The following is an 80,959-nucleotide window of genomic DNA, read 5'->3' as shown; positions in this document are numbered from 1 at the left end:
TCGTGGACAACTGTATGTAGTTTCTTTTTCCTTGGTGCAGCGATTGTAACATCAAAACCTTCCTCTAGCAAACGGTAATACGGATAATAAATCTCTAACGCTTCCACCGCATCTCCTGCAACAATTAATACTTTTTTGCTCATATGAACAACCTCCTTCATTACTATGATTATTTATAGAAAGAATTTTAACACGGTACTTTCCATAACCAAAGTATACTGTAACTATTTGGATTTATCAAGGATTCCTAGTTTTTTGAATTTGGACTTTTGAAATTAAATGAATACGACGTCAGTACATTAAATGCTTAAAAGAGGTACCGTATTTTTTGTTTCAAGATTTTCAATCATTTCATACCAAGCCTTTGGCTTGTTTGATAAGACAGAATAATATCGTTTCAAAAACTTCACAACAAGCTCCGCTGGAAGTTCATTTACGTTATCATCCATCGGAAGGAAACAAAGGTCGAGTCCAGTTACAGCCTCCCCATCATTGTTCCAAGACGGATGAACGTAAGGGAAATCAAGACGCTTATAACCAAGATGAGACAATACTTCACGGCGGACATATGGATCCATCGGCTTAATTCCGCCAAATTCATAATGTTCCACCCGATAAGGATCATAAATTTCCGCAAACATGCCAAATAACTGCTTTCCGTTTGCTGCTGCCCAAGCGTTCAAATCTTCTAGCCTCTTTTGCGCTAAAAATCGGCCGATGCCAAGTCCTGGTTGGCCAATGATCGTGAAGTCTGTCATTGCGACATTTAAATCTTCATAATAGCGGTACTCTGTTGCACCTACGACATTCCCTGTCAAGGCCGATTATTTTTTCCCCAAAATCGCCGGTTTAAAATTCCCCAGAAGGACCTTTCATTGATCCTTCTGTTTTTCTTCTTGGAGCCTCTTTTCCCGTAATCGATAGCTTTCCCCCTTTAGGTTGAAAATGAGTAACTATTCACCCCGATAGTAGTATGTAAAAAAGCGCAACACAAATAGGGCATCTCCGTGATAGAAAATGCCCTAAGTGGTAGAAAGAACACGATCGAGCGTTTCGCCTGTCAACAGAAGACATAACGAATCCCACACGTTTTTTTCGTGTTTCGTCAGTGTGGAAATGATGCTTCTTGTGATACAAAAAGACTGGGCGAATGTTTCTTCGCGAAACGTACCCGAGATGTTCTCTTTCACTTTGACCATGCGAAGATCGCGTTCGGCTTGGTTGTTGTCAAAGGGAACATGTACTTCACGTAAGAAACGCAACGCTTCTTCCTTTCGTTTTTGAAGGCGTCGAACAAAAGCGAGTGCTTTTTTCGGAAGAGGCGTCGTCGTTTCCAATCGGTGTTGTGCTCTTTCTAGGATGCGATCATACACTCGTTCCCATCGTTTCGCTTCTTATTCGGAAAGTGCACCGTGATGAGCTTCGACGGCTTGTTTGGCGGCTAACAGAAACGTCGTCATGCGCGATGCCCATGTATGCCCTTGTTCGATGAAGCCTTTTAACTCACGCAAATGATGGGCGTGACAAAGGGCATGGGTGGCTTGCGTGTATTTTGGATACGTACCGAATCCATCGTGCATCATCGTCCCTTGATATCGCGGAAGAATTCCGATGTCATCAGTCGCTTTCTTTCCACGAGAAACGTGAGGAGCCAAGTACGTATATTTCGATGTACAGGCGACATGCACCCATGCGAGTTTCCCATTGATGCGCAAACTCGTTTCATCGACATGCAGGATGTTGGATTCAAGTAAGGCGTCTTCGATGACGTCCATATTTGATTCCAGCGCTTCGCGTCCTCGTTTCACCATATTGGCAAGAGTTCCCGTACTAATCGAGTGTTGATATAACGCTTCGATTGTATCACTTAAACGCTTGTACGGGATCAATTGGATATGATGTAAATAAACAACGAGCGCCGTGAGCCGTGGACCGTATTGCACATGATTCGTGACGTGGGATGGGAATTCGGCTTGTTGAACACATCGACAATGTGGACACGATTTCACTTCACGTTCATGTTGTGTCACCTCGATCGTCACAGGAGGAAGATCAAACACTTGACGGATATCGACTTTGAACGGTTTGACTTCACGCAAAGAAGCCCCACATCCTTGACACGTATGCACACGGTGGACGACACGATGATGTGGATGTTCCACTTGACGGAGCGTCGTTCCTTGATGTCCTTCTTGTCCGCCTGGCTTGTTGCCAGATGGCTTGCGAGAAGAATGGGTGTGAAAACGGTCAGAAGATGGGGGCAAATGGCTATTGGAGCTGTTTTTTTTCGTGCGTGCTTCCAGCTCTTGAACACGGTACTTCAGTTGTTCATTTTCTTTGCGTAGTTGTTTGTTTTCGTGACGCAAATGTTCATTTTCTTGAACGAGTTGATGAATGAGCTGTTTTTGTTGTTGAACTTTGCCGATTAAGCTCTCAACTGTAAATACAGCTTGTTGTACCGTCAACATGCGATTCACCTCCTTGTCTATCAATATCCACATCATAGACAGGAAATACAAAAAATATTCAGCTCACTTTATGATGTGGCTGAATAGTTACATAATCCTCCAAGTCCACCCCCAACAATTGCAGTTATTCCCCAGTTAATGGCATTAACTACAAACCATCTAGAATTCCACCAGTGGTTACCCCAAGCATATCCACTTGGATCCACATACATCACAGGGTTATTTGCAGCATATACAAACAAGTTTGATAGTAGTGGTAAACCTTGGTATTCTCCTGGTGCCTTTAAAGCCTCATCAGTCAATGTTTTTATAACCAAAGGATTATCTGAATTAATAAATCTGCCGATTTCAGAATTATAATACCTGCTCAATTATAATACCTACTCATCAAATAATATAACCCAGTTTCCTCATCATAATAATATCCTGCATAACGGTATGGGTTGGCTGATGCCATAGTGCCGGTTTTTGAAATAATGTTCCCCCATGCATCGTATTGATACTGGGCAACTACATTTCCATTTTCATCGGTTAATGCCGTTACATCACCATGACCATTTTTATGGTAGTAATATGTTACTCCGCCTTTGGTCATCGTGACTGGGTAGCCGTATGCGTCCCACGTATACTCCGCCACGATGTTGTTGTTTGCATCTGTTTCATACAAGACTCTATTGGAGTCCCCATCATACTGATAATAGATGGTTCCGCTTGATGTTGTTTTACTGATGCGTCTTCCTAGATGATCATAATTAAAGGACGCGATGGTTGTACCAGACGCATTTTTCACTTCAATGAGACGGTTGTCATCATCGTACACAAATGTCTTATTGCCGTTGTTCGTTAAATTGCCATTGGCATCGTAGGTGTATGCTTGTCCGTTGACGGCTGTTAATTGGTCGGCGGCGTCATACGTGTATGTTGTGGTAATCGTCGTCGTTCCATTGTTTACGATTTTCTTCGTACGGTTCCCGACAGCACTGTATTCGTTCCATGGGAGAGGACATGTACAGATACCAATTCTAAAAATATTCTGGTAAGTTGTTCTCTAAAACGTACCCGTTCTCCCAAGTACCAACAAGTAAATATTGGTCATCGTTACTAAATTCAGCAAAACAAGCATATGGAATTTTTTCAATTAATATGGTTTTTAAATCCTCATATCTCAAGATAATTACACTTTCATTATAAGTCACTACAATAAACCTACCATCATTTGATTGATGAAGGTATCGGAAATATCCAATGTGTTCCATAGGAGAATCATTGTCAATGATGTGTCCTCTCTTCAAAATCTTTTTAAAGTCTGAGTCTACTAAGATTATTTCATAACCGTTTACCAAGATGTAGACGTCATGAATGGAGTCGAAAATGACAGAGTCCCAAATTAAAATTTCCGGGTGACTTTTTAACTCAATTGACTGCTTGTTAATTGGTTCCTTAACTTTAACAATTTTATTCTCTCTATAACCCGTTTCGTTATTTACATAACTTAATGTAAATAAATGATAATTTCTATTTTTGAGGAATTGATTATAGTAAATAAGTGTAATGGCGTTTTCAAATTCTGTGAGTATCGTGTATTCCCCTGAATGAATGTTAATAGTTCCAATTTGTTGCCCATCATTGGTTTCTAGAACAGAAAGAAGCATTAAATTATCTTGGGTAAAATTAGTATCTCCTTCAACCAACTTAAAAGATTTTTTCGATTGGATCTTTTTTACCAACTGGAAGCTCGCAGTGTTATAAACATATATAGTACCTGTAGTACTTTTAATTAATAAATATTTATTGTTTTCAGAGAACCTCATATCACTTGGATAATTAGGTTTGTTTAATTCAATAATTTTTTCCCAAGTCGTTAAATCATAAACAATCGTCTTACTATCCATATTATGACATAAAAATTTATTATCTCCTGACAGTCTTATACGGTAAGAAGTTTTTAGTTTTTTTATTAGATTCATTTGAAACATGTTTTGATCCCTCCTTAACCGAGGACACTAATAGTTTAAGTTTTGATTTAGGTATAATCTTTAACTTCTAAATGGTTAAGAATATAGAGATTAACATGGAGTAACGGGTATGATGGATTTTGTCTACTGACGTTTTTCTTTTCTATAGTCATACCTGCAGTGGCTCTACGTTAATCTCATTTGCATGGTTATGCTAATAGGCTATAATCGGCCCATTCTGAAAAATCAACCTAGTTTCACCATTAGAACGGTGAAAAGAAACTCTTTGTTTTTAACCATACTTTAATTGCATCAAGAGCTGCAATTACTCTTTTTCTGTTTGTTTTATAACTGTACTTTTTATTATAGGCATAATTCATGATGTTATTAATTGTTTCATAGTATTTATTTGTATGCAATCTTCTATGCAGCCCTGTTTTAATGCTAATTAAGTTTTGAGGATTATTTACATTGAGACCGACCTTGCTCAATACATTACGAGCTGGTTGTGCTTTTTTGGCCTTTTGTGCGACTATATGATGTAACTCATATTTAGATCTATAGTTCGGTTTTGTTTTTACTCTAGCAAAACTTTGATCAATTAATTCTCCCACAGCATCAAGTGCCTTAATTGCATAATAAACTAACGCAGTGCCTAAAACTGCCACTGCCGCAGCATAAGCTGCAGGAATGAGCATGGCAAATTGCCCATCAGGATCTATATTCACTACAGGGTTATTATTAGCATAAGCATATTGATTCAAACTCTGCGGATCATCCTCAAACCCATGGAACGTATCCCTTGTAATAAACCGACCAATATTAGCATCATAATAACGTGCCATGAGATAGTATAATCCAGTTTCTTCATCGTAATAATAACATGCATAACGGTATGGGTTGGCTGATGCCATCGCGCCGGTTTTGGAAAGAATATTCCCCCATGCATCGTATTGATATTCCGCTACAACGTTTCCGCTTGCATCCGTTAATGCCGTAACATCCCCATGACCGTTGACATGATAATAGTAAGTTACTCCGCCTTTGGTCATCGTGATTGGGTGATCATATATTTGAGGAGTTACCCCAAATTTTTTCTCCAAATGAAATAAAAAGAACCTAACCGAATGATTCGGTTAGGTTCCCTTGCTTAAGCATTATTTTTTCAGATTATAGAACGATTTAATGCCGTTGTAAATCGCTGTATCGCCAAGTTGATCTTCGATGCGAAGCAATTGATTGTATTTCGCCACTCGGTCTGTACGAGAAGGTGCACCTGTTTTAATTTGACCAGCGTTTGTCGCAACAGCGATGTCAGCGATTGTGCTGTCTTCTGTTTCACCAGAACGGTGAGAAATAACCGCTGTGTAACCAGCGCGTTTTGCCATTTCAATTGCATCAAATGTTTCTGTTAATGTACCGATTTGGTTCACTTTAATAAGGATAGAGTTACCTACACCTTTTTCAATACCTTCAGCAAGTTTCTTCGTATTTGTTACGAATAAGTCGTCACCAACAAGCTGAACTTTTTTGCCAAGACGTTCTGTTAATAGTTTATGTCCTTCCCAGTCATTTTCATCTAAACCGTCTTCAATAGAGATGATTGGGTATTTAGATACAAGCTCTTCATACCAAGCAACCATTTCTTCAGACGTTTTAACAACGCCTTCGCCTTCAAGATGATATTTGCCTGTTTCTTTGTTGTAAAGCTCAGAAGATGCTACGTCCATCGCAAGCATCACTTCTTCGCCTGGTCTGTAGCCTGCTTTTTCAATCGCTTCAATGATTGTTTGCAGTGCTTCTTCGTTTGATTTTAAGTTTGGCGCGAAGCCACCTTCGTCACCAACTGCTGTGTTGTAGCCTTTTGCTTTTAACACCGCTTTTAAGCTATGGAAAATTTCTGTACCCATGCGAAGTGCTTCACGGAATGTCGGTGCACCGACAGGCATAATCATAAACTCTTGGATATCAACGTTGTTATCCGCGTGCGCACCGCCGTTTAAAATATTCATCATTGGCACAGGAAGCGTTTTTGCGTTAAATCCGCCAAGATATTGATATAAAGGAACATCTAAGTAATCAGCTGCAGCGCGAGCAACTGCCATAGAAACGCCTAAAATCGCATTCGCACCGAGCTTGCCTTTGTTTTCTGTACCGTCAAGCTCAATTAATGTTTTGTCAATACCAACTTGGTCAGTTACATCAAAGCCGATAATTGCTGGAGCGATGACTTCGTTCACGTTTTCAACCGCTTTTAATACACCTTTACCGAGATAGCGGTTTTTGTCGCCATCGCGCAACTCAACTGCTTCATATTCACCGGTAGAAGCACCGCTTGGCACTAACGCGCGGCCGAATGCGCCAGATTCAGTGTAAACTTCTACTTCCACTGTCGGATTACCGCGGGAATCTAATACTTCACGAGCATATACATCAACAATTGTTGGCATAAAACTTCTCTCCTTTTCCGATTTTTCATTTATTGTGTCTAAACTTTCAAATCTAAAAATAACCGATTATTCTTTCGCAATTAACGATTTACCCGTCATTTCTTTCGGTTGTTCTAAACCTAAAAGATCAAGCATTGTCGGCGCTAAATCTCCTAAAATGCCGCCTTCGCGAAGCGTAATGCCTTTTTTCGTAACGATGACAGGCACTGGATTCGTTGTATGCGCCGTATGCGGTTTGCCTTCAGGCGTAATGACTTCATCCGCATTTCCGTGGTCAGCCGTAATAATCGCGATACCGCCTTTTGCTAAAATGGCGTCAACGACTTTTCCTAGGCACTCGTCAACCGCTTCGACCGCTTTAATCGTTGGCTCTAATTTGCCGGAATGACCGACCATATCCGGGTTTGCGTAGTTTAAAATAATGGCATCGTGCTTGTCTGCCTCGATTTCTTTTAAAAGAGCTTCCGTTACTTCATAAGCGCTCATTTCCGGTTTTAAGTCATATGTCGGCACTTTTGGCGAATCGATTAAAATGCGCTCTTCTCCCGGAAACTTTTCTTCACGGCCGCCGCTCATAAAGAATGTAACGTGCGGATATTTTTCTGTTTCCGCAATGCGAAGCTGCTTAAGGCCGTTTTGTGATAACACTTCACCTAACGTATTATCAAGGTTCGTCGGCTTAAACGCCACATATCCTTTGACTGTTTCGCTAAAGTGCGTTAAGCACACGAAGAATAAGTTTTTCGGATGTTTCGGACCGCGGTCAAACGAACGGAAATCGTCGTTCGTAAATGTATTGGAAATCTGAATCGCACGGTCTGGGCGGAAATTATAGAAAATAATCGCATCTTCATCTTGAATCGTTGCAACCGGCGAACCATCTTCACGCACCATGACAGACGGGAGCACGAATTCATCATAAATGCCGTGCTGATAAGAATCTTCGACACACTCAATGGCACTGCGATAAGTTGGCCCTTCGCCATATACCATCGCGCGGTACGCTTTTTCCACACGCTCCCAACGCTTATCGCGGTCCATCGAATAGTAGCGTCCGGAAATCGTCGCAATTTCACCGACGCCATACTCTTTGATTTTTTCATTTAGTTCGTTAATGTACTGCAACGCTGTTTGCGGTCCCACGTCGCGGCCATCGAGGAACCCGTGGATATAAACGTTTTTCACGCCTTCTTTTGCCGCAAGTTTTAATAATGCATAAAGATGGTTAATATGGCTGTGTACACCGCCATCAGAAAGCAAACCGAACAAATGAAGGTTTGTTCCTTTTTCTTTGACGTGGTTCATTGCCGCTAAAAACGTTTCGTTGCGGTCAAATTCCCCTTCACGAATCGCAATGTTCACGCGCGTCAAGCTTTGATAGACAATGCGGCCTGCACCGATGTTTAAGTGCCCTACTTCAGAGTTTCCCATTTGTCCTTCAGGCAAACCAACCGCTTCGCCGCAAGCTGTTAATGTTGTATGTGGAAATTCGTTCCAATAACGATCGAAATTCGGCTTTTTCGCCAAAGCAACCGCGTTTCCTTTCGTTTCTTCACGAAGCGCGAAACCGTCCAAAATAATTAACGCTACTGGTTTTTTACTCATGATTTCCCGCCTCCACTAACTGTAAAAACGACTGCGGCTCCAAGCTGGCACCGCCAACTAATGCACCATCAATATGCTCCTGCGCTAAAAATTCTTTAATGTTGTTCGGCTTCACGCTGCCGCCGTATTGAATGCGCACAGCATCAGCGGCTTCTTTTGAGAATTTTTTCGCAATCACGGAGCGAATATGACCGCATACTTCATTTGCGTCTTCCGCTGTCGAAGATTTGCCTGTACCGATTGCCCAAATCGGTTCGTAGGCAATCACTACTTGTTTTGCCTGTTCTTCCGTTAATCCTTCAAGCGCCTTTTCTACTTGCGCGCCAACGATTTCGTTTGTTTGGCCGCTTTCACGCTGCTCTAACGTCTCACCGCAGCAAACAATCGGAGTTAAGCCATGTGTAAATGCAGCCATCACTTTTTTATTGACTGTTTCATCTGTTTCCGCAAACATTTCACGGCGTTCAGAGTGACCGATAATCACATAAGTAACACCGATATCTTTTAAGGCAACCGGGCTGATTTCTCCTGTATAAGCACCGCTTTCAGCAAAATGCATGTTTTGTGCGCCAATTTTTAAATCGGTGCCTTGAACCGCTTGGACTAAGCGCTCTAAAAATAGAGCTGGTGCACAAATAACAGAATCCACTTTCTCAGCAGACGGAATAACCCCTTTTACTTCTTCGACAAAGCTTACTGCTTCAGAAAGTATTTTGTGCATTTTCCAGTTGCCTGCAATAATTGGTTTACGCATTATTTTTCATCCCTTCTTTTGTCAAAATGGGAGAGATTACTTGTCATTTAAGGCAACAACGCCTGGAAGCTGCTTTCCTTCCATAAACTCAAGTGAAGCTCCGCCGCCTGTTGAAATATGATCCATTTTATCAGCAAGGCCAAATTTCTCAACCGCAGCTGCTGAATCGCCACCGCCGATGACGGAATATGTATCGTTCGCATCAGCTAATGCTTGAGCAACAGCTTTTGTTCCCTCAGCAAAGGCGTCCATTTCAAATACTCCCATCGGTCCGTTCCAAATCACTAATTTTGATTTCAAAATCACGTCACGATAAAGTTCACGTGTTTTCGGACCGATATCAAGCGCTTCCCAATCGCTTGGAATGGAGTCAATACCAACGACTTTTTTATTCGCATCGTTGGAGAAGTCATCCGCTACAACAACGTCCACAGGCATATAGAAGTTGACGCCTTTTGCTTTCGCCTTCTCCATAAACGATTTGGCAAGCTCCATTTTGTCTTCCTCAAGCAAAGACTTACCGATTTCATGGCCTAAAGCTTTTACAAATGTGTAAGCAAGGCCGCCGCCGATGATTAAGTTATCGACTTTATCCAATAAATTTTCAATGACGCCGATTTTATCTTTTACTTTCGCGCCGCCAATAATCGCTGTAAATGGACGCTCCGGGTTAGAAAGAGCTTTTCCTAATACTTCGATTTCTTTTTCCATTAAGAAACCGGCTACAGCTGGCAAGTAATGTGCAATTCCTTCTGTTGAAGCGTGCGCGCGATGAGCAGCCCCGAAAGCATCGTTGACATAAATGTCTGCCAGCTCAGCAAATGCTTTCGCAAGCTCTGGATCGTTTTTCTCTTCGCCCGGATAGAAACGCACGTTTTCAAGAAGCAATACATCGCCTTCATTCATTTGTGCAATCGCGTTTTTCACTTCGTCACCGTAAGCTTCATCTGTTTTAACAACGTTTTTGCCTAAAAGTTCGCTCAAACGTTCTGCCACTGCGTTCAAACGCATCTCTTCAACGACTTTTCCTTTTGGACGGCCAAGGTGGCTCGCTAAAATCACTTTTGCCCCTTGCTCAGACAAATATTGAATCGTTGGAAGAGCTGCACGAATGCGGGTGTCATCCGTCACTTTGCCGTCTTGCATCGGCACGTTAAAATCGACGCGGCAAAAGACACGTTTCCCTTTGACATCAATATCGCGGACGGTTTTTTTGTTCATGGCAAAAAGCCTCCTTTTTTAGACAAATGTAGTCCCTACATACGAAAAGGAGTGGGGAAAACCCCCGCTCCCCTTTCCATTTCAATATTATAGACTTGATTGAGCGACGAATACAATTTTTTTCTTATAATCCTTTAGAAGCGATGTATTCAGCTAAGTCAACTACACGATGAGAGTAGCCAGTTTCGTTGTCATACCAAGATACAACTTTCACCATGCGGCCTTCCATCACCATTGTAGAAAGCGCGTCAATTGTTGAAGAAGCTGGGTTGCCATTGTAGTCACGAGATACTAACGGCTCTTCGCTGTACGCTAAAATGCCTTTTAGTTCTCCTTCTGCTGCTGCTTTTAATGCTGCATTCACTTCTTCTACTGTTACATCTGTTTCAAGCTCTGCAACAAGGTCGACAATAGAAACGTTTGGCGTTGGCACACGCATCGCCATACCGTTTAATTTACCTTTTAACTCAGGCAACACAAGCGCAACTGCTTTTGCCGCACCTGTCGTTGTTGGAATAATAGATTCTGCTGCCGCACGAGCACGACGTAAATCTTTATGCGGTAAATCCAAGATTTGTTGGTCGTTTGTATAAGCGTGAACGGTTGTCATCATACCGCGTTTGATTCCGAATTTTTCATGAAGTACTTTTGCAAATGGTGCTAAGCAGTTTGTTGTACAAGAAGCGTTAGAGATAACATGATGGTTTGCCGGATCATATTTATCTTGGTTAACACCCATAACAATGGTAATATCTTCGTTTGTTGCAGGTGCAGAGATAATTACTTTTTTCGCGCCAGCTTCTAAGTGTTTAGCCGCATCTTCGCGCTTTGTGAAGCGGCCAGTAGATTCAACAACGATGTCTACGCCTAATTCGCCCCAAGCTAATTGAGCTGGGTCACGCTCGGCTTTAACGATGATTTCTTTTCCGTTTACAACAAGGTTATTGCCGTTTACAGAAACTTCTGCATCTAATGTTCCGTGAACAGAATCATACTTTAAAAGATGTGCAAGTGTTTTTGCGTCTGTTAAGTCATTGACAGCGACTACTTCAATGTTAGGGTTTTTTAATGCTGCGCGGAATACGTTACGACCGATACGACCGAAACCGTTAATACCAATTTTTACCGCCATGATTAGTTCCTCCTTAAAATTTTTATATTTTTCAGGGATTTTACTCCCTTATTAACTCTCTTGCCGCTCCTTCATCTGTAATTAATACAGAATGATGAGCTTGTTTCATATAAGCCTTAATTGCTTTTGCCTTAGAGGCACCGCCAGCGACCGCAATGACATGTTCAACTTTTTTTACATCTTCAAGCTGAATGCCCATCGTCTTTACTTTGTGCACAACTTCGCCTTCTTGATTAAAGTAATAGCCAAATGCTTCGGCCACCGCACGACGTTGTTTAATTTTTTCTATTTCTTCTGATGCGGTTTTGCGGCGCTCCGCCATCGTAATAGCATCACCAATGCCGTGAATGACCATGTTTGAAGAGCGAATGAGATCCAGCACTTCCTTGATAGCAGGCTCTTCAATCATGGATTGATATGCCTCATCGCTTAATTGATCAGGCACATGAAGAAGGCGGTAGTTCCCCATTGCTTTTTCCGCCATGCGGGCGCAAATCGTATTGGCTTGATTTTTTACATCTTCTCCAAGACCGCCGCGGGCTGGCACAAATAAAATATCGATTTGTTTTAGTTCAGGAGTCATCATTTCAGCGACAGCGGCAAGTGTTGTCCCACCTGTGACAGCGACAATGCTTTGACTCGTTAATCTTTCTTTCATACAAGCAACACAAGCCCGCCCCATCTCTTTTTTCACCCAAGGGGAAAGGTCGCTATCGCCTGCGACAACGATGACATCTTTTATATCAAGAAGGCTCTTTATCTTTCTTTCCAAATCTTTCAACCCTGAAACTTCTTTCATCATATCTTCCAGATTTTTTAACAGCTCGCTTCCTTCAGGCGTTACGCTCATTCCAGCAGAACTAATGTCAATTAAATTCTGCTCTTTTAAAAATTGAACTTCCGAACGAAGCACGCGCTCGCTAATGCCTAGGTTGGTTGACAGCACTCTTCTGCCAATCGGCTGCATCAGCCGAATATGATGCAAAATTTGATAACGTTTTTGCATGATTTCAAGAAGATCAGGTAATAATTTTTTTTGTGCATCAATCAACGTTTGCATGCAGTTCCTTTCCCCTTGTTGTTTCATGGTCAATCACTGGACATAAAATGTCCCGGTATGACATATTATGTCCCGCAATAATCAAAAAAAATCACTCCTGCTTTACAATTTTATTTTAACAGGAGTGAAAGCTATCTTCAACCATTTAGCTTATGGAGTAAGCGCTTTCTTGTGACATCTTTATGAATCATTCCATATCCAATTTCTTCACCATCGATTTCAATAACCGGAATCATCAATTGATATTTTTCAAGCAAACGATCATCTTTATAAATATCGATTTCTTCTACTTCAAACGAAAATTCTCTTTGCAACTCCTGCAAAATGGTTTTCGCTTTCTCACATAAACCGCAATCGACTTTCGAATAAAGAGTAACTTTCATTCATCCCACTTCCTAACACTAAACTAATATCTTTTTCGCTTCGCTGAAGACGGAATGTTTAACTGCTCCCGATATTTTGCAACGGTACGTCTCGAAATGACGATTCCATATTTTTCGCAAAGCAGCTCAGCAAGCTTTTGATCCGATAGAGGCACACTTTTATTTTCCTGTTCAATAAGCTGTTTAATCAATGCTTTTGCCTGTGCCGCTGAAGCGTCTTCACTTGCATTAGCCAGCGAAATGGCACTGCTGAAGAAATATCGCAGCTCTACCGTACCGTATGGGGTTTGGACATACTTATTTTTAACAGTTCTGCTTACCGTTGACTCATGAACGTTTAATTCTTCCGCAATCTCCCGCATCGTTAACGGCTTGAGGGCTGAAAACCCCTTTTCAAAGCATTCTGCCTGCTTTTCCACAATCTTATTCATCACATTTACTAACGTTTGCTTTCTTTGTTCTAAGCTTTTTACCAGCCATTCAAATTGCTGATACTTTTCTTTAATGAACTGTTCAATTTGCTTATCACGCCCGCGGCTAATTTTCTTTTCGTAGCTGCTGTTCCAAATGAGCTGTGGAAGGACTTCGTCGTTTAATAAAACGCAAAAGCCTTCGTCGCAGCGTTCAACAATTAAATCAGGGGCAATAAAATGCGATTCTGCCTTCGCATAGGGACTTCCCGGCCGCGGCTGAAGTGTGCATATTAAGTCGGCGACTTGCTGAATCTCCTTTATATCAACATTCAATTGTTTCGCCAACGTTTTCCATGCTTTTTCAGCAAACATTAAAAAGTAGTGCAAAACAATTTGTTCAGCTAATTCATTTCGGCTTGGCAAACGAACAAGCTGTAAATATAGACATTCTTGTAAACTGCGGGCGCCAACTCCTGCCGGCTCTAACGATTGAAGCACGCGAATCGCCTGCTGAACAGCCTCAACTGTTACAGCTAAACGGTTGGCTATTTCTGCTTCGTCAGCGCGCAAATACCCATCCTCATCAAGCGAGTGAATCAAATAATTCATAATCCTTCGTTGTTCGGGGGACAATTGAGCCATACTAAGCTGCATTAATAAATAGGAGGCTAGCGTTTCCGAAGATGTTCCAATATTTTCAATCATGTTTTTCTTTTCTTGGTGATTATGTAGTCGTTTGTACTTTTCAGTGCGTTGATTGTCTCTTATTTCAAGAAAAGGATTTTCCAGCGATTGCTCATACAAAAAAGAGCGCAATTCCAACGTTGAGTACTGCAATAATTCAATCGCTTGTGTTAATTCTTTTGTGAGCGAGAGCTTCAGTTGCTGCTGCTGAAGTAATTCGGCTCTCATCATATAAACATCCCCCCTTCTCGCTTATTGTACAATAAGAACACGAAACAGTGTATGGAAATGAATTGTAAGAAGATATAAACTTTTCTGTCCGCTATTTCGAGAAAAATTTGCGTCAACATGTTGAAGTGAACAAGAAGTTGCAAAGTAGAGCTGCTGCGAGTTCTGATATTCCCGCCTTAGCCAACCATTAGTCCGCTTTCTGCCAAACTTAGACGAGGCGTACAACAAAAGGAAAGAAGAAAATCAATCAATGATTTACCATTAACATATTCCACAATGTTATGGTATAATCCTAGTTACAGCGGACAAGTGCCGCACAATATTCAATGTTTTGTCCAGTGCCGGCACACTGGGCTTTTATTTTTATAATAAAAAAATCCCTGTGTTAAACACAGGGATTTTTTTATTATGGCTGAATAATCTCTAACTCTCTTGTGACCCCTTTGAAATAAAAAACTTTTCTGCGGGTAAAGGACATTTTCTTTCAGCTTCAGGCACTCACCATCGTTTTTCTGTACGCCCTCGGCAGGATTCGAACCCACGCTAAGAGAACCGGAATCTCTCGTGCTATCCACTACACTACGAGGGCATTCTGTTTAACTGCATATTTCATTATATTCAATAAACGGTTTGTTTGCAAGAAGAAAATATGTTTAAAAAAATAGCAAAATGATTATGATGTATGAAGGTATGAAGAATAAAAAAGAGAATAAATAATAAGCATAGCTAATAGTTTTTTGTTTGACCTTAATTGACCAATTATGTATGATAGAAAATACATGGAATAATTATTACATACCTAAAGGAGGAAAAACGATGAACTTAATTCCTACAGTTATTGAACAAACAAGCCGCGGTGAGCGCGCATACGACATTTATTCCCGTCTATTAAAAGACCGAATCATTATTCTTGGAAGCCCTATTGATGACCATGTCGCAAACTCAATCGTATCACAATTATTGTTTTTAGCAGCTGAAGATCCTGAGAAAGATATTTCCCTTTATATTAACAGCCCTGGCGGCTCCATTACGGCAGGCATGGCCATTTATGATACGATGCAGTTTATTAAGCCTGATGTCTCAACCATTTGCATCGGTATGGCTGCCTCTATGGGTGCCTTCCTTCTTGCTGCAGGTGCAAAAGGAAAACGTTTTGCTTTACCGAACAGCGAAATCATGATTCACCAACCGTTAGGAGGGGCACAAGGTCAAGCAACAGACATCGAAATCGCGGCAAAACGCATTCTCTTCTTGCGCGACAAACTCAATCGCATTTTAGCACAGAACACAGGTCAACCGATTGAAGTCATTGAGCGCGATACGGATCGTGACAACTTCATGACAGCGGAACGCGCAAAAGAGTATGGATTGATCGACCGCGTGTTAACTCGTGTAGACGAGAAGTAATAGAAAATGAAAAAAGGCTGACCTAAGTATCTAACCTCACGCGCAATCCACAATATACAGTGCTTTATCGACTATCTATTATGGTTGCGGTTGCGGGGTCTGACACTTTGCTTAAGGGTCAGCCTCTTTCCATTTACTTTTTGTGATGCCCATCCTTCGGTCGCTTTAGGCTATATACATGAATTTTATCCTTCTTTCTCTACGTATTTTGTCAAAGCCTCAATCGCTTCTTTCTCATCTGGTCCTTCAGCAATGAGTTTGATGATAGAACCTGAACTAATTGCCAAGCTCATGATCCCCATAATACTTTTTGCATTCACTTTTTTGCCGTTTTTCTCAAGATAAATGTCAGCAGTAAAACGGTTGGCCTCCTGTACAAACAAAGCAGCAGGACGTGCCTGCAGCCCTGTTTTTAACCGTACTTCTACCTGTTTTTCTACCATGGTCATCTTCCTCCCCTATATATTAAAGTGATTTGCGGAAATCAATCGGTTGGCCTGCTCTTAATTTTTCAGCAATCTCATCAATTTTGCGGAGACGATGATTAATTCCAGATTTGCTAATTTTTCCGCTCGACACCATTTCTCCGAGTTCTTTTAATGTCACGTCTTGATAAGTCATTCTTAATTCTGCAATCTCTCGCAGCTTCTCCGGCAGCGCGCTTAAACCAATTGTCTCATCAATATATCGAATGTTTTCCACCTGTCTAAGAGCAGCACCAATCGTTTTGTTTAAATTGGCTGTCTCGCAATTGACAAGCCGATTGACAGAGTTTCTCATATCTCTGACAATGCGGATATCTTCAAACCGAAGCAATGCTTGGTGGGCGCCGATAATATTTAAGAATTCGGCTATTTTTTCCGCCTCTTTTAAATACGTAATGAACCCCTTTTTTCGTTCCAATGTTTTTGCATTTAAATAAAAATGGGTGTTCATTAATTCACATAACGAATCATTATGCTCTTTATAGAGAGAAAAAATTTCAAGATGATAAGACGACGTTTCCGGATTGTTCACGGAACCGCCTGCAAGAAATGCTCCACGCAAATAAGAACGCTTACAGCATTTCTTTTTAACGAGTTCTGGTGAAATGACGCGAATAAGCGAAAATCCTTCCGCAAGTATTTTCAAATCCTCTAATAACTCACGAGCACCTTCCACGACGCGTACAATATATACATTATTTTTCTTTAGCCGCATTTTTTTGCGCACAAGCAATTCAACCGTTACTGTGTAACCTTTTTTGATTAATATATAAATTCTTCTTGCAATCGCTGCATTTTCTGTTTGAACGTCCAATGTTAGTTTCCGATTGGAAAATGACAGAGAGCCGTTCATACGCAGCAATGCAGATAATTCTGCTTTCAAGCAGCAAGGCTTCACTTCAAGATTCGTTAATTCTTTTTTTGTCTCTGATGCAAACGACAATGTTTCCACCTCCACAATTAGTGAGTGGCAAAAGAAAAGGAAGGAGGTGCTTCTAAAAGGATTGAATCGATTCGGAAGGTGCATTAACAAGGCAAAAGAGAAACGAGCAAGGCCGCTACTTTATTTGTATCATGACGAATCACATTGTCTTCGTAACTAATGATGCTGTCATGAATAATCGACAACCCTAATTGTTTTAAATTTTCGATGTCGTATTTAACCGGCTCCGCCAGCTCTTTCGCATAACGTTTTTGAATCTCGTCAGGAATATTTTCATCATTTACGAGAATGGTATCAAGAAATGCGCAGTTCATATGATTGTACAGCGCTTTCACATGATCGCTAGCAGTATAGTTTAATGTTTCTCCTGCTTGGGTCATGACATTGCATATATAAATTTTTTTCGCTTTCGCCTTGCAAACTTCTTCCCCGATTTTCGGTACTAAAAGGTTAGGCAAAATGCTTGTATATAAGCTGCCCGGCCCAACGACAATCAAGTCGGCAGAGCGAATTTCCTCAATCGTTTCAGGAAGCGGCTCAATATGTTCCGGAGTTAAAAATACTTTTTTAATTTTTTTGCCGGAGTAAGGGATTTTTGATTCCCCCGAAACAATCGTTCCGTCTTCCATTTCCGCGTGAAGGACGACGCTTCGGTTCGCTGCCGGCAACACTTTCCCCCGTACGTTTAACACTTTGCTCATTTCGCGAATGGCATTGACAAAATCGCCAGTAATCGAAGTCATGGCAGCTAAAATTAAATTCCCAAGCGAATGTCCTGACAACCCGTTTCCGTTTTGGAAGCGGTGTTGAAATAGCTCTTCAATGAGCGGCTCTACATCAGACAGAGCAGCCAGCACATTGCGAATATCTCCAGGAGGCGGAATGTCCAATTCATCGCGCAGCCTTCCAGAGCTTCCACCATCATCTGCCACTGTTACGATCGCTGTAATATCGACGGGATATTGCTTCAACCCGCGCAATAATACTGGCAGCCCCGTTCCGCCGCCAATAATCACAATCTTAGGCTGTTTTCTCGTTCTCATTTATGTTTTTCCTTTCTCCTCTCGATGTCACGGTGAGAAACATGTGTTTTATAGTCTTTCGAAAAGTGGTTAGCAATGTATTCAGCCAACGTTACGGAGCGATGCTGCCCGCCCGTGCAACCGATTGCGATAACGAGCTGGCTTTTTCCTTCCCGCTTGTAATGCGGCAACATAAATGTGAGTAAATCGACGACTTTTTCAATAAATTTTTGTGTTTCACTCCACTTTAACACGTAGGAAGATACTTCTTCATCAAGCCCTGTCTTCGGCCTCATATGATCAATATAATGCGGATTTGGCAGGAAGCGAACATCAAATACTAAGTCGGCATCAATAGGAATCCCGTATTTAAACCCAAATGAAACGACATTAACCGTAAAAGTCTGCTGGGCATTTGCAGAAAATTGCTGCAAAATTTTCTCGCGCAGCTCTCTTGGTTTTAAATTAGACGTATCATAAATAATTTGCGCCCTTCCCTTTAATTCTTCTAACAGTTCCCGCTCAAGGCGAATCCCTTCGAGCGGCAACCCGTTAGGTGCCAGTGGATGAGCGCGCCGCGTCTCTTTATATCGGCTGACAAGCGTTGCATCATTCGCATCAAGAAATAGAATTTGCGGTGTCACCCATGATTTTTCTGCAAGCTCATCTAATGCTGTAAATAAGCTGTCGAAAAAGTCACGGCTGCGCAAATCCATCACGAGAGCCACTTTGTTCATCTTATTCCCTGACTCTTTCATTAGCTCAAGAAATTTTGGAAGCAATGTTGGCGGTAAATTATCGACGCAAAAAAACCCTAAATCTTCAAAGCTTTGAATCGCGACCGTCTTGCCGGCTCCTGACATTCCAGTAATAATCACCATTTGAATATTGTTTGCTGAACCTGCGCTCATAAACCGCCCCTCCTCTTCATCTATGCTCAGCTTGGATCTAAGCGATACGACAGCAGTTCGAAGCTTTCCGTATAAGTAAAAGTGCCGTAGATGATGCCAGAACCTTTAATCACATAGTCCAAAATATGATAATCTCCCGGTGCCATTGGAAGTTGACTAATCGTTTCAATCGGATGCCACTCCAGCTTTCCTTCTTCACTAGTCTCTACATTTTCTCCCTCAAATTGATCGGCAAAAAACGTGAACATCATCCATTCAGAAATGATTTGTTCATCCTTTTTTATAAGAATGGTAAAAATCCCTTTTAGCTCCGGATTTTTTAAGTATATTCCCGTTTCTTCACGATATTCGCGAATGCAAGACTCACGAATGGATTCTCCCTGCTCCATCTTCCCGCCGGGAGCAACCCACCATCCACGGCTCGGCTTTTGTAAAAGCAATACTTTCCCATCTTTTACTAAGACGCAATTTGTCACCCGTTGCAACTCATTCACCTCAATATATGTCATAACACTCTCATTTTTATCATTATACTATTTACAGCGAGTAACATGTAGAGGCAGGAGAAAAATTATAATATATTTTTTACATATTTATCCTTGAACCTCACACAAATACATTTGCGTGATTCTTTAACGAGAAACAAATGGGATTAGACCGATTTGCTTCTCGAAAGGACCGCCAAAAGCCCCCTAGCCACCTTGTCCAAATGGGACGTGTGGTCACTTGTTCTTAAAATGTTAGCAGCTCCATTTAAATCAGTATTTACAAAAATATGCAAGCAAACCTGACGTTTGATTCGATTTTTATACCTTGTTCATCTTTAATGGATTGCAATCGGCTATTTTTCATAAAAAAGAAGCACGGGAAACAACACCCGTGCAATTATTTAAATCTATATTAAAGGGGGTCAATTACTGTCTTTAGCATACCGCAAAATTATTTCATCCATGTTACAGCTAAATTAAAGGTATATTACGGTTTTGTTGAAATTATTTAACATTTAACTTTTCTTTTAATTCCTCTACATAATGCTGAGCGCTCTGTGCGGCAATGCTGCCGTCTCCTGTAGCTGTAACAATTTGACGCAATGATTTTTCGCGCACGTCCCCCGCGGCAAAAATGCCAGGAATTTTTGTTTCCATACGCTCATTTGTCTCAATATAGCCATTTTCATTCGTAATTCCAAGATTTGTAAACGGCTTTGTAAGAGGAACCATACCGATATAGATGAATACACCATCGCAAGGGAATTCCCGTTCCTCTCCTGTTTGTGTGTTTACAAGCGTCACACTGCCGACTTTTCCATCTTTTTCATGAATTTGTTTAACCGTATGGTTCCAAATAAAATCGATTTTCTCATTGGCAAAAGCGCGATCTTGCAGGATTTTTTGCGCGCGCAGCTGATCGCGGCGATGAACGATCGTTACTTTATTCGCAAAACGAGTTAAATATACTCCTTCTTCCACAGCAGAGTCACCGCCGCCGACAACGACGAGGTCTTTTCCTTTGAAAAACGCACCGTCACATACGGCACAATAAGAGACACCGCGTCCGCCCAATTCTTTTTCGCCAGGCACTCCCAGTTTTTTATACTCCGCACCTGTCGCGATAATGACGGCACGTGCTTTATATTCCTTGTTGCCAGTGACAATCGTTTTATATTCCTCGCCATCAATAATTTCTTTCACTTCTCCGTAAGCATATTCCGCACCAAACTTTTTCGCGTGTTCAAACATTTTTGTTGAAAGCTCAGGTCCTAAAATATGCTCATATCCCGGATAGTTTTCAACATCCTCCGTATTGGCCATTTGTCCGCCCGGAACGCCGCGTTCAATCATTAATGTCGATAAATTCGCACGGGATGTATAAACAGCTGCTGTCATTCCTGCCGGCCCCGCTCCTACAATAATGACATCGTAAATTTTTTCTTCAGACACCATTGTCCACTCCTTTACAGTCCAATTACCCTTCTGTTTATTATTTCCTCAGCTCTATCGTATATAACTCATTGACAAACGTCTATTAATTTGCTCAACGCCACAGGCTCTTTACCGCTTTTACATATTTTTTCACGGTCGAGATGGAGATTCCGTACTTTTCCGCTACGGCCTGCTGTGTAATTTTTTCTCCATTCTGCTTGCCCCACACATATTCCGTCGCTGCCGCCCAAGCGGAGTGGTTTGAAAAATCATGCGCCAATTCAGCGGCATTTTGAAAAATAGAAAACCATGCAACGCACATTCTTTCATCGAAAACATCATTGTTTTTCCAAAGCACATCAACAATGGAAAAGCTATCAGCGACGTTGGCAGAGATGGTCCTAGCTGCTGGGGAAACAATATAGTTTGCAAACGACTGAACACACGAATTGGCATGTAAATGCTGCTGAAAACAAGCTTGTTTAATTAACTCATCCTTATACAGCGATTTGCCCACTAAATATAATCCATATAAAATTTCCGGCGTGTTCTCGCTATTTAACCACTGTTGAATCCGCACGATTTCCTGCGGTTTTGCTGAAGAAGCGCACGACCACGGCTCTTGTCCCTTTTTTTCCGGACTTAAATGAATGACTTTTTTCCACATTGTTTCGGCAAATTGTTTATGTCCTCTATAATATGCAGCATAAGAAAGCCAGTAATAAAAAGCTCCATCGCCATCGAAGCCCGTTTTATATAAGTTATGCAGCCACTTGAAAGCAAGATCAAAGCGCCCGACAAGCGCAAATGTTGCCCCCAGCTTGTAGCGATGCTCCATTAAAAACGGATATACAGACTCAAGTTTTCTTATAAGGCGATCCACTTCTTTTTCTTCATGCAAATAATAATAAAAGACAAGCATATTGCAAAGCGCATGCAAGTTTCCCGGATTTTGCCGCAAAACTTCTGCAATCATATGCTGCGCCTTTTTAACATCTCCAATATAAAAATAACATAATGCCAAATTATTGTAGGCCGACCAAAATTGCGGATAATCTTTAATAATGTCCTCAAGCAGTTGAATCGCTTCCTGGAACTGCCCTTTTTCCAGCAAATTGCGCGCCCGCTCTTGCTTCACAATTAAATCGTCTTGATTATCCAGCGTGTGTTCATCCTCGTTTTCAATGCTTAGCAATTCCAGCAAATCCTCTGTCTCTTCCACGAAGCTGCCATCCGGCTCACGCTCTATATACATTTCTGCATATTTCATCGCTTCGCGGAACAAACCAAGATGGGCATAGTTGTTCGCAATAAAATAGAAACATTCTGTCATTTCCGGATCCAATTCATTTACAATGATGAAAAACAGTTGATTTGCTGCTTGATATTCTCCTAAATCAGACAGCACAACCGCCAATTCGCATAAAAACATGGGATCATGCGGATTCAAATGAACGGCCCGCTCTAAATACTTTTTCGCTCTATATAAATCACGCCGACGATAGGCAGCTAATCCTTTTTTAAAATAATACTCTCCGTTTTGCACGAACGGAATCACTTGTCCTGTTTGCCATTTTTTTGTCTTCAAATGTTTTCGCATTGAATCCTCCGATTTCTGTGAAATTTACCGAAAAGAAGTATAGCACATTCTTATCAAGAACAGTAGTTAAAATAAAAAAAGAACTGACCCCATAAGCATCTGACCTCACGCACATTCCACAATATTTCCCCAATGTGATATGTTATATATTGTGTTGCGGGGTCTGACACTTTTCTTTGGGTCAGCCGCTTATTTTTGTTTTTTTAAATGGCGTTCGGTTAATACATGAAGAATATCATCAAGAGGCAATTTTTGTTCGCGCAATAAAACGAGCAGATGATAAAGCAAGTCTGCTACTTCCCATTTTAACTCATCATGGTTTCCGTTTTTAGCGGCAATGATTACCTCCGCTGCCTCTTCGCCGACTTTCTTCAAAATTTTATCAATGCCCTTTTCGAATAAATAGGTGGTATATGCTCCTTCCGGCCGCTCTGCTTCACGCTCAGCAATGATTTGTTCAAGCTGATTAATAATCGCAAAGCGGTCATTGAATAGGTTCGCCGGCTGTTCATTGATTCGTTTCGCAAAACAAGAATAGCTTCCTGTATGACAAGCAGGACCTTTAGGCTCAACAAGAACGAGGAGGGCATCTTTGTCACAGTCATAACGTATATCAACGATACGCTGCGTATTGCCGGATGTCGCTCCTTTATGCCAAAGCTCCTGGCGCGAGCGGCTGTAAAACCATGTCTCCCCTGTTTCCAACGATTTTTTCAGCGATTCCTTGTTCATATAGGCAAGCGTTAACACTTCCTTGCTTTGCGCATCTTGAACAATCGCCGGAACAAGCCCTTTTTCGTCAAATTTTATATCCGGGAGATTCATCGGACATTTACCCCTCTCTCTTTTAAATACGCCTTTACTTCTTTCACGCTTGTTTCTTTATAATGGAAAATCGATGCTGCTAAAGCGGCATCTGCCTTTCCTTCAAGAAAGGCTTCGACAAAATGCTCCGCTTTGCCTGCCCCGCCTGAAGCAATGACAGGAACGGAAACCGCTTCGCTGACCTTTCTTGTTAACGCTAAATCAAAGCCGTTTTTCTCACCGTCGCAATCCATGCTTGTTAGTAAAATTTCCCCTGCACCTCGATTCACGGCTTCCTTCGCCCATTCAACGACTTCCCAATCCGTAGCATTGCGGCCGCCATGCGTATAGACACGCCAAGAACCAAGCTCCTTATCATATTTGGCATCAATCGCCACGACAATACATTGTGAACCGAAGAAGTCTGCCCCTTCGCTAATGAGCCGTGGAGTTTTAACGGCTGCCGTATTCAAGGAAACTTTATCTGCTCCGGCGCGCAAAATCTTTTTCATGTCCTCTAACGAGTTAATGCCGCCGCCAACCGTAAATGGAATCGCCAGCTGTGCTGCTACCTTTTCGACGACCTCAATCATTGTTTTCCTTCCTTCGTGAGAAGCAGAAATATCTAAAAAGACGAGTTCGTCCGCTCCCTCGGCATCGTAAAATTTCGCCAGTTCCACCGGGTCACCGGCATCGCGCAATTGCACAAACTGCACGCCCTTTACAACCCGTCCATCTTTTACGTCCAAACAAGGAATAATGCGCTTTGTAATCATTCACCAGCCACCTCTTTCAAAGCCTCGGCAACGGTAAATTGCTTCGTATATAATGCTTTGCCGACAATCGCCCCAATGACTCCATTTTCAGCAAATTTCTTTAACAATTTTAAATCTTCAAGCGAGCTCACTCCACCTGAAGCGATGACATTTTTGCCTGTCACCCTTGCCATTTCGGCAACTGCCTGTACATTCGGCCCTGAAAGCATTCCGTCCGTGGCAATATCAGTAAAAATGAACGTTTCTGCACCAGCTGCCGCCAACTCTTTCCCAAGATCGGTGGCTTTTACCGTTGAAGTGTTTAACCAGCCTTCCGTCGCTACAAAGCCGTCTTTTGCATCAATGCCGATTGCAATCCGCGAGCCATATTTAGCGAGCATCTCTTTGACAAACAGCGGATTGGAAATGGCTGCGCTTCCTAAAATCACCCGATCGACACCATTTTCCAAATAATAGGAAACATCTTCCTCCGTGCGGATACCGCCGCCAATTTGCACTTTTACGTTTAATTTTTTTGCCACTTCCAGCACGAAGCGGTCATTGACGCGCTTTCCTTCTTTCGCGCCGTCAAGGTCAACCATATGAATCCATTCGGCTCCTTGTTCAGCAAACAGCTTTGCCATATCAAACGGTGAATCTCCATAAACCGTTTCCTTATTATAATCACCTTGCAAAAGGCGGACACATTTGCCGCCGCGCATATCAATCGCCGGATAAATCGTAAATGCCGCCATCACTCGCTCACCGTTCCTTCCACAATATTCGCATAGTTTTGTAAAATATTCATGCCGATTTTGCTGCTTTTTTCCGGATGAAATTGCGTGCCAAATACGTTTTTTTCGCCGACAACAGCCGGTACGTCCACATCATAAGAACTGCTTGCTAATACCACTTCCTGAGCATCTGTTTTCACATAGTATGAATGAACGAAATACACATATCCTTCTTCTACATCGTTTAAGAGCGGTGATGGATGATGGAACATTAAACGATTCCAACCCATGTGCGGCACTTTGTATGTTTCACCGTTTGGAGTCACCCCCGGGAAACGAACAACCCGCCCTTTTAACAATCCGAGCCCTTTTGTTAAGCCATTTTCTTCGCTTTCTTCAAACAAAAGCTGCATGCCAAGGCAAATGCCCAAGAGCGGCTTTCCTTCTTCGGCAGCTGTACGAATAAAATGCGCCAAACCTGTTTTGTTTAAAATATGCATCGCGTCTTTGAACGAGCCAACACCTGGTAAAATGAGCCCTTTTGCTTCTGTTAGCTTTTCTGGATTGTCTGAAATAAAATATTCATAATTTAAACGTTCCAATGCCTTGCTGACGCTGTACAAATTCCCCATTCCGTAGTCAATAATGCCGATCATTTATAACATTCCTTTCGTTGATGGAACTCCTTGAACGCGCGGATCAATCATCGTCGCCTCATCGAGCGCCCGTCCCAACGCTTTAAATACGGCTTCAATCATATGGTGCGTGTTGCGTCCGTAATGAACAATCACATGCAAATTCATCCGCGCTTCGAGCGCTAATTTCCATAAAAATTCGTGAACTAATTCGACATCAAACGTTCCTACTTTTTGACTTGGAAACTCGCCGCGGAATTCAAAGTGAGGACGGTTGCTTAAATCGACAACGACTTGCGCGAGCGCCTCATCCATTGGAACAAACGCGTTGCCATAACGTTTAATTCCCTTTTTATCGCCGAGAGCTTCACGCAGCGCTTGGCCTAAACAAATGCCGATATCCTCTGTTGTATGATGATCATCAATTTCAACATCGCCTTTTGCGTTTACTTTTAAATCAAACTGTCCGTGTTTTGTGAACAAATCAAGCATATGTGTTAAAAATGGAACCCCTGTTTCCAATTCTGCTTTTCCTTCGCCGTCAATGACAAATTCCAGTTGAATGTCTGTTTCTTTCGTTGTTCGTGACACGAATGCTTGACGTACCATGTCGTTTCCCCCCTTATTTTTTGAAGCGTTCCTCGACTGCGCGCGCATGAGCCTCGAGCCCTTCTAACCGTGCCAGCGCAGCAATTTTTGTGTAATTTTCCTGCAACGCCTGTTCGCTGTATAAAATGATGCTCGATTTTTTCACAAACTCATCGACGCTTAACCCGCTGGAAAAACGCGCTGTCCCGTTCGTCGGCAGCACATGGTTCGTTCCCGCAAAATAATCGCCGACAGGCTCAGAACTGAATCGGCCTAAGAAAATCGCTCCGGCATTGCGAATTTGCCCAATGAGACTCATCGGATCTTTTGTTATAATTTCTAAATGTTCAGGAGCCAGCTCGTTGACCGCAGCAACCGCCTCTTCAAGCGTGTCCGTCACATAAATCGCACCGTAATTTTCCAAAGAGGCAGCCGCTATTTCTTTACGCGGCAATGTTTCCAGCTGTTTTTTCACTTCGCTGGCTACCTCTAATGCCAGTTTCATCGAAGGAGTGACAAGAATGCTTGATGCGCGCTCATCATGTTCTGCCTGCGATAAAAGATCAGCCGCTATTTCGTTCGCTTTTGCCGTCTCATCCGCTAATACAACAATTTCACTTGGCCCGGCAATCATATCGATCGCCACTTGACCGAATACTTCCCGTTTCGCCAAGGCGACATAAATGTTTCCCGGACCAAAAATTTTATCGACAGGCTGAATCGTTTCCGTTCCATAAGCAAGCGCGGCAATTGCCTGGGCGCCGCCCACTTTATAAATTTCCTTCACGCCCAGCTCATTCGCAGCAACAAGCACTCCTGCCGGCAGCGTCCCTTGCTTGTTCGGCGGCGAAACAATGACAATGCGCTTCACTCCTGCTACTTGCGCCGGAATGACATTCATCAATACGGAAGAAGGATAAGCGGCCGTACCGCCTGGAACGTACAAGCCAACCGCATCAAGCGGGGTGACCTTTTGCCCAAGAATTGTTCCGTCTTCTTTCATCATCATCCAAGATTCTCGCTTTTGCCGTTCATGATAATCGCGGATGTTTTCCGCTGCTTCACGAATAATTTCTACCATCTCTTCATTGACTCGCGTGTAAGCTTGTTCGATTTCCTGCTCAGAAACGCACAGCGATTGAAGGGAAACACCGTCAAATTTCTTTGTATATTCTTTCAGTGCCTGATCGCCGTTTCGTTTCACATCGTCTATAATGGCAAGCACTTGCTGCCGTTGTTCTTCTGTGCCGGTTTCAAGCGATCGTTTTAATGAAACTGTATTTGCTATCCGTTCAATTTTCATATTGCCGCACTCCTTTTTTATTCGTCGCCAATGACGAGCGATAAACGCTCAATAATCTCATCAATTTTCGCATCTTTCATACGATAGCTTACCGGGTTAACAATCAATCTTGACGTAATTTCCGCGATTCGCTCCAACTCTACTAATCCGTTTTCCTTCAGCGTTCTTCCCGTTGAAACGATATCGACAATGCGATCCGCTAAACCAATCAACGGTGCTAACTCAATGGAACCGTTTAATTTAATAATTTCGACTTGCTCGCCCTGCTCGCGAAAATAGCTTGAAGCAACATTGGGATATTTCGTCGCTACCCTTGGCGCAACTCCGTTCACTTTTCCGTTTGGCAATCCAGCCACCGCCAAATGACATTTGCTAATTTTTAAATCAAGGATTTCATATACGTCACGTTCTTCCTCAAGCATGACATCCTTTCCGGCAATGCCTAAATCAGCCACTCCATGCTCCACATATGTGACGACGTCCATCGGCTTTGCCAAAATAAAACGCATCTCTTCTTCGGAAACATCAATGATGAGTTTGCGCGACTCTTCAAATTCCGGCGGAAGGCGGTATCCTGCTTTCCGCAGCAGCTCCACTGCTTCTTCGAAAATCCGTCCTTTCGGCATCGCAATTGTAATCATGTCCTATTCATCCTTTCTGTCACTGCCAATCAAATAGGTGACATCGCTATATTGCTTTGTGCACGCATCAATATCTGTGATTCCCGAAATATGCTGCAATACGACTCTTTCACCTTTTCTGCGGCGCTCATTTGCCAGCTGAACCGCCTCGGCAAAACGCTCCTGACTAAAAATAATGCAATGAATATCGTTTTTTTCTTCCGGATCGCCGAGCGCTTCGATTAAACGGTCAACGCGAATGCCAAAACCGGTTGCCGGTGCTTTCCGCTCAAATTTCGCAAGCAGCTCGTCATATCTTCCCCCGTTTCCAAGCGGAAAACCGACATTCTCAGCATATACTTCAAACAAAATGCCTGTGTAATAATTCATATGGCTAATGAGATTTAAATCAATTTTAATCCGCTCAATGACTCCGTATAGACGAAGATGTTCAAAAAGCTGCTCCAGCTCGGTAACCGCTTTTGCTCCTTCTTTTGTATCGATTTGCTCCCGTGCCTCAGCGATTGTCGCTTCATCACCGCGCAGCTCAAGAAGCTTTAAGAGCCGCTGTTTGTCGATTGAAGAAAGCGGCAAAGCTTTGACATGCTCACGGTAACCGACATAATTTTTTTCATATAAAAAGCGGCGCAGCACATTCGCACGTTCCTCGTTTCCTAAAACATCCAAAAACAGCGCGTTCACATAACCAATATGGCCAATCGCTACAGTAAACCGCTTTAACCCCGTCTGTTCTAACGCAGCAATCATTAAGCTGATCACTTCCGCATCAGCGGCAATCGTGCCATCGCCGATACATTCCACACCGATTTGTTCAAATTCTGCCGGTCTGCCGCCTTCCCGCTGCTGCGCGCGAAACACGTTTGCATTGTAGGCAAGACGAAGCGGATTACCATTCTCATACAGCCTTGATGCCGCCAAGCGCGCGATTGGCGCCGTCATATCCGGGCGCAATACAAGTGTATGCCCTTGTTGATCCAACAGTTTAAACAATTGTTGGTCAAGAATGGCTGAAGCAGTTCCGACCGTTTCATAATATTCCAATGTTGGTGTTTCAATGAATTGATAGCCCCATTTTTCAATTTCATTTGTCATCGCATGACGGATTCGCTTTTTCATTTCATATAAAAACGGCAGTGTATCTCTCATTCCCAACGGCTTCTCAAACATAAACAACCTTGACATATTTACCCGTCCTTTATTCTCAAGTTCGTCAAACGCTTTAGTTTGCTAATATGGTAGAGAAGTGAAGTTATTTGTAGTTTACTCCTCAGAAACAAATGCGTCAACTATAAAGTTTTACGAAACTGCATTTAGACACTGGTTATTTCAATACAGATTGATTTTCCGATATTGATTTATTATCGGAAAATTCAGACTGATTTTTGTCTTTTATGTCGGTTTTTAATGTGAACTTATATAAAGCGATGCTTCCAGATACAGTGCATTTATGCATTTGCTAAAAAACGCACCCCAATCATTGCTTGGAATGCGCTCTTTGTTGTTCCATCTCTTCTTTCGTGTAAATGATTCGCATTGGGTTTCCACCGACAAAAGCCCCGGGAGGCACATCTTTATGAACAACCGTACCAGCGGCGACAACCGCACGATCACCGATGACGACTCCCGGCAGCACCGTCGAATTGGCACCAATCATCACTTCATCGCCAATGACGACATCGCCGAGACGATATTCGTCAATTAAATATTCATGGGCAAGAAGCGTCGTGTTGTAGCCAATAATCGAATTGCGCCCGACCTTAATTTTCTCAGGGAACATAATATCCGGCATGACCATTAAAGCAAATGCGGTATGTTCGCCAATCTCCATTTTTAAAAACGTGCGGTACAGCCAGTTTTTGACCGGCAAAAACGGCGTGTAACGCGCAATTTGAATGATGATAAAATTTTTGACGATTTTCCAAAACGAAACCGTTTTATACATTTGCCAAAGCGAATTCGTTCCCGATACCGGATATTTTGTCGTTCGTCTCACGTTTTATTTCACTCCTACAATTTCCAGCAAATCACTCATTTTTTCAAGCATAAAGTCCGGTTCGTATTTCTCTAAATATTCGCGACCTTTAATCGACCACGCGACTCCAGCCGTTTTTGTTCCGGCATTTTTTCCTGCTAAAATGTCATGGTAATTATCGCCGACCATGATTGTTTCTTGCGGTGATGACTGCAATATAGACAGTGCTTTAAAAATCGGTTCCGGGTCCGGCTTCGCTTTTTCGACATCATCAAGTGAGACAATGCACTGAAAGAAGCGATCCAGTTTTGTCAGCTTCAATCCCATTAAAACGGTGGAACGCACTTTCGTTGTGACGATGCCAAGTTTAAAGCCTTTTTCATGAAGCGTTTCTACTGTTTCATATACGGTTTCATATTCTTTTACAAGCTCATCATGCTTCTCATGGTTGAAAGCACGATACGTATCAATCATTTCCTGTACTCGCTCTTTGTCCATTGCTACAAACGTATCATAAAGAGGCGGCCCGATGAATGCCAGCACATCTTCCCGCTTGTATTGATGAGGATAATACTTTTCCAACGTATGCAAAAACGACTGAATAATGAGCTCATTTGTATCGATTAACGTTCCATCCAAATCGAATAAAATCGTGTTAATGTTCATAGTGCTGCTTCCTTTCTCTCTGTTTGCTGTATTCTACCCCAAATGAATCCGACCGACATCGTTAAAAGAATAGCCGTGACTAAACGAATGACTAATAACGGCCAAACAGGAATGCCAAGCGGCACAAACAATAGAGTGTCTTCAACAACCGCATGGCAGGCCACTAAAAAAATAAACGCGAGCGTCAAATCTTTCTTCGAAACATGATCTTCTTGAACCGCTTGAATCATCACCCCGGCACCGTAGGCAAGGCCAAATAAAAGCCCGGCGGCAAGCGTCATCGATGTGTTTTCCTTCATGCCAAGCGCTCTTGTTACAGGTGACATCCAACGTGAAAATTGATCAAGCCATTTTAAATCTTTTAAAATTTGAATACCTATCATTAACGGAATAACGATCATAGCTAATTGCCCGATGCCGAGCAATGCTTTTTCAACCCCGGAAAGGAAAATAGCTCCCCAACTCGTCAGCTGTTCCGGTGTTGCCGACACAAGACCATATTGTGCGATTTCATTTCCGCCTTGCCAAAGAATATGAATGAAAAACGCCGAGACAATCGCTAATCCGATGCGAACTGCCACCGTCATCGCTATGCTCACACCGACTTTCGCTGCGACACTCGATTCAACGAGCAAATTATGAGAAAACGAAAGCATGACCGCTAAAATGAACACTTCTTTTACTGTTAAATCGAGTGTCAAAATCGCGCCGATACCGGCATATAAATTCAAAAAATTCCCAAGAACTAACGGAATGGCTGCATCTCCAGATAAACCAATCCATTTCATAAACGGCGTAATAAAATCAATGATCCAATTGAGGATGGGGGTATGTTGTAAAACTGTTACAATAACGGTAATGGGAAAAATCACTTTTCCGAGCGTCCATGTTGTTTTAATCCCGACAAGCAAACCTTTTTTAAAAATATTAATCAATTTGTTTCTCCCCTTTGATTAATCAAGATAACGTTCCTTCGCCAGCCCTTTTGTTCTTCTAAATATCCAAATGCCAATCGCTGCTATAATAAGAACGATTGAAATAAATTGTGCCATTCTCAACGTATCTGTCAACATTAAGCTGTCCGTTCTCATTCCTTCGATGAAAAAGCGGCCGATTGAATACCAAATGATATAGCTGAGAAACAGCTCCCCGCGGCGCAAGTTGATTTTCCGCAGTAGAAGCAGAAGAAAAAAGCCTGTTACATTCCAAAGAGATTCGTATAAAAAAGTCGGATGATAATACTCCCCATTAATATACATTTGGTTAATAATAAATTCCGGCAAACGCAAATTTTCGAGAAACTCACGCGTGACCGGACCACCGTGGGCCTCTTGGTTCATAAAATTTCCCCAACGGCCAATCGCTTGACCTAAAATAATGCTTGGCGCAGCGATATCAGCCAGCTTCCAAAATGATAAGCCGCGTATTTTTGCGAATACAACCGTGGTAATAATCGCACCGATTAAGCCACCGTGAATCGCTAACCCGCCCTGCCAAATTTGCGGAATTTCCGCGAGATGCTTTGAATAATAGTCCCATTGGAAAATGACATAGTACGCACGCGCACATAAAATCGCTATCGGTACCGCCAATAAAACGAGATCGACAAATGTTTCTTTTGGAAGGCCGCGCCGCTCGGATTCCCGCATCGCTAAAAACAAACCGAGCAAAACACCTGTGCCAATGATGACTCCATACCAATAAATTGTAATCGGACCCAGCTCTAAAAAGACGCGGTCCAACGGCTGGATATTTGCTAACATATCGTCAACTCCTTATTCGTAATCGTGCTCGCTATCTTCAATGGCATCTGTCAGGCGGGCAGAAAACTCTTCGGCAGCATTCATTCCCATCCGCTTTAAGCGAAAGTTCATCGCTGCTACTTCAATAATGACTGCAAGGTTTCGTCCGGGTCTTACCGGAATCGTTAACTTCGTCAATTCCGTATCGATAATTTTCACTTTTTCCTCTTCCAGACCAAGACGGTCATATTGTTTTTTCGGATCCCATAGCTCTAAATCAATCACAAGAGAAATACGTTTATGCGGCCGGACGGCTCCCGCACCAAATAATGTCATTACATTAATAATACCTAGACCGCGAATCTCCAGCAGATGTTCAATTAACTCCGGGGCGCTGCCAACAAGTATGTCTTGGTCCTCTTGACGAATTTCCACGCAGTCATCAGCTACTAAACGGTGGCCGCGCTTCACAAGCTCAAGTGCCGTTTCGCTTTTTCCAACACCGCTTTTTCCGGTAATTAATACACCGACACCGTAGACATCGACTAACACTCCATGTACGGCCGTTGTCGGCGCCAATTTGCTTTCTAAATAGTTTGTCAAACGGCTCGATAAACGCGTCGTTTTCATATTAGAACGCATCACTGGCACCGAATTACGCTCAGAAGCCTCAATAAGCTCTTCTGGCACTTCTAGCCCTCGGGAAACGATGATTGCCGGCGTAATATCTGTACAAAGCTTTTCCATTCGCACTTTTTTGTCTTCTGGACTTAATTTTTCAAAAAAAGATAATTCCGTTTTTCCTAAAAGCTGAATACGTTCTGCCGGATAATATGTGAAATAACCAGCCATCTCAATTCCTGGACGCGATATATCACTCGTTGTAATCGGGCGGTGAAGCCCTTCTGCACCGCTCACAAGCTCTAAATTAAACTTCTCAATCAAATCTTTCGTCCGCACCTTTGGCACTTCTAATCCCCCCTTTTCATCTTTTACCATTGTAGCACTTTTCCCCCATTGTTTGAATGGGGGTCTGACCCCCACTGCATTAACGCGGTGAAGCAATGGGTCTGACCCCAAAAAAGAACGTTCCCCACTGAGCTCATGAGGGAACGTCTTAGTTATTACGCTGCAACGGTTCAATAATGGCTTTTTGGATCAGCAAATGAAAAAAGGAAAGAACGATGGAGGCAAGGATAGCTGTACCAAATCCGTCAATTTGAAAAGCATCTCCCATGATCGAAGACGTCATCATCAAAGTAATCGCATTAATGACAAACAAAAATAACCCAAGCGATAAAACAGTGATAGGAAGTGTTAAGAGAATGAGAAAAGGTTTTACGAAGATATTTAATACAGAAAGAATGATGCTTGCAACGAAAGCAGCACCGATACCTTCGAGATGAAAAGACTCAAAATAGCCAGCTATTACAATTAAAAGCAAAGCGTTGACAAAAATGTTGACAATCCAGCTAAGCATAACTGGCCGTTTTTTCGAAAATACTGGCTAATTTTGAGCTATTAATATGTTTCATCATTCACCATCTCCCATCGCTTTGATTGAAATAGAACCGGTTTTTGTATCGGCATAAACATAAGTGCCTCTTGTTTCATTTACGTTTGCCTTCAGCCGGACCAATTTTTGAATCGTCTCTTTTTTCTCTTCAATCACTGTTATTCCCGGATAATGATAAGACAGTCCTCCTATATTCGTCTTTAATTCTCCTTCGAATGCTATTTGTTCCGGAAGAAGTATTTGGATCGAACCAGTTACGGTTTTAGAAAGTACTGTATCGCTGTCCATATTTTCGATCCGGCACATAATACTGCCGCTAATACTTTGCAAATCAGCTTTATGATACTTTCCACTTATTTGAACTGCTCCATGTATATTTTCTGCTTCAAGCTGACGAACGGTACTTTCAGTGATTGTAATAGCACCATGTACTGTTTCTAATTCGACATTTTCCGCATTAATCCCTGCAAACTTAATCGCACCATTTGCCGTTTTTGCTCGCATTTTCTTCATCTGTAACTTTTCACCGCGAATATCTCCATTAAATAATCGTATTTTTCCATAATCGTAAGCCGATTGCGGAAGATAAATGACCGTATGCACCTTAAGCTGCTGTTTTGGAACAGAAAAGCGAAAACAACCTTTGTCTACAGAAAAAAGAACCTCCCGCAAAAAAAGCTGGCGGGCTGCTTCAGCCGAGTCAACACGGTAAACTTTGGCATCACATTCGATACGAATATCGGATTCATTCCATGGCACGAGTTCAACGCTGCCATTGGCAACATCAATATCTATCGTTTGAAAAAAAGCACTGTTTTGCTGAAAAATATGTTTAATTTCAAAGCTGTTGCCGAAGTTCAAATCCAAATCAAAATTTTTTACTTTTTTGAAAGTAACGTCAAGAAAATCAAACACTTTCTCTTTTAACGAAGACCATTTGACAGAAGAAGACTCATCTTGCTTCGTCTCAGTAAACTGAACATCGGTTGACAAAGCGGTAATCGCCTCAGCTGCTTTCTTTTCTGCCTGCTCCAGCTGCTCAAGCAGCATAAGCGCTTCTTCCGCTGTTAACTTTCCCTCTTCTACCATCTTTAAAATCCGCTTCCGTTCCTCCATCTTTATTCCCCCTTTTTTCGGGTCTGACCCCACTGCATTAACGCGGTGAAGCAGCGTATGTAGACCTCTATTCTTTTTTTATATACGAAACCTTCTATAAAAAGTTTCTAGGAAAATAAAAAAAGATACGAAGCCCGAGCGTTAAACGCTCGTTGCTTCATATCTTTCCTTCATACGTTCGCGGTCACGTTCTAAAATTGGTTTTAAATATTTGCCCGTATAGGAACCTTCGACTTCGGCTACTTCTTCCGGCGTTCCCGTTGCGACGATTTGTCCGCCTTTATCGCCGCCTTCTGGACCAAGATCGATAATATAGTCCGCTGCTTTAATCACGTCAAGGTTATGCTCAATCACAAGCACTGTATCACCGTTATCAACTAACCGCTGCAGCACCTTCAACAACCGTGAAATATCATCAACATGCAAGCCGGTTGTCGGTTCGTCCAAAATATAGAGCGTGCGTCCTGTCGAGCGGCGATGCAGCTCAGAAGCCAGCTTCACGCGCTGCGCCTCACCGCCAGATAATGTCGTCGCCGGCTGCCCCAGTTTAATATAACCTAAACCGACATCATAAATCGTCTGGAGCTTCCGCTTAATTTTCGGGATGTTTTCAAAAAACTTCAACGCATCTTCAACCGTCATTTCGAGCACTTCAGCAATATTTTTATCTTTATATTTCACTTCCAATGTTTCGCGGTTATAACGTTTGCCGTGACATACTTCGCAAGGCACATAAACGTCCGGCAAAAAGTGCATTTCAATTTTGATAATCCCATCGCCGCGGCACGCTTCACATCTTCCGCCTTTGACGTTAAAGCTAAAACGTCCCTTTTTATAACCGCGCACTTTCGCTTCGTTCGTCGCCGCGAACACTTCGCGAATATCATCAAATACACCTGTATAAGTAGCCGGATTCGAACGCGGCGTGCGGCCGATTGGCGATTGGTCGATGTCAATCACTTTATCTAAATGCTCGATTCCTTTAATCGCTTTATGCTCACCCGGCTTTGCTTTCGCGTGATGCAATTTTTGTGCTAAGGCTTTATGCAAAATCTCATTGACAAGCGTACTTTTTCCGGAACCTGACACACCCGTAACCGCAATAAATGTGCCGAGCGGAATTTTTACAGACACATTTTTCAAGTTATTTTCCCGCGCGCCGACAATTTCAAGCCAACGTCCATCCGGCTTGCGGCGCTCCGCAGGAAGCGGAATAAACTTTTTCCCTGACAAATATTGCCCTGTTAACGAGTTCGGGTCGTTCATCACTTCTTCCGGCGTTCCCGCAGAAACCACTTGACCGCCGTGAATGCCGGCCCCCGGTCCAATATCAATCAAATAATCCGCCGCGAGCATCGTATCTTCATCATGCTCAACAACAATAAGCGTATTGCCGATGTCACGCATACTTTTTAAAGTAGCAATTAAACGATCATTATCGCGCTGATGCAGACCGATGGAAGGCTCATCCAAAATGTACAACACTCCCGTTAAACGTGAGCCGATTTGCGTCGCCAGACGAATGCGCTGCGCCTCACCGCCTGAAAGCGTTCCCGCTGAGCGACTCAATGTTAAATAATCAAGGCCGACGTTATTTAGAAAACCGAGGCGCTCAATAATTTCACGCAAAATCATATTGGCGATTTTCATTTCTTTTTCGCTCAAAGATAAGTTTTGGAAGAACTCGAGCGCTTCTGTCACCGAAAGCGCCGTTACTTCGCCAATATGTTTGCCGCCGACGAAAACGGCCAAACTTTCCTTTTTCAAGCGGTTTCCTTTACATGTCGGACACGGCTGCTGTGCCATGTACTTTTCCATTTGCTCGCGAATATAATCGGAGCTCGTTTCGCGATAACGTCGCTCCACATTCGGAATGACACCTTCAAACTCAATGTAATTTTCGCGAATTTGCCCATAATCGTTTTCATAGCGGAAATAAATTTTTTCCCCGTTGCTGCCGTATAAAATCTTATCCAGCTGATGCTTTGGCAAATCTTTGACAGGCGTATCCATATCAATGCCGTAATGATTGCATACCGCCTCTAAAAGCTGCGGATAATATTGCGAGCTTTGCGGTTCCCAAGGCGCAATCGCATGTTCACGCAGCGTCAACTCTTCATTTGGAATGACTAAATCCGGATCGACCTCCAGCTTTGAGCCTAACCCGTCACAGTCCGGGCACGCTCCATAAGGGCTGTTAAACGAAAACAGGCGCGGCTCCAATTCGCCAATCGAAAAACCGCAATACGGGCAGGCATGATGCTCGCTGAATAACAGCTCTTCTTGTCCAATCACATCGATAATGACTTTACCATCGGCAAGCTTTAAAGCTGTCTCTAACGAATCGGCCAAGCGCCCTTCAATGCCCTCTTTGACAACAATCCGGTCAACGACGACTTCAATCGAATGTTTTTTATTTTTCTCAAGTTCAATCTCTTCTGTTAGTTCACGCATCTCCCCATCGACACGCACCCGCACATAACCTTGCTTTTTAATGTCCTCCAATGTTTTCACATGCGTTCCTTTTCGCCCTGATACAACAGGAGCAAGAATTTGAATTTTCGTGCGCTCCGGATATTCCAAAATCCGGTCAACCATCTGTTCAATTGTTTGCGACGTGATTTCAATGCCGTGCTCCGGGCAAACAGGACGGCCGACGCGGGCAAACAACAAACGCAAATAGTCGTATATTTCCGTTACCGTCCCCACCGTTGAACGAGGATTGCGGCTCGTTGTCTTTTGGTCAATCGAAATCGCCGGAGACAATCCTTCAATCGCATCAACATCCGGCTTGTCCATCTGCCCTAAAAATTGCCGCGCATAAGCGGACAGCGATTCAACATAGCGCCGCTGTCCTTCCGCGTAAATCGTATCAAACGCAAGCGATGATTTCCCTGAACCCGATAAACCTGTCAACACAACGAGTTTATCGCGGGGAATTTCTACATCAATATTTTTTAAATTATGAGCTCTTGCTCCTTTAACAATAATTTTGTCCATCGCCATAAGTTTACGATCATCCTTCCGCTTTTAACTCTAAAATTAAATCGCGCAATTCGGCTGCTCTCTCGAAATCGAGCGCTTTTGCCGCTTCCTTCATTTCCTGCTCGAGGCCGGCAATCAGCTTTTCGCGCTCTTTCTTCGTCAGCTTGCTGTAATCTTTCTTTGCTTCATACGTTTCTTGCTCTTCAGCCGCATATGTCGCGCGAATGACATCGCGAATTTCTTTTTTCACCGTTTGCGGCACAATGCCATGTTCCTTGTTATACGCCTCTTGAATCGCACGACGGCGCTTTGTCTCATTGATGGCAATTTCCATCGATTTCGTCATCGTATCCGCATACATAATGACATGGCCGTTCGCATTTCGTGCCGCGCGGCCAATCGTCTGAATGAGCGAACGTTCCGAGCGCAAAAATCCTTCCTTATCGGCGTCTAAAATCGCCACAAGCGATACTTCCGGAATATCCAATCCTTCCCTGAGCAAGTTGATGCCGACTAACACATCATATTTGCCGATGCGCAAATCGCGGATAATTTCAATCCGCTCAAGCGTCTTAATTTCCGAATGCAAGTAGGCCACCTTAATGCCCACTTCTTTTAAATAATCCGTTAAATCTTCCGCCATTTTCTTCGTTAAAGTAGTGACCAATGTCCGTTCATTCCGCTTTACTCGCTCATGAATTTCGCCAATTAAATCATCGATTTGCCCCTGAATTGGACGGACATCGATTGTTGGATCCAGCAATCCTGTCGGGCGGATAATTTGTTCAACTACTTCTGGGCTATGCTCTAACTCGTATGGCCCCGGTGTCGCAGAAACGTAAATAATTTGATTGACTTTCTCTTCAAATTCTTCAAACTTCAACGGCCGGTTATCAAGCGCAGACGGCAGACGGAAGCCGTGGTCAACAAGCACTTGCTTGCGCGCTTGGTCTCCATTGTACATGCCGCGAATTTGCGGAATCGTCACATGCGACTCGTCAATGACAATTAAAAAATCATCAGGAAAATAATCTAAAAGCGTATACGGCGTTGAACCGGGCGGACGCAACGTTAAATGACGCGAATAGTTTTCAATGCCCGAGCAAAAGCCCATTTCCCGCATCATTTCAAGGTCGTAGCGCGTCCGCTGCTCTAGGCGTTGCGCTTCTAGCAGTTTTCCTTGATCGCGCAATTCTTTTAACCGTTCTTCCAGCTCTTTTTCGATATTTTGAATGGCAATTTGCATTTTTTCATCGCGCGTAACGAAGTGAGAGGCCGGGAAAATCGCCACATGCTCACGTTCGCCGATAATTTCTCCCGTTAACGCATCCACTTCACGAATGCGGTCAATTTCATCGCCAAAAAACTCAACGCGAATGCAATGCTCATCGCGCGAAGCCGGAAAAATCTCAACCACATCGCCGCGCACACGAAACGTTCCGCGCTGAAAATCAATGTCATTTCTCTCATATTGTATATCGACAAGACGGCGCAATAGTTCATCCCGCTCCATCTCCATGCCGACACGGAGCGACACAACGAGTTCACGATACTCTTCTGGTGAACCTAAGCCGTAAATGCACGATACACTCGCCACAATAATGACATCTCTTCTTTCAAATAAGGCAGATGTCGCGGAATGCCGCAATTTATCAATTTCATCATTAATACTGGCATCTTTTTCAATATATGTATCCGTTTGCGGCACATACGCTTCCGGCTGATAGTAATCGTAATAGCTCACGAAATATTCAACCGCATTATTTGGGAAAAATTCTTTAAACTCGCTGTAAAGCTGACCGGCCAACGTTTTGTTATGAGCGATGATAAGCGTTGGCTTGTTCACTTCTTTAATCACGTTCGAAATCGTAAATGTCTTTCCCGTTCCCGTTGCTCCTAATAATGTCTGATGCTTGACTCCGTTACGAATGCCTTCAACTAACTTGGCAATCGCTTTCGGCTGATCTCCCTGCGGCTTATAGTTTGAAACGAGTTCAAAACGTTCCCCCACGCAAAACACACTCCTATCCGAAATCATCATGCTTCCATTTTACCATACTAACGAAAAAATACATAAAAATACGAACTGGTATTCGCGATTTTTTCCAAAATCTCTTTTTTGCCTTTATTGAGCACGTTCGAATGGTTCTGTTACCTCAGCCTTTTCACAGATGAATATGATCGTGCAGAAGGAATTACAAACTTCTCACAAGGTACCTCGCTCACAAAACCTTTCCAAAAAAAGGCTGACCCAATAAGTATCTGACCTCACATGTATTTCACAATATATAATATTGCGTTGTGAGATCTGACACTTTGCTTTTGGGTCAGCCTCTATTCATTTCTTAATCTTTTCCACCATTTTTTTCGAATATAAAAATCCAACTGTCAATGACACAATATCGGCAATAAATTCATGCAGCTCATCTGTATATCCTTTAAAGTACGAAGCAGCTAATAGCGCGATCGTTAACAGCGTTCCAACATAATGGTTATACGTAACGCGCGTAAATAAAATGACTAACAATCCCGGAACAATTAAAGCAGCGATAAACCACATAGCCAAAACTCCTTATGTGAACTACCCTCTACATGAATCCATGTGAGAGCTTCTGAACCTCTGCATGACTAAAGGCGGCAAGTTCTTGTGTACCAAAGAGCTTCTTCTATACCTTTGTATAGACACTCACTCTTGTTCCACAAGACTTTCATGGACAAACACGAATGTGTTTAGCGTCCTGTCGGCTCGGTTCAAAACCGTTTTCAGCCACTGCATCCCGATGATGAAAGTCACGAGCTTTCGTGGCAGTTATTCTTGTAAACAATGAGTACATCCTTTCTCAATGTCATAAAACCTCATAGCTATTGTATCACATCTAAAACCGCTTTTCATCAGCCTAAACCGCCGCAAAATCCCACTTTTTCTCACCTTGCACAAACAACAGTCCGAGTTCGTGGTGCTGATCTTCGTACAAAGCCCCTTGCACAAAGCGAATTTCTCCATTTTGGTCTAACACTTCCAGCTTGCAAAATGCCCGGTTTCGCTGCAACGCTTCGTAAAATTCTGCCTCTGTTTTCACAGCCATTCCATTCGTCTTTACAATGACTTCACCGACTTGAAGCGCCATTTTTTCCGCCGGGGAATGAGGAATAATGCCTAAAATAACGAGCCCATATTTTTGCTGGGAAAAAAACGGGGGCTGCGAATCATCTTGAAGCCGTTGATAAAACGCAATCCATTCTCTGCCGATAAAAGCGATGGCCACAGCAACAATCGCAAGCGGCGCATACCAATAGCCCGCTACAGCTAAAATGCTGACAGCAAGGGACAAAAGCCGCACGCGCTGCCCTGTCAGACGGACAGAATCGCTTGGATGCATTCCCTGGATGCGCTGAGAAAAGCCAATTAAAAACGGAACAAGCAGAAACGAATACGTCTGTTCACCGGCAGAAAAGACTGGCCACCAGGAAAACGCTGATGTAATCGCCTCTCCCGGAACCGGAAGCAACACCGGAACAAACCAAAGCCGTTCTGCCCAATGAACACCGATGAACAAGCCGCGCTTGCTTCTCATCAACCGCGGAGAAGTCGCTACCGAACCGTTCCGCAAAATAAGCCATGCTTCCACAAAAAGAAGCATGCCTAACAAAATCGCCAGCGCCGATAAATCCGTCTTCTCAAGATCGGCAAAATGCCTGTCAAAAAATGACTTCGTTCCTTCATATTTTACTAAAAAACTCGCGCAAAAAAACGTCAGCCCTGCCGTATAAGCAGGCGACAACAGACGAAGCTGCAATGTCAGCCCGAGCAATATCGTCACCGCCGAAAGCAATGTTAACGTATCAAGCGGAAACACAAAGCCGATGCCAACCATAAAAAATGACAAAACAAGCCCTGGCAGCAGCCCGCTTATAAACAAATACTTGCTTTCATGAAACGAATGATAGACGCGGACATGAAAATGGCGTCGCTCTTTTTTCACACGCAGCCAACCGACAAAAAGCGCAAGAAAAATCCCGTAATAAAAAAGCGGTTGAGTAAATCCCCGTCCGAGCCCTTTTAACCATTCAAACGTCCATATAGAAACCAATTCCCTCACCACCAGTCTCGCTAAAACGTTTCTCTCAATCTATTTTTTATTCTAGCAAATCACTCCGGCAAATCCTATTGCGAGCATTTATTTTTTTCCAACATATTTTGGCAAACTCCTACAAAACAAGCTCTATATAAATTTATGAATGCAACATGAAAATAGACTGAAACCTTATTAAGAGATGAAAAGCCGCCTTTTAAATATGTCGAAAAATCAAATTTGATTTATATCGCTTTCACTTTTTCTGCCGAACGAACACTAGTTTTGTCTAAGACAAAGGAAATCGTTGTCATTTGTAAAACTATATAATGAACACGATAAAGGGGGAAGGAAGATGGAATTGAAAACGAGCAGTGTTGCAAAACGTCTTGGTGTGTCGCCTAAAACGGTTCAACGTTGGATTAAAAAGCATAACATTCCATGCCCAAGAAATGAAGCAGGCCATTATATATTTGACACAGAAACCATCACGCTCCTCGAACAAATTAAATTCGAGCAAAACACCGCTTTAGAGGAAGACGATGAGGAAACAACAAAAGAAGAAATGTTTGAAATACACGTAAAACCGCATCTTGAACAAATGAGTGCACGTCTCCACTCGGTCGAACGGAAACTCGAACAAAAAGCGGATGATGTTGTTTCATTTCAAATTTTACAACATCGTAAAGAAATTGAAGAACTCGTCGAACATATTCAACAATTAGAAAACCGCATCGCACAATTAGAGAAAGCAACCCGCACTTTTGCCGACATCGAGCAGGAACAGATGAAAAAAGCAAAACGGCGCGGGCTTAGCCGAATTATTGGCCTATTCTAATTCCCTATGTTTGACAAAAAAGGGCAGCTCCTTATCATCAGCATATACAAGGAGCCTGCCCCTTTGCTTTTCATCGCTCAGCAAGCTGCATGGGATACATCGTCTAATTTTGTTCCACTAACAGCTTCATTGCTGTTTTTAGCTGTTTATCATTTTGTTCGTCACGTATGGCTTCAATAATTTTCGCTTCCAGCAGTCCTGCTGTCTGTTTGTCGATTTTTCCGGTAACCGGAAGCTTATTAGCCTTTTGGAACGCTTTAACCGCCGCCTCTGTTTCTTTGCTGAAATAGCCGTCCTCACGTCCCGGGTCAAAGCCGAGACCTTTCAACATTTGCTGGGCACTTTTAATTTTCTCATTGTTCATATCGTACACAAGGTCTTTTTCAACATTGAGCGGATTCGCATAAAAGTACTCCGGCTGTTTGACAGCTATATCCGGCTCAACCCCTTTTTTATGAATCCAGTGCCCATCAGGAGTGAGCCATTTATAAAGCGTCAGCTTAATGTTGCTGCCATCGTCCATCGGCACCGCCTGCTGCACGGTTCCTTTGCCGAATGTTGTTTCCCCGACAAGCTTATATCCGCCCGCTTCTTTCATCGCACTTGCTAAAATTTCTGATGCAGATGCACTTCCATTATCAATCAGTACAGCAATTGGGTAATCCTTTTTCTTCGTTAAGTTGGAAAAGAAGCGCTGCTTGTCGCCGTCGCGTTCTTGAATTTGCACATAAGGCTTATCTCTCGGAATAAACTCTTTTAAAATGTCCTCCACGCTCTGCAAGTATCCGCCCGGATTGCCGCGCACATCAATAATTAACCCATCAATTCGTTGATTTTCCAATTTTTCTAGTTTTTCTTTAAAATCTTTCGCTGTATTTTCGGAAAATGACGTCACTTCTAAATAGCCGATTTTCTTTCCTTCATATGTTTTGATATCATCGTACACCGTTTCAATCGGGATTTCGTCACGGACTACCTTCACTTTCATAACTTCTTTGACCCCGGGCCGAATCACATCTAAGACAACCGTCGTTCCTTTTTTGCCGCGGATTTTTAATACCGCCTCATACAAATCTAATCCTTCAATACTTTCACCATTGACTTTAATAATTTGATCGTTTGGCTTTAATCCCGCCTTTTCCGCCGGAGAGTTTTTAAACGGGGCAACAATCGTCACTTTGCCATCGACCATGCTCACTTCGGCACCAATTCCTTCAAACGAAGAATCTAATGACTCATTAAATTGATGCGCCGTTTCTTCATCCATATACACGGAGTAAGGATCATCAAGCGTCTCAATCATTCCTTGAATCGCGCCCTCAATCAGCTTTTTATCTTCTACTTTTTCGACATAGCGGCTTTTAATAAGCTCATATACTTGTTCAACTTTTTCTAAATCATCATTCTCGCTGCCGCTTGCCGCTTTTTCCATTGCTTCTTTCGGCTGAACAAGCAGCGTATTCCCGCCGCCTTGACTCTCGGCCAGCTGCATGCCGGCATATGTACCGCCTGCTCCGACGATCATGGATAAAATCATTAATATTGCTGTTGTCTTTTTACTCACTATTGCATCCTCCTCGCCCTTTGCCATACAGGAAAGGCACCACACAAAACACCGTGCGATGCCTTTCATTATCATCATATGGAATGCTTGTACACAATATGTATAAATAATCTTTGTAATATCAGTTTACACGCTCATATCGATTTTCTCAACTGCAAAAAACGGGCTTCATGATAAAGTACAATTTCATCAGCGGGGTTTTCTTCATCCCCCACTGATCGCACTTCTAGCGTCCGTTATGAGGCTGTCTCATAAGGGTCTGATCCTGGACTTTTGGGACAGCCTCTTCTTGTGGTAACAAAAGAGTTTTAAAAACGAATTATTTACTTAAAGTTTAAAATCGCATATTTACGCATTAACATCGTACTAAAAACTAGACAAACTCTAGAAAAAAATGAAAGCCGCTTTACGATTGGTAAAGCGACTTTCGAAAGTTAGCATATAGCTGTTAGAGCATCATGATATGAACTGTTGTACAATTCATGTTCCTTCATGAATTTCGAATTAGATAGTCAAATGCACCTAAGGCTGCTGTAGCACCCGACCCCATTGAAATAATAATCTGCTTATATGCGCTATCTGTACAATCACCTGCTGCAAACACTCCAGGGATGTTCGTAGCACCATGCTTATCTACGATAATTTCGCCGAAGCGGTTGCGTTCAATCGTTCCATCTAACCAATCGGTATTTGGCACAAGGCCGATCTGAACAAATACACCCTGCAATTCAATGTGATGTTCTTCTCCTGTCTCACGATCAATGTAAGAAATGCCGTTCACTTTGTCAGTTCCAGTAATTTCCTTAGTTTGGACGTTCTTTAGAACCGTTACATTAGGAAGGCTGTAAAGACGCTCCTGCAGAACCGCATCAGCTTTCAGCTCCGGCATAAACTCGAGAACCGTTACATGTTTTGCAATACCCGCTAGATCAATAGCTGCCTCAATGCCGGAATTGCCACCGCCGATCACTGCGACATGTTTTCCTTCAAACAATGGACCGTCACAATGAGGGCAGTATGCTACACCTTTGTTCTTGAACTCTGCCTCGCCTGGTACACCAAGATTGCGCCAGCGAGCACCTGTTGCAATAATAACCGTTTTGCTCTTTAAAACTGCACCGTTTTCAAGTTCAATTTCAATAAGGTCTTTCTTTTCTAAACGCTTCGCACGCTGCAAGTTCATAACATCAATATCATACTGTTTGACATGCTCCTCAAGACTTGCTGCAAGCTTAGGGCCTTCCGTATATTTCACACTAATAAAGTTTTCAATGCCCAATGTATCCATGATCTGACCACCAAAACGTTCAGCAACAATGCCCGTGCGAATGCCTTTACGTGCTGCATAAATCGCTGCGCTTGCACCAGCTGGCCCGCCGCCGACAACAAGTACATCAAACGGTTCTTTTTCAGCAAAATCCGATGCATCCGGAGCATTTCCCATCTTAGCAAGAATTTCCTCAAGTGACATCCGGCCGCTGCCAAATAATTCCCCATTTAGGAATACGGTTGGTACCGCCATGATGCCCTTGCTTTCTACTTCATCCTTGAAGGCTGCACCATCAATCATCGTATGCGAAATGCCAGGGTTTAGTATACTCATTAAGTTCAAGGCTTGTACAACGTCAGGACAATTATGGCATGTCAAGCTAACGTAAGATTCGAAATGGTATTCGCCTTTGATACTTTTAATTTGATCAATTATCTTCTGATCAACTTTTGGAGGTCTTCCGCTTACCTGAAGCAGAGCTAGCACTAATGAAGTAAACTCGTGCCCCAGAGGGACACCGGCGAACGTTACACCAGTGTCTTCGCCGATGCGATTAACGCTAAAGCTTGGCGTTCTCTCCAACTGAGTTTTCTCTACCTTAATTTTGGACGACATTGCAGTCAATTCATCCACTAGAGCCAGCATGTCGCGGGAAACGTTATCGGATCCCGCGCTGACTTTTAGAAGAATGTCACCCTCCATCAATTGCAGATATTGGGCTAATTGCGCTTTTATTTCTGCATCCAGTATCATGGCTGCATCCCCTTAAATTTTGCCTACAAGATCGAGGCTTGGTTTAAGTGTTTCAGCACCTTCTTGCCATTTCGCAGGGCAAACTTCACCTGGATGGTTGCGAACATATTGTGCAGCCTTAATTTTGTTAATAAGAATGCTTGCATCACGGCCGATACCGTCAGCATTAATTTCAACAGCTTGGATGACACCGTCTGGATCGATGATGAAAGTACCGCGTTGAGCAAGACCTGTTTCTTCATCTAGTACATCGAACATGCGAGATAGCTTTTGTGAAGGGTCGCCGATCATAATGTATTCGATTTTACTGATTGCTGGGGACGTATCGTGCCATGCTTTATGCGTGAAATGTGTATCTGTTGAAACAGAATACACTTCAACACCAAGTTCTTTTAGAGCAGCGTAATTATTTTGTAGATCTTCAAGCTCAGTAGGGCATACGAATGTAAAATCTGCCGGATAAAAGCAAACTACACTCCATTTACCTTTAAAATCTTGTTCCGTAACATCGATAAACTTACCGTTGTGGTACGCTTGTGCTTTGAATGGTTGTACTTCTTTTCCAATTAGAGACATAATGAATCATCCTCCTAAATAGAGTTTTGGAATTATGAATAGCTTATAGCAAAACTATTAATTAAATTATAATAATTATAATTCGATATTTATTATTATATAGTATCTTTTATTTGTCAAGAGATTCGATTCAATTTTATTGTAACCATTCATCCCCGCGGTAAAACAGGCTGAATATTTTTCTTGCCTATCATGACGATAACCCAAGGGGGATACGATATTCTTAGCGTACAACAGGCGCTTTTTACAGTCGAAAGCTTGATCGGAAACATTTAAAATCAAGAACAAATGGTGACGTTGTTCATTGCTTATTTCAACTTTTTGCATCCACGTGCGACGTTGAAAGGGCGAGTGCTTGCCGTCATCTCAGAACGAAAAGGCCTGCTGCATATGCCTTTTTCCCCCCTTCCCCTTTCTTCCTCCTTTTTATCCTTTGGCCAGTATTGGTCAAGGGCGAATGAGATTTTAAGCTTTCGTTTATGTTCCTTCAGTTGATGACTGGGAATGAGATTTCATAAAATTTTTGACGCTATCTAAAAAAATACACAACTTGCCTCAATATCAGTCTAGACAAGTTGTGTATTTTTATACATTTTAATTGATTTTTATTCTATTTTTAAACCTTTTTTGTCACTAATCAAGTTTAGAAATTAATATAGTTTCTTGGATTCACGGCATTCGATTTCGCTCCGTTCCACGGACCGCGGTGAAGTTCGAAGTGAAGATGAGCGCCAAATGAACGGCCCGTGTTGCCCATATAACCAATCATTTGTCCTTTGCTTACCGTTTGTCCTTCGCCTACTAAGCGCGATTCTAAGTGGGCATAAACCGTTGTAAATACTTGTCCATCAATGACATGAGTGATGAATATGACGTTTCCGTACGTATCTGAATAGTAAGAGCGGAATACATAGCCGTCAGCAGCCGCTACGACCGGCACGCTCGAACCGCGTTTGCCAATGTCGATTCCGTAATGAAATTTACCCCAGCGCGGACCAAATTCCGATGTAACCGGACCGTTGGCCGGACGCATAAATGCACCGCTTGTTACTGGCGGAAGGTCACCGCCTCCACCTGCAAAGGATTGACTGCGTGGTGAACTTCTTTTTGCACGTTCCGCCTTTTGCCGCTCAATGAGCTGCTGAAGCTGTGAACGCATCGCTGCTTCTTGCTTTTCTAACAATTCCTGCTCTTCCGTAAGCGCAAGCTTTTCTTCATGAAGCTCTTCCTCTTGCTGTTTGAGGCTTTTCATCAACCGTTCTTTTTGCGAAATTTGCACATTTAACGTTTGCTTTAACTGCTCCAATTCTTTTAAATCGTTCTGAAGATTAGCCAGATTCGTTGTTAACTCCTTTTCTTTCTCTTCCTTCAGCGCCTTATCTGCTTCCTGTTCCTTAATGATTTGCTTGTCCGCTTCAAAAATCGTTGTGACCGCGCTGATACGGTCAATGAAATCACTGAAGCTTTGCGCCCCTAACAACACATCAAGATAGCTGATGACTCCGCCGCTTTCCTGCAATGAACGGACACGCTGCTTAAGCAGTTCATTTCTTTTTTCAATCCGCGCCTGAACTTCGGCAATTTGCCGTTTTAACACTTCAATGTTTTGCTTTGTCTTTTCAATTTGCTGCGACTTCTCGTGAATTTTTCCGCTCGTTTCCGATACGGCCATATCTAGCTTTTTGATTTCCTTCGTCAGCTTGTCCTGCTCTGTCTGCAGACGCTCAATTTCCTCGTTCGCCTCATGAATCTGCTTTTGTACGGATGATTGCTTCGACTCAATGCGGTTAATTTCGCTTTTCTTCTGTTGAATTTCCCGATTGCTCACTGCATTTGCTAGACTGGGTATAAAGCTTGTTGCACTAACAACAGCAGCGACCGCTAATGTCATTATTTTTCGCTTCACGGTCTTGTTTCCCCTTTCTCTTTTTCTCTCTTAAACTTTTAAAAACCTTCGGACAGACACCATACTTCCCCAAACACCGATGCATGCGCCCAATGCAACTAAAATAGCGGCAATTTGCCATGCAAATGGGCTAAACGGCAGCAATTGAATAAACGGATTCGTTAACTTCGGCTTTAAAAAGTCATAAATGTTGTAATAGGAGAATAATATTAACGTAATCGGTATAACGGCACCTAACAAGCCGAGCCATAAACCTTCAAGGAAAAACGGCCAGCGAATAAAGCCGTTTGTCGCTCCTACTAATCTCATAATTTCGATTTCTTTTCTTCTCGCAAAAATCGTAATTTTGATTGTGTTCGAGATTAAAAACATGGCTGTAAATAACAAGCCGATAATCAATCCTAATCCAATATTTCTCGCCACTTTTAACGTTTTAAACAGCTTCTCTACCTGCCCCTGTCCGTACTTCACCTTATGGGCAAATTTAAATGTTTCAATTTTTTTTGCCACTTTCATCGTATCGGTTGGTTTAGCCGTCTTAACGATATACACGTCGCTTAATGGGTTGTCTTGTTCGAATAATTTAAAGGAAGAACCTTCTTCGCCAAAACTTTTGATCAAATTTTGCAATTCTTCTTCTTTTGATGAATATTTAATTTCCTTCACTTCAGGAATCGCATCGATTTGCGCCTTAAGCGCTTCTTTGTCCTGTTGTGTTGCCGTCACATCAATATGAACGCGAATTTCTACATCGTTTTCGATTTTCTTCGCAAAATTGTTCATGTTTAACATGACAACGAGAAAAACACCGACAAGCAATAACGTCACTGTCACGGCGCTTATCGAAGCAAACGTCATCCAGCCGTTCCTTCCAAGACTTTTGATGCTTTCGCGCAAATGCCGCTTGAGGGTGTTAACTGTCATAGCCGTATTCCCCCCTTGCTTCATCACGCACAATCTTGCCGTTTTCAATCGCGATGACGCGCTTCTTAATCGTGTTCACAATCTCGCGGTTATGCGTTGCCATTACAATCGTCGTCCCGCGGTTATTAATCTCTTCAAAAAGATCCATAATTCCCCACGATGTATCAGGGTCTAAGTTTCCTGTCGGTTCGTCGGCAATGACGATTTTAGGCGAATTCACAATGGAACGCGCAATCGATACGCGCTGCTGCTCTCCTCCCGACAATTCGTCCGGATAAAAACGCGCCTTATGCTTCAACCCGACAAGATCCAACACTTCCATGACTCTCTTTTTAATGTTTTTCGGCGATTCTTCAATTACTTCCAAAGCAAACGCGACATTTTCATAAACCGTTAGCTTTGGAAGTAATTTGAAATCTTGGAAAACCACACCGATATGCCTCCGCAATAACGGAACTTTACTGTCTTTCAGCTTCGCGAGGTTAACGCCGTTAATCATAATCGAACCGCTCGTCGGCTTTTCCTCGCGGTACATCATTTTAATAAACGTCGATTTCCCGGCACCGCTTGGACCAACGACATAGACAAACTCTCCCTGCTTAATACGGACGTTAATGCCGCTTAGAGCCATCACGCCGTTTGGATATGTTTTATATACATCCTGCATTTCAATCATGTTATCACCTAATCTATTGTCAACTTCATCGTTCAATGCGAAATTCGACGAATTCATTGCTATTTTTCGAAACAATTATACAAAATTCCACAAGAAATATTATAGCACTATTTCTGACAATTTACTTTACATTTATATTTCAAAACTGTTACATTACACAATTGCCTGTATTTACGATTGTTGGAGCAGAGTATAAACGAAGGATTTATTCTATCGGGGAACTTGGAAAAAGAGAAGCGCATATGAGCACTAAAAAGTAAAGGACCTGAACTCTTTTCAGCGATATGGCTATCGCCCGAGCCGGCCCCTCATCAAGCTGCTTCATTTTTTGAACATTATTTCTTTGCTGCCAACCATTCAGCTACTTTATCCACATCTTCTCCCTGGATTAATCCGCCAGGCATGCTGCCGCGACCTTTTTCGATAATTTGTTTAATTTCATCCTTTGAATATTTGCTGCCAACTTTCTCTAAGCTTGGACCGACTTGTCCCTCTAAATTTTGCCCGTGACAGCTTGCACAGCTTTGCTTGTAAATATCTTCAGCCGCTGCCGCTGTTGCACCGCCGTCGCCATTATTATTGTTGTCAGCAGCTTCTTCTCCCCCGCCGCACGCTGCTAATACAAGAGATGTTCCTAATAATAAGCCGAATAGTTTCTTTTTCATGAATCCTATTCCCTCCCTGTAAAAGATTGCACAACCTTATTATATCCTACTTTTTTTCATCTAAGCACGTTTAAATCCTTCGCCCAGCACTTCCGTTGCATCCATAACAATGACAAACGCCGCAGGATCAATGCTTTTTACCAATTGTTTCAATTTTGTGAACTCCGTCTGCTCGACAACGCACATGAGCACCGGCCGCTCATGTTCCGTATATCCTCCGTACGCTGACAGCTTTGTCACTCCGCGGTCGATTTTATGTAAAATCGCCTGCCGTACCTCTTCTTCTTTGCTCGTAATGATCATCGCCATTTTCGAGTAACCGAAACCGACTTGTACAAAGTCAATGGTTTTGCTTGTGACAAATAAAGCGATCAGCGCATATAGCGCTTGTTCTACATCAAATACGAGCGCCGCTGTTAAAACAATAAGACCATCAATTAATATGACACACGTACCGAGCGTTAATCCCGTGTACTTATGAATAATTTGTGCTGCTAAATCCGTACCTCCCGTCGAAGCTTTGCCGCGAAATACAATGCCAAGCCCTACGCCGACACCAATTCCGCCAAACAATGCACCGAGAAGCGGGTCAGGTGTGACAGGCTCAAAGTTTCTTGTTAAGTAAACAACAAACGGCAAAAACAGCGTACCAACTAACGTTTTAATCCCAAATTGTTTTCCAAGCAAAACAACCCCGGCAATAAACAGTGGAATATTCAACGCCCATTGCACATAGGCCGGCTGCCATCCTAACGTTGCATGCAAAATCGTACTAATTCCGCTTACACCGCCTGATGCGACACGGTTCGGCAATAAAAACACATTAAATGCAATTGCAACGACTGCTGAACCGATTAATATATATAAATACTCAATCAGCGCTGCCAATTTCGGATTTAACGTCCGCCTTCTCTTTTTCATCATCTAACCACCCCATGTGAGTATAGCACGCACGATTTGACAAGTAAATGACAGCCAAATAACGCATTAATAGGTTAAAACATTAAAGAACTATATTTAGTTTGCACTATAAAAACAGCGGTGATTATTTATTTTCATAAAAAAAGAGACGAACTCAACAAAAGAATCTTCTCCCTCGCGCAGATGTTCAAGGGAGACAGACCTTTGTGAGTCAGTCTCTAGCAAAAGCTTATTTTAGTTTTGAACGTAAGTACGCATCGATAAAAATGTCAATCTCTCCGTCCATGACCGCTTGCACGTTGCCAACTTCCGTATTCGTACGGTGGTCTTTGACGAGCGAATACGGATGAAAAACGTACGAGCGGATTTGGTTCCCCCAGCCGATTTCCTTTTGCTCGCCGCGAATTTCCGCAAGCTCTGCCTGCTGCTCTTCCAATTTCTTTTGATATAGCTTCGCTTTTAACATGTTCATTGCTCTTTCGCGGTTTTTAATTTGTGAACGTTCCGACTGACATGTTACGACAATGCCGGTTGGAATATGGGTAACGCGCACTGCTGAGTCGGTCGTGTTGACGTGCTGACCGCCGGCACCGCTTGAGCGGTACGTATCGACTTTAATCTCATCCGGTCTTATTTCAACTTCAATATCTTCGTTAAACTCCGGCATCACTTCGCAAGATACGAACGACGTATGACGGCGTCCGGAAGCATCGAACGGCGAAATGCGCACTAAGCGATGCACACCTTTTTCCGCCTTTAAGTATCCGTATGCATTATGCCCTTTAATTAAAAGCGTCACACTTTTAATACCTGCTTCTTCACCCGGCAAATAGTCGAGCGTTTCGACTTTAAAGCCTTTTTTCTCAGCCCATCTTGTATACATGCGAAGAAGCATCGAAGCCCAGTCTTGCGACTCCGTACCTCCCGCACCAGGATGAAGCTCTAAAATCGCATTATTTTTATCATACGGCTCATTAAGAAGGAGCTGCAGCTCAAATTCACTAAACTCTTTCGTGAGCTGCTTCACTTCCGCCACTAACTCCTGCTGCAGCTCTTCATCCGGCTCTTCTTTCACAAGATCATAAGTCACTTCTAAGTTTTCATAACGTTCTTCTAATGATTTAAATTGTTCAACTAAATCTTTGAGCGCATTCGCTTCGCTGATGACTGCTTGTGCTGCCTTTTGGTCATCCCAAAAGTCCGGCGCTGCCATTTGTTCATCTAATTCACGAATGCGGGCTTCTTTCGCTTCGAGGTCAAAGAGACCCCCTAATATCCGCTAATCGCTTAGCCATTTTTTCAAGGTCTTGCTTAATTTGCACTAAATCGATCATAACATTTTCACCTCGGTACACATTTTACTTGATAAGACACATGATAATCAATGGGCACATCAGCAAAAACAAAGTGAGAGGCGGGGTCCCCGCCCTCACTTTGTTTCTTGTTTACGCATTTTGTCCGCAACAATGTTTATATTTTTTGCCGCTTCCGCAAATGCACGGATCGTTGCGGCCAATTTCAACCGCCTTTCTTACCGGCTTGCGTTTTACTTCTCCTTCTTCTTTCGGATGCACCGCCTCGCCCTTCGCTACTTCCTGGCGCTGCAAGTTGTTTTGAATTTGCGCTTTCATAATATATTTCGCCACTTCTTCCTCAATGGAAGCGACCATGTTTTCAAACATCGCATATCCTTCCATTTGATACTCGCGAAGCGGATCGATTTGTCCATAGGCACGCAAATGAATACCTTGGCGCAACTGCTCCATCGCATCAATATGGTCCATCCATTTCATATCAACGGCGCGAAGAACGATGACACGTTCAAATTCGCGCATTTGCTCAGGCGCAATTTCCCGCTCTTTTTCATCATAGCGCATCTTTACCTTTTCAAAAATAAGCTCAATCATTTCTTCCGGCTCTTTGCCGCGCAGATCATTGACAGTCACGTCGCCTTCATGCAGCAGGTTCGCATTCACATAGTCGATAATCCCTTTTAAATCCCAGTCTTCCGGCATTTCTTCTTTTGGCGTATGGGCATTCACAACACGTTCAATGACCGATTGAATCATTTTTTCAACGATGTCGCGAATGTTCTCCGAATCAAGCACTTGAAAGCGTTGACGGTAAATGATTTCACGCTGTTCGCGCAGCACATCATCATATTGTAAAAGCTGCTTGCGTGCATCAAAGTTGTTGCCTTCTACCCGTTTTTGCGCTGACTCAACCGCTTTGGAGACCATTTTACTTTGAATCGGCTGGGAATCATCCATACCAAGACGGTCCATCATCGCCATCATATTTTCAGAACCAAAGCGGCGCATCAACTCATCTTCTAATGACAAATAAAACTGCGATACGCCCGGGTCTCCTTGACGGCCGGAACGACCGCGCAGCTGATTGTCAATGCGGCGGCTTTCATGGCGCTCTGTACCGATGACCGCCAACCCGCCGAGCTCGCGCACTCCTTCACCGAGCTTAATGTCCGTACCGCGGCCCGCCATGTTCGTCGCAATCGTCACGGCGCCTTTTTGCCCGGCTTGCGCGATAATTTCCGCCTCTTTCGCATGGTTTTTCGCATTTAATACGTTATGAGGAATTCCTCTTTTCTTCAGCATCTGCGAAATTAATTCCGAGGTTTCAATCGCCACCGTACCGACAAGCACCGGCTGACCCTTCGCATGACGCTCGGCAATATCTTCAACAACCGCACGGAATTTGCCTTCCATTGTTTTAAAAATCAAGTCCGGACGGTCTTCGCGAATCACCGGCTTGTTTGTCGGAATGACAACCACTTGCATGTTATAAATGTTGCGGAACTCTTCTTCTTCGGTTTTTGCCGTACCGGTCATTCCCGCCAACTTTTCATACATGCGGAAATAGTTTTGGAACGTAATCGTCGCCAGCGTCATTGACTCGTTTTGAATTTCCAAACCTTCTTTTGCTTCAATCGCCTGATGCAAACCGTCGCTGTAGCGGCGTCCTTTCATCAACCGGCCTGTAAACGGGTCGACGATGACGACTTTTCCGTCCTCCACCACATAATCGACATCGCGCTGCATCGTCACATGCGCTTTTAACGCTAGGTTAATATGGTGATTGAGCGTTACGTGCTTAAGGTCAAATAAGTTATCGATGCCAAAGGCGCGCTCTGCCTTTGTAATTCCTTCTTCCGTTAATTGCACGCTTTTTGTTTTTTCGTCATACGTATAGTCAACATCTTTTTTCAACGTACGAACAAACGCATTCGCTTGAATATACAGCTTCGTTGATTTCTGTGCCGTACCGGAAATAATAAGCGGCGTGCGCGCTTCGTCAATTAAAATCGAGTCAACCTCGTCAATCACCGCAAAGTGAAGCGGACGCTGCACCATATGCTCCTTATAAAGCACCATGTTGTCGCGCAAATAATCAAAGCCGAATTCGTTGTTCGTTCCATACGTAATGTCGGCATTGTACGCCGCTTGCTTTTCCTCACGGGACATGCCGGACAAATTCAATCCGACCGTTAAGCCTAAAAATTCATAAAGCTTGCCCATTTCAGTAGCGTCGCGGCGGGCAAGGTATTCGTTGACCGTAACGACATGAACGCCTTTTCCGGTTAACGCATTTAAATAAACCGGCATCGTTGCCGTTAATGTTTTTCCTTCACCTGTTTTCATTTCGGCAATATTGCCTTCATGCAGGACAATACCGCCCATAATTTGCACTTTATACGGATACAGCCCAAGAACGCGCTTGGCTCCTTCACGCACAACGGCAAACGCTTCAACTAATAAGTCATCAAGAGACTCACCATTTTCGTAACGAGCTTTAAACTCAGCTGTTTTTTGGCGCAGCTCGCTATCCGAAAGCTTCGCCATTTCCGGACCAAGCGCATCAACTTGGTCTGCGATTTTTTCCAAGCGGTTCACTTGGCGTTTGTTTGGATCAAACATCTTTTTTAACACTCCAAGCATATAGAAACGCCCCTTATTTAATCGGTATATAAACGAAAACTTCACCTTGGGGAGCTTCATCCCCAATGATGTTAGTTGAACTTATTAAGTTCCTAGCGTCCGTTATCTCATTGAGAGTCTTAACGAGATAACAATCATAAGCCACATTCTCATGCATTATTTATGATAACACTTACCGGCAAGTGTGACAACTTAGACGGGTGATGCTTGATAAAAATAAAAAAGCCAGCTTTTCGCTGGAGTGATCGATTGTTTATATTCTGCTGTTTACACGTTCAAGTTCGGCCTCAATTTTAAATACGCGCTTATTGAGCGCATGCATTTCAAAATCTCTTTCTTCAAGTCTTTTGTCGATGTTTTCTAAAAGCGCATAAATATCTTTAGGCTGGCTGTCTTCCAAACGAAAAACGGCTTCTTTTACTTCTTGAAGTTCGCTTTCTAAACGGTCTTGTCTCATTTCTAAACTTGCCATACGCTGTTCCAGACCGTCCATACGCTGTTCCAGACCATCCATACGTTGTTCCAGACCATCCATACGCTGTTCCAGACCATCCATACGCTGTTCCAGACCGTCCATACGTTGCTCTAAACCATCCATACGTTGTTCCAGACCGTCCATACGCTGTTCTAAACGGTCCAGCCGCCCCTCAATGCGCTCCAATCTTTTGTCGACATGGTCCAGTTTGAACAATATTTGTTTTAACAGTTCTTCCATTTTTCTCACCCATAAAAAATTATATCATAAGAGGCTGTCTCAAAGCCAAGGATCAGACCTCACAACACAATATATAGGACATCATGTTGGATAAATAAGCTATATATTGTGAAACACACGTGAGGTCAGCCCCTTATAAGACAGCCTCCTTGCCGGCAAATTAGTTCGCTTCGATTAAGCCGTATTTTCCATCTTTCCGTTTATAGACAATGTTTGTCCGGTTTGTTTCAGCATTCGTGAATATGAAAAAGTTATGACCAAGCATGTTCATTTGCAAAATCGCTTCTTCGCTGTCCATCGGCTTCAAGCTGAAATGCTTTGTGCGCACAACTTCAAATTCCTCTTCTTCCTGCTCTTCCACAGCGGCGGAAGCTCCAACCGGCGCAAATAAATGCTTTGCTTCTTTATCGCGCCATTTGCGGTTTACTTTTGTTTTATGCTTGCGAATTTGCCGCTCCAACTTATCGCTCACTAAGTCAATCGCTGCATACATATCATCATGACGTTCCTCTGCGCGCAACACTAACTGCGGCATTGGAATCGTTACTTCGATTTTCGCTTGTTTATCATTATATACTTTCATGCTCACATGAACTTGTACACCATCAGTATTCTCAAAATGTCTTTCCAACTTGCCAATCTTTTTCTCCACATATTCCCGTAATGCTGGAGTTACTTCAATGTTTTCACCGCGAATGTTGTATCTCATCGTGAACTCCTCCTTTAATTAAGGCTATGTTTTCATAATTCTACAAATCCCTACAAAATCCTTCTTAAAAATGGCAAAAAATCTATGAACATTTTGTGAAATAAAATCATTTTCCCTATGTATAATCTGTATTTTATATATGGACATGTCTCTTAATTAGCTTATATTATGGTTCCGTATATTTTTTCAATGGTATTTGGCTGATGGGCAGGTGAACTTCCAACTGTCTTAAATACGGATAGCCGCAAGCGAATTTCTAAAACTTACCATTACCACCCATTATCCGCGTTATAAAAAACGTTATGGAGAGCTCATATGAAATCGACTTTAAGAAAGACATTAATTTAACAATTGTGAAGGCGTTTTAGAAAACAATAGAAAACCAGATTCCAAGAAGCGGAACCTGGCTTTTGATTATTGTTCAATATATTTCTTTAACGATTGCTGAATCGACAGCTTCCATGCTTGGAAGGCCGGGGAAAGATGATTTTGCACGACTTGCTGTTTGAAGTTTTGATCATCTAATTTTCCGTCAAGCTTATACGCTTCTTCTAAAACCCCCGAAAAAAGCTGGAGATGACGAACGATTTCTTCATCTTCGGCAAGTATCTTGCTTAAATGAACGTTCGTTTGGCTAATGCGTCCAAAAGCAGTGAAAATATCAGCAAGCACCACATCTCCTTGCGTCCGTTCATAGTTTGTAAAGCTTTCCTCGATATACTCAAATCCTTCCTCAATCGTATCAAGCAACGCTGCGTACTTTTGCACCATCTCAAATTGTGCATTTGTTAATTCAACCATTTATATCACAACCTATCTTTTTTTATCGTAAAACATGCCGTCAAGCGAAAGCGGCTGATACGGATTCATATAATTTCGATTGGCGATTTTTTTCTGCTTAATGCTCTTTAAATCGAATTGAATTTGCCGTTTGAGCTCCTGGATCTTTTCATAAATCTCTTCATTTAGGGAAACGATTTGCATTCCCAGCTCCTGCTCTTCTTCGCTATACGGCGGCTGCAGCTTTTGAATGAGCAAATCGCGTTCATCAAGCAGCCGCTGCAAGGCTTCAATTGTTTCATCGCGCTGTTCTTTACCGGCAGGTTGATGTAAAAGTTCGTACAGCTCTTTTGTTACATGAAACAACTCAGCGACAACACTCACTATACTTGCCCACCTTGCGCATATTGCTGCTGGCGATTCAGCTGAATCACCTGCTTCCACGTATCGCGGAATTCTGTTACATATTCTTCGACTTCATCTAAAATCGCTGCATCCGCCTTAATATTTGCCTCGACAAGACGACGGTAAATGTAATCGTACATCACCATCATATGTTTTGCCACTTCATATTCCATTTTAAGAGTCACCATTAGTTCCTGAATAATTTTTTGCGCTTTTAACAGATTCGTGTTTCTCTCTTCAACATTTTTTTCTTCAATCGCCTTACGGGCGAGATTAATAAACTTTAAGCAGCCGTTGTATAACATGAGCGTTAACTCGCCGGGCGACGCTGTTTGTACTGAATTTGCCTGATAAGACTGATACGGATTGTTGGTTGCCATTCGTTAAAACACTCCTTTAGGAATTATTGCATACCTCCGCCAAACGCGTTCATGAGGTACATGGCTTGAGAGTTATATTGGTTAATTGCCTGCTCCATCGCTGTAAATTGACGCCAGTAGCGGTCTTCGATTTCAACGAGACGGTCTTCGAAAGCATCAATACGCTTCTCAATATCAAGCAAATTTTTCCCAATCGTAAATTGTGCATTCGTCCATGTTTCTTTGCCGGCACGTTCATAAATGTTTTCCATGACACTATTAATCGTATCATATAATCGATGCATAATCCCTTTTTCCGAATCCGTCGTACCGGAACTTATAAATAATTGTTCAACCGCTTGAGGATCCTCTTCAATGGCCGCTTTTAACTTTGCTTCATCAATAATAAGTTTGCCGCCGTCTAAATAGTTTGATGATGTTGTAATGCCAATGCTGGCGAGCTGTTTATATTTCGGATTAATCGAGCTGTTAGTGACAGGATCATAAAAGTTCAGCCGCATTTGCGATAATCCGCTTGAAAGAATCGGGTCTCTCCTTAATAAGCCGCTTTTAGCCTTTTCTTCCCAAAGTTCAATTTGTTTCTCCGACATTGCTTCTTTTTGCTCATCAGTCAGCGGCAGATAATCACGGTAGCGTTCCTCAGAAATTTTCTTTTGAATTTTTTCAATCGTTTCATTGTATTTATCAATGAAATTTTTAATATTTTGAAACACAGATTCCGTATCATTTTTAATTGATATAGAAACGCTAGGATCGGTTACATCAAACGTATCCTTTAACGTAAACGTTACCCCAGACATAGTAAAAGTGTTAGAAGTGCGCTCAGTAGCTAGTCCATTAATCGTAAACTTCGCATTTTGTCCACCTTTTTCAGCTGCATTACCAAAATTCAAAACATTGTTCAAAAAGCCGCCTAATGTTGTAATTTCATCATCGGCAGCATTTGGACCGGTTGGTGTTGTAAAGCCATCATCTCCAGGTCCTTTTCCATGGAAGTTGCCTGTTTCATTTCGCGTTAACGTAACCTTATCGGAGAACGAATCATAAAACATCGTTACGCCTGCTTTTGAACTGTTCACCCGATTAATGACTGTATTTAATGATTCGTTTCCTTGTACACCGAATTTTTCAGTTACTGCTTGTCCACTGCTGTCATAAGTTGTAATGCCAAACGTAAAATAGTTTTGTTTATAAGTGGCTTTAATCACTGTTCCAGCAGCAATTTCATTATCCATTGTAATTTTTCCGGTAGCTAAATCGATTGTTCCCACTTTATTACCTGAACCATCACGAATTTCAGTACCTACGTTAGAATAAATTGTTCCTCCGATATCTAATTGAATAGTTCCATCATCGCCAACAATGGATCCTTTTTGTAACTGAATTTCTTTTGTGGCTGCAGAAAGAGTTTTATCATTATCTTTACGAACATCAGTGTAATAATCAATACTTATGGTACTGCCAGCCTTAATCGTATCTTTAAACGTTAAATTTCCAGAGGTGTCGATTCTCACTTGTCCGGTACTTAGTGCTACATTTGGATCTGTTACAACGGTATAAGCTTTCCCGTCTACTTTGACAACAATATCATCGTCAATGTTATCTAAATTGGCATCACTGAATTGGACATTTACTCCGGCTTTCAGACCTAAAGAAAAATTTGTTCCATCCGCTGCCACTGAAATCGTTTGGCTTTCTACACTTCCTTTTTTCCAGTTAAAAGTACTATCTGCAAAATTATCCTTAATTTCGTACAGTCCTTTGGAAGGATCTATTTTCGTTCCACTAGAAACCGTCGCGGTACTTACTTTAGTAGCTGCTGCTGCCAGCTGTTTTACTTCTGTAATTGTATAGGAAGCTGTACTTGCCGCACTTGTCGCTGTGGCTGTTACTTTTGCTTCATTAGAGGAAGTTGCTGTTCTGGCACGGTATTTTGATGATAGTTTCATATTAAATACTTCGTTTCTTAAAGCAAGAAGAAGAGAGTTCATCTCCCGATAATCATCGCGCTGCCATTCAAGGATTTGCTTTCTTTGGTACAGTTTATCCAACGGCATCCGCTCTGCTTTCATTAAATCTTTTACAAGCTGATCAATATCCATTCCGCTCGCCAAACCGCCAATACGCATCGTGCTCACCGAAACTCACCATCCTTAAATTTTTTTATCAACAATTAATCCGACAAACTGCATCATCGTCGCGTACATATCCAAAAGCTTTTTCGGAGGAATTTCGCGAATGACCTCTCTCGTCCGTTCGTCAATAATTTGTACGTAATATTCCTTTAGTTGATCATGAAGTTCAAATTTTAATGATGTTTGGCTAGGCTGCAGGAATTCGTTCAAGCCTTTCACGACTTCTTCCAGTTTTTCTTTCGGAACTTCTTGCTCCGGCGTTTCTGAAACGCTGGCATGATTTTGTTGCTTTTGCAATTCTATCGCACCATTTTCCTTTTCATTGCGAATGTTTTCATAGAAAGAAGGAGGATGTAAAGAGACCTTTTCCACCGTCATAACGCCCGCTCCTTTACATAAACACTATCTATGTTTTATATCGGATGAAGATGGGAAATTGTGAAGGGGAGGGAAAAATAAATTCAAGGGATTATGATAATCTCATTTCACGTGCACAATGCTTGTCAATTATTGGAGAAGGAATAATAGTAACTTAAAAAGGAATGAAAAACAAGATGGGGAATATAAGTGCAAAACTTTCTTGGCAGAACCCAAACATTGCTTTTATCCATATTTAATAATGAAATTTTTAAAATCAATAATCACTCCCGTTCTCTCCATAAAGTCTACGCCTAAAATTCCGTCAAAACCATATATTTCTTTAGTCATTCCTAATTGCAATAAAAATGATACTAGTTCCTTTCCATCAATTGTGACGTTATTTACTATTTGTTCATAACAAAGTTCGCTGTATCCGCCTACTCCGTACATTCGTTTTGTTCTTCCATTAATAATATCTAACTCTATACCGATTTGCGCGAGTACATCCGTATCAAAAATGGTCGTAGCGCAACCTGTGTCCAATAACACGTCCGTTAAAAGAACCGCTTTTTCACCACGCTTTATTTCAACGGAAACAATAGGCAATCCATTTTCTATTCTTATATTCATACTCTCCCCCGAATCCCTATAAAATATTGTTCTTCCACCTCTATTTGCTCCTTGCTTGTGTGAAAAATATATAATTCCTTCCCCGGGAAAGTTTTGTGTTGCTGCTTATAACCATTCCATGCATCAGACACACTATGGTACCGATCGATCACTACCATTTCCTCAATAATACGTTTGCCATTTTGCGAATAAGCCGAAATGGCCTCCACCAACACAAATTGATTTGGATATTGCTTACGCAACTCTGACCATTTCATTTGTTTGCCTCCATCTCTTTTTATTAACATTTTATCACTAATCACCTTACATATATAAAGCAATATTTTTAAAATTTAAGCGCAGCATGCAGTATGAGTACAATTTAATGCCAACGTCTAACATCATATCGATAGAAACAAACTACACTAAGGGAGCTTGCTTGTCCTCTACTTTTTCAATCGGGACCCTATTCGATATCGAACAAAAATTTTTGACTAATACCCACAGTAATAAGTAAATTTTCATGTCCTTGCTACGATCTGAATACAATGATTACAGAAAATGTTTCGTATATCGTTTGTTTCATCGTTATTTTCTGACTCATCTACCCGTTAGCCGCCAAATAAGATATAATAAAAAATGACAAATATTGTATAAAGGAGAGTTTGTAAATGGGAATGGAGAATTTAGAAGAATTTTTGAAAAGAAAAAAGAAAGACGCCGAGCGGAATAAAATCGATTGGGAACAGAAAAAACAGCAGTGGCTGGCGGAAATTGCAGAGTTCTACAATCAAGTTAAAGCATTCCTTGCCCCCCTTCAAGAAAAAGGACTACTATCTTTAGATTGGGAAGAAGTAAAAAAATATGAAGAATACCTTGGCGAATATGCAACAAACAAACTATATATAAACTTCCCAAATCAAAAAGTAGTAATAGAGCCGATTGGAAAAAATATTATAGGTGCTATGGGAAGAATCGATATGATTGGGAAAAATGGCAATATTAAATTTTTATTAGTAGATAAAGAAGCAGAATCACCGAAAGTTACGGTTCATTTCAACGATGGACTGTCAAAAGGTTTAGAAAAAATCCGCGAAACGAAAAATCCCGAGTATGTTTGGAAAATCGCAACTCCTCCCCCAAACATAAAATTTATTGACTTGAACGAAGATTCCTTTTCTGATGCTTTATTAGAGGTCATTGCCGAGTGAAGAGACGCATCACATTTTCGGGGGAGCATAAAAACCTTGAAGATATCGTAAATTTTTATAATCTATGTAAAAGCGCGCTTTTAAAATACAAAGAAAATATAAAAAAAGGATTAGAAATACCCGAAGAATTTATCGGTTTTACATCAGAGGAATTAGATCAATATTTTAGAAACAAAATCGAAGAGTTGGAAACTCTAATATGTTTAGACCTATTAGCCGCTGTGGAAGCAAAACTGAGAATAGACTATTTAACCAGAGTAAAAAATCGTAAAAAGGATAACCTTAGCAGAATATTCCGATCGATTTACAAAGAAAGAAAGGCCCGTGTTTCTCTCGACGAAGACATTCTCGAAAATTGGAAAGAACAACACCCTCAGGCGAAAAAATATATTAGCGATTATAAAAGCGCGCTGCAATTTCGCCACTGGCTGGCTCATGGACGATATTGGACACCAAAGCTCGGGAGACATTACGACCTTTCAACAGTGTACACAATATGTAAAAACCTAGTGAAAAGCTTGCGTATTTAATATCTTTCCAATAACCCCCCTCTTTCAACCGAAAAAGAGCCTCTTGTAAGATATTGAGTCTGACAAGTGTTAGAGAAGAACGTCCGTTACGGGTTACTGGGAAGCGCAATTTAACGAAACCAACGGAACAAGCGATTTTTCAACTGTTTGCGTATGTACAAGTGGTAGCTGCCGAACGGCGAAATACGAAGGAAGTGTAAGCAGCAACGCGTATGAAGAGAGCTTCGGTTCAGTGAGGACATTTACCTATAAAGAGACGAGCGATGGTGATAAAAGGAGTATACCATCGCTATCAGTGTTGAAATTTTATTATTTTACATTATAATAGATTGAATTTTCTTTATTCCCTCATTGTTAGGGATACGAAAGATGAGGGAGACGTAATCTACAAACATTCTTTATTAATTAAGCATGCCCATTCTTTTTAAATGCTGCCAAGCTTTTTCAACATGCTTTTCTTTAAATATCTTCCGCTTTCGTTCGTTCCAGCTGTGAATCTCTTCAATAATGGAATGAACATCGTCTTTTATATCCGGATTTTCTTTCACAACCCAATGTACGGTTGAAAGCAATTCCAGTCCATATGGAGTTTCAAACCCTTGAATAATATCCCTTACTCTTTTTAAGTGCTTATAGGCTTCGGAATCGCCCATCAAATACTGCTCCGCTTTTTGGACTGCATCTGGTATTAAGTAAATTTCTGCATCTCTGCTGCGATCGCCAAAACCACGAATAAAATGGCCATCTAAGCGCAATAATACATGATTTAAATTGTCTGCATATGGACCATATTTGCTTTTTTCAAATCTTAGTTTAAGGGGTTCCCCAACTGCTTGAAGAAAATACGCTAACTTTTGCACTTCAAGCAAAGATAGCCGATAACCTGGAATGGAGTAATCATTCATTAGCATAAGAAATAATGCTCTAGATCTTGTCATCTTTGGAGGTTCTGTACGTATCTTTATTTGATCGGGTTTAGGGCTTCCTGCAGGCTCGTATAAATGTACTTCCACATCTTGTAGATGTTTAAAAGCTGCTTCAATTTTAGGACGTACTTCAGCCCATTTTAATCCGCCATTTCCACAGCCAAGCGGCGGAATCGCAATTGATTTTATATTAAGTTCCTTAACCACCTTTACTAAATCCACTAACCCTAATTCTATATCTTCCATCCGGGATTTATTTTTCCAATGGCGTTTTGTGGGAAAATTAATAATATATTTTGGGTTCAACAACGATTTATTGGAAACGACATGCATTTTGCCCGGCTGTACTTCCTTGCGGCGGCAAGCCTTTTCATACTCTGAAAACATTTCCGGGTATGCCTGCTTAAATTGCAGAGCGATTCCTTTCCCCATCACGCCGACACAATTGACCGTATTCACTAACGCTTCTGCTTCATCTTCCAAGAGATTGCCTTGTTTTAGGATGATCAATTGTATCACCTCCTTCAGTAATACCAATGTGGGCGGACAGCTATCGGTTTATGGCAGTGACATTGGCACATAATCTCTTCAACTTTTTGCTTCATTTTATCATTTTTAACCCCGATGCCTAAAATCATATCGATAGGAACAAATTGATACACTAAAAACTCCGCTTGCCTTCTTCTTTCCCGATCGGGGTCCTCTTCCGTTTCAAACCAAAATTGAGAGTGCATAACGTTCCAGTCAACTTTATCTAAATCTTTTAAATTATTATAAAAATCAGTAAATTTCATAATGGCATGCCCATCCGTAAACACATAACCTAATCCTCTATGATGGATCACATCTGTCCTAGACACGAGATAAATAATCTCATCTTGTCCTTTTGTGTACCCGTCTACACGGCCTTTGTTAATAGCATATAACATCGGTTGACCTAGGTGCAAAGTAAAAAGGAACATAATCATGTAAGGTGCCATAAGGAGGAAGCGGAATTGATGTGATTGACCTCCTAGCTTGTATACGTGTATGCGCAATATTGACATACGATACACTTTTCACCTTCGCCACGTTATTTGCCACTAATCCAACGTGACAAAGGATCGATGGAAGATTGCTATAGTGGGTGATATGGTAGAGCCATTTTTTATAAATCATCACGTCAAACACCCTACTGTTTAGTTTTATATGTGGAAATAAAGATTTCATAAATGACCGATGGCGTGCATTGCCCGACAGACAAATTATAAAACTAGTAAGCGAAACTGTCTTTATGGGTTTACATTTTTTCTGACAATAAAATCCAGTTCATAATTTTTAAAACATTTCATAATCTTCAACCTGAATTACAGCTCCTATTTCTTTTTGGTATACAAAACCCTCTAACGTACCATTTCTCATTCCTTCAAAAACCAAAGAATGAGATGTTTGCTTAATTAGTTTGGTATTAGAAACTTGATAATTGTCTTCAATATACATTCTGATTTGCTCTATTTTTTCTTCAGTTAATTCATTTCTATTAAATGGATAAATCAACATTTTATATCATCCTTTCATAATAAATTTATCCTTATTGTATATAGTCATCAATCACTTTGTAAAATATTCCTATTTTTAGTTATTGATAAATAGTAATTATCTCCATAGGATATTTTAGAGCAATCTTATTATATTCGGAAATTTTTTAAAAATTTCTCGACTTTCCTTAAAAAATCTATCATTCCGTTACACATAGCTTATATAACGACTAAAACACTACTCCATAAAATTAGTCAAAATGCCATCTAAACCTTTCAAAAACATGTGGGGTACATTATAATAAATATGTAACGAACGTATGTTCTGTAAAGAGGGGAAATACATGCACAATTTCTTATAGTTAACTCCCGTACAACAAAACATCTTGATTGCCAGCATTATTGGAGATGGGGAGATTACAAAACTTTATAAAAATAGTAGAAGAAAAAATCATAGTTATCGGGAACATTTTGGCATCGACCAAGAAGAATATCGAAAATGGAAAATTTCATTTTTTAACGGTCTTTTATATATCACGCATAAAAGCCAATGCGTCCGTTCACCATCACTGCCATTGTTTACAAAGCTATATCCTCATTTTTATCACGATGACGGCTCCAAGCATATACCGCTTTCTTTGCTATCCTATTGTACGCTGCCGCATTTTCTTTCCGTTTTGTATATGGACGATGGCTCGCTTTGCGTTTCTTCCCAAGTAAATCAACGAAAGAAACGTATTTATTTAATTCCTCATATTTATCTCTACTTGCAATGTTACCCGCCCCATGAACTGCAACAATTACAGCACCATATTTTTACTCATTTTGGCATCACGTTTCGCTTAAGCAAACGCCCCGATGGACAAGGCAGTATTTTAAAAACGACATCGGTAAGAGACACGTTCCTCTTCTTTGAAACGATCTCCCCTGTTATTCATGACTGTCCGTCTATGTATTACAAAACAAACTGGAACGAGCGATTCAAAGTAGAGAAACGCAAATGGAAGAGCAAGTTTCCTAATTTCGATATTTTCGTAAGCAGCTCCGAGCGCGTGAAACCGTATTCCACTGAAGAAATACGGCTACTGAAAGAAATGAAGCAAGAAGGAGCTACGATTCAAGAAATCGCCAACGCACTGCAAAGAAGCTATTGGTCCGTTGTGTATAAATGGAGAGAGATAAAAGATAAATAAAGTGTTCATGAAAAAAGAGACCCCAGATAATCTAAGGTCTCTTTCCGTTTGTGTACGATTAACGAAGCAATTGCAATACTCCTTGTGGTTGTTGGTTGGCTTGCCATGCCTCAACGTCTTTCGACCGTTGTGTAGACTATATCTTCACCCTCTAGCTTAATGCTAGTTAGGGGCTGGGCGCTTCGGTTCGGCACTTGCCTCCCCTACGGACTTCATCACCATAGCGTTTCGCCTTAGGTGGTATGTCCTAGTCGTTGAACCTTCTCCACCCTTTCGGGACAGGAGCTTGGCTGCTGATTGCCCATTGTTCCATCTTTCCTTTTTTCAAGCCGTCACGCCTGCCGTTTCCAGCTTCGTTGTGGCAAGGAAAGCTTTAGGACTTCCCAGCAATTCACCCAGTCATCCTCTAGCTCGTTTCCAAGCTAGACGCCCTGCAAATAACCAACTATTAACGCAAGAGTTGTAGAACTCCTTGCGGCTGGTTATTTGCTTGAGCCAACATTGCTTGTGCTGCTTGAGAGAGGATGTTGTTTTTCGTAAACTCCATCATTTCTTTCGCCATCGTGCGAACATCCACTTTCGTGAATGACCAGACTATCTCTTCACCCTCAGCTTTACCTGTTAGGGGCCGGGCACTTCGGATTCACCACGCCTCTCTTCATGGCTTCACCTACGGGTTTCATCGCCATAGCGCTTGCCTTAGGCGGTATACCCTAGTCGTTGAACCTTCTCCAGACTTTCGTCACAGGAGCTTGGCTGCTCGGTTGCCCAATCCTTTGACTTTTCAAGCCATCACGCTTGCCGTTTCCAGCTACGTTGTGGCGTCAAAGGCTCTAAGGGGTTTCCAGCAATTCACCCGGTTATACTCCTAGCCGTTTCCAGCTAGGACGACTCTGCCTGTCGCTGCTTAGGCAGCTAAGGCATAATCTACGTCACGGATACGGGATTCAGCAGCTGTAAGGTTTTCAGAAGCTGTACCTAAATTAGCAATTCTATGCTCCAAACGGTTTTGTTTAGCACCTAAGTTTGAACGTTCTGTAGAAACTTGGTTAAGTGCATTTTCGATTGCAGTAATAGCCTGTTCTGCATTCGCTCTGCTTTGTAAATCTTCACCATTAATACCTAATCCTGCTGCACTCATATCACCAATTGATAGAGTCATAGTTTCGCCCTGGTTCGCTCCTGTTTGGAATTGTCCACCAGTACCAGCTGTTATAACAATAGCTGTACCATTTAAAGAACCGGCAGTATATCCTTCGTTTGTTCTAATTGTAATCCCCCATTTAGAGATATTGATTGTTTGTGCGCCGTCTACTGTGCCTCCACCAGCAATAGTGATAGAGTCACCAGCACCATTTGAAATAGTTAGATCTCCACCAGCACCACCATCTGTAATTGTATAAGTTTCAGCAGGACCATTACCAATTATTTTTGCAACACCAGCAACGGATAGCGCAGTTGTGTTAGCTGGGTCAGTATCAATCTTATTACCAAATGAACCATCTAATAAGTTCATTTTATTAAACTTTGTTTGTGAAGCAATGTCATCAATCTCTGCTTTTAATTCCTGAAATTCTTGATCTAATGCATCACGGTCAACTAAGTCTTGATTAGTATCATTAGCTGCTTGTACTGCTAACTCGCGCATACGTTGAAGAATTGCATGTGTTTCATTTAATGCTCCTTCAGCTGTTTGAATTAAAGAAATAGCATCTTGTGAGTTACGAGCTGCTTGCTCTAATCCACGGATTTGTCCGCGCATTTTTTCAGAAATGGCAAGACCTGCTGCATCATCGCCAGCACGGTTAATACGAAAACCCGAAGATAATTTCTCCATCGATTTTTGACCCATCACAGCATTATTAGTTAATTGACGATACGTATTCAACGCCGCAATGTTGTGGTTAATTCTCATGTTCTTTTCCTCCTTGAATTTTTTTGTTCCACGTCCTTGTGGAAGTTATTTTTTCAATTCGCAGATAGATAGAAAGTCGGCCGCCTTTCGTCTCTATGCTACTCTCACTCTTATTATCGTCATTGGTAGTTTGAAGTTTAATAGTTTCCTGTAAAAAATTTTTATATTTTTATATCGAGAAATTGGGAAAATGGTGAAGGTTGTTGAATTTCTTTAATGATGCGCGCCGGGTTGTCTTTATGCTTGTTAATCATTTCGTTTAGTGCTTGTTCAGCGATCGCCTTATTATCTTCGACGATGCGGGCGATGACACCTGGGATTTGGATGCCGCCGATGCTGACGCTCATGACTATTTCCCCCCTTTCAAGTTTTTCAGCTGCTTGTTAAGTTCGTGTAACGATGTTTTAGAGGCGAGAATCGCTTCATTATTTTCGTTTTGAATTGCAAGATAAATTTCTTTCCGGTGAATTTCAACATGTTTTGGGGCATTGATGCCAAGCTTCACTTGGTCGCCTTGGATGGCGAGAACGGTAATTTCGATGTCATCACCGATTTGAATTGCTTCTTTCAGTTTGCGTGTTAACACAAGCATCGTCCCCGCCTCCTTTACTTCGCTGCGGCTTTTTCCGGGAAGAGCCGATGTTTCGTTTTATATGGTGTATTTGTTAAAATCACTTGTTTGCCGAGCTTTTTTTCATAATTCAGCACAATCGGCGCCTGCAAATTCGCCGTTGTGTCGTCAAACGGGTCAGCCACGGTAAGAATGACATATACGGCGACTTCTTTTTCAGAAGACAGTTGCAGCTGTTCAACGGAATGGTCATCTAACTCAAAATCATAGTCTTTGAAGTAACTGAACGGATCGATCATGACAAAGCCAAGCTCCGCTGTTTTCACCGACTGTAAAATGACAAATGGCGTATCTTCAAGCGGCAGCAGCACAAACTGTTTTTCCTCTAAAAAACCCGGAATGCCGTGTTCAAATTGAATAATGTCTTTCTCGTTTATTTCACATTCACCATGATATTTTGTCAAAATTTTCATCGTTTTTCCCTCATTCCCTATCACTTTACGTAACGACGTCTATGCGTAAAGAGTTATGTTGTGCTATATCGACGCTGACTTTTCCCGGTTTATAGTCGATGATTGGCGGCCGGGCTTTAATGTCAATCACCGGTTTGCTGATTTTCCAGTCGATCATTAATTGCGCCGGTTCATAATGAATTTTGACGCTGAACGGCGATGGCACAAAACCGACATTGAATTCAAGCGGCGGGTCTTCGCCGTTGATTTGCGCCTGAGACGCAAACACATCGCCGCCGTTTTCGATTTTCATTAATTCATCGCCTTGCTGTGAAGCGGTGGCTAAATAGGCAAGCCAGCTTTCATACCCTTCCTGTGCCGCTTCTTCAATGCGGCGGAAAATATGTTTTAAGTCCATATCCGCCCACGCTTGCGATTGGTCTATCGTCAGCCGCCCGGGAGTGACATCCATGACCATCTCCGGCTTTGGCTGCGCGATTGTTACTTCGGCAGGCGGCTGGGTGATTTGCAGTTGGGCGCGAGTGGAAGAAATCGCCAGCTTCGCCAACGTGGCTTCCATGCGAATTTGCGGAAACGGCATGTTCGCAGTCCCCCCTTTAAAAACATCCAGAAAGTTATCGAATTAAAAGAAAAGCCAGCTTCCAAAAGCCGGCTTAACGTAAAAAGTCAAGAAGCGTCGGTTGAATAACGCGGGCGCCGACCGCTAATGCTGCTCGATGCACACTTTCCTGCGCTTTTAAATCGGTAATCACTTTTTCAATGTCCGCATCTTCATTATCGGAAATCATTCGCTTGGCGATGACTTGCTGCTCAGCGAGGCGCTGTTCAATCAGTTCAAGGCGGTTGTAACGCGCGCCAAGCTCAGCCCGTTCCGCTAACGCGCTGTTCAAATGGTCGTCCAAATTTTTCAATAAGCTGTCCAAATCCCCCGATGCCACATCGTTTAATGTATTTTCGATCTGCTGTAATGTATCAAATAGCTCTTGGCTAAACACATTGCGCGGGTTAATATTGGCTTTTAACTTGACACCTTTTGCTACCTCAACTAGAAAATCATCATTGTTGTTTTGTACAATCGGTGCATTAGGCGAATTTTGTTCTGTCACAGGCGCCTGGGCAATGTTCGTGCCGTTAAAAATATATTTTCCCGCTACTTTCGTATTCGCTGCTTGTACTAAGTCTTTTTTCAACTGCTCAATCTCGCGGGCGATCGCCTGCTTGTCCTCCGGAGTCAGCGTGCCGTTTTTCGCTTGCACGACAAGTTCGCGCGCTCTTTGCAACACTTTTGTTGTATGTTCAAGCGCCGCTTCGGAATTTTCCATCCATGTATACACTTCTGATAAATTTCGCTGATATTGCTCAATTTCTGTTAAACTCGAACGGTAATGCATCCCTTTCATCGCCACAACAGGGTCATCAGACGGACGTTGAATTTTTTTCCCTGTTGACAGCTGTTCTTGATATTTATCTAATCGTCCGTAGCTTTGGCTGATATTGCGAAGCGAATTATTCGTTAACATACTTTGCGTAATCCGCACGATTCGTCACCTACCTTCCAACGACTCCCATTCCGTTAATGATTTTATCCAGCATTTCGTCAACGAGTGTTATCATGCGTGCGGAAGCGTTATACGCATGTTGAAATTTAATCATGTTTGTCATTTCTTCATCTAACGATACGGAACTGACCGACATACGGCGCTCATCAACCGCTTGCCGCAATACATCGCTGTTGGTGGATAAACGTTCTGCTTCTTGAGCATTCACCGCCATTTGCCCAATAACACCTTCATAAAAGTTTTGAATCGTTGTTGTGCTGCCGCGGAGTGACATGACACTGTTTTTTACTTCCGCTAAGGCAAGGGCGTTGCTTCCATCACCCAACGCGCCGACATATGGCTGATCTTTGACGAATTCAAATGTCCAGCGATCGCCGAATTTGAGATCAGAAAAATTGCTCTTAAAATCAAGCGGGCCACCAAACAGGCCTTCTAACTGTGTTTCTAAGCTCGCGGCATCGGCAGCCGTTCTCCAACCGCTTGCAGGCTCAATTTGAACAGGTGGATTAACAGTTGTGTTCATGACGCGATAACGGAATGAAGTAGAGGAAGCGTCATATTCCACTTCCAATTGCACGCGGTCGTATGTGCCTGTAAGACCGTTGATTGTGCCGTTAAACGTTCCAGAGACAGTTAACCCGTTATGGGCGTTTGAAGCAGCGATATTATCTAATGAATCAAGAATTGTTTGATTGATTTGTAACGTACTTGCCGCACCTTTTGTAGCGTCAAATGTAAAAAAAGAGTTGACTGGGTCTCCCGCAAGCGTACCGAATTTACTGCCTCGTTTAATTTCAGTAATGCTCCAGCCGCTCTCGTGCACGCGGTTGATTTCTGCTGCGAATTGTTCTGCCATTGCATTTAGATTGAGAAGCATATCTGGATACAACCCTACGATAGTGCTGCCACCGTCCGTTGTATAACCATAGGAATCAATGAGCGAACCAAGTTTGCCGTTTTCCGAAAAAAGAGAAAGCTGGTTAATCGACGCTGTGCCAAGTTTGAAGCCTGTAACCGGTCCTTCTTTTTTCACGTTATCTAAATAAACCGCTTCAAGAGAATGAACCGTGTTGTATGTCGCATCAACAAGCGTACCAATTTTTTGTGTTCCCGTTTTATCCATTAACTCAATTGTAAAGCGCCCTTCTGCGATTTTGAGGGCATTTCCGCCGCTTGAAACAGGAACAACGCGGATATTTACAAGCTGCGATAGTTCATCAAGAAGACGGTCTCGTTCATCGTATAAGTCATTCGGAAGATAGCCGTGCGGTTCAATTTCGCCAATTTGTTTGTTAAGGTTATTTAATTGTTGCGCCAGTGAATTGATTGATTCCACTGTTACTTCCAGCTCGTTTTTCATATCGTTTTGAATCGCCGTCAGCGAGTCGGACAAATAATGGAACGTCTCCGCCACGGCAATACCGCGTTCGCGCACAACGGAACGTGCTCCGGAGTTCGATGGATTTACCGCTAAGTCTTGCAATGACTGCCAAAAGCGATCCAGCGTTTTTGCTAATCCATTCTCTGACGGTTCATTCATAATTTCTTCCATTTTCTTCAAAGCTTCCGCGCGTGTATTCCAATAGCCAAATTTCATATTTTCCCCGCGATATTGCACATCTAAAAATTGTTCACGTACCCGTTGGACGGTACCGCCTTCGACGCCTGTTCCCATTTGTCCAGGAATCATCGGACGATTTTGTGAAGCGAACGGATACGGCGGTGTTTGGACAAAATTGACACGCTGGCGCGAATACCCTGGCGTATTTGCATTCGCAATGTTATGTCCTGTCACATAGAGCGCATTTTGCTGCGTCATCATCCCGCGCCTTGCCGTTTCTAATCCGTGGAAAGTAGAAAGCATTGTCTATATCTCCTCTCTTATGCCTTCGATTCAAACAGCGAACGGTCAGCATGTTCTTCATACGTGCTTGTGCTGCTGTAATTGATCGGTGTTGTTTGCGGTGCGAGCATATCCAGCGTCACATAGACAAACTGCAATGACTGTTCCGTTAACTGCTGGTTCAATTCGTTTGCCTGCTTTAAATTAATAATAAGCTCTGCCAGTTGTTCATATAGTTTTTCCAACTTCGGACGCTCCGCTTCATCGGCAAGCTCAATGCAGCGCGTAATCGTCCGTTCATGTTCCGAATCTTTCAAAAGATGTTCTGTGATTCGCAAGCGCTTGTCTTCGAGCTGTTGAATCGCCAAAACATGCTTTTGTTCATCTTTCATTAAAGCGGTAAGTACATTTATATCATGATTTTTTAATGCTTCCGTTTTTTTTAAAGCCAGCTGATACAGACTTGCATGCAATTTTACTTGTTTTTCTAAAAGAGAAATGAGTTCGGCAAACTTCATCTTTCTTCGCTCCATTTAAATTTCAAAAAATAAATCAGTATAAAAGTACTGATTTATTTTCTGAAATAATAATTTAATATACTTTCAGCGATTGCTTTTTCGTCCATTTGGTACGTACCCGTTTGAATTTGTTGTTTTAATTGTTCGATTTTTTCTTGACGGGCTGCTTCAAATTTGGACGCTTCCTGCAATTCTTTTGCCGCTAGAGAAATTTCGACCTTGTCTTTTTTATTAGGTGCTTTAGCTGCTTGTTCCGTTTTATTAAACTGCCTTTGATATGGATTAACGTTCATCGAGCCAACATGATGAATTCGCAATCTGTCCACCTCTCTTTCTTTGTGCTTATCGTTCGCACAAACCGTCGTCTACTATTTATATCGGCAAAAAACAATTCATGTTTAGTCCTTATCTTGATTGGATACATAATACGTCGGATTGTTTTGTTGGCGTAAACGCTGTTGCTCTTGTTCTAGCTGTTTCAATTGTTTTTGTAAATCCATGTTACACTCCTTACAAATCCTTCCCTCACGAATCATTTTTCCGCATTTTTCGCAAGGGTAGCCAAGATTCGGAAAATGAACAAGCTTTATACGCCCGGCCTTAATCCATTTTACAATCAGTCGTTCGCTTACTCCTGTCTCTTTTACCACTTGCGCCATTGTCGCCGTACGATTTTCCCGCTTACGGAGAAATTGATATACTTTCTCAAATAATTGTTCCTCTTCGCGATAACATTGCTCGCAAACATCACGAAATCGATTTTTGATAAAAAGACGACCGCATCTTGGACAATTGATTAACTCAGCCATCTCCACTTCATCCTTTACGTATAAATGTTAATGATAAGCCCTTGAATTTCGCCGACTAAGCTTAATAAGTCCAGCCCTTTTTGCTCTTTTTGCAAAACCGCATTCGTTAACTCAATTAACTTTTGATCCACTTCTTTGACGATTTTATAAATTCTTGAGCGCCCGCCGCGGCTGAATCCGCGCTGCTGCTCAAGCTGTAAGCCGTTTTTTACGGCATCATCGAGAAATTGTTTGACAAGCTTTTTATATTTTTTTAAATCTTCAACCGTCCGCGATTCAGCGAGTTTTTTCCCTTGTTCTTCAATTTCTTTGACCTGTTGCTGCACGCGTTCCCAGACAATGTCATTTCGCTTTTTTGCCATCAGCTCGGTAAATGACACCGATTCCATCGCCGTTTCTTCTTTACGGCTGACGTTCGCAACATTCGCTTTTGTGACTTTTTGTACTTCCATCGTTATCACCTCTTGTTAAGAATATTATGGCATAACTACAAAAAAAGGGCGAGGTCTGTTCGACCTAACCCTTCATCAATTAGCTTTTGAGCAGCTGCAAAATTCCCTGAGGAAGCTGATTTGCCTGCGCGAGCATCGCTTGAGCCGCTTGGTTTAAAATGTTGTTTTTCGTAAAGTTAGCCATCTCCATCGCCATATCGACATCGCGGATGCGTGACTCAGAAGATGTTAAGTTTTCATGCGCTGTTTTTAAGTTATTAATTGTATGTTCAAGGCGGTTTTGGATGGCCCCTAATTTTCCGCGTTCTTCGGATACTTTGCGGATGGCTTCGTCGATTACAGAAATCGCTGCACGAGCAACTTGAGCAGAAGAGGATACATCGATTCCAGCTTCAGCGTTTACGCCTGCAGTAACGGCAGTAGTTCGGTCCGCTTTTCTGGCTAATCCTAGACTTGCCGCATCCATAACACTTAAGTCAAATGCTAGCGTTTCTGATTCATTCGCTCCAATTTGCATTTCAAGATTTAGTTTTTGGCCTTCTTTGTCCCCAAAATTACGATCAATCAATTGAATTTCTAGACCGTTTGAAAAACCAAATGATCCCCCGTCTTCTGTCCGATTCGTAGAGAGAAGCAACATATTATCTACGACACTGTGGAATGTCAACGCATCAACAGGTCTATTCGTAGTATCCGCTACAGCATCATCAAGAACATCCTTAATTTCATTAAGCACGTCTGTTACACTCTTGCCACTGACGTTAATGGTCGCTGTTCCTTCCGTTCCGCTCCATGAGTACGTATTGCTTGTTGAGTCGCTGAACGTAATTTTTAAATTATCTATTTTTAGTATATCCCCATTCTTTGGAACATCATTAAATGACAGCGTAAAAGATTCAGAAGTCGCCGATGTGCCACTCGCAACAAAAGTACTAACTTCAGTAGTTGAACTAGATGTAGGCAAATATTTTAATTTCGTATTATCAAAAGAAGAAGATACTTGAATTTGATTGGCTTCTTTTGGCGACATGTTTTTCGTCGTTAACAAAGTCAGTTGACCGTTGCTAATCGTTCCATCAGTTGCAGTACCGCTGTCCGAAGCATTAGTAATAGTACTCGCAGAACTAAACGTGCTATCATTTGCAATAATTGTATTTTTTAATGCTGTCATTAAGCTGTTAATGTTGGCAACCGCATCACTATCATCAACCGGAAGTGGATCCCAAGAAGAAACATCTACTCGAATATGGCTTGTATTTGTCACTCCATCCCCTTTCGCATCAATTTGGTATGTTTTTCCGTTAATCGTAAAAATTTGACCATCGATTTGATCATCGGTAAGCATCCCAAATGCTCGTGAAAAATCCAAGACAACTTGCGCTGGAGCAGTCGGTGTCGTTGTTACAATCCCTTCCCACGTTCCGTTACCGACATAACTCATTTTCGAAGAGTTCACTTCGGCAAACGCTTTTCCCTTTGGCGAGCCGCTAAACAAAAGTTTTTGGTTAAACTGGGTTGTATCGGCAATACGGTCGATTTCTTTTGTGAGCTGGTCAATTTCCGCCTGTATCGCTGCACGATCGCTATCTTCAAGTGTATCGTTCGATGCCTGCACCGCCAACTCACGCATGCGTTGTAAAATGCTGTGTACTTCGTTTAACGCCCCTTCCGCCGTTTGGATAAGCGAAATTGCATCTAACGCATTGCGCTCTGCCATTTCAAGGCCGCGGATTTGCGAGCGCATTTTTTCGGAGATGGCAAGACCAGCTGCATCATCCGCTGCACGGTTAATGCGCAACCCTGATGATAATTTTTCTAAGTTTTTAGAGGCGCTTAATTGGTTCGCCGCTAAGTTGCGGTAGGCGTTTAACGCTTGAATATTATGGTTAATTCGCATGTTTCGTCGCTCCTTTATCTCTTAATCTTATTGTTCATAAGTCGTTATAAATTTTTCGTAAGCGGCTGCTTTTTGCATAAACGAATTTTGCGCTGTCTGCGGTTCTTTTTTCAACACTTCGTTCCAAGCCGATGAAATCGTCGTCATTAATTGAAGCACTTCTTTAATGATAGAAATATCTTTCTTTATATTTGCTTCAATGAGACGTTCCGCCATATAGTTATAAAGTGCATCTAATTGATGGGCGATAATGCCGGCGTCATACTTTAAACCGACGCCAAGCCGGCGGAGAATATCATTGGCTTTTTGCAGCCGTTTATTGGCGTCTATATAATTTTTTTGTTCAATCAATGTAATCGCTGCTTCTAAACTTTCAATGAATCCTTCATAAAGCAGTGCCGTCAGCTGCTGTGAGTTTTTTTGATAAACAATTTCTTCTGTGAGGATCTCCAAATTGTACACCCCCATTTGTTCTCTATTTTCTATATCGGCCATTTATCCATGCAGTTTAATAGTTTTTTTCTATTTCTTCTATTAATATTAAAATTTCCGCAATGACAGCGTATAGCTGCGGGGGAATGCTGTCACCTAAATCAAGGTTTAACAAATTTTGCACAAGGAGTGGGTCTTCTTGAATATGAACGTTATTTTTTTTCGCTAATTCAATAATTTTTTGCGCCACATATCCTGTTCCTTGCGCGACGACGGTCGGCGATTTTCCTGTTTCTTCGTCGTAACGAATGACCGCTGCCGTCGGTCCATTGATTTCGTTTCTCTTTTTTTGATTAAAATATTTTTGCATCATATTGTAAAATCGTACCCTTTCTCCGTAAATGTTGCATAAGATGGTGTCTGTGATATCGGTTTCGACTCTTTCATTGCCATATTTTCTTTTGTTAATTTTGTCACGTTAACTCCGGTCACACGATAACCGATTTCTTCTAATCTTTCTTTGGCAACATCCATAAGTGGTTCAATCTTCTCAACAAAATCCGCTTTGTCGTTACGGAACGTTATCGAGAGATTTCTTTCATTTGCATTCAGTAAAATCCCGATATCGCCTAATTTTTTCGTTTCAAGCAAGAAATATAAACTGCAGTTTTCCCAGTCGATTCGTTCACCGTCTTTACGAGAGTTCACATACACTTTTACGCTTTGCACTTCATTTTGCAATAAAAGCGGCAGCGTGAAAAAAAAGCTTTGTGCATTCGCGCCTGCATCAAATTTATTTAACAGCTGTTGCCCCGTAAGATTGTTTAACGCTTGTTCCGCTTGTTGCGCTACTTGCTCATTTCCGCTCTGAGCAAGCTTCAAAAACATCGCCTTCATATTTTGTTGCGGCGCTTCTTCATTATTTCCTTTAAAAACAAGCGATTCGGCAACTTCGTAATCATGAGTTAAACCGAGCCGGCGAATCGTTTCAAACATTTGCCGTGCCGACGGTTCAAACGCAGACGGTTGAACCACTTTATTCATATTCGTTAAAAACTCGTTTGACGAATCAGCAAACTTTAAGCTTTCGTTTGCCACAAAATGTTTCACTTTCACATCAGAAGGTTTAAATTGCATTTTTTCGAGTACATCTTTTACTTCTTTTACGATTTTTTGCGCACCGCTATAGTCGCCCTTATTTAATCGTTTTTTCGCCTCGGCGAGCTGTGAGCTTGCTTTCATTAATTGTTTTTCTGTTGTCATATCGGTAAATAACATCATATCGCTTTTTAAAATGGCGTTGTCTAATTGTTTGATTGCCGTTTCTAAAAGCTGTTTCGCCTGAGGTTGGGCGCTTTGTTTATATTTCTCGATTAATTGCGAAACGCCCTCTAAATTGCGCATGATATCGCGTTTTATGTTTTTAAAGTCAATCGCCGCTTGCGACATTTTTTTCGTAATCGTTTGTACGATGACATCTTTTGTTTGCAATTGTAAGCTTGTTTGCCATTCGGAATCGAAAAGATTGTCTAAGCTAGTTGAGCGATCAGTTTCTTCGTTAACCGCCCGAGGCAATGAAGCTTCGATTTCTGTTAATGTTTTTAACATCGTTTGTCTTGCAGCAAGTTCTCTTCCGTTTTCTTGCAGCTGCAATGCTTTCGTGAAAGAGTCTGTTAGCTTTTGCCAAAGCTCCGGTTCTTTGTTTAATCGCGGCATCGTTTCCGTTTTAATAAAGTCGAACGCTTTTTCTAAGTTTGCTTCACGCTGAAGTGTTTTGATTGCTTTGCGAACGGCATCATATACATGTTGGTTTGATATTTCTTTTTCATTCGTTATCTCTTTCATTTGTTCGCTTTCTAAATTTGTAAGGCTAGTAAGGAGCTGCTCGCGGCCGCTTTTATCAAGTTTTGCCGCTTCAATCATTGCTTTTGTCAGCTGTGCTGCGATGTTTTGATCAGTAAAACGATGAAGCTGCTGGCGTATTTCGCGAATCGCCGCTTCGATCGTCTCCGCTTTGGCGATTGTTTGTTTGACTTGCTGAATCGTTTCAAATAGAGCGGCTTGCGGTTTTTGTTCTTTCGCTGCCGCAGTATTCTCTACCTGTTCAAGTGTGCGAATGAGATGGTTTTTCGCGAATGTTTCCCGGCCAATTTGCTGTAACAGCGAAGCGTCTTTAATGGCTTTTTCTATTTTTTGTTGTATTTCCACAGGCACATTGTCGTTATGAACAAGCTGCGTGCGGACATGCGCCAGCGCTTTCGTCAAATCCGCTTCCTTCATGACCTGACTGCGTACGACTTTTACTAACTCTGCAAGATTCACAGACGGTTGAGTCTTTGCTTCATTTGCGCGCAATGCTTCCTCTGCCTGTGCTAACGCCTGCATTAAACGACCACGAGCCTCGACTTCGCGGCCTTGTTGCTGAAGTTGAACCACTTCACGCAATGCTCGATTCACTTTCTCCGCTACTTCCCGATCCATCTCCGGCGCATCAACGATATTTTGGCGAACGTGTTCTACCGCTTTGGTGAAATTTGGTTCACGCGCTGCTTGTTCACGCACTTGTTTCACTTGATTTGCCGGTTCTTGCATGCGCAGTTCTTCTTCCACTTGCTCCAATGCTTGGACTAAACGTGCCCGGCCCTCGACTTCACGGCCCATTCGCTGGAGTTGAACCACTTCACGCAACGCTCGATCGACTTTCTCCGCTACTTCCCGATCCATTTCCGGTGCATCAACGATATTTTGGCGAACTTGTTCTACCGCTTTGGACAAGTTCGGTTCACGTGTTACCT

Annotated in this window: 83 protein-coding genes, 1 tRNA gene and 3 pseudogenes; 6 read left to right on the top strand and 81 right to left on the bottom strand. The window is 42.2% G+C overall.

What is annotated here, in order from left to right:
- The 16 genes and pseudogenes from B0I26_RS08620 to B0I26_RS08545 form a co-directional block, all read right to left on the bottom strand.
- Positions 1-143: pseudogene (locus tag B0I26_RS08620) on the bottom strand (peptidase); the annotation flags it as partial.
- 156 nt (positions 144-299) lie between these two features.
- Positions 300-758, bottom strand: coding sequence for a hypothetical protein (locus B0I26_RS08615; protein ID WP_245934743.1), 459 nt, complete (start codon positions 756-758; stop codon positions 300-302).
- 264 nt (positions 759-1,022) lie between these two features.
- Positions 1,023-2,468, bottom strand: a pseudogene (locus tag B0I26_RS08610) (IS66-like element ISGka5 family transposase).
- A gap of 68 nt (positions 2,469-2,536) precedes the next feature.
- Positions 2,537-2,839 carry an RHS repeat-associated core domain-containing protein gene (locus tag B0I26_RS18840; RefSeq protein WP_111645027.1) on the bottom strand — a complete coding sequence of 101 codons (303 nt, stop codon included), beginning with the start codon at positions 2,837-2,839 and terminating at the stop codon, positions 2,537-2,539.
- Positions 2,836-3,288 carry an RHS repeat domain-containing protein gene (locus B0I26_RS18835; protein WP_281268693.1) on the bottom strand — a complete coding sequence of 151 codons (453 nt, stop codon included), beginning with the start codon at positions 3,286-3,288 and terminating at the stop codon, positions 2,836-2,838. The genes B0I26_RS18840 and B0I26_RS18835 overlap by 4 nt, the downstream gene beginning before the upstream one ends.
- A 202-nt stretch (positions 3,289-3,490) precedes the next feature.
- Positions 3,491-4,444, bottom strand: coding sequence for a YncE family protein (locus tag B0I26_RS08595; protein ID WP_111645025.1), 954 nt, complete (start codon positions 4,442-4,444; stop codon positions 3,491-3,493).
- A 242-nt stretch (positions 4,445-4,686) separates the two neighbouring features.
- Positions 4,687-5,526 carry an RHS repeat-associated core domain-containing protein gene (locus B0I26_RS18970; RefSeq protein ID WP_181502805.1) on the bottom strand — a complete coding sequence of 280 codons (840 nt, stop codon included), beginning with the start codon at positions 5,524-5,526 and terminating at the stop codon, positions 4,687-4,689.
- Between the two features lie 54 nt (positions 5,527-5,580).
- Entirely contained in the window at positions 5,581-6,873 is a 1,293-nt protein-coding gene (gene eno, locus B0I26_RS08585) for a phosphopyruvate hydratase (protein ID WP_111645024.1), read from the bottom strand.
- Positions 6,874-6,939: 66 nt separating this feature from the next.
- Complete coding sequence (gene gpmI / locus B0I26_RS08580; protein ID WP_111645023.1) at positions 6,940-8,478, bottom strand: 2,3-bisphosphoglycerate-independent phosphoglycerate mutase; 1,539 nt, start codon at positions 8,476-8,478, stop codon at positions 6,940-6,942.
- Positions 8,471-9,232: a triose-phosphate isomerase gene (gene tpiA / locus B0I26_RS08575; RefSeq protein WP_111645022.1), complete on the bottom strand. Its 762-nt coding sequence runs from the start codon at positions 9,230-9,232 to the stop codon at positions 8,471-8,473. Before tpiA ends, gpmI begins: the two co-directional genes overlap by 8 nt.
- Before the next feature lie 36 nt (positions 9,233-9,268).
- A complete protein-coding gene (locus B0I26_RS08570) occupies positions 9,269-10,453 on the bottom strand; it encodes a phosphoglycerate kinase (protein ID WP_111645021.1) in 1,185 nt (394 codons plus the stop codon).
- A 124-nt stretch (positions 10,454-10,577) separates the two neighbouring features.
- Positions 10,578-11,585 (bottom strand): type I glyceraldehyde-3-phosphate dehydrogenase, encoded by a 1,008-nt coding sequence (gene gap / locus B0I26_RS08565; RefSeq protein ID WP_111645020.1) that lies wholly within the window; start codon positions 11,583-11,585, stop codon positions 10,578-10,580.
- Positions 11,586-11,625: 40 nt separating this feature from the next.
- A complete protein-coding gene (locus B0I26_RS08560; RefSeq protein ID WP_111645019.1) occupies positions 11,626-12,645 on the bottom strand; it encodes a sugar-binding transcriptional regulator in 1,020 nt (339 codons plus the stop codon).
- 137 nt (positions 12,646-12,782) lie between these two features.
- A complete protein-coding gene (locus tag B0I26_RS08555) occupies positions 12,783-13,028 on the bottom strand; it encodes a glutaredoxin family protein (protein WP_111645018.1) in 246 nt (81 codons plus the stop codon).
- 23 nt (positions 13,029-13,051) lie between these two features.
- Positions 13,052-14,353 carry an RNA polymerase factor sigma-54 gene (rpoN, locus tag B0I26_RS08550; protein WP_111645048.1) on the bottom strand — a complete coding sequence of 434 codons (1,302 nt, stop codon included), beginning with the start codon at positions 14,351-14,353 and terminating at the stop codon, positions 13,052-13,054.
- Between the two features lie 520 nt (positions 14,354-14,873).
- Positions 14,874-14,945 (bottom strand) — tRNA-Arg (locus B0I26_RS08545).
- 227 nt (positions 14,946-15,172) lie between these two features.
- Here B0I26_RS08545 and clpP point away from each other — a divergent pair.
- Complete coding sequence (clpP, locus tag B0I26_RS08540; RefSeq protein WP_111645017.1) at positions 15,173-15,763, top strand: ATP-dependent Clp endopeptidase proteolytic subunit ClpP; 591 nt, start codon at positions 15,173-15,175, stop codon at positions 15,761-15,763.
- 185 nt (positions 15,764-15,948) lie between these two features.
- On the opposite strand, the gene B0I26_RS08535 is transcribed toward clpP, so the two are convergent.
- The 26 genes from B0I26_RS08535 to B0I26_RS08405 all read right to left on the bottom strand — a co-directional run bounded on the left by B0I26_RS08535 (position 15,949) and on the right by B0I26_RS08405 (position 42,194).
- The gene (locus B0I26_RS08535) at positions 15,949-16,206 is read right to left on the bottom strand and encodes an HPr family phosphocarrier protein (RefSeq protein ID WP_111645016.1); all 258 of its coding nucleotides are present in this window, start codon (positions 16,204-16,206) and stop codon (positions 15,949-15,951) included.
- 22 nt (positions 16,207-16,228) lie between these two features.
- Positions 16,229-17,191 (bottom strand): DNA-binding protein WhiA, encoded by a 963-nt coding sequence (gene whiA / locus B0I26_RS08530; RefSeq protein ID WP_111645015.1) that lies wholly within the window; start codon positions 17,189-17,191, stop codon positions 16,229-16,231.
- Between the two features lie 83 nt (positions 17,192-17,274).
- Positions 17,275-18,234: a gluconeogenesis factor YvcK family protein gene (locus B0I26_RS08525; protein ID WP_111645014.1), complete on the bottom strand. Its 960-nt coding sequence runs from the start codon at positions 18,232-18,234 to the stop codon at positions 17,275-17,277.
- Entirely contained in the window at positions 18,231-19,124 is an 894-nt protein-coding gene (rapZ, locus tag B0I26_RS08520) for an RNase adapter RapZ (protein ID WP_111645013.1), read from the bottom strand. Before rapZ ends, B0I26_RS08525 begins: the two co-directional genes overlap by 4 nt.
- A gap of 26 nt (positions 19,125-19,150) precedes the next feature.
- Positions 19,151-19,609 (bottom strand): NUDIX hydrolase, encoded by a 459-nt coding sequence (locus tag B0I26_RS08515; protein ID WP_111645047.1) that lies wholly within the window; start codon positions 19,607-19,609, stop codon positions 19,151-19,153.
- 507 nt (positions 19,610-20,116) lie between these two features.
- Positions 20,117-21,064 carry a thioredoxin-disulfide reductase gene (gene trxB / locus B0I26_RS08505; protein ID WP_111645046.1) on the bottom strand — a complete coding sequence of 316 codons (948 nt, stop codon included), beginning with the start codon at positions 21,062-21,064 and terminating at the stop codon, positions 20,117-20,119.
- A gap of 94 nt (positions 21,065-21,158) precedes the next feature.
- Positions 21,159-22,646 carry a tetratricopeptide repeat protein gene (locus B0I26_RS08500; protein WP_111645012.1) on the bottom strand — a complete coding sequence of 496 codons (1,488 nt, stop codon included), beginning with the start codon at positions 22,644-22,646 and terminating at the stop codon, positions 21,159-21,161.
- Between the two features lie 189 nt (positions 22,647-22,835).
- The gene (hisIE, locus tag B0I26_RS08495) at positions 22,836-23,471 is read right to left on the bottom strand and encodes a bifunctional phosphoribosyl-AMP cyclohydrolase/phosphoribosyl-ATP diphosphatase HisIE (protein ID WP_111645011.1); all 636 of its coding nucleotides are present in this window, start codon (positions 23,469-23,471) and stop codon (positions 22,836-22,838) included.
- Positions 23,468-24,226: an imidazole glycerol phosphate synthase subunit HisF gene (gene hisF / locus B0I26_RS08490; protein ID WP_111645010.1), complete on the bottom strand. Its 759-nt coding sequence runs from the start codon at positions 24,224-24,226 to the stop codon at positions 23,468-23,470. The genes hisIE and hisF overlap by 4 nt, the downstream gene beginning before the upstream one ends.
- Positions 24,223-24,960 (bottom strand): 1-(5-phosphoribosyl)-5-[(5-phosphoribosylamino)methylideneamino]imidazole-4-carboxamide isomerase, encoded by a 738-nt coding sequence (gene hisA / locus B0I26_RS08485; protein ID WP_111645009.1) that lies wholly within the window; start codon positions 24,958-24,960, stop codon positions 24,223-24,225. The genes hisF and hisA overlap by 4 nt, the downstream gene beginning before the upstream one ends.
- Positions 24,960-25,595 carry an imidazole glycerol phosphate synthase subunit HisH gene (gene hisH / locus B0I26_RS08480; protein WP_111645008.1) on the bottom strand — a complete coding sequence of 212 codons (636 nt, stop codon included), beginning with the start codon at positions 25,593-25,595 and terminating at the stop codon, positions 24,960-24,962. Before hisH ends, hisA begins: the two co-directional genes overlap by 1 nt.
- Positions 25,596-26,183 carry an imidazoleglycerol-phosphate dehydratase HisB gene (hisB, locus tag B0I26_RS08475; RefSeq protein WP_111645007.1) on the bottom strand — a complete coding sequence of 196 codons (588 nt, stop codon included), beginning with the start codon at positions 26,181-26,183 and terminating at the stop codon, positions 25,596-25,598.
- A gap of 13 nt (positions 26,184-26,196) precedes the next feature.
- Positions 26,197-27,465 carry a histidinol dehydrogenase gene (gene hisD / locus B0I26_RS08470; protein WP_111645006.1) on the bottom strand — a complete coding sequence of 423 codons (1,269 nt, stop codon included), beginning with the start codon at positions 27,463-27,465 and terminating at the stop codon, positions 26,197-26,199.
- A 17-nt stretch (positions 27,466-27,482) separates the two neighbouring features.
- Complete coding sequence (gene hisG / locus B0I26_RS08465) at positions 27,483-28,106, bottom strand: ATP phosphoribosyltransferase (RefSeq protein ID WP_111645005.1); 624 nt, start codon at positions 28,104-28,106, stop codon at positions 27,483-27,485.
- A gap of 3 nt (positions 28,107-28,109) precedes the next feature.
- Entirely contained in the window at positions 28,110-29,288 is a 1,179-nt protein-coding gene (locus tag B0I26_RS08460) for an ATP phosphoribosyltransferase regulatory subunit (RefSeq protein ID WP_245934737.1), read from the bottom strand.
- Positions 29,289-29,580: 292 nt separating this feature from the next.
- The gene (locus tag B0I26_RS08455) at positions 29,581-30,099 is read right to left on the bottom strand and encodes an acyltransferase (RefSeq protein WP_111645004.1); all 519 of its coding nucleotides are present in this window, start codon (positions 30,097-30,099) and stop codon (positions 29,581-29,583) included.
- A gap of 3 nt (positions 30,100-30,102) precedes the next feature.
- A complete protein-coding gene (gene ppaX, locus B0I26_RS08450; protein ID WP_111645003.1) occupies positions 30,103-30,744 on the bottom strand; it encodes a pyrophosphatase PpaX in 642 nt (213 codons plus the stop codon).
- Complete coding sequence (locus tag B0I26_RS08445) at positions 30,741-31,670, bottom strand: nucleoside recognition domain-containing protein (protein ID WP_409991418.1); 930 nt, start codon at positions 31,668-31,670, stop codon at positions 30,741-30,743. The genes ppaX and B0I26_RS08445 overlap by 4 nt, the downstream gene beginning before the upstream one ends.
- A 27-nt stretch (positions 31,671-31,697) precedes the next feature.
- On the bottom strand, positions 31,698-32,507 hold the full coding sequence (gene lgt, locus B0I26_RS08440; protein ID WP_111645001.1) for a prolipoprotein diacylglyceryl transferase: 810 nt from the start codon (positions 32,505-32,507) through the stop codon (positions 31,698-31,700).
- A gap of 12 nt (positions 32,508-32,519) precedes the next feature.
- The gene (hprK, locus tag B0I26_RS08435; protein WP_111645044.1) at positions 32,520-33,455 is read right to left on the bottom strand and encodes an HPr(Ser) kinase/phosphatase; all 936 of its coding nucleotides are present in this window, start codon (positions 33,453-33,455) and stop codon (positions 32,520-32,522) included.
- Between the two features lie 148 nt (positions 33,456-33,603).
- Entirely contained in the window at positions 33,604-33,966 is a 363-nt protein-coding gene (locus B0I26_RS08430) for a phage holin family protein (RefSeq protein ID WP_111645000.1), read from the bottom strand.
- Between the two features lie 54 nt (positions 33,967-34,020).
- Positions 34,021-35,118, bottom strand: coding sequence for a DUF4097 family beta strand repeat-containing protein (locus tag B0I26_RS08425; protein ID WP_111644999.1), 1,098 nt, complete (start codon positions 35,116-35,118; stop codon positions 34,021-34,023).
- A 141-nt stretch (positions 35,119-35,259) separates the two neighbouring features.
- The gene (gene uvrA / locus B0I26_RS08420; RefSeq protein ID WP_111644998.1) at positions 35,260-38,124 is read right to left on the bottom strand and encodes an excinuclease ABC subunit UvrA; all 2,865 of its coding nucleotides are present in this window, start codon (positions 38,122-38,124) and stop codon (positions 35,260-35,262) included.
- 10 nt (positions 38,125-38,134) lie between these two features.
- A complete protein-coding gene (gene uvrB / locus B0I26_RS08415; protein ID WP_409991417.1) occupies positions 38,135-40,141 on the bottom strand; it encodes an excinuclease ABC subunit UvrB in 2,007 nt (668 codons plus the stop codon).
- A gap of 300 nt (positions 40,142-40,441) precedes the next feature.
- Positions 40,442-40,663 (bottom strand): CsbA family protein, encoded by a 222-nt coding sequence (locus B0I26_RS08410; protein ID WP_111644996.1) that lies wholly within the window; start codon positions 40,661-40,663, stop codon positions 40,442-40,444.
- Positions 40,664-41,000: 337 nt separating this feature from the next.
- The gene (locus tag B0I26_RS08405) at positions 41,001-42,194 is read right to left on the bottom strand and encodes a PDZ domain-containing protein (protein WP_111644995.1); all 1,194 of its coding nucleotides are present in this window, start codon (positions 42,192-42,194) and stop codon (positions 41,001-41,003) included.
- A gap of 337 nt (positions 42,195-42,531) precedes the next feature.
- Here B0I26_RS08405 and B0I26_RS08400 point away from each other — a divergent pair, with 337 nt between their 5' ends.
- Positions 42,532-43,014: a MerR family transcriptional regulator gene (locus B0I26_RS08400; protein WP_111644994.1), complete on the top strand. Its 483-nt coding sequence runs from the start codon at positions 42,532-42,534 to the stop codon at positions 43,012-43,014.
- A 103-nt stretch (positions 43,015-43,117) separates the two neighbouring features.
- Here the strand turns inward: B0I26_RS08400 and B0I26_RS08395 are convergent, their stop codons facing one another.
- The 19 genes from B0I26_RS08395 to B0I26_RS08305 all read right to left on the bottom strand — a co-directional run bounded on the left by B0I26_RS08395 (position 43,118) and on the right by B0I26_RS08305 (position 62,596).
- Positions 43,118-44,578: a S41 family peptidase gene (locus B0I26_RS08395; RefSeq protein WP_111644993.1), complete on the bottom strand. Its 1,461-nt coding sequence runs from the start codon at positions 44,576-44,578 to the stop codon at positions 43,118-43,120.
- 490 nt (positions 44,579-45,068) lie between these two features.
- The gene (gene ahpF / locus B0I26_RS08390; RefSeq protein ID WP_111644992.1) at positions 45,069-46,601 is read right to left on the bottom strand and encodes an alkyl hydroperoxide reductase subunit F; all 1,533 of its coding nucleotides are present in this window, start codon (positions 46,599-46,601) and stop codon (positions 45,069-45,071) included.
- Positions 46,602-46,613: 12 nt separating this feature from the next.
- Positions 46,614-47,177, bottom strand: coding sequence for an alkyl hydroperoxide reductase subunit C (gene ahpC / locus B0I26_RS08385; RefSeq protein WP_111644991.1), 564 nt, complete (start codon positions 47,175-47,177; stop codon positions 46,614-46,616).
- A gap of 643 nt (positions 47,178-47,820) precedes the next feature.
- Entirely contained in the window at positions 47,821-49,068 is a 1,248-nt protein-coding gene (locus B0I26_RS08380; RefSeq protein WP_111645043.1) for a murein hydrolase activator EnvC family protein, read from the bottom strand.
- A 45-nt stretch (positions 49,069-49,113) separates the two neighbouring features.
- Positions 49,114-50,007 carry a permease-like cell division protein FtsX gene (gene ftsX / locus B0I26_RS08375; protein WP_111644990.1) on the bottom strand — a complete coding sequence of 298 codons (894 nt, stop codon included), beginning with the start codon at positions 50,005-50,007 and terminating at the stop codon, positions 49,114-49,116.
- Positions 49,997-50,683, bottom strand: coding sequence for a cell division ATP-binding protein FtsE (gene ftsE, locus B0I26_RS08370; RefSeq protein WP_111644989.1), 687 nt, complete (start codon positions 50,681-50,683; stop codon positions 49,997-49,999). Before ftsE ends, ftsX begins: the two co-directional genes overlap by 11 nt.
- A gap of 335 nt (positions 50,684-51,018) precedes the next feature.
- Positions 51,019-51,348: a cytochrome c551 gene (gene cccB, locus B0I26_RS08365; protein ID WP_111644988.1), complete on the bottom strand. Its 330-nt coding sequence runs from the start codon at positions 51,346-51,348 to the stop codon at positions 51,019-51,021.
- Between the two features lie 60 nt (positions 51,349-51,408).
- On the bottom strand, positions 51,409-52,269 hold the full coding sequence (locus B0I26_RS08360) for a YitT family protein (RefSeq protein WP_111644987.1): 861 nt from the start codon (positions 52,267-52,269) through the stop codon (positions 51,409-51,411).
- 229 nt (positions 52,270-52,498) lie between these two features.
- A protein-coding gene (gene prfB, locus B0I26_RS08355) for a peptide chain release factor 2 (RefSeq protein WP_409991416.1) occupies positions 52,499-53,603 on the bottom strand; the annotation gives its coding sequence in 2 pieces (ribosomal slippage) (positions 52,499-53,527 and positions 53,529-53,603; 1,104 coding nt in all).
- 111 nt (positions 53,604-53,714) lie between these two features.
- Entirely contained in the window at positions 53,715-56,225 is a 2,511-nt protein-coding gene (secA, locus tag B0I26_RS08350; RefSeq protein WP_111644986.1) for a preprotein translocase subunit SecA, read from the bottom strand.
- 253 nt (positions 56,226-56,478) lie between these two features.
- Positions 56,479-56,940 carry a hypothetical protein gene (locus tag B0I26_RS08345; RefSeq protein ID WP_111644985.1) on the bottom strand — a complete coding sequence of 154 codons (462 nt, stop codon included), beginning with the start codon at positions 56,938-56,940 and terminating at the stop codon, positions 56,479-56,481.
- Between the two features lie 160 nt (positions 56,941-57,100).
- Positions 57,101-57,649, bottom strand: coding sequence for a ribosome hibernation-promoting factor, HPF/YfiA family (gene hpf, locus B0I26_RS08340; RefSeq protein WP_111644984.1), 549 nt, complete (start codon positions 57,647-57,649; stop codon positions 57,101-57,103).
- A 414-nt stretch (positions 57,650-58,063) separates the two neighbouring features.
- Positions 58,064-58,450 (bottom strand): hypothetical protein, encoded by a 387-nt coding sequence (locus B0I26_RS08335; protein WP_111644983.1) that lies wholly within the window; start codon positions 58,448-58,450, stop codon positions 58,064-58,066.
- Positions 58,451-58,462: 12 nt separating this feature from the next.
- Positions 58,463-58,813 (bottom strand): flagellar protein FliT, encoded by a 351-nt coding sequence (locus B0I26_RS08330; RefSeq protein ID WP_111644982.1) that lies wholly within the window; start codon positions 58,811-58,813, stop codon positions 58,463-58,465.
- Positions 58,813-59,214, bottom strand: coding sequence for a flagellar export chaperone FliS (fliS, locus tag B0I26_RS08325; protein WP_111644981.1), 402 nt, complete (start codon positions 59,212-59,214; stop codon positions 58,813-58,815). Before fliS (B0I26_RS08325) ends, B0I26_RS08330 begins: the two co-directional genes overlap by 1 nt.
- A 23-nt stretch (positions 59,215-59,237) precedes the next feature.
- Positions 59,238-61,343: a flagellar filament capping protein FliD gene (gene fliD / locus B0I26_RS08320; RefSeq protein WP_181502813.1), complete on the bottom strand. Its 2,106-nt coding sequence runs from the start codon at positions 61,341-61,343 to the stop codon at positions 59,238-59,240.
- A 24-nt stretch (positions 61,344-61,367) separates the two neighbouring features.
- Positions 61,368-61,727, bottom strand: a complete 360-nt coding sequence (flaG, locus tag B0I26_RS08315) for a flagellar protein FlaG (protein ID WP_111644980.1) — start codon at positions 61,725-61,727, stop codon at positions 61,368-61,370.
- 225 nt (positions 61,728-61,952) lie between these two features.
- Positions 61,953-62,339 carry a pepsin/retropepsin-like aspartic protease family protein gene (locus tag B0I26_RS08310; protein ID WP_111644979.1) on the bottom strand — a complete coding sequence of 129 codons (387 nt, stop codon included), beginning with the start codon at positions 62,337-62,339 and terminating at the stop codon, positions 61,953-61,955.
- Complete coding sequence (locus B0I26_RS08305) at positions 62,336-62,596, bottom strand: hypothetical protein (RefSeq protein WP_111645040.1); 261 nt, start codon at positions 62,594-62,596, stop codon at positions 62,336-62,338. Before B0I26_RS08305 ends, B0I26_RS08310 begins: the two co-directional genes overlap by 4 nt.
- 393 nt (positions 62,597-62,989) lie before the next feature.
- On the opposite strand from B0I26_RS08305, the gene B0I26_RS08300 reads away from it, so the two are divergent.
- Genes B0I26_RS08300 through B0I26_RS18250 form a run of 3 tightly spaced genes read left to right on the top strand, consistent with a single transcriptional unit; the run spans position 62,990 to position 64,259 of the window.
- Positions 62,990-63,529 carry a hypothetical protein gene (locus tag B0I26_RS08300; RefSeq protein WP_111644978.1) on the top strand — a complete coding sequence of 180 codons (540 nt, stop codon included), beginning with the start codon at positions 62,990-62,992 and terminating at the stop codon, positions 63,527-63,529.
- Positions 63,526-64,059 carry a hypothetical protein gene (locus tag B0I26_RS08295; RefSeq protein WP_111644977.1) on the top strand — a complete coding sequence of 178 codons (534 nt, stop codon included), beginning with the start codon at positions 63,526-63,528 and terminating at the stop codon, positions 64,057-64,059. Before B0I26_RS08300 ends, B0I26_RS08295 begins: the two co-directional genes overlap by 4 nt.
- Before the next feature lie 53 nt (positions 64,060-64,112).
- The gene (locus tag B0I26_RS18250; protein ID WP_160299084.1) at positions 64,113-64,259 is read left to right on the top strand and encodes a hypothetical protein; all 147 of its coding nucleotides are present in this window, start codon (positions 64,113-64,115) and stop codon (positions 64,257-64,259) included.
- Positions 64,260-64,460: 201 nt separating this feature from the next.
- Here B0I26_RS18250 and darG read toward each other — a convergent pair whose 3' ends face one another.
- From darG to B0I26_RS08280, 4 genes are all read right to left on the bottom strand, one after another.
- A complete protein-coding gene (darG, locus tag B0I26_RS08290; RefSeq protein WP_245934741.1) occupies positions 64,461-65,504 on the bottom strand; it encodes a type II toxin-antitoxin system antitoxin DNA ADP-ribosyl glycohydrolase DarG in 1,044 nt (347 codons plus the stop codon).
- A gap of 5 nt (positions 65,505-65,509) precedes the next feature.
- A complete protein-coding gene (gene darT, locus B0I26_RS18825; protein WP_281268692.1) occupies positions 65,510-65,914 on the bottom strand; it encodes a type II toxin-antitoxin system toxin DNA ADP-ribosyl transferase DarT in 405 nt (134 codons plus the stop codon).
- Positions 65,898-66,143, bottom strand: coding sequence for a DarT ssDNA thymidine ADP-ribosyltransferase family protein (locus B0I26_RS18820; RefSeq protein WP_281268691.1), 246 nt, complete (start codon positions 66,141-66,143; stop codon positions 65,898-65,900). The genes darT and B0I26_RS18820 overlap by 17 nt, the downstream gene beginning before the upstream one ends.
- 159 nt (positions 66,144-66,302) lie before the next feature.
- Positions 66,303-66,524 (bottom strand): hypothetical protein, encoded by a 222-nt coding sequence (locus tag B0I26_RS08280; RefSeq protein WP_111644975.1) that lies wholly within the window; start codon positions 66,522-66,524, stop codon positions 66,303-66,305.
- Between the two features lie 364 nt (positions 66,525-66,888).
- Here B0I26_RS08280 and B0I26_RS08275 point away from each other — a divergent pair, with 364 nt between their 5' ends.
- A complete protein-coding gene (locus B0I26_RS08275) occupies positions 66,889-67,695 on the top strand; it encodes a DNA endonuclease (RefSeq protein ID WP_245934736.1) in 807 nt (268 codons plus the stop codon).
- 448 nt (positions 67,696-68,143) lie between these two features.
- Here the strand turns inward: B0I26_RS08275 and B0I26_RS18560 are convergent.
- From B0I26_RS18560 to B0I26_RS18245, 16 genes and pseudogenes are all read right to left on the bottom strand, one after another.
- Positions 68,144-68,260, bottom strand: a pseudogene (locus B0I26_RS18560) (flagellin); the annotation flags it as partial.
- 342 nt (positions 68,261-68,602) lie between these two features.
- Positions 68,603-69,610, bottom strand: a complete 1,008-nt coding sequence (locus tag B0I26_RS08265) for a flagellin N-terminal helical domain-containing protein (protein ID WP_111644973.1) — start codon at positions 69,608-69,610, stop codon at positions 68,603-68,605.
- Positions 69,611-69,771: 161 nt separating this feature from the next.
- The gene (locus B0I26_RS08260; RefSeq protein ID WP_111644972.1) at positions 69,772-69,957 is read right to left on the bottom strand and encodes a hypothetical protein; all 186 of its coding nucleotides are present in this window, start codon (positions 69,955-69,957) and stop codon (positions 69,772-69,774) included.
- 2 nt (positions 69,958-69,959) lie between these two features.
- Positions 69,960-70,202 (bottom strand): carbon storage regulator CsrA, encoded by a 243-nt coding sequence (gene csrA / locus B0I26_RS08255; RefSeq protein WP_111644971.1) that lies wholly within the window; start codon positions 70,200-70,202, stop codon positions 69,960-69,962.
- Positions 70,203-70,216: 14 nt separating this feature from the next.
- Positions 70,217-70,654, bottom strand: coding sequence for a flagellar assembly protein FliW (gene fliW, locus B0I26_RS08250; protein WP_111644970.1), 438 nt, complete (start codon positions 70,652-70,654; stop codon positions 70,217-70,219).
- Positions 70,655-70,679: 25 nt separating this feature from the next.
- Positions 70,680-71,234 carry a DUF6470 family protein gene (locus tag B0I26_RS08245; RefSeq protein WP_111644969.1) on the bottom strand — a complete coding sequence of 185 codons (555 nt, stop codon included), beginning with the start codon at positions 71,232-71,234 and terminating at the stop codon, positions 70,680-70,682.
- A 73-nt stretch (positions 71,235-71,307) separates the two neighbouring features.
- Positions 71,308-72,192 (bottom strand): flagellar hook-associated protein FlgL, encoded by an 885-nt coding sequence (gene flgL, locus B0I26_RS08240; protein WP_111644968.1) that lies wholly within the window; start codon positions 72,190-72,192, stop codon positions 71,308-71,310.
- A gap of 10 nt (positions 72,193-72,202) precedes the next feature.
- Positions 72,203-74,077: a flagellar hook-associated protein FlgK gene (gene flgK, locus B0I26_RS08235; protein WP_111644967.1), complete on the bottom strand. Its 1,875-nt coding sequence runs from the start codon at positions 74,075-74,077 to the stop codon at positions 72,203-72,205.
- Between the two features lie 17 nt (positions 74,078-74,094).
- Positions 74,095-74,574 (bottom strand): flagellar protein FlgN, encoded by a 480-nt coding sequence (locus tag B0I26_RS08230; RefSeq protein WP_111644966.1) that lies wholly within the window; start codon positions 74,572-74,574, stop codon positions 74,095-74,097.
- Between the two features lie 53 nt (positions 74,575-74,627).
- A complete protein-coding gene (gene flgM, locus B0I26_RS08225) occupies positions 74,628-74,891 on the bottom strand; it encodes a flagellar biosynthesis anti-sigma factor FlgM (protein ID WP_111644965.1) in 264 nt (87 codons plus the stop codon).
- Between the two features lie 81 nt (positions 74,892-74,972).
- Positions 74,973-75,383, bottom strand: coding sequence for a TIGR03826 family flagellar region protein (locus B0I26_RS08220; protein WP_111644964.1), 411 nt, complete (start codon positions 75,381-75,383; stop codon positions 74,973-74,975).
- Positions 75,384-75,397: 14 nt separating this feature from the next.
- Entirely contained in the window at positions 75,398-75,835 is a 438-nt protein-coding gene (locus B0I26_RS08215) for a YaaR family protein (protein ID WP_111644963.1), read from the bottom strand.
- A 79-nt stretch (positions 75,836-75,914) separates the two neighbouring features.
- Positions 75,915-77,732 (bottom strand): flagellin N-terminal helical domain-containing protein, encoded by a 1,818-nt coding sequence (locus B0I26_RS08210; protein ID WP_111644962.1) that lies wholly within the window; start codon positions 77,730-77,732, stop codon positions 75,915-75,917.
- A gap of 27 nt (positions 77,733-77,759) precedes the next feature.
- The gene (gene fliS / locus B0I26_RS08205) at positions 77,760-78,185 is read right to left on the bottom strand and encodes a flagellar export chaperone FliS (protein ID WP_111644961.1); all 426 of its coding nucleotides are present in this window, start codon (positions 78,183-78,185) and stop codon (positions 77,760-77,762) included.
- 55 nt (positions 78,186-78,240) lie between these two features.
- Positions 78,241-78,537, bottom strand: a complete 297-nt coding sequence (locus B0I26_RS08200; protein WP_111644960.1) for an EscU/YscU/HrcU family type III secretion system export apparatus switch protein — start codon at positions 78,535-78,537, stop codon at positions 78,241-78,243.
- Positions 78,534-80,645 (bottom strand): hypothetical protein, encoded by a 2,112-nt coding sequence (locus B0I26_RS18245; RefSeq protein ID WP_458295087.1) that lies wholly within the window; start codon positions 80,643-80,645, stop codon positions 78,534-78,536. Before B0I26_RS18245 ends, B0I26_RS08200 begins: the two co-directional genes overlap by 4 nt.
- Positions 80,646-80,959 lie beyond the last annotated feature (314 nt).

The sequence above is a fragment of the Paranoxybacillus vitaminiphilus genome (assembly GCF_003259935.1).
Lineage (GTDB): Bacteria > Bacillota > Bacilli > Bacillales > Anoxybacillaceae > Paranoxybacillus > Paranoxybacillus vitaminiphilus.
The sequence above is the reverse complement of the archived record's forward strand: the minus strand, read 5'-3'. Positions and strand labels throughout refer to the sequence as shown.

Coding starts and splice junctions, on each gene's coding strand:
- hisH (WP_111645008.1), bottom strand. CDS start 25,595: ATGATCGGCATTATTGACTACGGAATGGGGAATTTGTACAGCGTCAGC.
- B0I26_RS08305 (WP_111645040.1), bottom strand. CDS start 62,596: ATGAAATGGTCAGAGTTGCGTAAGCAATATCCAAATCAATTTGTGTTG.
- tpiA (WP_111645022.1), bottom strand. CDS start 9,232: ATGCGTAAACCAATTATTGCAGGCAACTGGAAAATGCACAAAATACTT.
- B0I26_RS08260 (WP_111644972.1), bottom strand. CDS start 69,957: ATGAGCGTCAGCATCGGCGGCATCCAAATCCCAGGTGTCATCGCCCGC.
- flaG (WP_111644980.1), bottom strand. CDS start 61,727: ATGACGGTGGAAAAGGTCTCTTTACATCCTCCTTCTTTCTATGAAAAC.
- secA (WP_111644986.1), bottom strand. CDS start 56,225: ATGCTTGGAGTGTTAAAAAAGATGTTTGATCCAAACAAACGCCAAGTG.
- csrA (WP_111644971.1), bottom strand. CDS start 70,202: ATGCTTGTGTTAACACGCAAACTGAAAGAAGCAATTCAAATCGGTGAT.
- B0I26_RS18820 (WP_281268691.1), bottom strand. CDS start 66,143: ATGATTTATAAAAAATGGCTCTACCATATCACCCACTATAGCAATCTT.
- B0I26_RS08380 (WP_111645043.1), bottom strand. CDS start 49,068: ATGACATTAGCGGTCGCTGCTGTTGTTAGTGCAACAAGCTTTATACCC.
- hisB (WP_111645007.1), bottom strand. CDS start 26,183: ATGGTACGTCAAGCATTCGTGTCACGAACAACGAAAGAAACAGACATT.
- hisIE (WP_111645011.1), bottom strand. CDS start 23,471: ATGAATCTCCCGGATATAAAATTTGACGAAAAAGGGCTTGTTCCGGCG.
- rapZ (WP_111645013.1), bottom strand. CDS start 19,124: ATGAGCGCAGGTTCAGCAAACAATATTCAAATGGTGATTATTACTGGA.
- B0I26_RS08210 (WP_111644962.1), bottom strand. CDS start 77,732: ATGCGAATTAACCATAATATTCAAGCGTTAAACGCCTACCGCAACTTA.
- ppaX (WP_111645003.1), bottom strand. CDS start 30,744: ATGAACATTAACACGATTTTATTCGATTTGGATGGAACGTTAATCGAT.
- B0I26_RS08280 (WP_111644975.1), bottom strand. CDS start 66,524: ATGTTGATTTATCCATTTAATAGAAATGAATTAACTGAAGAAAAAATA.
- ahpF (WP_111644992.1), bottom strand. CDS start 46,601: ATGATACTGGATGCAGAAATAAAAGCGCAATTAGCCCAATATCTGCAA.
- hpf (WP_111644984.1), bottom strand. CDS start 57,649: ATGAGATACAACATTCGCGGTGAAAACATTGAAGTAACTCCAGCATTA.
- hisF (WP_111645010.1), bottom strand. CDS start 24,226: ATGATTACAAAGCGCATTATTCCTTGTTTGGACGTAAAAGATGGACGG.
- B0I26_RS08335 (WP_111644983.1), bottom strand. CDS start 58,450: ATGGTTGAATTAACAAATGCACAATTTGAGATGGTGCAAAAGTACGCA.
- B0I26_RS08245 (WP_111644969.1), bottom strand. CDS start 71,234: ATGCCGTTTCCGCAAATTCGCATGGAAGCCACGTTGGCGAAGCTGGCG.
- B0I26_RS08300 (WP_111644978.1), top strand. CDS start 62,990: ATGGGAATGGAGAATTTAGAAGAATTTTTGAAAAGAAAAAAGAAAGAC.
- B0I26_RS08215 (WP_111644963.1), bottom strand. CDS start 75,835: ATGGAAGTACAAAAAGTCACAAAAGCGAATGTTGCGAACGTCAGCCGT.
- cccB (WP_111644988.1), bottom strand. CDS start 51,348: ATGAAAAAGAAACTATTCGGCTTATTATTAGGAACATCTCTTGTATTA.
- rpoN (WP_111645048.1), bottom strand. CDS start 14,353: ATGAGAGCCGAATTACTTCAGCAGCAGCAACTGAAGCTCTCGCTCACA.
- B0I26_RS08360 (WP_111644987.1), bottom strand. CDS start 52,269: ATGAAAAAGAGAAGGCGGACGTTAAATCCGAAATTGGCAGCGCTGATT.
- uvrB (WP_409991417.1), bottom strand. CDS start 40,141: ATGATTTCGGATAGGAGTGTGTTTTGCGTGGGGGAACGTTTTGAACTC.
- B0I26_RS08595 (WP_111645025.1), bottom strand. CDS start 4,444: ATGTTTCAAATGAATCTAATAAAAAAACTAAAAACTTCTTACCGTATA.
- B0I26_RS08410 (WP_111644996.1), bottom strand. CDS start 40,663: ATGTGGTTTATCGCTGCTTTAATTGTTCCGGGATTGTTAGTCATTTTA.
- B0I26_RS08345 (WP_111644985.1), bottom strand. CDS start 56,940: ATGGAAGAACTGTTAAAACAAATATTGTTCAAACTGGACCATGTCGAC.
- B0I26_RS08230 (WP_111644966.1), bottom strand. CDS start 74,574: ATGAAGTTTGCCGAACTCATTTCTCTTTTAGAAAAACAAGTAAAATTG.
- B0I26_RS08570 (WP_111645021.1), bottom strand. CDS start 10,453: ATGAACAAAAAAACCGTCCGCGATATTGATGTCAAAGGGAAACGTGTC.
- hisD (WP_111645006.1), bottom strand. CDS start 27,465: ATGAAAATTGAACGGATAGCAAATACAGTTTCATTAAAACGATCGCTT.
- hisA (WP_111645009.1), bottom strand. CDS start 24,960: ATGGCGGCATTTACGATTTATCCGGCGATTGATATGCGCGGCGGCAAA.
- B0I26_RS08535 (WP_111645016.1), bottom strand. CDS start 16,206: ATGGTAGAAAAACAGGTAGAAGTACGGTTAAAAACAGGGCTGCAGGCA.
- fliD (WP_181502813.1), bottom strand. CDS start 61,343: ATGCGTATTGGCGGTTTGGCGAGCGGAATGGATATTGATCAGCTTGTA.
- clpP (WP_111645017.1), top strand. CDS start 15,173: ATGAACTTAATTCCTACAGTTATTGAACAAACAAGCCGCGGTGAGCGC.
- B0I26_RS08615 (WP_245934743.1), bottom strand. CDS start 758: ATGACAGACTTCACGATCATTGGCCAACCAGGACTTGGCATCGGCCGA.
- B0I26_RS08555 (WP_111645018.1), bottom strand. CDS start 13,028: ATGAAAGTTACTCTTTATTCGAAAGTCGATTGCGGTTTATGTGAGAAA.
- ahpC (WP_111644991.1), bottom strand. CDS start 47,177: ATGTCTCTAATTGGAAAAGAAGTACAACCATTCAAAGCACAAGCGTAC.
- gap (WP_111645020.1), bottom strand. CDS start 11,585: ATGGCGGTAAAAATTGGTATTAACGGTTTCGGTCGTATCGGTCGTAAC.
- B0I26_RS08525 (WP_111645014.1), bottom strand. CDS start 18,234: ATGAGAACGAGAAAACAGCCTAAGATTGTGATTATTGGCGGCGGAACG.
- B0I26_RS08310 (WP_111644979.1), bottom strand. CDS start 62,339: ATGAATATAAGAATAGAAAATGGATTGCCTATTGTTTCCGTTGAAATA.
- ftsE (WP_111644989.1), bottom strand. CDS start 50,683: ATGATTGAAATGCAGGATGTATATAAAACATATCCAAACGGCGTGATG.
- B0I26_RS08500 (WP_111645012.1), bottom strand. CDS start 22,646: ATGCGAAAACATTTGAAGACAAAAAAATGGCAAACAGGACAAGTGATT.
- fliW (WP_111644970.1), bottom strand. CDS start 70,654: ATGAAAATTTTGACAAAATATCATGGTGAATGTGAAATAAACGAGAAA.
- B0I26_RS08400 (WP_111644994.1), top strand. CDS start 42,532: ATGGAATTGAAAACGAGCAGTGTTGCAAAACGTCTTGGTGTGTCGCCT.
- B0I26_RS08265 (WP_111644973.1), bottom strand. CDS start 69,610: ATGAGAATTAACCACAACATTGCGGCGTTGAATACGTATCGTCAATTA.
- darT (WP_281268692.1), bottom strand. CDS start 65,914: ATGTTATATGCTATTAACAAAGGCCGTGTAGACGGGTACACAAAAGGA.
- B0I26_RS08200 (WP_111644960.1), bottom strand. CDS start 78,537: ATGATGCAAAAATATTTTAATCAAAAAAAGAGAAACGAAATCAATGGA.
- uvrA (WP_111644998.1), bottom strand. CDS start 38,124: ATGGCGATGGACAAAATTATTGTTAAAGGAGCAAGAGCTCATAATTTA.
- lgt (WP_111645001.1), bottom strand. CDS start 32,507: ATGTTAGCAAATATCCAGCCGTTGGACCGCGTCTTTTTAGAGCTGGGT.
- B0I26_RS08460 (WP_245934737.1), bottom strand. CDS start 29,288: ATGTCAAGGTTGTTTATGTTTGAGAAGCCGTTGGGAATGAGAGATACA.
- B0I26_RS08425 (WP_111644999.1), bottom strand. CDS start 35,118: ATGGAGGAACGGAAGCGGATTTTAAAGATGGTAGAAGAGGGAAAGTTA.
- B0I26_RS08560 (WP_111645019.1), bottom strand. CDS start 12,645: ATGCAAACGTTGATTGATGCACAAAAAAAATTATTACCTGATCTTCTT.
- gpmI (WP_111645023.1), bottom strand. CDS start 8,478: ATGAGTAAAAAACCAGTAGCGTTAATTATTTTGGACGGTTTCGCGCTT.
- hisG (WP_111645005.1), bottom strand. CDS start 28,106: ATGATTACAATTGCGATGCCGAAAGGACGGATTTTCGAAGAAGCAGTG.
- B0I26_RS18245 (WP_458295087.1), bottom strand. CDS start 80,645: ATGGATCGGGAAGTAGCGGAGAAAGTGAATCGAGCATTGCGTGAAGTG.
- flgK (WP_111644967.1), bottom strand. CDS start 74,077: ATGCTTTCTACTTTCCACGGATTAGAAACGGCAAGGCGCGGGATGATG.
- eno (WP_111645024.1), bottom strand. CDS start 6,873: ATGCCAACAATTGTTGATGTATATGCTCGTGAAGTATTAGATTCCCGC.
- fliS (WP_111644981.1), bottom strand. CDS start 59,214: ATGGCAACCAACAATCCGTATCAGTCTTATCAGGCAAATTCAGTACAA.
- B0I26_RS08430 (WP_111645000.1), bottom strand. CDS start 33,966: ATGCTTAGCTGGATTGTCAACATTTTTGTCAACGCTTTGCTTTTAATT.
- B0I26_RS08220 (WP_111644964.1), bottom strand. CDS start 75,383: ATGGCTGAGTTAATCAATTGTCCAAGATGCGGTCGTCTTTTTATCAAA.
- ftsX (WP_111644990.1), bottom strand. CDS start 50,007: ATGACAGTTAACACCCTCAAGCGGCATTTGCGCGAAAGCATCAAAAGT.